Origin of the sequence: Anaerostipes sp. AF04-45 (assembly GCF_003461725.1) — a bacterium.
GTDB classification, from domain to species: Bacteria; Bacillota; Clostridia; order Lachnospirales; family Lachnospiraceae; genus Anaerostipes; species Anaerostipes caccae.
This window is the reverse complement of sequence record NZ_QTXQ01000003.1, coordinates 228,487-343,829: the sequence shown is the minus strand read 5'-3', so window position 1 is coordinate 343,829 and position 115,343 is coordinate 228,487. Positions and strand designations below refer to the sequence as shown.

The window sequence follows — 115,343 nt, the reverse complement described above, 5'->3', positions numbered from 1 at the left end:
AGTGTCAGAGAAATTGAGAAGCTTGTAAAACAGATGTCAAAGAAAAAGAAGGAAACTCCGAAAGAGGAGAATAAAGTTCAGGAATTTCTGTTTGCCAATATAGAAGAATCCTTGAAACAGGCACTCGGCAGCAAAGTGAATATAAAGAATCGAAATAACAAAGGAAAGATTGAGATAGAGTATTACTCAAAAGAAGAGCTGGATCGTTTAGTTGATATGCTGAGAACGTTATAGGAGGAATGAAATGACAACAGACATTACAATTTTTGGAATTGACTTATTTTATATTTTATGCGGCTTAGCCGGTGTATGTACCCTGGCACTGCTTTTAATTGTAGTATTGCTGGTGAAGACCAGCAGGTTAAAAAAGAAGTACCGCATGTTTATGAAGGGGGAAAATGGAAAGTCCCTTGAAAAGACTTTTGTAAAACATTTTGATGAATTGGAAAGAATTGAAGAAAATCATAAAATACTTGATGAAGAAATGGGAAGACTGAAAGATAAGCTTCAATTATCATATTCCAAAATGCAGGTTTTAAAATATAATGCATTTAAAGAAATGGGCGGAGAGACGAGTTTTGCGATTGCACTTTTGGATCACAGGAACAATGGAATTGTATTGAATGCCATGAGCAACCGTTATGGAAGTTATATGTATGCAAAAGAAATTAAAGATGGCCGTTCAGAGGTAGCACTTTCTAAAGAAGAGCAGATTGTGTTGGAAGATTGTATGAATAAATAAACATATCAGGAGGAAATCATGTTAGACATTAAATTTGTGAGAGAAAACCCGGAAGCAGTAAAACAGAACATTAAAAATAAGTTCCAGGACCGCAAACTGCCGCTGGTAGATGAAGTCTTAGAATTAGATGAAAAAAACAGAGAGATCAAACAGGAAGTTCAGTCTCTGAGAGCCAACAGGAATAAGATTTCCAAACAAATTGGCGGATTGATGGCACAGGGAAAAAAAGAAGAAGCCGAGCAGCTGAAACAGGAAGTGTCAAACCAGGCCGGCAGGATTGAGGAACTGACAGAGGAAGAAAAAAAAGTAGAAGAAAAAATCTTAAAAATCATGATGACCATTCCGAATATCATTGATCCGTCAGTGCCGATTGGAAAAGATGACAGTGAAAATGTAGAGATCGAGAAATTCGGTGAACCGATTGTCCCTGACTTTGAGATTCCTTATCACACGGAAATTATGGAAAACTTCAGCGGTATTGATCTGGACAGTGCAAGAAAAGTGGCAGGCCAGGGATTTTATTATTTGATGGGAGATATTGCGAGGCTTCATTCGGCAGTCATCTCTTATGCCCGCGATTTTATGATCAACAGAGGATTTACTTACTGTGTGCCGCCGTTTATGATCAGAAGTAATGTTGTGACCGGCGTCATGAGTTTTGACGAGATGGATGCCATGATGTATAAGATAGAAGGGGAAGATCTCTATTTGATCGGAACGAGTGAACACTCTATGATCGGTAAATTTATCGATACGATGATTCAGGAAGAAGAACTTCCGAAGACCCTGACAAGCTATTCCCCATGTTTCCGGAAGGAAAAAGGAGCTCATGGACTGGAGGAGAGGGGAGTTTACAGAATCCATCAATTTGAAAAACAGGAAATGATCGTTGTATGTAAACCGGAAGAAAGTATGGACTGGTATGAAAAACTGTGGAAAAATACCGTAGATCTGTTCCGTTCTCTGGATATTCCGGTCCGGACATTGGAGTGCTGTTCCGGAGACCTGGCTGATCTCAAAGTAAAATCAGTAGATGTAGAGGCATGGTCTCCGCGTCAGAAAAAATACTTTGAGGTAGGAAGCTGTTCTAATCTTGGAGATGCACAGGCACGGAGATTAAAGATCCGTGTGAATGGAGAAGACGGCAAGTACTACGCCCATACATTGAACAACACGGTCGTTGCACCGCCTCGAATGCTGATCGCATTTTTGGAAAATAATCTTCAGGCAGACGGGAGTGTGAAGATACCGGAGGCACTTCAGCCTTATATGGGCGGAATGAACGTCATTCAGTAAAGGATTTTATATGGAAAAAGCAAAGATTATTTTAGTGGAAGATAATCAGAAGATTCAGAAAGAACTCTGTGAGTTTCTGAGCAGATATGATTATGAGACAAAAGCACTCAATAACTTTGAAAATATAGTGGAGGATATCCTGAAGGAAAGGGCTGATCTGGTCCTTCTGGACATCAACCTTCCCGTGTACGACGGATATTATATATGCCGTGCGGTCAGAGAAAAATCGGATGTCCCGATCATCGTCGTCACAAGCAGAGACAGCGAGATGGATGAGCTGATGAGCATGAATCTGGGAGCCGATGATTTTATTTCTAAGCCGTATAACACACAGATTCTTGTGGCACGGATATCTTCTCTGCTCAAACGTACAAAACATGTGAAAGAAGACTGGCAGATGACTCATAAGGGACTTTTGATCAATCTGTCAAACAGTACGGCATGCCACGGAAAAGAGCAGATAGAACTGAGCAAAAATGAAGTGAAGATTCTGTCTGTGCTTGTGAAGCATAAAGAGAAGATCGTTTCCAGAGATAATCTGATGGAAGAACTGTGGCAGTCCAATGAATTTGTAGATGACAATACACTGACGGTAAATATCAACAGGCTCAGAAAAAAACTGGATTCCATTGGGCTTGCCGATTATATTGTCACAAAGAGAGGGCAGGGGTATCTTGTATGAGCTTCAGGGCATATTTAAGAGATAAGTCATTATTTTTTGGACTTCAGATATTTTATCTGGCTTTTCTCGTATGGATGCTGAATCTGTTCCACGCCACAACCTTTGCTATTATATATCTGCTGTGTCTGTACTTTATTCTTATGATTCTTGCACTGGGAAATGAATATTTTAAGAGAAAACGTTTTTATGAGACGGCGCTGGAAAGTATGGATTCCTTAGATAAAAAATTTATGCTCCCGGAGCTTCTTGACAGGCCTGATTTTACAGAGGGAAAAATATTTTATGACTGTCTGTCACAGACCAATAAGTCTATGAGCGATGAAGTGGCAGTGTATAAGATCTCTGCCCAGGATTACAGAGAGTATGTAGAAATGTGGATTCACGAGGTGAAGACGCCCATTGCCGCTTCCAGGCTCATGATAGAAAATAATCCGTCTGAGGTGACAAAAAATATCAGCGAAGAACTGGAAGAAGTGGAATACTATCTTGAGCAGGCGCTGTATTATTCCAGAAGCAACGGAGTAGAGAAGGACTATATTGTAAAACGTATGAATCTGAATTCCATGGTTCAGGAACTGATCCGCAGTAATTCCAAGATTTTGATCCAGTCGAAGGTAAAGGTAAGCCTTGAAAATCTGGATTATGATGTTTATACGGATGAAAAATGGATGTCATTTATTCTAAAGCAGGTATTGATCAATGCAGTAAAGTATCGCAAAGATCATCCTGAAATCCGGTTTACGGCAGCAGATGAAAAGGAACAGGTACAGCTTTATATAGAGGATAACGGCATCGGAATATCAGGAAAAGATCTTCCAAGAGTTATGGAAAAGGGTTATACGGGGACTACAGGAAGGAAGTATGCCAAATCCACGGGAATGGGATTGTATCTTTGCAGAAAGCTCTCAGATAAGCTTGGAATTGGATTTGCTGTCCGGTCAAAAGAAGGAGAAGGCACACAGATTAAAATCACATTTCCAAAAAATTCATTTGTGTATATGTAGATAAAAACCGCTGGACATAAGAATGTCAGCGGTTTTGTGTTATTTTGGATCATGTTCATCTGCATTTGGGCAGTCTTTGATATTTATTACCGGAGGACGGAAGGGATATAACTCCTCATAGGATTCCATCGCTGCCTCAGACTCTGGATTGGCAGGAATTAGTCCGGTACAGTCAGTCGTGGAACAGGTAGAACACATATCAAAAATGTTTTCATCGATTTCTTCATTGGTCAGTTCTTTTTTCTTTTTCATGATATCAACCTCCTTGTTGAGATACAATTAGTATGGTTGGTCCATGAAAAAAATATCATTCAAGAAGATTTTTCTAAAATTTTATTTGTCTAATAATATTAAGGCGATGATTTCCAGGTCTGTGTCACCGATATTTTCAATGCCGTGACCGCATCCGCTCATAGTATATGTAGTATCCCCTGCATTCACTTCATATTCGGTACCATTGTCATTGTACATGCCTTTTCCGGCTAAAATATGATAGGCTTCTCCTTCCTTTTCGTGGACATGATAGCCGAAGGAGCATCCCGGCGGGATGATGATTTTGCCGAACAGACGGCTGCTTTCTTTCATCTCTTCCTTTGTCAGAAAAGAAGTCTTCCGGATCGTTCCTTTGCCTCCCCGTGCATTTTCTACACTCTCAAACTTTACATCTTCATTTTTTAAATACATAGCTTTACCTCCATTTTTCTTGGTTATAGTATCAGTATAGAGGATAGCTTTTTAAATTACAATCCAAATAGAAAGTGACAAAAGTGTAAGTTTGCTGTAAGGCAGTTCGATGGATAGAGTAAACAGACAGTGATATAGTAAGGATAACATAAAGAAAGCAAAGGAGAATTGGGATATGAAAACAGTATTGCAAGTTCAAAATATGGAAAAATATTATGGAAACAAAGGAAATGTGACAAAGGCTGTGGACGGCATCAGCTTTGACGTGGAAAAGGGTGAATACATCGGTATTATGGGAGCGTCCGGAAGCGGAAAAACTACGCTGCTTAACTGTATTTCCACGATTGACCGTGTGACCTCGGGCCACATCTTTATAGACGGAATGGATGTGACAAAACTAAAAGGGAAACATCTTTCCAAGTTCCGGAGGGAACAGCTGGGATTTATCTTTCAGGATTTCAACCTGCTGGATACACTGACTGCCTATGAAAATATAGCGCTGGCTCTGACCATTATGAAAACTCCGGCAAAGGAAATTGATGACAGAGTAAAATCAATCGCGGAAAAATTAATGATAACAAAAGAACTGTCCAAGTATCCGTATCAGCTTTCCGGAGGACAGAAGCAGAGAGTGGCAAGCGCAAGGGCTATGGTAACCGACCCGTCCCTGATTCTGGCCGATGAGCCAACCGGAGCACTGGACAGCAAGTCTGCAAGAATGCTTTTAGACAGTATGGAAACTATGAACGCGGAACTGCATGCCACAATTCTTATGGTGACTCACGATGCGTTTACGGCAAGCTACTGTAAGCGGATTCTGTTTATCAAAGACGGTAAGATTTTTAATGAACTTGTGAGAGGCAGGGATTCCAGAAAAGAGTTTTTTGACCGCATCATTGAAGTGGTGACATTGCTTGGAGGTGACAGTACAAATGTATTCTAAATTAGCGTTTGGAAATGTAAAAAAGAGCATAAAAGATTTTACGGTATATTTTTTGACGCTGACATTCGGTGTCTGCCTGTTTTATGTATTTAACTCTATCGGCAGTCAGGAAGCGATGCTTAAAATTAATGAGTCACAGAAAAGTATCATTGAAATGCTTCAGATGGCAATCAGTTCGTTGTCTGTGTTTATTGCAGTAATTCTTGGGTTTCTTGTGATCTATGCCAACAGGTTTTTGATCAAAAGGCGGAAGAAAGAGCTTGGACTTTACCTGTGCCTGGGAATGGATAAACGGCAGGTTTCTAAAGTACTGATCATCGAAACCTTGTTTATTGGGGTGTTTGCACTGGCAGCAGGACTTCTGGCCGGAGTATTTTTATCTCAGGGGCTGTCTGCGGTAACTGCAAAAATGTTTATGGTAGAGATGAAGGAATTTACTTTTGTATTTTCCGGAGAAGCATTTATAAAGACGATCATTTACTTTGCGGTTATTTTCCTGATCGTTATGATCTTTAATACGTTCAGTATATCCAAGGTAAAGGTCATTGACCTTTTAACAGCAAATAAAAAGAATGAAGATTTAAAAGTTAAGAAACTGGGAGTTTCTGTTGTATTGTTTTTGATTTCTGTGGCCTGCATCGGATTTGCCTATCACTGTATCCGGGAAAACGGCATGATGCAGGTAGACGGTCAGTTCTGGATGAGTATTATTTTTGGTACGATTGGTACGTTTTTGTTTTTCCTGTCTCTCTCCGGATTCTTTTTAAGAATTTTGAAAACAAACAAGAAGTTTTATTACCGGAAGCTTAATATGTTTATTTTAAGGCAGATCAATTCAAAGATTACTACAACTTTCGTGTCTATGACACTGCTCTGTTTGATGCTCTTAGTGGCAATCGGTGTATTTTCTACTGGAGCCGGACTGGCGACGACAATGGGCGGAGATATGAAGAAGGCGACACCGTATGATGTATCCTATATTAAATACTTGCCGGAAGAGGAAAAGAACTATAAAGTACAAGCAGATATGAGAAAAGAATTTGAGTCAAAAGGAATCGATATGAACAAATTTGTCGATAAATCATGTATGATCTCTACGAGACTCTATGGAAAACTCAAGTTTAAAGTATTTTTAAATGGCCGTGATAGATTTGTGGATTATCCTAAGGGTGTTAAAGCATCAATGGGAAAATCATCGCCTGAGATTATAGGTTTATCAGACTACAATGAAGCCATGAGAAAACAGGGGAAACAGACGATCAGCCTAAAGTCGAATGAATATGCAGTAAATTGTAATTTTGACAATATGAAGAAGCTGTGGGAAGATGTATGTAAAGACAGGGTAGAGATTAAAATGGACGGCAGAACTCTGACTGCAAAGAGCTCTATGATCGACAGTACCTATTATTCTGCATCTTCTCTGCCGATGGACATGGGAACTTTGATCGTTCCTGACGATGTTGCAGAAAAAATTCCTGTGCATACAGTTGTATACAACTGTCAGTTAAAAGGTGATGCAGAAGAAAATACCCATAAACTAAGTAAACTGATGGAAAGTGTGTATCCCAACAAAACAATGGAGGAAAGAAATAAAGCGCCGTATCACACAGCGGTCTATAGGGTAGAAATGATCGAACAGAGCGCGGGACTGAGCACTGTGATTACCTACATTGCTATTTATATAGGAGCAGTCTTCCTGATTACATGTGCTGCCGTTCTGGCACTGCAGCAGCTCAGTGAAAATTCAGATAACGTGGAAAGATATAATTTGCTGAGAAAAATAGGAGCGGATGAGCGAATGATCAATCACGCTATGCTGGCACAGATTATTATTTATTTTATGGTTCCGCTGAGCCTCGCTCTGGTGCACTCCTATATCGGTGTGAAGGTTGCCAGTAACGTGATCGCAACATTGGGAAATGTAAATGCACTCAACGGCATACTGGCTTCGGGAGGCGCTATCCTCGTGATTTATGGGGGATATATGTTGGCAACATATCTTGGAAGCAAGGCTGTCATCAAGGATAAAAACAGATAATCAGATGATAAAACCATATAAAAAACAGCGGATTTTCGAATATCTGCTGTTTTTTATTTCTTAAAAGGATCTTGTCATGCAGGTTTTTAAGGAATTTTAATGATTGAAAATGCATGATATTGATTGACTTTGAATGAAATGGTGTTATAATAAAAGAAAAAGAGGTGATTTTATGCTGCCGGATGAACGGTTTCGGAGGATTTTAGAGATAATACGGAAAAAACAGTCGGTCACAGTGCAGGAACTGGTAAAACAGATCGGGATATCTGAGTCAACAGTCCGCAGAGACCTGGCGGCTCTGGACAAAAAAGGTCTGCTGCATAAGGTTCACGGAGGAGCCACTTCTATTGATGCGGGATTTGGTGCAGAAGAAACAGTCGCGAAGAAATCTCTGAAAAATGTGGATGAAAAACGCCGGATCGCACAATACTGTGCAGAGATCATCAGGCCGGACGATTTTATTTATCTGGATGCCGGAACGACCACAGAGATGATGATTGATTTTCTGACAGAGAAAAAAGCCTCTTATGTCACCAATGGAATCATGCATGCAAAAAAACTCATGGATTATGGTTTTAGGGTATATTTGATCGGAGGAGAACTGCGTGCAGTAACTGAGGCGGTAGTCGGGGAGGAAGCCCTGGAAAGTCTCAGAAAGTATAACTTTACAAAAGGATTTTTTGGGATCAACGGGATTTCGAAAAAAAGCGGTTTTACAACACCGGATGTAAACGAAGCACTGGTAAAGAAGACAGCTCTTAGTCAATGTCTGGATGCTTATATCTTAGCCGATGCATCTAAATTCGGCAGGATTTCAGCAGTCTGCGTGGCCGGGCTGGATCAGGCAGTCATAGTTACAGGGAAACTTAAGGAACCAAGCTTTTTAAAATATACAGCGATCAAGGAGGTATCAGAATGATTTACACAGTAACATTTAATCCGGCGATTGATTACGTCATCAAGGTGGATGACCTGACTCTTGGGAAGGTAAATCGGACCAAAAGGGAAGATATGTACTGCGGCGGCAAGGGGATTAATGTATCGAATGTACTTGCCAATTTGGGGATCGACAGTGTGGGATTTGGATTTATTGCAGGTTTTACGGGAGATGCCATTGAGACAGGGGCAAAACAGCTGGGATTTAAGCCGGACTTTATCCGTCTCAGAGAAGGCATGACAAGAATCAATGTCAAGATCAAATCAAATGAAGAGAGCGAAATCAACGGACAGGGACCGGATATCCATGAGGATGAACTGGAAATGATGTATCAGAAGCTGGATACATTAAAAGACGGAGATATATTGGTCCTGGCCGGAAGTATTCCGAACACTCTCCCTGAAGATGTATATGAAAAAATTATGGAAAGGCTTCAGGATCGTAAGATTCAGATCGTCGTGGATGCTACGAAAGATTTGTTATTAAACGTTCTGAAGTATCATCCGTTCCTTATCAAGCCGAACAATCATGAATTGGGAGAAATGTTTGGGGTTGAACTGAAAAATAATGAAGAAATCATTGAGTATGGAAAGAAGCTTCAGGAAAAAGGTGCAAGGAATGTTCTCATTTCCATGGCAGGAGATGGAGCAATCCTGATCACAGAGGAAGGGGATGTACACATTTCTCCTTGTCCAAAAGGTGAAGTTAAAAACTCTGTGGGAGCAGGCGATTCTATGGTCGCAGGTTTCCTGACCGGATATCTCAAAGCTGGAGACTATAAAGAAGCATTAAAAATGGGAATTGCCACGGGAAGCGCCAGTGCATTTTCTGAGGATCTTGCAACGAAAGATAAGATTATGGAATTGTATGAGCAGCTTTAGAATAATTTAAATGTCAAGGCAGGAAAAAAGAGAAGTTTTTATGGCTTCTCTTTTTTTTGCACTTATTTGTGAAAAGAAATGTAACGGTGACATTTCTTTTCACAAAAGATGAAAAACCTCAAACTGTTTTTTACAGAGTGCGGATGATATACTCAAACCATAGATGAGGTGATAAATATGAACAAGAGATCTCGGGAAATCTTATCTACTCTGATTCAGAAAAAAGAATATGGGCAGGCGGCACAAATGAAGGAGCTTGCAGAGCAGTTCGGAGTTTCCGTAAGGACCATCCGGAATGACTTGGAGCAGATTAATGAATTTCTCAGCAAAAATGAATTGTCCGGCGTGAGTCTCGGAAAACAAGGCGTCATTGAGACGGGAAAAGATATAAATATGGCAAGGCAGTATCTTTTCCGGGATAATTTTTATTCCTATAAGCTGGAGAAAAACGAGAGAAAGATATTTATGGCGACATTGCTGATCTGTGAAAATGATTACCGGACCCTTTCGGATCTGGCGGACTGCATGTATGTGAGCCGGTCCACAGTGATTCAGGATTTGGAAAGCCTTAAACAGTTTTTCAGGAAGCACAGACTTTATGTTGTCTCCCATTCCAATAAAGGATTGATGTTAGAAGGTGAGGAAAAAAACAAGAGATTATTGTTATTCTCCATGGTAAAAAGCAGTGAATCCGTATACCGGGAGGCACCGGTTTTTGAGAGACTGATCGGTTCTCTGAAAGAGGAGTGCCGGGTAGATATGGAAGATCTGAAGACTATGGAAAAGGTTATCAATCTGGCGGAACATTTTTCGGGAAGGTTTCTCACAGACACTTCCTTCACTGACCTTAAATATTTTCTTCTCTTAAGCCTGTACCGCATGCGGCTTAAAATTTATGCAGAGCAGGACGGCAAGAAAAACAGCAAATATGAAATGGCGGGGTATATATTAAAGCAGCTCAGTGACTTTGCTGGCATTGAGGTTGTGGAGGACGAAGTTAAATTTCTCGGAAGAATATTAAATGAGATGCGTTATATCAAAAAGACGACCAGCAACCAGGAAATTGTTAAGATGCAGGTGATCACAAGAACCTTTATTGAGCATGTTTCTATTGACATCGATTTGAATTTGCAGGGAGATTATATCTTCTATGAAAATCTCATTAATCATCTGGAATCTATGTTTTCATCAGCCATACGGGACAACACGGTGAGTTCAGTGGTGACAGAAGTCCTGGAGCGCTATCCGAAGATACAGAAAGCTGTACAAAACAATGTATTTGTCCTGGAAGATTACATAGGGCGGAAGCTTAATGAGGTAGAAATCTCATATATTGTGGTGCATATCTGTGCCGCAATTGAAAGAAACAGAAACTCCGCGGAGCGTTATTCGGTAATTCTGGTATGCAACGGAGGAATCGGAACATCCCAGCTTCTTCTGGCCAGGCTTAAAAAGTATTTCAATTTTCATGTAGCAGATATCATACCGGCTCATGATCTTAAGAATGTGGCTGTTGACGAGGCTGATGTGATTCTCTCTACAGTAGCTCTGGACACCGATTTAGAGTATATCCAGGTGGACCCTCTGCTGAATGACGGAGACTGCATCAATGTAGGGAAAAAACTTTCGAGGCTGAAAGGAAACCGGAGCACCGGTAAAAAACAGACGAAGAAAGAAAAGCCTGAGGCGGTTCATATGAAGCGGATCAAGGAAATCCTTACTTCAGATACGGACCCGGAAAAAATGATATTTAAAATAGAAGAGGTCGTCAATGAGTTCTTTCACAAAGAGGTGAGCCTGCCTCTGGCTGAAATGCTTCCAAAGCAGGCCATAAGGCTGAATGTGAGCTGTAAAACCTGGCAGGAAGCCGTCAGACAATCGGCTCAGTATCTGCTTGAAAATGATTGTATCGAGGAAAGATATATAAGTTCCATGATAAAGAATGTGGAGCAGAACGGCCCTTATATTCTCGTGGCACCGGGGTTCGCACTGCCCCATGAAGCTTTAAATGCCGGTGCAAAAAAGGTGGGTATGAGCCTGATCAGACTGGATGAGCCGGTAGTATTCGGTAAACCGGAGTTTGATCCTGTGGAGTGGGTCTGCTGTTTAAGCGCAATTAACAAAGAAACACATTTAAAGGCTATGTTCCATCTCGTGAATCTGTTTCACAATGAGAAGTTTCGAGATAAAATACGGCCGGCCCAAAGCAGAGATGAAGTCTATAACGCAATCAAACGATATGAATATGAAATGAGGTAATGCAGCATGATTTGGGAAGATTTAAAAGAGGAACTGGTGCTTACGGATCTCGATGCCGAAAGCTCCGGGGAAGTCTTTGAACGTCTGGGAAAGACACTGATAGAGGAAGGTTACTGCAGGGATTCCTATATTGACGCCTTAAAGACAAGGGAAAAGGATTTTCCTACAGGGGTCAACATGGGAGGAGTAGGAATCGCCATTCCGCATACAGATAAAAGCCATGTGTACAAAGGCGCGGTAGCCATCGGAATCTTAAAAAAACCTGTGAAGTTTTATCAGATGGGGACAACAGATGAAGTGGTCATGGCAAGACTGGTATTTATGCTCGCCGTGGACGATCCGGAAGAACATCTGGTATTTTTACAAAGGATTCTGCAGGTGCTGCAGGATTCAAACACACTGAAACAATTGACGGAGTGTACGAAAAAACAGGACGTCATCCGCATTATAAAAGAAAAAGAACAGTCACTTTCCTGAACAGGAAAAATGAAAGGAGATTTATTATGTCAGCAGTCAATATTTTATCCGTTTGCGGGTCTGGAACCGTAACATCATCTATGGTAGCGGCAAAATTGAAGGAAAAATTAGGAGAACGGGGATATTCTGTCTCCACTACGGAAGCCAGACCGACAGAGGCATTAAATCTTGCCCAGTCAGGGAGATTTGATGTTCTTGCACATACCAGCCCGCTCCCGGACGGGGATTACGGCATTCCGATGGTTAATGCTTTTGCGTGCATTACAGGTATGGGAGAAGATGAATTTTTTAATCAGATTGTGGAAGCACTGAGGTCTGTCGGAAAATAAAGAGAGAGTAAAACGGAGGAAATACATATGGAAGCAATTCTTGCAACACTGAAAGTAATCATCGACAACTTCGGATCGGCAATCATCGTACCATTTATTATTTTCATTATAGCATTGATTTTTAAAGTCAAAGTACAGAAAGCATTTTTATCCGCGCTTTATGCAGGAGTATCCCTGATGGGATTTACTCTGATTCTCGGAGCGTTTACACCGATCATCACACCGATGGTCAAGAATATGTCCCAGGTCATGGCAGGCGTCACAGGGGTAAATTTAAATACGTTTGACGTGGGATGGCAGGCGACCTCCGTCGTTGCCTTTGCTACCAGCGCGGGAATGATCTATCTGGGTCTGGGGATTCTTTTACAGACGATCCTGTTTCTTGTAAAGTGGACGAATATTTTTCAGCCGTCGGATCTCTGGAATAACTATTCCTATATTGTCTGGGGCGCCATGGTTATTTTCAAGACCCACAATTTTATTTTGGGAATCGCATGTATGATTCTTTTGAATCTGTACAGTCTGCTCATATCAGAGCTGGTTGCAAAGAGGTGGTCTAAATACTATAACTATCCCAACTGTACCATTATTGCCATGCACAATGTAGAACCCGCGATTTTTGCAATTTTGTTTGATCCGATCTTAAATAAGCTTGGATTCAACAAATTAAAACTGAATCCAAAATCGATAGAAAAGAAAATCGGATTTCTCGGGGAGCCCATGACTCTTGGATTTTTCCTCGGAATGTTTATCGGGATACTGGGAAGCATCAATAAACTTGGAACCATCGCCGGATGGGGTGATATTTTAGAAGCTGCGATAGCTACCAGTGCGGTCATGGCGATCTTTCCTAAAATAGCAAGTATGTTTGCCCAGGCGTTTGCGCCGATCACGGAGGCCGCAAGAAAATTCATGGGCAAAGCAGGTGACAGGGAATGGTATATTGCCGTCAACGATGCGGTCGGCTATGGAGAACCTGCTACTCTTACAAGCGGACTTCTGCTGATCCCTATTATGATCGTGGTTTCTACGATCCTCCCGGGCAATCAGGTGCTGCCGGTAGTAGATCTTCTGGCTATCCCATATATGGTACAGGGCCTGGTAGCGGTCTATAAAGGAAATATGTCAAAGATTCTTTTAGCCGGAACAATCTGGTTCAGCTTAGGGCTTCTCATGTGTACTTATACAGCTCCGCTGTTTACGCAGGTGGCAATCTCCGCGGGGTTTGCGATCCCGGCGGGAGCAGCCATGATTACGAGCTTTAATATTCTCGGAAAACCAATGCTTGGGTTCGTATTCCTTGCATTCCTTTCCGGAAATCCTGTCTTCATCGCGATTGCAGTGATTGTCTACGCAGTCATGTTTGCAGTCTTTAAACTGAAAAACAAGGAGATCGTAGCTTACTTAGACCGTCAGGCGGAAAAAAATGAATCAGCGGAAGAAGCAGGGGTGTAAAGTATGAAGGTAGATGTGAATAAATTTTTAAAGCCGTGCAGCTGCGGCAGAAAACATGAAATCATTGTGGACGATATAATTATAGAAAGCGGGGCAGTCAGCAGACTTCCCGAGATCCTTGCAAGGGACGCATATAAGAATTTTCAAAATATTGTAATGATCTGTGATGAAAATACTTATGAGGCAGCGGGAAAGACGGTGGAACGCCTTGTGCCGGGTCTGAAAAAGGCAGTCCTTGATCCGGAAAACCTCCATGCCAATGAACATGGCGTGGAGGCGGCACAAAAGTATCTTGACCAGATGGGCGAGCTGGATCTGATGATCGCTGTTGGGTCCGGGACCATCCATGACATCTCAAGGTATCACGCCTACGAGAAAAAAATTCCTTTCTTCTCCGTACCGACGGCGGCCAGTGTGGACGGTTTTGTATCCACAGTAGCAGCTATGACATGGCACGGATTTAAAAAGAGCTTTACTGCCGTATCGCCGATCGTTGTCATTGCGGACACGGATATTTTCAGTAGGGCACCGATGCGGCTGACGGCTTCCGGTGCTGCAGATTTGCTCGGGAAATATACGGCTCTTGCAGACTGGAAGATCACACATATCCTGACGGGAGAATATATTTGTGAAGAAATCTGTGAGATGGAGTATCAGGCACTGGATGCGCTGAAGGCCAGTCTTCCGGGACTGGCAGCCGGCGATGCGAAGGCTTATGAAGAGCTGATGTATGGACTCCTGCTTTCCGGTCTTGCCATGCAGATGACCGGCAACTCAAGACCCGCATCCGGGGCGGAGCATCATATGTCCCATTTGTGGGAAATGGAAGTGCTGAATGATTACATTGACTTTTACCACGGGGAAAAGGTTGGCGTAGGGCTGATCCTGGCTTCAAAAATCTACCACAAAGCGGCAGAGAAAATGCGCGGTGAAGCATTTACAGTGAAAGAATCTATGCCTGTAGAAGAAGAACTGATCAGAGTGAATTTTACTAAGCTTGGAATGTATGAGTCTATCATAGAAGAAAACACACCGAACCTGCTGGAAGAAGTTGACTCACAGAAGCTTTTGGAAAGGAAAGATGAGATCGCGGCGGTGATCGATGAGATCCCTTCAGCCGGAGAGCTTACCGATATGCTCAAAGAAGTGAATGGGGTCAGAACCCTTGAGAATCTTGGCTTTGATGAAAGCTTTCAGGAAAAAACTGCAAGATTATCTCCTTATGTGAGAGCAAGAATTACCTTCATGAGACTGCTCAAGTTTTATAGTTTTTATGAAGAAGTGATCAACGGTTAGGGGGAAGGAAGATATGCTGGAAGAATTAAAAGAGCAGGTGTATGAGGCAAATATGGAGCTCCCGGCAAAAGGGCTCGTCACATATACTTGGGGAAATGTAAGCGGAATCGACCGCAGAAAGGGAATGTTTGTTATCAAGCCGAGCGGAATCGCCTACGAGGAACTCAGACCTTCCGATATGGTGGTTATGGATCTTGACGGAAATAAGGTGGAAGGGGATTATCATCCTTCCTCCGATACCCCGACCCATCTGGAACTATATAAGGCATTCGGACAGATCGGCGGTATTGTACACACACATTCTGCCTGGGCAACTTCCTGGGCCCAGGCGGGAAGGCCGGTTCCGTGTTATGGGACCACTCACGCAGATTATTTTTACGGGGAGATCCCGTGTGCCAGAAGTCTGAGACCGGAAGAGATTGAAACGGAATATGAGAAAAATACAGGGCTTGTCATTGTCGAGACATTTCAGGGAATGAATCCAGCCTATGTTCCGGGAGTTCTCTGCACAAACCACGGACCGTTTGCCTGGGGAAAGGATGCAGAGGAGGCAGTACACAATGCTGTCGTGATGGAAGAGGTGGCAAAAATGGCTGCCAGGACAGAACAGCTGAAGACAGAAGTGGGTGAGGCGCCCAAGACCATTCAGGATAAGCATTTTTTCCGGAAACACGGCCCCAATGCCTACTACGGAAACGCCGGAAAGTGAGGGGCTATGTTAGAAAATATCAAAGCTTTTGTCCTGGATATGGACGGAACGATTTATCTTGGAAATGAACTGTTTCCGTTTACGAAGGACTTTCTTTCCAGAGTGGAGGAGACGGGCAGAAAATTTTACTTCTTCACAAATAACTCTTCCAAGAGCCAGCAAGCCTATATTGAAAAGCTTTCCAATATGGGCATTTCTATCACCAAAGAGCAGATGATGATCTCCAGCCATGTGATGATACGGTTTCTTTTGGAGAAGCATCCTGGAAAAAGTGTTTATGTCGTGGGAACACCTTCTCTGCTAAACGAATTCAGAAGCTTTGGGATACCTCTTGTGGAAAAAGATCCAGATATTGTTGTTCTGGGATTTGACACGACTCTGACCTATGAAAAGCTGTCCAGGGCCTGCCATTCTATCCGGAACAGCTGCATCTATTACGGAATCAATCCCGATTTAAACTGTCCCATGGAGAGAGGTACGTTTATCCCGGACTGCGGTTCCATGGCAAGGCTTGTGGAGGCTTCCACCGGACGGTACCCGGAGTTTTTCGGAAAACCTTCAGAGCATACATTAAATTATATGATTCAGGAGACGGGATACCGCCCGGATGAGATCGCCATTGTAGGCGACCGGCTGTATACAGACATTGCCGTGGCCGATCAAAGCGAAGTGACCTCCATTCTTGTGTTAAGCGGTGAGAGTACCCTGAAAGATGTGGAGAATGGTGATGTAAAACCAGATGTCATTGTGAAAGATTTAAGTGAGATAACGAGAGAACTGTAAAAAGAAAAACACATTGGATGTTATGTACGGAGATCCAATGTGTTTTTCTATTAAACCCAAAGATGTTTGTGAAAAAGTTCCTGGAGGATTTTGATTTTGAACGTCTGGAAAAGACTTTTCCATATCTGCATGAAGACGAACATAAACTGCCGCTTCCATTGATCGTAACGAACACCCTGTCTGAAAGGTTAATGTCTACTGGACTTTTAGAGGATACAATGAAGAACAAAGTAAAGCTTACTGTTGCGATTTCCTGTATCACTGAGCCGTTTATACAGATGAGAGAGGAAGCGGATTTAATCTGTGAGATCGCAGGTGAGGTGATCTCAAATATGTTTTAGTACCGGTCTGTATGGCTGGATAGAAAGATGATGGACTTGTCCACTTTGTTTTCATATGCTATCCTTTTTGGTAAAGAAAGGTCAGACAGAGGTGTGGAGGATAATGAAAAAAAAACAGTATATCCGTCAACAGATCAAACAAAAAACAGAGAAGTTATCCACAAGATATCTTCGGGATTCGGAAGAAGAGATTCAGAAACAGATCCTTATGCTGCCGGAATTTAAGAGGGCGGAGACTGTTTTCTGTTACATATCCGTGGGAAAGGAAGTATCCACAGAATTGATTTTAACAGAATGCTTCCGACAGGGAAAACGGGTGGGAGTGCCCTTGTGCACAGCTCCCGGAATCATGGAAGTAAGGCAGATCACCTGTATGGACCAGTTAGAACACGGCATCTACGGACTCATGGAGCCAAAAAGAAATACTCCCATTGTGGAGAAACGAGAGATTGACCTGGGGATTATTCCTTGTATCAGCGCAGACTTCTGTGGAAAACGTCTCGGACATGGAGCCGGGTATTATGACCGGTATCTAAGCGATACAGAATTTTTGAAGGTGGTTTTATGCAGAAAAGAGCTTCTGTGGGAGGAGATTCCTACAGACAGCTATGATGTGCCAATGGACCTTGTGGTCACGGAGAAGGGGTGAAACTTTGATTCGATTTGATATTAACCAGAATTTAAAAGAAGTTTTTGAGGACGGACAGCTGCCAGCCATGGTATACATATCCAGACAGGAGAGCACCCCGGAGAAAATAAGTCGTCCGCTGCACAGCCATGAATCTATCTGTGAACTTTTGCTTGTATATAAGGGGACCGGAACCTATCAGGTGGGCACCAGTATTTATCCCATAGAAGAAGGCTGTGTGGCTTATTATAACCAGGGAGACCTTCATGAGATCGCAACGGCTGAGAAGACCAACATCGGCCATTATTGTATCGGTATTACAAACCTTCGCTTAAAGGGACTTAAGAAAAACCAGATGGTGCCAGAGGGCGGGCCCTATATCTGCCATACAGGATCCCTGTTTTCGTTTTTAAAGACGATGTGTGACCAGATTTACATGATGGAAGAGCTGAATCCGGTAGGCCAGCTGGCATCGCAGCTTTTCTGCGCCTCCATGGTGGTCATTGCCAGCCAGCTGGATACATTTCCGCAGGCTATGGCCGCGGAGACGAAGGAGGAAGAGTTTATCTCAAGGATCCTGGATTATTTGAATGAACACTTTACAGAGGAATTAAATCTGGATAAGATCGCTGAGGACATGCACTGCTCTGCCACTTATGTCTCCCACGGCCTGAAAAAAGCCACGGGTATGACTCCCATCAATTATATTATCCGCAGGCGGATCGGCCTTGCCCAGACAATGCTGATCTCTACCGATTTCACGGCGACCCAGATTGCCACTATGGTGGGATACGATAATACCAATTACTTCAGTACACTGTTTACAAAGACCGTTGGTATGACGCCGATCCGGTACCGGAACATGTATCTGGAAAAGCTGAGGGGCAGGAGGGATCAGTCATGAGAGTGAAAAGAGCAGGAATACATACAAGAGGGCATAATTTTAGAATACTTCTGATAGATTCTAATTTTAAAAAGGTAGTAGGACAGATAGCAATCAAATAATTCTAAACTTAGAGTTACATGGTTTTTTCTTGAGATAATATTGTAATGCTTCCCCTATAAACTTTGAAACTCCTTTACAGTACTGCTGATCCATAGCCTCGATCAGCTTTGGATTGTAGGGATATCCGTCAATCAGCTTATCATAGTAGTTCTCGCCCAGATCCATTGTAGGCTGGTCTTCTTCATCCAGCAGATTCAACATCTGGCCGATGATATTCTGTATCTCGTCAGATTTGACATCCCTTGAAACGTTACTTGTCAGCTGCTCTATCAAGTCTTTATTCTTTTCTACACACCCTTTTTCTTTGATCTTCTGCATCTTCTCCATATTCTCCATATTCTCAGAGAAATGGCTTAGGCTCTCTTTCATGGCATCCGTGTATTTTTCAACACTGCCGTAATATTCCACCGCCGTTTGAGCGATGCTGGACTCATGATCCCTTGCCACTTTTATAAATTCATCAAAGGCTGCGGTGCTTCCCCAGTATTTCATAATCTCCTCTGTATTCTCTTTTTTAAACTTCTCCAGTGCCTGGATATATTCACTTAAATCAAATTCTTTAAAACTCATATAGGTTTCTCCTTGTTCCAGCCTGCCGATCAGGTCTAGCAGTCTGTTCAGCCTGTCCCGTTTTGCCTTTAGCAGTGTTTTTTGCCTGCTCAAAGCCTCCTTTTTATTAAAATTGGGATTTTCCATGATCCTTTTAATATCCTTCAGAGGAAATTCCAACTCCTTAAAAAGTAATATCTGCTGTAGAGTGTTTATGGATTCTTCATCGTATAGTCTATAACCGGCGCCGGTGACCTTTGCAGGTTTTAATAATCCGATTTCGTCATAATACTGTAAGGTCCGCACGCTGACGCCTGAAAGTACTGCAACTTCTTTTATGGTTCTCAAGACATCATCTCCAATCTGCTGTGTATCTTTGATTCTATCTTACATTATCACGTTATGTGAGGGTCAATGGTTTTTGATTTCTTAGGAAAGACCTTGTCACGCTAATGCGTGAAAGCTTTTCCTAAGAAATCAAAAACGCTCCGCGGGGATGCACACAAATGCGTAAGGAAATTATTTGACTTTGTCAAATTGCATTTGGCGCTCAAAGTTGCCAAGCCCCTCATGAATGAGGGGATGGGGAGCTGAGGTGGGCTTGCCCACTTTGTTCTATCTTTTTAAAGTTATTACATGAGTAATTTATGAGTATCTTATATGTGTCTTATACAAGATAGTGGAGTCCTTGTTCTCATTTCTAATATATTTCTTTGAAATTGCCCTGTTTTTAATCTCACAGCGAACAAAATAGTAAAGGCGGAGGACCTTTGTTTTCTCTAAAATAATAATTACAGAAAGCGATGATGAACAAACAAAACAGGAGGTTTTAACATGAGTATGAATATCTGCGGAGCTCCTTGTTGCTGGGGCGTGGATGATGTAAAGAACCCTTATCTGCCGCCGTGGCAGAGGGTGCTAAAGGAGGCGGGTCAGGCGGGCTACCGGGCCATTGAGCTTGGACCTTATGGATATCTCCCGATTGATGTGGAGACAGTTTCTGAGGAGTTAAAAAAGAATGGATTAGCCATTGTGGCAGGGACGATCTTCGACGATCTGCTAAGTGAAGAAAACTATGAAAACGTATTGAGACAGACAGAAGAGATCTGTTCTCTGGTCACAAAGCTTCCGCCGCTTCCGGTACATGAGGGCCAGCATTTTGCTACGCCATATATGACTATCATGGACTGGGGTCATGATGAGAGAGATTATGCGGCCGGACATCCTGACAAAGCGCCGAGGCTTTCAGAAGTAAAATGGGCAGCGATGATGGGCCACATCAGGGGAATCTGTGAAAAGGCGAAAGAATACGGTGTGCGGGCGGTCATTCATCCTCATGCCGGAGGTTATATTGAGTTCGCAGATGAGATCGAAGCGGTGGTAAGGGACATTCCTTATGAGCTGGCAGGTCTCTGCCTGGATACAGGGCATCTTTATTACTCCGGTATGGATCCGGCAGAATGGCTGAAAAAATATGCGGACCGCCTGGATTATGTCCACTTTAAAGATGTGGATGAAAAGGTATACCGGGAAGTTCTGGGAGAACATATCCGCTTTTTTGAGGGCTGTGGTAAAGGAGCCATGTGTCCCATAGGAAAAGGTGCACTGGACTACCCTGAGATCAAGCAGACCTTGGAGGATATCCAGTACAGCGGATATATCACCGTAGAACAGGAACGTGATCCAAGAAATTCAGACACAAGCCTCCGGGACGTGAAGGCCAGTGTTATATATTTAAAAAGTGTAGGATATGAAATCTAATTCAGAAAAGGAGCAAAACTATGTATTACGGAGAAAAGAAAATTGAAAAACCGATCCGCTGGGCTATGGTAGGGGGAGGAAAGGGAAGCCAGATTGGCTATATCCACCGGTCCGCCGCAATGAGAGATTTTAATTTTGACCTGGTTGCAGGTGCTTTTGACATTGACCCGGAGAGGGGCAGAGAGTTTGGTAAGCAGCTTCATGTGGATGAGGACAGATGTTATCCAGATTATAAGACTATGTTTGCAAAGGAAGCTAAGCGCCAGGACGGGATCCAGGCGGTCTCCATTGCAACTCCCAACGGAACACACTTTGAGATTACAAAGGCAGCCTTGCTTGCCGGGCTTCATGTTGTATGTGAAAAACCTCTCTGTTTTACAACCGAAGAGGCGGAGGAATTAGAGGCACTGGCCGCAAAACAAAATAAAATTGTAGGTGTTACTTACGGTTATGCGGGACATCAGGTCATCGAGGAGGCACGACAGCTGATCGCCGAAGGAATGCTGGGAAAGATTCGTATTGTCAATATGCAGTTCTCACATGGATTCCACAACGTGGCAGTCGAAAAAAATACAGCCTCCACAAAATGGCGGGTGGATCCAAAGGTTGCAGGACCGTCCTATGTGCTGGGTGATGTGGGAACCCATCCGCTGTACTTATCTGAAGTCATGCTTCCGGATATGAAGATCAAACGGCTGATGTGCAGCAGACAGTCCTTCGTCGAGTCCAGAAAACCTCTGGAGGACAACGCCATGACCATCATGGAATATGACAATGGTGCCGTGGGATACGTTTGGTCATGTTGTGTAAACTGCGGTTCCATGCATGGGCAGAAGATTCGTGTCATCGGTGAAAAGGCATCTATCGAGTGGTGGGATGAGCATCCGAACCAGCTGACCTATGAAGTGCAGAATGAACCTGTACGTGTTCTGGAAAGAGGCATGGGATATCTGGCACCTTCTGCCCTGGAGGAAGACCGTATTGGGGCAGGGCATCCGGAAGGTTTGTTTGAGGCATGGAGTAACTTATACAGCCGCTTTGCGCAGGCCATGGATGCATGTGACAGAGGAGAGAACGTGGAGTTCTGGTATCCCAATGTACACGCAGGGGCAGAGGGCGTGCGCTGGGTAGAAAACTGTGTACAATCCGCAGATCAGGGCGCACAGTGGGTAGATTATAAATAAGGAGCTGATGAGATGAAAATAGCATTTGACGTGGATGTGCTGGCAAAGCAGATGGATATCAATCGGATGGTGCATCAGGTGGCAGACTGGGGTTATAAATACATCGAACAGTCTCCGCATCCAAGGATCAATCCATTCTATAAACACCCGCTGTTCTCCAGGGAATGTGAGGCAGAATACAGGAAAGCACTCCGGGAAACCGGAGTGGAGATCTCCTCCTTTATCGTGGTGTACCGCTGGTCCGGACCTACAGAGGAGCAGAGACAGATGGCAGTAGCCAACTGGAAACGGATGATCGAGATCGCCGTGGATATGGGCGTGCCGGTAATCAACACGGAGCTGTCTGGGGATCCCAACCAGCAGGAGATCTGCAACGGCATGTGGTTCCGTTCTATGGAAGAACTTCTGCCAATCATTGAGCGGGAGGGACTCCGGTTGGAGATCCAGTCCCATCCGTATGACTTCTGCGAGCTGAACAACGAGACCTGTGACCTGGTAAAATCCTTCCGTTCCCCGAACCTTGGGTATGTGTATTCTTCCCCACACGGATTCTTTTATGACGAGGGCAAAGGGGATGTACGCTCCATGTTACAGTACGCAGGGGAAGAACTGACCCACGTACTGTTTGCGGATACATTTAACCAGACCATGGACTGCCGCTATATCGCCAATCCGCCGTGGTTAAACGGAAGAGGAAAAGCGGATGTGACCATCCACCAGCATTTAGCCATGGGAGAGGGAGACGTGGACTTTGACGGGATCTTTGAGACGTTAAGAGACATGAACTTCGCAAACAGCCAGTTAAGGGAAGATGCGCCGAAAGCCGGAGGAGACAACATCGCATGTGTATCCATGTTCGGATTCCCGGAAAAGATGGAGAAGCAGGCGCCGGAGGCAAGAGAACGCATTGAACGGGAACTGCTGAAAGGGTAGAGTGAGAATGGAAAAGAAGCAAGGATCGATATTAGAAAAATTATCATGGAAAACAAGATTCTCTTATGGATGCGGAGATACGGCTTGCAATGTGGTTTTTGGGATGATCAGCACGGTGCTGACGCTGTTTTACACAGATTACGTGGGAGTCTCTGCCGCAACAGTCGGAATGGTCATGCTGCTCTCCAGAGTATTTGACGGATTCTCTGACGTGATCATGGGATTTATTGTGGAACGAACCAACTCCAAATGGGGGAAATCAAGGCCGTGGATCCTGTGGATGGCCGCACCGTATGCCGTCTCAGCCGTGCTGTTATTCACAGTGCCCCACACGACGAATTTTCTACAGTTTCTGTATATGTTTGTGACGTATAATTTCTGTACAACCATCTGCTATACGGCCATCAATCTGCCCTACGGAAGCCTCTCCACTATGATGTCCAGAAGTTCTGAGGAGCGGAGCATGCTCAGTATCGTGAGAATGGGGATGTCACCGTTCGGGCGTATCCTGGCGGTTACCTGCACCATGCCGTTAGTAAAGCTGTTCGGGGATACACAGTCCTCCTGGGTGATCGTCATGGGCATATGGGCTGTGATCGCCATGGTCCTTCTGGTCATCTGTTTTGCCAACTGCCAGGAGACCGTAAAGATCGAAGCCCGTGAGAAGCAGGAAAAAATACCTGCGCTCAAAGCATTAAAGCTTTTAGTGACCAACCAGTATTTCTGGGCTGTATTGGTCCTCTGGATGATGCAGAATGTGATTTACGGTGTGACGGGAACCATCCTGCCGTATTACTGCAAGTACATATTCCACAACGACACATGGATGTACAGTACACTGTATCTGACGGAGACGCTGACCATCGTAGCATCCACGTGTATCGTATGCCCTATCCTGCTGAAACACTTCGGGAAGAGGAATATGGCGCTTGCAGGAGCGGTGTTAGCGCTGGCCGGACAGCTTGTGTTCTTTGCAAATCCCTACAGTTTTCAATGGATGCTTTTGTGCTGTATCATCAGGGGTATCGGATTATCGCCGTTAAATGCCATTGTCTTTGGCATGCTGGGGGATGTGGTGGAATTCGGACAGTGGAAGCATCATATCCGCCAGGAGAGCCTGATATTTGCCGGCGGGTCGGTGGGAACAAAGATCGGTTCCGGCCTGGCCTCAGCCATCATGACGGGACTTCTCTCACTGGCAGGCTATCTGAGCTCTGCGGCAGGAGCAGTCACCCAGCCCCAGTCGGCCATTGATATGATTATGAACATTTATAAAACGGGACCGATTATTGTATGGGTCGTAGTCATCATAACACTGGTCCTGTACAAACTGGACAAAAAATATGAAACGATCATGGAGGAACTGACAGAACGGGAACTTCAGGGTCAGCTATAAATGAACAGCAGGGAGGGAACCTCATCCAAAGGCGCCTTCCCTAAATTTTTTATTATAACAGGACAGCAGGCCTTTTTGATGTCATAGGGAATTCCTACGGAACCTACTATGACATCAAAAACGCTCCGCCAGGATGCACACAAAATGCGTAAGGAAATCATTTGACTACGTCAAATCGCATTTGGTGCTCAAAGTTGTCAATCCCCTCAAAGAGTGAGGGGTTGGGGAGATGAGGTGGGCTTGCCTACTTTGTTCTTTATTACGGTTCCGGTATTCACGGGGCGAGCACTGGTAAGTCCTCTTAAACATCCGAGAGAAGTTGCTGGGGCTGTCAAAACCACATCTTATGGAGATTTCCGAGATGCTCTGGCTGGTCTTGGTGAGCAGAAGGGCTCCTTTAGACAGACGGTAGCGGATCAGATACTGCATGGGCGGGATCCCCAGTGTCCGGCGGAAGCACCGTAAACATTCCCTCTCTCCGATATTGGCGGATTTTGCGATGTCATACAGCTTTAACGGTTCCGCAAACCGCTCCTCAATCATATGAATCATTGTTTTGATGCGGCAGGAATCCTGGTCCTGCCTTGCCGTGGTTTCTGAGATCACAGATTCATGGCTTCGATACAGAAGAAAACAAAGGCGGGAGAGATGTTCCCTGACTGTGAATTCATGGCCCCATAAACCTTCAGAAAAGGCCTGAAAAGCCTTTAAGAAGCACTGCGTGGGTTCCGGCACGGTGTCGCCTACAGAAGAAAATTGAAGGCAGTCTATGGCACAGGAGCTGATGAGCGGCTGGATATATTTTATATAGAAAACAGAGCTTTCAGAGCCGCATATAAAATCCGGATGGAATACAAGAGACTGAAGCCGGCAGGTGCCGGAGGTTTCCGCCTCATGGAGGATATTGGAGTTGATCATCAGGCTGTCTCCTGCATTCATGCGCAGGGATCTGCCGGGAACCCTTATCTCTAAAGTCCCGGAGTACAGATAAATGACTTCCAATTCTTCATGCCAGTGCCATGGGATCCTGCTGACGCTGTCAACAGAATAGACAGAGTCATAGCCGGCACACGGGAATTCGATGGTTCCGTGGGGCCGCACTTCCCGTCTGTCCTGGTCAGTATAGATTGTACAATCCTGAAGAGGCATAGAGAGTCCTCCTTTTTGTCGCTTTTCTTATATTATAGGTCCAAATTAGTATTGTTTCAATCGGCAAAAGACGGTATTTATATATTAAGGTGACTGGTGTACAGATATTCGGGAGGTATGGGTTTTTATGATAGATTTACATATGCATTCTTATTACAGCGATGACGGGGAGTTTCAGCCGGAAGAATTAGTGCAAAAATGCAAAGAGGAGGGCATCCGGTATATGGCCATTGCGGACCATAACTGTGTCCGGGCCGTGGAAAAAGGAAGAAAGGCAGCCCAGAAAGAGGGGATTCATTTTATCTCAGGGGTAGAGATTGACTGTACCTTTCAAGGGGTTAACCTGCATGTTCTTGGTTATGGAATCGATGAAAGGGACGCGGCTTTTCAAAAGATCGAGGACAATATATCAGAGCAGAGCAGTGAAGCATCGGTTAAGATGCTTGAGGAGACGAGAAAATTAGGATTTGATGTGTCTGAGAAAGACATGGAAGCCTTGACGGAAACTATGTTTTGGAAAAACCGTTGGACAGGGGAGATGTTTGCAGAAGTTCTATTAAATAAACCAGAATATAAGGAACATGAGCTGCTCCTGCCTTACCGTCCGGGAGGAGACAGAAGCAGCAATCCCTACGTGAATTTTTACTGGGATTATTACTCCCAGGGAAAACCCTGTCATGTGGGCATAAAGTTCCCTTCTATGGAAGAGGTGATCACTGAGATCCATGAAAGCGGGGGAAAGGCAGTGCTGGCGCATCCGGGAGTGAACTTAAAGGACCATATGGAACTCTGGAAAGAGATCGCCGTTTCCGGCATTGATGGGGTGGAAGCCTTCAGCAGCTATCACTCACCGGAGGATGCTATGTTTTTCAGCCATGAGGCCGGAAAGTATGAACTGTTCGTGACCTGCGGAAGTGATTACCACGGGAAGACTAAGCCGTCTAGTTGTATCGGACAGCACGGCTCCAGCCATCCGGAAGATGAAATCCTGCCCCAGCTTGAGAGCATCGTGAAGTAAACAGTTCAACAGGTAAAATAATTACGAATAAAAATAGTCAAGCCCTTCATCTCATTTTAAAGGGCCTGACTATTTTCTTGCATGGAATACTTGGTTGATCCGTCTATTTTCTTGCGAGCTCGTTGGCCAGCTTAACGATGGTCCTGATGGGATCGGAAAGTTCGCTCTGATTCATGGCATTCACATAGCTTGCCCGGTTGTTATAAACCTCGTGCACTGCGTTCAGCAGGGACTTAGAGGTGACATCCTCCTCGTTCAGTACATAGCTGTAGCCTTGCCGCTGGAATGACTGGGCGTTTAAGATCTGGTCTCCCCGGCTGGCGTTTAATCCCAGCGGAATCAGGATATTTGGCTTCCTGAGGGCCAGGAGCTCACAGATGGCGTTGGCCCCTGCCCTGGAGATGATAACGTCTGCACAGGCAAAGAGATGCTTCAGTTCCTTTTTCACATACTCAAATTGGCGGTAACCGCTTTTGCCTGCAAGCATAGATTCCAGGTGATTCTTCCCGCAGATATGGATGATCTGAAAATCCTCCAACAGCTCATCAATATTTTCCCTGACCGCATTGTTTATCGCTACGGAACCAAGGCTTCCGCCGATGATCAGCAGAACAGGTTTTGAAGATATAAAGTCGCAAAGCTTAAGGCCTTTTTCCTTAGAACCGGTAAACAATTCTTCTCTGATCGGTGAACCAGTAAGTATAGCTTTCCCTTCTGGGAGATGTTTTACGGTTTCCGGAAAATTGCAGCAAACCTTATTGGCACTTGGAATGCTTAATTTATTTGCAAGACCCGGTGTCATGTCAGATTCATGGATGATGACAGGGATCCGCAGATGCTTAGCCGCCATGACCACAGGTACGGTGACAAATCCGCCTTTGGAAAACACCACATTGGGATTCAACTGTTTTAATGTTTTTTTAGCGTCAAAATAACCCTTCATGACCCGAAAGGGATCCGTAAAGTTCTTCACATCAAAATATCTTCTGAGTTTACCGGAGGAAATACCGTAGTAGGGAAGACCAATGTCTTCGATCAGCTTCTTTTCCATCCCCTCTTTGGAGCCTATATAGCTGATTTGATATCCCTCTTTCTCCAGTGCAGGTACCAATGCCATATTCGGAGTGACATGTCCGGCAGTACCCCCTCCGGTCAATACGATTCGTTTCATAATACCTCCATCAATTAAACAGATGTCAATGAGTCTCTTTATATTCCTTTAAAGCTTTCGAAAGCTGGTCAGGACATGAGGTACCGCGGAAACCGCATTGGATGCCTGAAAGCCGTTCGATCACCTCGTCTACTGACATTCCTTTTACAAGGGCTGCCACGCCTGTGGTATTTCCCTGGCAGCCTCCCCGGAACTGTATGTCTTTTATTATATCGTCTTCTATTTCAAATTCAATAGCGCTGCTGCAGACGCCTTTTGTCTTGTAAACCATCGTAGTTACCTCCTGATGTTTTTATTGAATACCATATGGGTAATCCGTATTATATCATAAAAATCGGAGAATACATAGATGGGGAAGCTGTGTTATAATTTTTATCAGACGGAAATAATGACAGTAAAAAGGAGAATGATTTATGAGAATAGGAATTATCGGGGCAATGCAGGAAGAGGTGGAATCCCTGATCTCTTCTATGGAGAATGTAAAAAAGAAGACAAAAGCCTCCATGGATTTTTATGAGGGAAGGCTCTGGGGAAATGATACGGTTGTCGTTATGAGCGGCATTGGAAAAGTAAACATGGCTGTTTGCGCGCAGATACTGATCGACAGCTTTGGTGTGGAAAAACTGATCAATACCGGGGTCGCAGGCGGCCTGTATAAGGATATTGAGATTGGGGATATTGTGATCTCCAGCGATGCCGTACAGCACGATATGGATGCCGTGGGCTTTGGTTATCAGCTGGGGGAAATCCCGCGTATGGAGTGTTCTGTGTTCCAGGCGGATGCCGCACTGATAAAAGAGGCGGAGGAAGCCTGCAAAAAGGCCAATCCGGATATCCAATGCTTTACCGGGCGGGTTTTAAGCGGCGACCAGTTTATCTCCAGCGACCAAAAGAAACACTGGCTGATCGAGAATTTTGGCGGGTATTGTGCGGAGATGGAAGGGGCGGCCATGGCCCAGACAGCATACTTAAATGACGTACCCTTTGTGATTTTAAGAGCCATCTCCGACAAGTGCGACCACACAGCAACAGTAAATTACAGCGAATTTGAGGAAGCTGCAATAAAGCATATAATTAGACTGATTCACGGTATTTTAGACAAAGAAGCGTCAAACTTTGTAAGGCAATAATCCGTGTATTCCCCTCTTTGTGATTTTATAATATAAGAATCATAAAGGAAGAAGGAGAAATATCATGGATGTATTAAAAAACGCATTTTTTTTACCGGGACTGATTGCAGTTATGGCCGCAGGTGTCCTGTCAAAACTTATTGTCTGGAGGAATTACCGCAGGCTTTTAAGAGATTCTTATGAGATGGACGGAAATAAGAAACAGTGGATGGGAGTGCTGAAAAAAAAGTTCGAAAGTTACTATCAGCTGGAGGCCAACCTGAACAACATTCCCTGTGTTGTGGACAAGTATATGAAAAATCACAAAATAGCAGGAGTGTCTTCCGAGATCATGGAACAGATCACCGGATTGTGTGCCGTTTTGAGTTTTTTCCTGGGTTGTCTTGGAACAGTACGGGGATACATAGAAGGAGCCGATTTAAGTGTTGTGGCAGAGAGTCTGTTTTTAAGCCTGTCGGCCGGACTGTTTCTTGTGTTTGTGGACAGGCTGGTCACCTTTGACGGAAAAAAACAGCTGGTCAGAGCCAATCTGATCCATTTTCTTGAAAATATTCTTCCAAACCGCTATCTCAAATCTGTGAAAAAACAGGAAAAAGAAGAACAGGCAAAGCAGAAGGAGAAGCAGAAAGAAAAGGAGCAGGTAAAGGAAGAAAAGAAAGAAGCAAAAAAAATAGAAAGACACTGGCAGGAAGCGGCCGCATCCAGAGAATTTGAACTGACCGATGAAGAAATGCAGGCGGTGAAAGATTTTATAAATGGATTATAAATCTAATGTATACATAATAGAATAATAAAAAAGCAGGAAATCAAACTATGAGGAAAGTTTTATTATTATTCTGTATCATTTGCATGCTTGGTCTTGCCGGCTGCCAAAAGGAAGAGGCGCAGGTGGAGACTACGAAGGTGATCAGCCAGGGAAGCAATACAAAAGAAGGATGGTGGCTGAAACGAAATAAAGAACATCAGCAGCCGGAATTTTCACAGAATGTGGATCTGTCCAAATATGACGCATACTCTGTGGATACGAAGGCGAAAAATAAGAAAGTGATGTATCTGACCTTTGACTGCGGATATGAGAATGGTTTTACGCCCAAAATTTTGGATGTATTAAAGAAAGAGAAAGTTCCGGCGGCATTTTTTGTGACGAAGCCTTTTATCCGGGAAGATCCGGAGTTAGTAAAGAGAATGAAGAAAGAGGGGCATGTGGTGGGAAATCATACGGTCCATCACAAGAGCATGCCAACGGTTTCAGACAGGGACAATAAGCAGGAACTCATCGACTGTGCGGAATACTGCAAAAAAACAACCGGTTATGATATGGATATGTTTATGCGCCCGCCTATGGGGGAATACAGCGAACATACATTAGCGCTGACAAAGAAGCTCGGATATAAGACAATTTTCTGGAGTATGGCATATGTGGATTTTAATGTGAACAGCCAGCCGGGCAAGGACTATGTAGTTCAGCATTTTGAAGAAAATTACCATAATGGAGCCATTCCGCTGATGCACAATGTATCCCAGTCTAACGCCGAAGCGCTGGAGACCGTTATCAGGAATATGAAGGCAAAAGGATTTGAATTCCGGTCGCTGAAAAAGCTCCCGGACTATTGAACAGAAGGGCGTTATTTGTTAAAATATAGATAACGCATTTAACCAAGAGAGACAACAGTAAAGGAGAAAGACATGGGAAAAATTAAGTTTGATTACAGCAACGCAAAAGATTTTATCAGAGACCATGAGATCGACATGATCGAGAAGCAGGTTGCGGATGCGAAAGAGTATTTGCTGTCAAGAAAAGGCCCGGGAAATGACTTCTTAGGATGGATCGACCTTCCTGTGGATTATGATAAAGAAGAGTTTGCGAGAATCAAAAAAGCTGCAGAAAAGATTAAGAGTGATTCCGATGTATTGGTTGTCATTGGTATTGGAGGATCCTACCTAGGTTCCAGAGCCGTGATCGAAGGGCTGTCCAACAACTTTAACAATAAGCTGGACAAAGAAGTGAGAAAAGCTCCGGAAGTATACTTTGCCGGACATAATATTAGCGGTACATATGTTAAACAGCTGATCGATGTGATCGGAGACAGAGATTTCTCTGTCAATGTCATCTCTAAATCAGGTACGACGACAGAACCCGGCATTGCATTCCGTATCTTCAAAAAGCTTCTTAAAGACAAATACGGAAAAGAAGAAGCAAACAAGCGCATCTACGCCACTACAGACAAGGCAAGGGGAGCATTGAAGACACTTGCCACAGACGAGGGATACGAGACTTTCGTTGTGCCGGATGATGTAGGGGGACGCTTTACAGTCCTGACAGCCGTAGGACTCCTTCCGATCGCAGCTGCGGGAATTGACATTGATGAGTTTGTAAAGGGATTCCAGGACGGAAGAGAGATGTTCTTAAACGCACCGTTTAATGAAAATCCGGCGATGCTCTATGCTGCCATCCGAAACATTCTCATGCGCAGAGGAAAGGGCATGGAGATCCTCGCAAACTACGAGCCGAACCTTCACTTTATCTCTGAGTGGTGGAAACAGTTATACGGAGAAAGCGAAGGAAAAGACGGAAAAGGCATCTTCCCTGCATCTGTTGACTTCTCCACAGACCTGCATTCTTTAGGCCAGTTCATCCAGGACGGATCTTCCAATCACTTTGAGACCGTGCTGAACGTGGAAGAACCGGAATTAGACATTGTGCTCGAAGCAGAAGAAAACGATCTGGACGGATTAAATTATCTGGCAGGCAAGACCATGAACTTCGTAAACCAAAACGCTATGAAGGGAACCATCTTAGCTCATGTGGACGGAGGCGTTCCGAACTTAAGATTTGATATTCCTAAGATGGATGCATACCATCTTGCGCAGCTGTTCTACACATTTGAGTCTGCGTGCGGTATGAGCGGTTACTTAAACTGCGTAAATCCATTTGATCAGCCTGGAGTGGAAGCATATAAGAAAAATATGTTTGCCCTGCTTGGAAAACCTGGATTTGAAGACAGAAGAGAAGACTTATTAAAGAGATTATAGGAGAACAAATGAAAAAGATTGCACAGTTCCATAAAGTAAGTTTTGGACAGTTTTTAGAAAGCTGGCAGGATACCTTTGAGGGTACCTCCGAGGATGAAGTGAGACAGATTTTTGACAGTATTGAGCTTCCAAAGAGGGCCACCAGAGGTTCCGCCGGATACGACTTTTACAGTCCGGTTGATTTTGAACTCAAACCGGGTGAGACGATCAAGATACCGACAGGCATTCGTGTGTATATGGAAGAAAGCTGGGTACTGAATCTGTTTCCGCGCAGCGGCCTTGGGTTTAAGTTCCGCCTTCAGATGAACAATACGGTGGGGATCATCGACAGTGATTACTTTTATTCAGACAACGAGGGACATATTTTTGTCAAGCTCACCAATGATTCCAATGAAGGAAAAATTGTGAGAGTAGAAGCAGGAACAGGGATCGTACAGGGTATTTTTATGGAATATGGTGTGACCATAGACGATGATGCAAAAGAAGTCCGCAACGGCGGATTCGGCAGCACAACCAAATAACAGAAAAAAGACCTTGCCTTTAAAGGGCAGGGTCTTTTTTTGACAGAAAGTATATGCCTGAATATGTAAATATCACGTTTTTGAGAGTTAGTGGCCAATGATATGATATTCAGGAGAAAAGTTATATAACTTCCATAATACCTTCTAGTATAGAAACATCTGTAATGAAAAAAAGGTGAATGGCTTCAGGAATCTTCCTGATGTTCCATCTGTTCCAGTTCTGCAGGGGTATGACCGGAAGCTATGAACAGGCGGGTGTCCGCATAAAGATCCATCATCCTCCCCGCAAAGTTGTCTGCCTGTTCCTGATCTGCGAAGGCTACATCGCCTTTTTGAAGCATCTCAAAGATCTGTTCCGGATCAGCTCCAACCTTCATAATATAAGAGATCCGATTTGTGAGATCCACAGCTTCTGTCACTTTAAATCCCAGCACATCAACCAGATAAGAAGTAAATTTCAGAGATGCCTGACCGTTATCAAAGGTTCCCTGAAAAATTTCTTCACGGGATGGATGATAATAGGCATAGTCCTTCCGGATCGAAGAAATATCCTCAAGGAGGCTGGGATCTTCAAGAAGCATAGAGTCTACAAACATTTTATTATGATATCCGAAACTGAAGGCATGAGGGCTTGGCAGAAAATAAAGGTTGATCAGGTCCCTGGGCGTGATCTGTACCTGCTCATACTCGTTGTACAGTTCTGCAATATGCTCAAGCGGCGCGGCTCCGAAAATACGGACACAGTAATAACAGTACTGAATCTGTTTCCATGTCAGCTCCCTGCGTTTCCTGAAATTCTCAGTATTCATGGCGGAGTAGGATGCAGATACATCCGGCGGAATATAAATTTCGTCATCCTCATCAACGGCACAGTAGCCTCCATCCAGAAAGGCATCAAAGATATCTTCGTCATCAATGGGGAAGTATCCATCCAGCGCAGCTTCAAATGCCCGGATCTCAAGATCCGTAAGGGTCAGAAAAAAGCTGCCCATAGCGTCAGGTTTTATGATATATTCAGAAAGATATGAGGCCAGATCAGGCTTTTCCATCTGTGAACAGTGGTCCAGCTGATGGATATGGGCAATCTCCAGAAGATCGTCTTTTGTATACTGAAGATAAACATCCCCGAGGGAATCGGAAGAAAAAGAGGGCGGGACGTCTTCTGTTTTTTTTCTGAGGATTTCTGAAGGCTCCATTGTTCCGTCCTCCAAGAAGCAGAGGTTTTCCTTCATAGAGAGATTGAGATCTTCCAAACGGGTATCTGCACGGAAATCACCTTTATATTTTATGATTTCCGGAAAACGGTTTTGGTAAGCGGGGATTAATTTTTCTGTCTCTATCCGAAACTCTGTCTTTCCCTTTAAAATATATGTGTAATCAATAAATTGTTTATCCTTCATGTAAGAATCGATCAGCAGAGAATTATCAAAGATTCTTTGATGGTGCACAGGGATTTCAAAACGAAACAGACACCGCCCGGATTTTTGGAATGCGGCCTGTATAATTTCGTGGAGACCGGAAAATGATATACAGTCAGGAATGAATATACGTCTCCACATCGGTGGCCTGCTGTTTTTTATGATGACTTTTATCTGATATCCGCCCATAATCAACCTCCTGTCTGTAATGCTTGTGCCGAAGTTTTATTACATTCATTTTATCACATAAACAGGGCAGAAAAAAGACGGAGCAGGAATCCTCCTGATCCGTCTTTTCTGTCATAGATTCATGATTATGAAAACTGTCCTACCCAGGTCTCGATCTTGGCACCGATAGCTTCTGCATCCTCCATGGAGGAACCTTTCACCCCATAGTAGAACTTGATCTTAGGCTCGGTTCCGGAAGGACGCACGCAAAGCCATGCGTTGTTTTCTAATTCGTAATAGAGTACATTAGAAGCTGGAAGTCCGGTTGGCACTGTCTCACCGGTGGTAAGATCCGTGATCGTGTCGTTCTGGTAATCGCGGGATTTTAATACCTTGAGCCCTCCGATTTCTTTCGGCGGGTTCTCTCTCAGAGACTTGAGCATGTTCTGGATCTTTTCAGCTCCGTCCAGTCCTGCGAATTCAAGGGCTTTCACTTTATCCAGATAATAGCCGTACTTCTCATACATGTCGGTCATTGCATCCCACAAGGTCTTGCCCTGAGTCATATAATATGCAGCAGCTTCACAGAGTGCCACGGTTGCGGATACCGCATCCTTATCCCTTGCATAAGTTCCGATCAGGCAGCCGTAGCTTTCTTCCAGACCGAACAGGTAAGTTCCTTTGCCTGTATTTTCAAAATTCAGCATCTGCTGTCCGATGAATTTGAATCCTGTGAGCACTTCGATCAGGTTTACGCCGTAGCCCTCAGCCACTGCGTCTACCAGATTGGTTGTGACAATCGATTTTACAACGGCTCCGTCATCCGGAAGTGATCCGTTCATGGCTTTCTTCTGGCTTAGGACATATTCACACAGAAGAGAACCGGACATGTTGCCGGTCAGAGCGATATAGTCTCCGGTCTTTGAATCTTTCACATAGACTCCGAGACGGTCGGCATCAGGATCTGTTGCCAATACAAGGTCGGCATCCTTTTCTCTGGCAAGCTTCAGGCCAAGTTCAAATGCCTCTTTGGATTCCGGATTTGGATAGCTTACGGTTGGAAAAGCCCCGTCGGGAAGTTCCTGCTCCGGCACTACATAGACATTCTGGAATCCTAAATCTTTTAATACGCGGCGGACAGGGAGATTTCCTGTTCCGTGCAGAGGAGTATAAACAATTTTTAATTTGGATGCCATCTGGTTAATCGCATCCTGATTATGTACTTGCTTTTCTACTTCGGCGATGTATGCATCGTCGACTTCTGAGCCGATTACCTCATATAATCCGGCACTGACTGCATCCTCCCTGGACATGGTCTTAACCTTGGAAATATCTGTGACGGCGTTGACCTTGGCGGTTACCCCTTTGTCGTGAGGCGGCGTAAACTGCGCACCGTCCTCCCAGTATACTTTATAGCCGTTATATTCCGGAGGATTGTGGCTGGCAGTAATGTTAATTCCAGCAATGCAGTTATAGTAGCGGACTGCAAAGGACAATTCCGGGGTCGGACGGAGTGATTCAAAAATATATGCTTTGATGCCGTTTGCTGCCAGGCACAGCGCTGCTTCGTCAGCAAATTCCGGAGACATATGCCGGGAATCAAAAGCAATGGCAACGCGCTTTTTGTCCGTGCCCTGTTCCAGAATGTAGTCTGCGAGTCCCTGAGTCGCCTTGCGGACTACATAGATATTCATACGGTTGATGCCGGCACCGATGATCCCGCGAAGGCCTGCTGTTCCAAAAGCCAGGTCAGAGTAAAACCGCTCTTTGATCTCATTGTCATCATCCTGAATGTTCTTAAGTTCCTCTTTTGTAGCTTCATCAAAATATGGATTGTTAAGCCATTCCTGATATGTTTCCTGATAGTTCATAGTAGTGCTCCTCCTTTACGTTTTTCCTTATGTTTTATTATAACTTATCTGGGCCTAAAAAACATTATAAAAGTTGTGATATTGTAAAAGAAATTTCTCTCTTTTTTCTTTTAAATCAACAATATCCTGAAGCTTATTGAGATATCTTGGAGATACCCAGTGTTTTTTATGATTCATGTACTGATTTGAGATTTTCCAAAGCTTTTCCGGGTATAAAAAAAGCACATACAAAAAAGAATAATCATTCATTGTGAGGCGCTGAACCTTACTGTAGCCTTTCAGCATAGTCTCACAGATACTGAACTGATACTCATTTTTTTCCAGAGCCTTTCGGATAAAATAATACAGATCGGTCAGAGGATAGCCATAATAAAAATGTTCAAAGTGAAGTGTAGCAGTCCCATGGGGTCCCATCAATACATTGTGATGGTTGTAGGAACCGTGGCACCATCCTTCCCTTAACCCTGTAAGTTCTTCCATTTTTGCGCTGGAATCCTCAAGCTGTTTCCAAAATGGCTGAATTTCCTGCAAAAAAAGATACTCGAAGTCTCCTTTGTTTTTTCTGCTCCCGATATATTTCCAAATACTTTTGAGCTCCCGTCTCCGCTGATGATAGCTTTTTGTCAGGGAGAAATGAGGCGTTCCGTAGTCCGCACGGTAGGGAATTCTGCCTGAAGCGCGGTGGAAAGAGGCAAGATTCCTGCAGGCGGAAGACAGATCGGAAGGAGAGTGGATATTGCATTCTGTACCATTGAAAGTCCTTCTCATAACAAAAGGCTCATAGTATTTATCATAAGAAATAAATTCATGTTCTTTGTTTTCGATATATTGGTCAATTTTTGTAAATCCCTGGTCAATCAATTCTTCTTTCCACTGATGCTCGACAGCCAGACGTTCTTCGGACAGTTTCGTAGCAGACAGGGCAAATAACCCCTGATCAGTGCCGCAGATGATCTCGCCGCGGCCTCTTTTTAAATAATCAACATGCAGATCATATTGATCTAAAAGTATTTTGTATTTGTCGTTCACAATATGCCCTCCTCAAAGTTCTACCTCTAATTGTATGTGTCCGGGGTGCCGGATATGATATCGTCTTGTAATTCGGAAAAAAATGAAGTATACTGGTACTAATCTAAATGTTACAAATGTTACAGAAGTACAATTGGAGGAACGAAATCATGAGAAAGAAATATTTACTTATAACATGTATGCTGATGATCGGGGCTGTCGGCCTGATGGCATGCGGAAAGAAGAGTCCGAGTTCTGAGGTTTCCACAGAAGCCACAACGGCTGAATCAGAGGAGACGACGGCCAGCGAGGAAGTTTCTACGGTGGCTACCGAGGAGACGGAAGCGACAACGGAAGCGGGCAAAACTACCACAGAAGCGACGATCGCAGACAAAAAGGATGAGAAGAAGAAACCGGTAAGTGCAACTGGAGTGTACAATGGTTTCGGCGACAGTAATTCAGTGGAAGTAAAGATGTCCAACGGGGAATACAAGACGTTCATCATTGAGGATGAAAAGGTTATGGATGCCTTAAATGACATGGAACCGGGCACAAAGATCTCCTTTACTTACGGAGCATTGGAAGGCCAGGCAAACATGCAGATTTTATCCGTGAAGAAAAAATAAGCGTAAAAAGCACATAGGAATTTATGGTTCCTGTGTGCTTTTTCTTACAATGAGGGGAAGGGCATAGGTATGAAAAAATCAGGAAAAATATTTCGGAGACTGACCGTTCTTTTATTTACAGGATTGCTCAGTATTACATTTTCAGCTCCGAGGGAGGCTTCGGCAGCATCTGCAAAGTATGCAGCTTATTCAGAAAACAATATTTATAAAGTGGGAAAACACCGCTATAAGGCATCAGTCAAAAATCAGGGAAGCCGTCCGAAAGCCATGCTGTATCGGAAGAAAAAAGGAAAATGGAAGAAACTGCTGACGCATCAGAATACTTATGGCATAACGGTAAAGGCCGAATATGGAAAATGGCTGTATTATTCTGTTTACCCCTATGATTCCGATCAGCATCTGTATCGTTTTAATCTGAAGACGAAGAAAAAGTATCTTGTGCGACGGAACGTGCGTCACATGCTGATTTCAGGAAACAGGCTTTATACAAATGGATTTGCCACCGATGCGAGAAGTGTTCCGATCTATGTGAGCAGGACAAACGGCAAAAAGGCAAAGTGCATCACGAAAAAAGCCAACCAGGCGAGGATGAAAATCTATGGAAAACGGCTTTATTATCTGGAATGTACTTACAACCGGCAGCACACAAAGAGTACGGACCGCCTTGTGAGCAGGAAGCTTAACGGAAAAGGCAGAAAGGTTCATTCAAAAAAGATCAAAAGCCCGTCTTCGGTGCTGTCTTTCAGCAGCCGGTCACTTGTCTATGCAAAACCGGTCTCCGGGACAATGAGATATTACAGAATCAATCTTAAAACAAAGAAGCAAAAAAGAATCTATCCCTCAGCACGCAGGGTAGATCAGTGGATACGGAACTTTTATTAAAAAACCGCGGCAGGACTTTAAAGTCTGCCGCGGCTTTTTGCTGCCGTCTCTGTTTTCTTAATAGTCTTCTGAATGAATCTGGAAGAATTTTTTCGGATGTGCACAGACCGGACATACTTCAGGCGCCTCGGTTCCGTAATGTACATGTCCGCAGTTTGTACAGATCCATGCCTGTTCAGTATCTCTCTTGTAAACAATCCCTTTGTCGATATTTTCTGTCAGCTGCTGATAGCGTTCGTCATGGCGTTTTTCGATGTCTGCAACCATCTCAAACAGTGCTGCGATTTCATCGAAACCTTCCTCTTTTGCTTCTTTGGCAAACGTTGGATACATATCTGTCCATTCAAAATTTTCTCCCGCAGCAGCATCTTTTAAGTTCACTTCTGTTGAAGGCATTCCGTCATGTAATAGTTTAAACCAGATTTTTGCATGTTCTTTTTCATTTAATGCGGTTTCAGCAAAGATGTTGCCGAACTGCACATAGCCGTCTTTTTTTGCCTGGCTTGCATAAAAATCGTATTTTGTACGTGCCTGTGACTCCCCTGCATATGCAGCCATCAAGTTCTGTTCTGTCTTCGTTCCTTTTAAATTTGGCATTCCACATAACCTCCTGATTCTATAATAGTAATTATTATTGTTTTATTATCTCAGATATAAGTACATAAGTCAATACATACTCTGTTATTATTATGGTACAATAAGGATAAAATATTCAATTAATGGACGCATTGTATGCTTAAAGGAGGCGGCCCTATGAGAATGTATGATCTGATCTTGAAGAAGAGAGATGGGTATTCCCTTTCAAAAGAAGAAATCAGGTGGATGATAGACCACTATTTACATGGAAATATTCCGGATTATCAGATGTCGGCAATGATGATGGCAGTGTATTTCAGGGGAATGGACACACAGGAAACCTTTGAACTCACGATGGCCATGGCAGAGAGCGGCGACCGGCTGGATCTGTCCGGAGTTCCGGGTATAAAAGCAGATAAGCACAGCACCGGAGGAGTGGGGGATAAGACCTCTCTTGCGCTGGGACCGCTGGCGGCATCCTGTGGTGTTCCTGTGGCAAAAATGTCGGGAAGAGGACTGGGGCATACAGGAGGCACCATTGATAAACTGGAAAGCATTCCGGGATTTCAGACTGCGCTTACAGAAGAGAGGTTTATGGAACAGGTAGCATCCGTGGGCATAGCGATCATGGGACAGACAAAAGACCTGGCACCGGCAGATAAGCTTTTATATGCACTTCGTGACGTGACGGCTACAGTAGATCAGATCTCGCTGATCGCCAGCAGCATTATGAGCAAAAAGCTTGCAGCCGGAGCAGATGCTATACTTCTGGATGTGAAGTGCGGCAGCGGTGCTTTTATGAAAAACTTTGAGGATGCAAGGAAGCTTTCGGAGGCTATGATCCGGATCGGGAAAACTGCCGGAAAAAATATGGCAGCGGTCATATCGGATATGGATCAGCCTCTGGGGAGAGCAGTCGGCAACGCGCTGGAAGTAAAAGAGGCCATTGATACACTCAAGGGAGAAGGCCCCGAAGATTTTACGGAGCTTGTGCTGACACTTGGCTCCCGGATGCTCTGTATGGCAGAGAGAGCAGAAACGCCGCAGGAGGCACAAAAAATATTAAAACAGAAGATCACGGACGGGAGCGCGCTGCATAAATTCACAGAATTTGTCATGGCACAGGGTGGAGATCCGTCCTGGATCGAACATCCGGAAAATTTCTGCAGGGCAGATTATATAGAAGAAATCCCTTCTGTAAAAACTGGATTTGTCACTGCCTTTAATACCCAGGAGATCGGGGTCTGTTCTCTCCTGCTGGGCGGAGGAAGAGAGACGAAAGAAAGCGCGGTCGACCCGTTTGTGGGACTGGTACTCCGGAAGAAAAAAGGAGAGTCAGTAAGAAAAGGAGAAGGGCTGGCAGTCATATACGCCAATGATAAAGAAAAGCTGGCAAAAGCAAAAGAGCATTTTTTGAAAAACGTAACAATTGAGTCTGAGAGGAAGATGCCGGAGCCGCTGATCAAAGAGATACTTTCTTAAAAGAATTCATGAGAAGCTTTCTTTTTTCATATGTTAATAAAAAAACGGAGTGCTCTATGAAAAGATATATCTATATCATGTTATTCATGATGACTTTAGGCTGCTTTTGTGCCGGATGTTTAAGACAGGAGAAGCATGGCGCAAAAGAGAATGTAGACTATGCAGTCTGCAAAAAAGAAAATCTGCCGAAAGAATTAGCGGCAAGAATTAATGAACAGAAGGATAAAGTTTTTCATTTTACGTATTCTATGAAAGAGACAATGTACTATGTGATCGGATATGGGAAACAGACCGGAAGCGGATATAAGATCCGGGTGAAAAAAATGACTATGGATGAAGGCCATGTCTATATTGACACGAATCTGATCGGAGTTCCGAAGCGGCAGCAGGAAAAAGGATATTCGTATCCATATATCGTGATCAAGAGCCAGAATTATGAAAAAGACGTAGTATTTTTGTGATATGTCACAAAAACTTTAGAATTGTTTTATTGATTTTCAAGCAGTGAAACCATATAATGGAGTCTATAAATGCTTGAGAAGATCGAAGGAGGAAAAGCGTTCGTGGATAATAGACAGAAGAAACCGGATAAAAATAACAAGAATTCGATTCAGATGATTATATCGATTTTGATTACATCCATTTTAGTGGCTGTCTTGTTTAACTTTGTAGTAGGCAAATGGAAAAACGGTACAGAGACCGAGATTTCCTACGGCAAGTTTGTCAAGATGATCGAGAAAAAAGAAATTAAAAAGGTTGTGTTTGAAAGTGATGTGATCACGGTCATCCCGAAAGAATCAGAGAACCCGCTGTATAAGACTACATACAAAGTAGTCCAGCTTCCCGTACCTGATTATCAGCTGGTCAACCGGCTGGAGAAGGCAGGGATCGAAAATTACCAGGCAAAGGCAAAGGACGGATCTGAGGTCCTGATGAGTGTTCTTGTGAGCATTCTGCCTGCCATCATTATCTTTGGACTGCTGATGTTTATGATGCGCGGAAAGAGCGGCATGATGGGCGTAGGAAAATCTAACGCCAAGGTCTATGTGGAGAAAAAGACAGGTGTCACTTTTGCCGACGTTGCGGGACAGCAGGAGGCCAAGGAGTCGCTGACCGAGATGGTGGATTTCCTGCATCACCCTGACAAGTATTTAAAAATCGGTGCGAAACTGCCCAAGGGAGCACTGCTTGTGGGGCCTCCGGGTACCGGTAAAACCCTGCTTGCCAAAGCAGTGGCGGGAGAAGCAAATGTTCCGTTTTTCTCCCTGTCCGGTTCTGATTTCGTAGAGATGTTCGTCGGTGTCGGTGCGTCCAGAGTCCGTGACCTGTTCAAGCAGGCACAGTCTATGGCTCCGTGTATTATATTTATAGACGAGATCGATGCCATCGGAAAAAGCCGTGACACCGGCATCCAGGGCGGAGGAAACGATGAGCGGGAACAGACATTAAACCAGCTTTTATCAGAGATGGACGGATTTGATACTTCCAAAGGACTTGTCATTCTGGCTGCTACCAACCGCCCGGAAGTGCTGGATAAAGCGCTTCTGCGCCCGGGACGCTTTGACCGGCGCGTCATCGTAGAGCGTCCGGATCTGAAAGGAAGAATCGAGACATTAAAAGTCCATTCCAAAGATGTCAAGATGGATGAGAGCGTAGACTTTGAAGAGATCGCCCTGGCTACATCAGGGGCAGTGGGGTCGGATCTGGCCAATATGATCAACGAAGCGGCGCTGGCCGCCGTCAAGGCAGGAAGGGAGTATGTGTCTCAGTCAGACCTCTTTGAGGCTGTAGAAGTAGTCATCGCCGGAAAGGAAAAGAAAGACCGTATCCTCGGCAAAGAAGAAAAACAGATTGTTGCATACCACGAGGTGGGACATGCGCTTGTCATGGCGCTTCAGAAGGAGTCTGAGCCGGTGCAGAAGATTACCATCGTTCCAAGGACCATGGGAGCGCTCGGATATACGATGCAGAGACCGGAGGAAGAGAAGTACCTGAATAAAAAAGACGAGATGCTGGCAGACCTGGTATCTTTCTTTGGAGGCCGTGCGGCCGAAGAGATCAAGTTCCATACGGTGACAACCGGCGCGTCCAACGATATTGAACGGGCCACGGCCATCGCAAGAGCCATGGTGACACAGTACGGTATGTCAGAAGAGTTCGGCCTGATCGGTCTGGAATCCATTACCAACCGTTACCTGGACGGACGTCCTGTTATGAACTGTGCGGAATCCACCGCCGCAAAGGTAGACCAGGTGGTTATGGAAATCTTAAAAGATGCATATAAAAAGGCACTTGACCTGATCAGGGCCAATATGGACATCCTGGATGAGGCGGCACAGTTCCTGATCGAGAAAGAGACGATCACGGGAAAAGAGTTTATGGAAATTTTTAATGCCAAGAAAGAATCTTCTGAACAGGAAGAGGAAGATTTCAGCGAAGATGCTAAAAGCTCAGCGGCAGATGATGAGACGGTACAGGAACAGCCGTCAGAAGATATGGAAAATAATCCACAGGATATGTAACATTCTGGTTATCCCATGTATAGATTTGACAGGATTCGGTTATAATGATACAATAAAGTTTACAGTATACAGAAGGTGTCACGAGTTCTGTATAGATAGAATGGGGTGAAAGAATGACACAGATGGATATTCAATGCATTCGTAAGTCAATTCAGGAGCGCATTGGCAGCAAAATCAAGATCAGCTCAAATAAAGGTAGACACAAGTTTGTAACTTCACAGGGAGTCATTACGGAGACATATCCGAACATTTTTCTGGTAGAGATTGAAGACGACAGCAGTACCAAAAGTAAAACGGTCAGTTTCAGTTATCAGGATGTGATCACGAAAGATGTCAGGATGATGCTGCTGGAAGGCTGACACTGTACCGGATACAATTTTAATCTTGAAGGAATAGATTCCTTCCTGTCTGAATATATTTGTATATACAAGACAGGGAGGAATTTTTTATGGATTTTAACAAAAAGGATTTTTATGGAATCGTCGCAAAAGAACGAAAGCAGGTACAAATAACAATCGACCAGGACTGTAATGTGCCTGATACGAAGCCGGATGTGGAGAAGATGATTCAGACTAAAGGGCTGGTGATCATGCAGGAGACAGAGATGATGGTGGACCGTATCCGGATCAAAGGAGAATTCCATTTTTCAGGTCTGTACGGGACAATTGACGCCAGGACCTATTTAGAGTCTCTAGATTTTGTTCTCCCTTTTGAGGAGTATATACATATGGACGGCGCTGTGCCGACAGATTATGTGAAAGTTTCTTATGTCATTGATGACATCAACACAGTGCTGATCAATTCCAGGAAACTGAGTATAAGGATTCTTCTGACTCTGACCCTCCATGTCAACGAGGAGATTAAAGAGGAAGGCATTATCGATGTTCTGGGCGACGGAATATCTTCCCTGAAAAAGGAAGTCCAGGTGACAGACCTGATCGTCAATAAAAAGGATATTGCCAGAATGAAAGAGGAACTGGTGCTGCCGGCCAATAAATCCAACATCTATGAGATACTCTGGAGCCAGGTGGAGCTTGAGAATGTACAGGGAAAATTAAAAGACCACAGCATCGACATACAGGGTGATATGCATGTGTTTATCTTATATCTCGGAGAGGATGAACAGCTTCCGGTCCAGTATGCAAGATGGGAGATCCCGCTGCATACAGAGCTGGAGTGTTATGAATGTGCACCGGGAATGATCGGCAAGATCCACATTTCCCTTGGAAACCATCAGCTGGAGATTCGTCCGGACGTGGACGGAGAAGAGAGAGTGGTATCGGTTGACGCAACTCTAGAGTGTGATATTAAAGTCTACGAAGATCAGGTGCTGTCTTATGTGGGAGACTGCTATACAATGAAAAAAACACTGGTGCCGGAATACAAAGACTTTGCATTTGAATCTCTGATTGGAAAAAATCAGGCTACGATGAAGATGGCGAAGCGTTTTTCCATCGAGCAGGAGCCGGGAAAACTTTTGCAGGTGCTTTCTGTGAAAGGAAGCTGCAATATAGACGATGTGGAAGTCAAAGAGCAGGGGCTCCAGGTGGAGGGTGTCCTAATGGCAGATGTTCTGTTTTTGTCCAGTGAGGACCAGAACCCGGTGATGAGCAGTTCCTACATGGAACCGTTCTCTTACTTTATTGAGGCTAAGGGTCTGATGAAAGAGGACGATTATCAGCTGGATGTTATGCTGGATCATATCAGCGCCACACCGACGGAAGGGGATGAGATCGAGATTAAAGCAAATGTGATATTTGACTTCATCTCTTTCCACAAAAAAGCAGAAAAGATCATGACAAATGTTGCTGAGCAGCCTTTGGATTATGAAGAACTGCAGAAGATCCCGGGAATCGTCGGATATATCGTGAAGGACGGAGATACTCTGTGGTCCATAGCAAAACGTTATTTTACTACCGTTGACGATATCCGCGATCAAAATGAGGGTATTGAGGAAGTAAAGCCGGGTGATAAACTGTTAATTGTCAAAGAAATTGGATGGAATTGATAAATAGGATTGCATTTTTATAGGAACAATACTATAATGTTCTGTATACAATACTAAGTTTCAGCGGTAGGAGACAGTGAGGAGTACAGATGAAAAAGGTAGTTCTGAAAGCTTATGGAAAAGTAAATTTAGGGCTGGATGTAGTAAGGCGGAGAGATGACGGGTATCATGAAGTAAGGATGATCATGCAGACGGTGGGTCTTTTTGACCGGCTGGAGCTTAAAAAGACTTCCGGTGATTCCGTTACACTTTCCGCCAATCTTAGATTTCTTCCGGTCAATGAACAGAATCTTGTCTGTCAGGCCATTGCAGCCGTAAAGAAAAAGTATTCAATCAAAAGCGGCGTGGAAGCGTATCTGGAAAAGCGTATCCCTATCGCCGCAGGCATGGCGGGCGGAAGCTCTGACTGTGCCGCAGCACTGAGAGGAATGAACCGGCTGTTTGAACTTGGACTTAAGAAAGAGGAACTGTGTGAGATCGGAGCCGGGCTGGGAGCGGATGTGCCTTATTGTGTCATAGGAGGAACCGCACTGGCAGAAGGGATTGGAGAAAAGCTTACAAAGCTGCCTCCTGTGCCGGACTGCCATATACTGATCGCCAAGCCTGGGGTCAGTGTGTCCACGAAAACTGTGTATGAGAATCTGGACGTGCCGGGCCTTTTATCACACCCGGATATTACAGGAATGATATCTGCCATTGAAAATCAGGATTTGAAGGGGATCACGGGGAGGATGGAAAATGTTCTGGAGACAGTCACCATACCAAGATACCCTGTGATCCATGAGATCAAAGAGTTCCTGCTGAAACAGGGCGCCGAGAGTGCACTCATGAGCGGGAGCGGACCGACGGTATTTGGAATATTTGCTTCAGAGGAAAAGGCGCAGAGAGCCCTTTCCAATCTAAGATCTTTTGAAGATGTGAAGCAGGCCTATGTGGTAGCGCCGGTCAATAGAGAATCATAATTGGAGGGAACGAAAGATGAGCAGTGATAAATTAAAAGTGAACGTCAATGAATATCTGCCGCTGAGGGATGTGGTGTTTAATACACTCAGACAGGCAATCATTACCGGAGAGTTTGTACCCGGAGAGCGTTTGATGGAGATTGCCCTGGCAAACCGTCTCGGAGTCAGCCGTACCCCGGTCAGGGAAGCCATAAGGAAGCTGGAGCTTGAGGGTCTGGTCGTCATGATTCCGAGAAAGGGCGCGGAAGTAGCCCGCATCACGGAAAAAGATTTAAGAGATGTCCTGGAAGTGAGAAGCTCTCTCGAAGAACTGGCGGCAGGACTTGCCACGGAGCGCCTGGATGATGGTTCCAGAGAGAAGATTCAGGAAGCCCTGGACAATTTCCGTGAGGCGATCCAGACGGATGATAATCCTAAGATCGCAGACTGTGATGTGGAATTTCATGATGCCGTCTTTGAGGCGACTCAAAATAAGCGGCTGATCCAGATCATCAATAATCTGAGAGAACAGATTTACCGCTACCGTCTGGAATATGTCAAGGATACGGCATATCATGCGGTTCTTCTCAAAGAACACGAGGAACTGGTGGAAGCCATGTTCGCAGGCAACAAAGAGAGAGCGAAAGAGATCATGAAACGTCATATCGACAATCAGGAAGAGACGGTAATCAAAAAGATCCAGGAAGAAGAAAAATAGGTCCGTGGACTTTCAGACAGAACTCTGTGCGTGCGCATAGAGTTCTTTTTTTTGCTCATACTACTTTCAAAGGTGGTGTGAAAAAATGGATCGATTTCATGATAAAAATCACAAAATGAAAGGTAAAATATCAAAGGATCTGGAGCAGAATATTGCATATCTCGAAGCGGTATTTTCAGACTGCAATGATATTGTAAAAAAGAAGTTTTACGTTGGGAAGAAAAAAAACACAGGAATGTATGTGATCTACACGGACGGTCTTGCCAAAGCTGACATGATCCAGGAAAATGTATTGGAACCTCTCCTCACAGACCCTCTTCACCCTCTGAAAGAGTCTGTGACCTCCTGGGTCATTGAGAGTGCAGACCGGAAGATGGTCACGACCATGGATGAAGTTGTCACGGCCGTTTTATCAGGAGATACGGTACTGTTTTTTGACGGGCTTGATCAGGGAATTTTTATATCCAGCAAGTTTTTCCCTACCAGAGGAGTGCAGGAAGCTGACAGGGAAGTAGCCATGATCGGTCCGAAGGACAGTTTTAATGAAAGCCTCAGGACCAACACGGCTCTGATCCGAAGGCGGGTCAGGGATACGAGAATGAAGGTTGTCCAGCTCAGGATCGGAACAAGGAGCAAAACAGATGTAGCGCTTATGTATATTGAAGATCTGGCCAAAGATGAGGTAGTAAAAGAAATAAAAAAACAGTTGGATGAACTGAATATTGACGGAATTTTTGACAGCGGAATGCTGGAACAGCTCATGGAGCAGGACAGCAAATCTCCGTTTCCCCAGTATCAGCTGACTCAGAGACCGGACAAAGCGGCAAGCGGACTCATGGAGGGAAGAATTGTGCTCGTGGTGGATAATTCTCCGGAGGTCATTGTGCTGCCGGTGACACTGAACATTTTCTTTCAGGCCAGTGATGATTACTATAACCGGTGGGAAGTTGCCACATTTGCCAGAATCCTTCGATACATTTCTTCTTTTATTGCCATTGGGCTGCCGGGATTTTATATTGCCATTGCAAATTATCATCCCGAGATTCTTCCCACACCATTTATGCTGTCCATTGTGTCAGCCAGGGAGGGAGTGCCTTTCCCTGTGGTTGTGGAAGTACTGCTTTTGGAACTTGCGTTTGAACTTTTAAGGGAAGCGGGTATCCGTCTGCCTGGACAGCTGGGCGGCACCATAGGAATTGTAGGAGGTCTGATCGTAGGACAGGCGGCGGTTGACGCTAATATTGTCAGCACAATCGTGGTAATTGTTGTAGCCTTTACAGCCATCGCGTCGTTTTCTATACCAAATGAGAGCTTTTCAGGGGTGTTCCGGCTATTGAGATTTTCTATTATGCTTGTCTGTGCGATATGGGGGCTTTATGGATTCTTTCTCGGATTCCTTGCGATTGCGATCCATTTAATGAAGCTTCAGAGCTATGGGATCCCGTATCTGTTTCCGACCGTATCAGCCACGGTGGAAGAGACGGACCCCTGGGAGGACTATATGGTGCGGATGCCTATCAGGCGTATGATCTTCAGGCCATGGTTTACGAAGGACGGGGCGAAAAAACGTCAGGGAAGGAGGAAACATCATGTGGACGGCGAATCTTGAAATTTCTAAAAAGCAGGGAAGCAGGATCTTTCTTCTGGAAACCTTCTGCGGAGTGGGCATGTTCCTTCCCCAGGCAGCTGCCCTGAAATCTGGTGAAACAGGGCTTTATACGGTACTCCTTGGAGCCATTGCCGCAGTCTGCTATCCATGGCTTGTACAAAAAGCAGAAGGCAGTCTGACTATGGAAGAAGTATTAAAAAAACACCGGGTGATTTCCTTTCTCTATTATGTGAGATTTTTTATAAACGCTGCATTTTTTTATGCATACATGCTGCTCTTGGCCAGAGTGTTCCTGCTTCCGTATATGAATATTTACTGGATCGGGCTGCCGGTTATTTTTCTGGCTTTCCGGATGAACGGAGAGGGGCTGGACGACAGGGCAAGAGTCATGGAAGGGCTGTTCTGGTTTATTCTGATCCCATTTATTTTTATCCTTCTTCTCAGCATGACGGAGTTTTCTGTGAAACCCTTTCTGATCCGGCAGTTTGAACCGAAGAACCTGGCGGTGGGCGGATTGTATGTGCTCGCACTGTTTCATCCTATGGAACTGGTGTGGTTTTATCAGGGGCATATGAAGGAAAAGGGAATGAATAAAAAGACACTGCTCGGAATCATAATTTTATCGGCGGGAGTGTTTGCCGCCACGGCGGGAAGCCTGGGGCTTCAGATGATCAGGAGGGACCCGTTTCCGGTGATCTCCATGGCACAGAATGTAGCAATGCCAGGGGGGATCATGGCAAGGCTGGACATTTTTCTGATCGCATTCTGGATTGTTGGAGTTTTTTGTGTGCTGAGCGGATACCTGTTCTATGGAAACTGGAGTTTTGAAAACACATTTGCGGGAAAAAAGAAATGGGGCAGATGGATTTCCTACGGCGGACTGTTTTTAATCACCGGATTTCTGATCCCCATGGTCCGTCTTTGGGAAAATTATATTTCTGTGTTCCTTTTTGCTAATCTATTGCTGGGAATTTTAATTCCGGCAGTTTTGTTTTGGCTGGAACGGAGAGGAGGCACTCATGAAAAAGATCATCATTAGCCTTTTGATGGCCGCAGTCACTGCAGCGGCACTTACGGGCTGCAAAGAAGCCGGGGACATCGAGGACAGCAGTTATGTTTTGGCAATGGGCATTGAAAAGACAGAGAACGGGTATCTGATCGATTATTCCTGTGCAGATTTTTCCAAGGCTCAGGACAATCAGGGAACGAAAGTGCCGTCCAAGTCTGTGGTTTACTCAGGCAGGTCTTTTAATGAGACAAATCAAAGTTTTGAGCAAACTCAGCCGAAAAAATTAAACTTCGGGCATTTAAAGGTGATCGTATTTACCAACGGACAGATTGATGATACTATGATAGAGGAGCTTTTAGATCATTCAGAAATCGCAAAATCCGTGCTGATTCTTAAAAGTAAAAAACAGTTAAAAGAGCTTTTTTCGATCGAGAAAGATCTGCCTGTCTCATTTGGTGAATACATGGTCAAAGGCATTGAAAGTTCCCCAAAAGTGAAAAAGCCCAAGGATCTGAGCCTTGGCAGGATTTACGGCAGAAAGTGACAGAAATCAGTCTTGACTTGGATCGGATGAGATGGTAAGATGGATACATTCACACAAGATATAGTAGAATAATAGATCATATTAAACAATATATAGTAATTTGATTAAGAAAATAGCGAAGAGTCCCCTGCCTGCGGTGTCTCCTGCTTTCAGCGGGATATGCCGCAGGCAGGACGATGCTCTGGGAACAGTCAGGGAGGAGAGAGTATGATACGGGTAGTAAAGAAAGATGGAACAAAAGAAGATTTTAATATTCAGAAGGTGGTGACGGCAGTAAATAAATCCGCCTACCGTGCCCTTGTGAAATTTACGGAAGATGAGCTTGATGAGATCTGCCGGTTTGTCAATGGGAGAGTGGACGAGCTTAATAAGTCAGAAGTACATATTACGGAGATGCACAATGTAGTGGAAGGGGCTCTGGAGAGGGTAAATCCCGGCGTGGCCAAAAGCTACCGGGACTACCGGAACTATAAACAGGATTTTGTGGAAATGCTGGATGATGTGTATAAGAAAAGCCAGTCCATCATGTACATAGGAGACAAAGAGAACAGCAATACAGACAGTGCCCTTGTGTCTACAAAGCGGAGCCTGATCTTTAATGAGCTGAACAAGTCTCTGTATCAGAAGTTCTTTTTAACGACCGAAGAGATCCAGGCCTGCCGGGACGGTTATATTTATATCCATGATATGTCGGCCAGAAGAGATACGATGAACTGCTGTCTGTTCGATGTGGAGGCCGTGTTAAAAGGCGGATTTGAGATGGGGAATCTCTGGTACAATGAACCAAAGACGCTGGATGTAGCCTTTGACGTCATAGGAGATATCGTACTGAGCGCTGCGAGCCAGCAGTACGGCGGGTTTACGGTGCCAAATATTGAACTGATTCTGGAACCTTATGCGGAGAAGTCTTATGAAAAAGGCATTGAAAAGTATGAAGCCCTCGGCCTTTCCAGAGAGCGGGCGGAAGCTGAGTCATTGAAAGATGTCCAGAAAGAGTTCTGTCAGGGATTCCAGGGGCTTGAATATAAGTTTAACAGTGTTTCTTCCAGCCGCGGAGACTATCCTTTTATCACAGTGACCGCGGGAACCGGCACAGGCCGGTTTGCAAAGATGGCAGCGATCACGATGCTGGATGTCAGGAGGAGAGGACAGGGAAAAGAAGGACATAAGAAACCGGTGCTGTTTCCAAAGATCGTATTTCTTTATGATGAAAATCTTCATGGACCGGGCGGAGAACTGGAGGATGTGTTTGAAGCTGGAATCCGCTGTTCCAGCAAGACGATGTATCCTGACTGGCTGAGCCTCACAGGGGATGGATATGTCCCTGACATGTATAAAAGATATGGAAAGATCGTAAGCCCGATGGGCTGCCGTGCCTTTTTATCCCCCTGGTATGAAAAGGGAGGGGCAGAGCCTCTGGACGAGCAGGACGAGCCGGTCTTTGTGGGCCGCTTTAACATCGGGGCGGTAAGTCTGCATCTGCCGATGATCTATGCAAAGGCAAAACAGGAAAGCCGTGACTTCTATGAAGTGCTGGACTATTACCTGAATCTGATCAGAGAGCTTCACAGAAGGACCTACGATTATTTGGGTGAGATGAAAGCATCCACAAATCCTTTGGCATACTGTGAGGGAGGTTTTCTGGGAGGGCATTTGGGCCTTCACGACAAGATCAAGCCTTTGCTTGCGTCTGCCACAGCTTCTTTCGGCATCACGGCGCTCAATGAACTTCAGCAGCTGCACAACAAAAAGTCCATTGCCCAGGACGGCGCATTTGCATTGGAGGTCCTTGAATATATTAACAGCCAGGTAACGAAGTTTAAGAAAGAAGACGGACATTTGTATGCGATTTATGGAACACCGGCAGAAAACCTCTGCGGACTTCAGGTGAAACAGTTCAGAAAGAAGTACGGTGTGATCGAGAATGTCTCTGACCGGGAATATGTGAGCAATTCTTTCCACTGCCATGTTTCTGAAGACCTGACACCGATCGAGAAACAGAACTTAGAAGGACGTTTCTGGGAAAAATGCAACGGCGGAAAGATCCAGTATGTGAAGTATCCGATCAGCTACAATAAAGACGCTATACGGACACTGGTAAGGCGTGCCATGGACCTTGGCTACTATGAAGGGGTGAATTTATCCCTGTCATACTGTGACGACTGCGGGCATGAGGAGCTGGAGATGGACGTGTGTCCGGTCTGCGGAAGCAGCAATCTGACGAAGATCGACCGAATGAACGGCTATCTGTCTTATTCCAGAGTCAAGGGAGACACGAGACTCAATGACGCAAAGATGGCGGAGATTGCCGACCGCAAGTCGATGTAGAAAGGATTGATATTATGGTTTATATTGGTGCAGTACTTTGTATTGTTGGTTTGGGAATTTTAATTCAGCCTGTAGTAAAACAATTTTTGAAGATACGCCGGTATTCTCCGAAAGTGCATGCAGTTTGCACCGGACAGAAACCATATATCAATTATCTGAACTTAAAAATGAAAAATCCTGTTTTTACTTATACATATAAAGGCGTTGAGTACAGTTCGGTTCTCAGGCTGTATAAATACAGGGAAAAAGAAGAATATGCAGAAGGCCGGGAGACCGAAGTACTCCTGGACCCTTCAGATCCAAAGGAGATTTTTATACCGCAGCCATTTGTGTCTTTACTTGGGACAGAGCGTCTTCTGCCGTTTCTTGTCTTTGCAGCGGCGGGACTGTGGATGATATTAGCGTAGAGGTGGGAAGTATGAGGTATCACAACATTACAAAGGACGATATGCTGAATGGGGACGGATTAAGAGTTGTCTTATGGCTGTCAGGATGTACCCATCAGTGCAGAAACTGCCACAATCCGGTTACCTGGGATATCCATGGCGGACTGGAGTTTGACAGGGAAGCAAAAGAAGAACTGTTTAAGGAGCTCGGCAAAAATTATATCAGTGGTCTGACGTTAAGCGGAGGAGACCCTCTGCACCCTGAGAACCGGGAGCCGGTGGGACAGCTGGTAAAAGAGGTCAGAGAAAAGTTTCCGGAAAAGACCATATGGATGTATACCGGTTTTCTGTGGGATGAAGTCTGTACTCTGGATGCCGTAAAAAATACCGATGTTCTGGTAGACGGTCGTTTTGAGGAGGATTTAAAGGACACCGCTCTCAAATGGAGAGGCAGTTCCAACCAGCAGGTGATCGATGTGAAAAGGTCGCTGGATCAGATGAAAAAAGTACTGTACATAAGATAAAACAAGGCTTGACGGCCTGCCTCTTCCGTGATACAATGTGTAAGCTAGACTTTAGCGTTGGAAGAGGTCTTTTTTTTATGCCTTATTTTAAAAACAATGGAGGTGGAAGTTGTGCGCACAAAAATCACATTAGAATGTACAGAATGTAAGCAGCGTAATTACGATATGATGAAGGATAAGAAAACACATCCGGAACGTATGGAAACAAAAAAATACTGCAAGTTCTGTAAAAGACACACATTACACAAAGAAACTAAGTAATGCACGTTTATTTAAGGAAGTGAGAACATGAAGAATACCAGCAAATCAAGCAAAACCAGCTGGTTCAAAGAATTGAAATCAGAATTCGGAAGAATCATCTGGCCTTCTAAAGAACGCATTGCCAAAGAAACGGGCGTTGTGGTCGTGTGTGCTATTATCATTGGTATTATTATTGCTGTTCTGGATTTGGGACTTCAATATGGAATCAAGATGTTAGTAGGGTAAAGGTAAGGAGAGCATATGACAGAAACAAATTGGTATGTAGTTCATACCTATTCCGGATATGAGAATAAAGTAAAAGCAAATATCGAAAAGACGATCGAGAACCGCAAGCTTCAAGATCAGATTTTAGAAGTCCGGGTACCGCTTCAGGATGTAACGGAACTGAAGAATGGTGTAAAAAAACAGGTTTCCAAGAAGATGTTCCCAGGATACGTGCTGATCCACATGGTGATGAACGACGACACATGGTATGTTGTCAGAAACACCAGAGGTGTGACAGGATTCGTAGGCCCTGGTTCCAAACCGGTCCCATTGACACCGGCTGAGATGAAGCCATTGGGAATCAGCGTGGGCGGTACAAATGAAGAAACGCCTAAGAAGGAAAAAATTGATATTGATGTTGAAGTAGGTGATATCATTGTTGTTACTTCCGGTGCTTGGGAAGGTACGACAAGTGCAGTTACCGTAGTAAATGAGCACAAACAGACAGTGACCATCGAGGTGGAGATGTTTGGACGTGCTACATCAGTAGAAATTGATTTCTTAGATATCAAAAAAGCAGAGTAAATGACAAAACCTCTGCACGTAACAAGGTGGGAGGGATATCTCCCGTAATTACCACAATCATCAGGAGGTTAACGATTATGGCAAAGAAAGTAGAAGGATATATTAAACTTCAGATTCCGGCAGGAAAGGCAACACCAGCACCGCCGGTAGGACCTGCACTTGGTCAGCACGGTGTAAATATCGTACAGTTTACAAAGGAATTTAATGCAAAGACTGCAGATCAGGGAGACCTGCTCATTCCTGTTGTAATCACAGTATACCAGGACAGAAGTTTCAGCTTTGTGACAAAGACTCCTCCGGCAGCAGTTTTATTAAAGAAAGCCTGCAAGATCCAGTCAGGATCCGGAGAGCCGAACAGAAAGAAAGTCGCAACAGTATCCAAAGCAGATTTACAGCAGATTGCTGAGACAAAGATGAAAGACTTAAACGCTGCATCAATCGAAGCTGCAATGAGCATGATTGCAGGAACAGCAAGAAGCATGGGAATCGAAGTGGAGGAATAGAGCACTTAGCGAGTGGGAGTGGAACGAGCACGAGGTTAGTGCGAATTCCGTTCGAAGGAACTTAATGAGCGGGAGCCGACAGGCGAACTGCGAATTTAGTGAATCGAACTTCCTTAGCTCGATTTGAATTTAGTGTGAAAGCCGTTACCGAGACTCAGTGAAGGCGAGTCGAAGACGAAGCCTGAACGCTTAGTCGAGTGTAACTTCCTTAAATTTAGAAAGTGGGAGGGTTGCTCCCGATATGACCACAGGAGGTATTTTTAGAATGAAAAAAGGTAAAAGATATGCAGAGGCTGCCAAATTAGTTGACAGAACGAAACTGTACGATGTACAGGAAGCAGTATCTGTAGTAAAAAAAGCAGCGAATGCTAAATTTGATGAGACGATCGAAGCACATCTCCGTCTCGGAGTAGACGGCCGTCAGGCAGATCAGCAGATCCGTGGAGCAGTTGTACTGCCTCATGGAACCGGTAAAAAAGTTCGTGTTCTTGTATTTGCGAAAGATGCAAAAGCAGAAGAAGCAAAGGCAGCAGGAGCAGAGTATGTCGGAGCAGAAGAACTGATCCCTAAGATTCAGAAAGAAAACTGGTTTGACTTTGACGTAGTAGTTGCAACACCGGACATGATGGGTATCGTGGGACGTTTAGGACGTGACTTAGGACCAAAAGGCTTAATGCCGAACCCGAAAGCCGGTACTGTGACAATGGACGTTACAAAAGCGATCGAAGACATCAAAGCAGGTAAGATCGAATACAGACTGGACAAGAACAACATCATCCACGTGCCAGTCGGAAAAGCTTCTTTTACAGAAGAACAGTTAGCGGACAACTTCCAGACGTTAATAGATGCTATTATCAAAGCAAAACCGTCAGCAGCAAAAGGTCAGTACTTTAAGAATGTGACAATCACTTCTACAATGGGACCTGGAGTTAAAATTGACACAGGCAAGTTTGCTTAAATAAAATAGTTAAAGTTATGACAAACCCCTCTATCTTTTTAGAGGGGTTTTTGAATGCAGTAAATTGTGTGCCATGCGTGCAAAAAGAGAGGAAAATATGAAGGATTTAACGGTAGGGAAACCATTTGAAGTCATCGGAAAATTTGCGCTCCCTATGATTCTCAGTATGATATTTCAGCAGGTGTACAGTGTTGTGGACAGCATTGTGGCCGGCCGGTTCATTGGAGTCAGTGCACTGGGAGCAGTAGGTGCGTCCCAGCCTATTACAGTTATTTTTATTGCCATAGCCGTTGGGACCGGCATGGGAATTAATGTTGTGATATCGGGCTTTTTCGGAGCAAAAAAATATAAGAGAGTAAAAAGCTGTATTTCCACGGCGGTGATCACGATCGTAATTATGAGTGCTGTCCTGACTTTCTTAGGGCTGCTGGGCTGCCGGTGGATGATGGGAGCCATGTCCACTCCGGGGGATATATTTGAGGATTCTGCGCTGTATCTCAGGATTTATATTATGGGAATTATTTTCCTGATGCTTTATAACGGTGCGAACGCTATTTTCACAGCGCTGGGAGATTCTATAACTCCGCTGATATTTTTGATCTTTTCATCGGTCCTGAACATCATTCTGGATGTACTGTTTGTCACTGCCTTTTCCATGGGTGTCGCAGGGGTTGCCTGGGCTACCTTTATAGCCCAGGGCATTGCCTCTGTTCTGGCGGTGGTCACGGTATTTAAAAAGAATTCCAAAATACAGGCCGGAAATTATCGGAGATTCAGTCCTCTTCTTCTGAAAAAAATGACATGGATCGCGGTTCCGAGTATTATGCAGCAGTCTTTTGTATCGGTGGGACAGCTCTTTGTACAGGGACGCATCAACAGCTTTGGGTCTGTGGTCGTGGCAGGATATTCGGGAGGATTTAAAATACAGATTTTTATCCTTTCGGTGCTTGGAACTGTCGGCAATGCAGTTTCAAGCTTTACGGCCCAGAATGCGGGCGCGGGAAAATGGGAGAGAACAAAGGAAGGCACCAATGCCGGGATTAAAATGATTGTGGCTATGGCCGCCGTATTTTCTGTTCTCTGTCTGGTCTTCAGCCGGCAGGCAATGGGGCTGTTTCTTTCCGGAAACTCTGCAGAGGCAGTCAGGAGCATGGGAGTGGGAGTTGATTTTCTAAGGATCAATGCTCCGTTCTTCGCACTGGTCAGTGTAAAGTTTGTATGCGACGGCATGCTTCGGGGCATGAGTGAAATGAAAGGATTTATGGCTTCCACATTTGTCGATTTGATCGCGAGGGTGACCCTTTCCTATGTGCTGTCCGTTCCTTTTGGGGCCGCAGGCATATGGGCTGCCTGGCCCGTCGGATGGGTGATAGGGACCGGCGTGTCGGTGTGGTTCGGGAAACGGGCTCAGAAAAAATATATATGAGCAGAAAAAAGACCGGGGCCACAGAGCCCCGGTCTTTTTAAAGTCTTTCCAGAAAGAGAATTTGTTTTTGAATAAATTTGACAGTGTCATCCACAGAGTATATTTCATCACTGTGTACGATGTATTTTAGAAAGTCCTTTATAGAAACAGCCAGGCTCTGCTCTGCTAAAGAAAAGGTTTTTTCTGTTTGGAACAGTACTGTATTTGATCTTGAGTCCGAAAAGATTCTAAAATTGTTGCTGAGCGCCATGCAGCCAGGCTTCAGCAGCAAAGGAGTGTGATGGGTGAGTTCCTGTTTTGAACACAATTTTTTAAGCGCAGAAATTGTATCCTCTCTTTTCATCGGATAAAACAACTCTTCAGAAAATCCGAACAGATATCCATTCTCAAAAAAATCTATGGTCCCCTTTTCAGTAAAAAAACTAAGAAAACTGGTTGAATTTTGTACCATGTATCTCATTTTCTCCGCATACGACAGGATGGAGTCCACAATAGATGTAAAATCAGATGTATCCTTTCTGACCATTTCTTTTAGTGCTCTGTCTGAATAATAAGGCAACAGAAACGGTGATGCCGAAAGTTCTGCAAATGAAGATTTTTTGGAAGCAGCAATTTCTTTAGGGCTGTCCGATACTATATTTACTTTGTACTCATGAAATATCAAATCTTCCGTGTGGAAAAACATTTCTTTAAAAATTGAAGTATAAAGCTTGTGCCGTTTCGGATTGGAGGAGACATCTGCCAAAGTATAATCAGCCGATAACGAAATTGTGCAGTCAGTAGTCAAAATAAAAAATGGCATGACATTCATATGGTTAATATGAGCAGGTATATCATCATAATAATATTTGACACGGTAAGAATCGGTACAAGACAGAAGAGGATACATTGCCCCTAGACTTTCCACATTGTAAGCTAACTTGCCAGCCTCGGAACCTGTCTGCAGACATACTATCTGGGTCATCTCCATTTTAGGGAAGCAAAGGCTTACAGAGGACAGAAGCTCCATCAGAAACTGGTAATCCGGCTGGGCAACGATCTGGATACATCCATTTTCTTTAGAGCACTCAGATTCAATTGCAGCCTTTACAATATGGTCAACTTCTGTCTTTCCGTAATACACAGAACTGCTGGGAATTTGATGCGCAAAGCTGCAGATCACAGACTCTCCTTCAGCGTTGGAAATAGATGAAAGAAACTTTTTTACAGCCTGATGCTGCAAAAAACGTTCTTCTCCAATGAAGGAAATTTTATAGGCATTCCAAAGATCTTCTTTCTCAGAAGGAGATAATCTGAGGGCATTGATCAGAGGGACCAAGAGATCTTTATTCCTCGGAAGACGTTCTCCTTTTTTGATTTTAGATATATAACTGACGTCAAGATCACTGACCGAGGATAAAAAAAGCAGTGTCAATCTGGTTTTTTTAATATAGTAAGACAGTTTTTCAGAAAATAATGACATTGCTTTTCTCCTTGTGTAATAAATTTTTTTCGTATGGTAACTATTATATAAAGAATTAAAAATGTTTCCAATTAAATGGGAAAAAATCCATGATATTAATAGATAAAAAAAGTGTCAAACAATATGGACATAAATTTAACTTGCTTAATTATTATGTACATATTTTTTTGTTTTATAACTACTGTACTTCGGGCACAGTAGTCTTCTGCCGCAAAATTTGTAATATTAAACCGGGAACTTAATAAACTGATCAATATGATATAATGGAAAAGAGAGAATACAGGCGGTTGACTTAAGTGTGCGGGAGCAATACTTTCACAGAAACGCAAAGGAGGACTGAATATGATCTCAATTTATCATCAGGCAGAAGAATTAACCAGGCAAGTAATTGAAAGCTTTTATCATCAGGATTTAAATCTTTTAATCCAAAAACTTCATCCGGATGTAACGTGGATCGGAGCCGCGGACGGAGAGTGCATCAAAGGATATGAACAGGTTTGTGAATACATTAAAAATATTGATGTACCCAGATGTGATATTCTTAAAAAAGAATTTCAGGTAGTTGCAAACAGTGATGATATTTTTATTGTAGCAGGGTGGATGGAAGTTGCTGCTTCACAGGGAAGCAGTGAGGTATTGGGTGCAGTTCAGCGCATTTCTCTTATATGGAAGACAGAGGGGCAGAAAATTAAACTGCTTCATTTTCATGTATCAAATCCGATTGAATTCCATAAAAATAATAAATATTTTCCTCGCTCCATGGGAGCAAAGACATATGAATATGTTAGAAAACTGCTCAGCCAAAATCGGCGCCGTCTTATTGCCTGTGGGAAACATGATCAGACTTATGTTATAAGAAATATAGACATTGTGTATATAGAAGCAAAAAATACAGACAGTGTGATCCATTGTCTGAACAGGGATATTCTGTCCAGGGAATCTATATCCAATCTGGAGAAAAAAGTCGGAGAAGGTTTCATAAAAACACACAGAAGCTTTATTGTCAACAGCAGATATATTACCGGAATTAAGAGATACCAGTTGACGATCAGCCAGGGAATCGAACTTCCCATTCCTGAGAAAAAATACAGGAACATCAAAGAAAAGATTCTGTGTACAGTGAACCAGAGAGAAAACGAAATTTATATATAATATTTGGTTATTGACTTGTCCAGAGCAGTCATTGACAGAATATGATTGAAAATGTAACAAAACCCCGATATAGTAAAAGGCAAGAATTGCAGCAAAACCGCAGGGTCTTTTGAAAAACAGATGACATCGGGGGTTGAACAAGCATATACATGGCGGTAAAAATAAGAAGATCCTTCTATGCTGAGGGATCTTTTTGTTTATTTATGGCGGGGGTGATCATGTGGCAGAAGAACCAAAACTTAAGGCGGCACTCCAGACAGGGGTGCATATAGCAGGAGAGCCTTTCCGTTCATCGATTGTCTATGGAGAGGACGGGCTTTGTCTGGGTGCGGGATGGGAAAACGAAAATCATCACAAGCTGAGCCTGTCGGGTGTCACGGAAAGTCTGTCACTGGATCTTCCTGAATTTTTGAACTGGGAAATGGAGCTTAGAAGAGCAGGAGTCTTATACAAGGCAGGAAAACAAGAAATTTTAATGGAGATCAGCACTGCCGAAAACAGGAGACTTCTGTTTGCTGCCAAAATAAAAGAAGGAATTTACAGTCTCAGACTATATCCTGAAATCTACTGCAGGCTTCACAACCTGCCCGTGATGGGAAAATATTTGGGGGAGCAGGATCTGATCAAAGTCCGTTATATGCAGGCCTCATACCAGAAAGAAGGGGGATTCCGTGGACAGTGCCTTATAGAGGCCAGTTTTTCGGGAAGCGGGTACAAATTCGGAGATGAGGACGTTAAGCTTCCTCAGCAGGACATTGAAGAACACAAGTCTTTATCTCCGGCAGAAGAAAAGAAATCCGGCGTACACTGGATGGAGCTGAACAAAAAAATCGGCCCTTGTATTGTAAAAAAAATCGGAGGAGCGTTTCAGGACGGAACAATCCGGGTGTGTGTGGACACAGGGCTGACGATCTCGGTACTGACGCTTGACTTCATGGAGCTTTCTCTGGGAATCAAGCCCGGTCCGAAATTTGATTTTCAGTTTGGGTTAAGAGGCATGGCAGTGACGGTGAAAAAACCTCCGCTGATGATCTCAGGAGGTTTGTATGTGGCTGAACCCGGACGGCTCTATAACGGGGAAGTTACAGTGGCGTTTGAGAAGTTCACTTTTTTAGCCCTTGGCTCTTACGGATTGACAGAACAGACAGACAAGCCTTCCTTTTTCATATATCTTATGCTGGACTACGCGTTCGGAGGACCTCCCTGTTTTTATATTACCGGATTATGTGCAGGATTTGGACTGAACCGGAAAATTAACATACCTCCTCTGTCCGGAGTTAAGGACTTTCCTTTTGTGGCAGCGGCCAGAGGCACGAGTAAAACTTTAAAGCCGGGAACAGGAGCTTCCGAGGCTCTGAATACTCTGAGTGACCATATAAAACCGTGTGAGGGCATGAACTTTCTGACGGCGGGGATTAAATTTACATCCTTTGGCATCGTAGAGTCGGTTGTGATCGTTAACGTGGAATTTGGGACGAAGTTTGAACTCTCCCTTCTGGGGACATCTGAGATCTCCCTTCCTCCCAAATGCAGCGATCCGGTTGTCTACGGATGCCTGAATCTGCGAGCGGTCTTCTCGCCAGGTGACGGGATTCTGCTGATCGAGGGAGCCATGTCAAATGACTCTTACCTGTTTTGCAGAGATGCCAGACTCACCGGAGGCTTTGCTTTTTATTCCTGGTTTAAGGGAGAGTATGCAGGAGATTTTGTGCTCTCTGTGGGAGGATACCACCCTCAGTTTCAGAGAGGCCATTATCCGGCGGTGGACCGGGTGGGGCTGAACTGGAAAATCAGTGATCATCTGGAACTGATCGGAGAAGCCTATTTTGCACTGACGCCAAACTGTCTGATGGCTGGGGGAAAACTGGAACTTAATTATCATATAGGAAAGCTTGCGGCCTGGTGTCATGCTTATGCAGACTTTCTGATCCAGTGGAAGCCGTTTCACTACGATATTTCCATAGGAGTGAGTGTGGGAGCGTCCTACCGCCTGGACCTTTTGTTTATTCATAAGACTTTTAAGATCGAACTGGGTGCGGACCTGCACTTATGGGGACCTGAATTTTCCGGAACCGCACATATAAAATGGTTTATCATCTCTTTTACTATAAAGTTCAATACAGGAAGCCCGAATCAGCCGCCAAGGCTTAACTGGAAGCAGTTTTATACAGAATTTCTTCCGGACTTCAGCGGAGGTATAAAAGGTGAAGTTTCTTCCTCTGATATTAGTGAAAAGAGCAAAGAACCGCTGAAACTTGCAAGAATGAATCCTCAGGGAGGATATCTTGGAGAAAGGGAAAAAGGAGGGCTCAAATACCATTACATAAATGCGAGGCAGTTTCAGATGGAAATTGAGAGCGCCCTGCCGGTTGTGTCTGCACAGGTGAACAAAAAGGGTGAACAGCTTAAGGACCCGGGATATGGCATATACCCTATGGGGATTACGGGACTCCATGCTTCGCTGGACGTTCATCTTTACGGATATCACGCGGATGGAACGATGTCGGAGACAGCAGTGAATTACCGGCCCGTCTGTAAAAATGTTCCCAGGGCCCTGTGGAACAGCCGGCAGCCGGATATGAACCAGGACATGATAAAGGACGCATGCATGGGACTTTCTGTCTGGGGCGGGGAAAAGACCGGACATTTCATACCGCCGGACAAAGAAGGAAGACCGGCGTGGTACCGGCTGGCACAGCTCTTAAAAAATGAGGAGTACCGCTGTCCGGAGCATTTTATATGGGAGAAGACCAAAATTATAGAGGGAAAGGATTTTACGGGAGAAGAGATGGAGGATTCCATTGCAAAAAATGATAAGAGAAGTGAATGGCTCTTGGAATTGAATGAGTTTGGAGTCAGGGCGGAAGACCAGATCCATATGGATCATTTTGCAGCACATTTTAAAGAAGTCTTCTCGGCGCCGGTGGAAATGAGGAGTACGGGATGCAGGAGAGATAAAAATTAAGGGGGTCCGGCTATGGAAGTGAGCATGAGGTTTGCAGATGAAGACCTGCCTGAAATAAAGAGCGGGCTTTATGAGCTGGAAATAGGATTAAATACCGGGATCAGAGAAGACGGTACGGAAAAGCAGAGCAAAGAGACGATTCATCTGGTCGCTGCGGCAAAAAGATTTTCGATGGACCCCGGAGAGGTGTATTCTGTTTATCCGGCGGCAGGGAGCGAAGGGGAGTTTTCAAACTGTCTTCCCCATATTGTGTTCAGCCGGGGGACTCTGCCGTGGGAGTTCGGGTGCCGGGACGGAAGCCCGGGGCTGGCTGTATTCCTCTGTACGGAGGATGAGGGAGTGAAGAAGCGCGCGATGAAAACGGCAGAGGTTTGCTGTCAGAAAGAACAGGGTATTTTTGTTTCTGAACACCTGCGGTTACAGAACAGCGATGCCGAAACCGGGGATGAAACATGTGAGATTGTGGATATTCCCCTGAAATTATTCCGCCGGCTGTGCACAGATCCGGAAGAGAGAAAACTGCTCACCCATGTAAGGCAGGTGAAGCTTGATGATAAGGTCACAGATCCTCTGGTCAAAAACGGGACATTTTCCTGCCTGGTGTCCAACAGGTATCCGAAAGAGCCGGAGGAAAAGGGGGAAAAGACTGCTCATAAAGTTTATGTGGTTTCTCTGAAAGAGTATGAAGGGATCACCATTCCTGAAAATGCAGAATTTGTGCGTCTGATCTGTCTGTATACATGGGAGTTTGCAGTCACAAAGGAACCCTGTGATTTTCGGGCGGCTTTGAAGAGAATTTCTCCCGGCGTGCTGAAAAGGGCAGTGAACCCGGAAGGAAAGCCGGGGGAACTTTTGGATATTTTAAGCCGGGGGTACTGTCCGGTGAACCACGATGTCAGGGATGGAAGCAAAACGGTTTCCTGGTATCGGGGACCGTGGATTCCATACGGAGAGAAGCAGATGAAACCCAGATACCGGATATTCTCGGATGAATTTTATTTTTATGACCCCGACTGCGGAATGATGGATGTGAGTTATGCATGCGCATGGCAGCTGGGACGGATGGTATCCATGAATCATCTGACGGTGTGCAGAGAGCTGGTTTCCTGGAGACTGGATCACTGCTCGGAAGCGGCAAAGAACTTTCAGCAGAGCCAGCTTCTTGACCGGATTCCGGCAGAGGGAAAAGATGTGGGGGAACAGCTGATAAACGCATGCGTCCGGGCAGCGGGACAGCTGGTAGCCGGGAAAGGAGATGAGGACGATGGGGCGATGGATTCAGGGGAATTGTGACCGGACCGGCTATTTTGAGGGGCTGGGTACCGAAGAATTTCCGGAATCAGTGCTGGAAATGTTAAAAGAGGCAAGCCTGTTTTATCATGTGCCGGCAGCGTACCTGTTTCCGGTGCCGGATATGCTGAAAAAGGACAGCCTGAACTTTTTTCAGGTGGATCACAACTGGGTGCTGGCGATGCTGGACGGGATCTGCAGTGTGGGAAGGAATGCGTCCATCGATTATTCCCACGACACAGAACTGATTGTGGATATTTACCGTCAGGCATTAAGGGAAAATGAGCAGGTGCGCCTGAAACTCCAGGATAGAGAGTACATGGATACAGGAGAACAAGTCCCGGAAGTGATCAGTGGATTTTTGCTGAACTCCGTGTTAACAGAAAATTTTCGGGGATTGGAATTTCGGGCATATGACCAGCGGGAGGGAGGAGAACCTTTAAAGGCGCTTCGGATTGAAACTCTCGGGCGGCAGGTTCTTCTGGGAATTTTTAAGGGAGAAATACGGCGGCTTGAGATCGCGCAGCCTCCGGAGGGACTTCATTTTGGGTTCTTTACCGAAGACGGGATAATGAAGAAAACGGTCCGGGACATCGAAGAGGGAAAGCTGGGCGGCAGACAGGCAGAGCTTGTCTTGAAATCCAAAGAAAACAGGGTGATCGATGTAAAGGCCTCGGCGGCCAGACTGGAGGAAGCAGCAGGGCTTCAGAATATGACATCGGCGGAATTTGCCCTGGAGATGATACAAAACGCACAGACCGGAGTATTTACAATGGGGGAGGAACTTAAATGAGGATTTCAGATGATCTTGAAGAAATGCGTCTGCTCCCGATCCATGTGGAAGCCGCCGTGTTTGGCAGCGGAAATGTTCCCATAGCTAACATCAATGAAAATTACCGGAGTTTGCTGGCAGCGCCGACGGGAGATGACATGGAGAGCAAAACATTTACGGAGAAGAGCAGCACAGAGGAGCCCGGGGTACATCTGCATTTCATTCTTCCGGAGGAGTATACCCACGGAAGCCAGCAGGAGGAAGGCGGGGATATCGTCTATCCAGACCTTCCCAACCGGTGGACGGTGACAAGGATCGCGGTTTTGGAAAGCGAAGGAAAGGAACCGGTTTTGAGAAGAAAAAACTGGATTCTTGAGAGTGATCTTCTAACGGCGTTCCCAGACAGCGACAAACAGTACACGTCCATCGGATATGATGATCCCAAAAAGCCGTACCGGTTTCTGGGCAAAATGAGAGACTGGGACGGGGTGGTGACTTCTCCTGGAGAGCACTTTTCACATCTTTCGGCAGTGAGTACGGGGAAACCTCATTTCAGCGGATATTATCCGGAGTGTAAAAATGTCCTTGGCTGCTATGACAGTCTCTCTGATCTCAAGGTCAGAGAAGGGACGGAGGATTTTATAAGGCTCACTTACATCGTGTGCGGCTGGACGGAGAATGAGGACCCCAGAGATCATGCGGTGTGCCATGGAATTGTCACCGGAATCAAATGGACGGGTCCTTACGGCAGCTATGAGACAGGGATCCCAAGCGGCACCAATATACCCAATGTGGCGGTGGGGAATTCGCTGGAAGAGGCGGCAGCAGCCCTCGGAAGCTATTATCTGAAGCAGCCGGAGATGGAAAAAGTGCTGAAGCATTTGTTTTTCGGGACCCTGTCCGATTGGGAGAAACTTGACGGGGCTCTGGAGGGGGAGAAGAAGGTCAAACAGTACCAGTTCCGCCCGGAACCCTCCAGGCAAGAGATTAAAATTCAGGGAAAAGAAGCCGGTTGTTTTCGGGAAAGAGAGGAGATCCTTTATGAAATTTCCCGCAGCAGAAAACATCAGGAGGAATATGAGGAACAGATGAAAGAAAAACGGCAGGAGATCTATCTGCTCTGGCGAAAATACGCGATGGACCCCAAATTTCTTGAAAAGGCAAGGAGCGGAATTTCACAGAGAATGGAAGCGGTTACTGGTCTGGAAAAGAAAAGGGAACATGAGGAATTCGTGGAGCAGGAGGCGGTAAAAAAACTCAGAGCTCTGCTTGGAGACGGGGAAGTGCTGATCGAAACGTCCGGAGAGAGGTACTGGAGGCCGAGAGACCTTACGTTCCTGCTGGAAGGGGCGGACCAGAGCAGCATCTATAAGCGGCTGGAAAAATATAAAATTGACGGTAAAATACCAGAGCGCAGGCGGAAAGATCTCATTTCCGAAGTCATAGTGAAGATTTCCGGAGTTACGGAGGGGGAAGAAGCCAGGATTTCAGGCGAACATCTTTTAGAGGGAACGGAGCGGATCAGAGAGCCGGTCATAGAACAGCTTGTACGGGAGGGGGTACTGACTGCCCGGGGCAGTATTTTCTACACGGCAGACAAGCTTCTTCGCCGGTATAAAAAACAGAGAGATACAAGGCTGATGTCTCATGCGGTCACGGCATATGAGGACTGTCTTAACAGACAAGAAAACCTATGCGGGGGGACATTGGCCAGCCCCATTGGAAATTATATCTGGTCTCCGGCGTGGAATCCCCTGATCCTTGAGTGGAGCATGAAGTATTATCCTGACCCGAAGATAAAAGAGGGGGCTTCAGGCCTTGAGAACTGGAGGCTTAGCGAGACGGATTTTGACTATGAAGGAGAAACCATCGGGGAGGAAGTCTTTGAGCCTTTCACCGGCAGATGTATTTTGTCGCCATATGGGTCTGACTATCTGTCAGGGATGTTCAAAAAATATGTCTCAGACGAGAAGTACAGGGATATAGGCAATAAGATGGCGGGAATGAAGATTCTGACACAGAGTCTGGACGGTTTTCATGACAAACTGATCACCAGAAAGGAGAGTGTGGTTGTGGCTCCGTGGATGAACCGGACGTTAGATCAGGAAATCACGGCACTGACTTCCCGGGCCGTTCAGGGGACAGAGCTTTACGAGGACCTGAATCAGTCGAAGAGAAACCAGAGAAAGCCGGAGGAGGCCTTTTATCCTATAAGGGCTGGTTTCGGAAAGATTGACCGGGTCCGGGTGATCGACAGCTTTGGGAGGGTGCTGAAGTACGATGTAGGGGATGTCATCGTGCCTGAGAACCTTCGTATGGGAAAGGAGAATCCTGCACCGAGGTTTCTGCTGAGACCGAGAATTCTGGCGCCTATGAGGATTCAAAGCCGCTGGATTATGGAGGAGACAGGTATAGGCGATGAACTGTCACCGGTTTTTGGATGGCTGTGGGTGAACCTTTTGGATTCCTGTCTGCACATCTATCATCCGGACGGCACCATGGCCGGAAGTATTCAAAATACCATAAGGATGGACGGCAGCGGCATGTATGAAATTTCTCTGAGAAATCCGCCTGGACAGACAAGAAAAGAAAAGGAGATTTTAGACGGGATGGGACCGAGACTCCGGGGATTTGCGGAAGGGCTTTTAGAAGCCGGCAGGAGAGAACCGTCCGCGCTGCCGGAATTTTTAAAGGCTCTCGATGACAGTATGTGGACAAGCAGATCCGGAGGGGGTACCGCCAAGGAGCAGATCCAGGCCGGCATGGGAAGGCCTCTGGCTCTGGCAGGAATCGAGATTGAGGTGGATGTGAAGGGCAGCAGTCCTGTGCCTATGATTTACGATGACAGTGAAAGGGCAGAGTCTCTCCTGGAACGGTTTTCGATCCCCCTCCGCATCGGAGATGAAGTCCGCCAGACAGACGGCACTGCAGGATTTTATCTGCACGGAGAGGGCGGCGGATTTTCTGTATTTCATCAGTGCCGGAGAGAGAAGGGAGCGAAGATCAGGACGGCATATCTGGATCAGAATACAACACTGAACATGAAAACCGCAAAAGACGCTTTGCCTGCAAGACTGACTGTTTTGTTTCATCCGGCAGGAAATATCAGCATGACGACGGGGCTGCTTCCGGTCAGGGAAATGAAGCTCAGTGAAGCATGGACAGAGCGGGCCATGGAGAACATTTATCTTACGTTATTTTACGGCCCTTTCCTGACGCCGCAAAGCCAGCTGCAGATGTTTCTTCCCAAAGCTATGGAAAAAGAATGGAGTTTTTTATCCTTTGAAAAACCGGGAATAAAAAATGAGGAACGGGACATCAAGCCTCCGTGGCTGGATACGGACCAGGAAGAAGAGTGGAAACAGATCAAAGAAGGCTGGCTGCTGCTGAAGGCCGGTGTGCAAGAAAAGGGGTGACTGTGGTGGAAGGAAAATTTACATTTGAGACTGTGGGAGAAAATAAATTGATTGTTTCTGACAGTCAGATATCTCCGGTCAAAAACAAGCTGGAGATCAGGGTGAAATTTGATCAGGATGAAGAACCGCTGATCAGCCAGATTGAGTATGCGTTCCCGGCGGGAGCGAAAAGCACTGATTTTGCAGAAATGAAGAACCTCAGACAGATAGAATTCAAAATAGATGACTGGACTGTGGTGGATGTTTCAAAAGAAGAATTTATAGAGTTGAAAAAACAGAAAAAAAAGCGAAGCGGAAATGTGGGGTGGTATGCATGCAGGTTTGAGGAGGAAGAAACATTTACTTATGCTTTAACACCGGGCGAGGCGTGGACAATGAAAGATCAACAGATTATGGATCTGACCATGGAAAACGTGGTGACCACTGCCGTAGAAGGTACTGCTGCCATCCGGTGCACAGTCGGGATTCTTGCAGAAGATCCGCAGGAATATGGACTGGAAATAAAAAAAGAACAGGATCACACAGTGAAGGTTCAGGATTTTTATCCCGAGTCGGGATGTGCTCTGTCGGGAGAGCAGGTCAGGCTCAGCTGGTTTGTCCAAAACGCCCAAAAGCTGTTTTTGTATACCGGAGCGTCAAAGAAGGAAATCGATCCGGCAAAGAGCAGTGAGTTAGTGACTGTTTCTGATACGACGGAATATACGCTGGAAGCAGTTAACGGTGAGAAGAAGGATACAAGAAAAATTTCGATCCAGGTACTGCCGCTCTGCCTGAGACAGTTTTGGGCCGACTATGAGGAAGAAAAGATTAAGTGGGACGTATGCTGCGGGGATCACATTAAAATAAACGGTATTTCCACAAGCTTTGCATCCGGGTCGGCGAATCTCAGTGAGTATACGCCGGGACGCCCTGTTGTTCTGACTGCAGAGGGAAAAAATACATCTGTGGAAAGTGCTGTTTACTATGGAACAGAGGATGAGAGAATGGATGTCGTACATTTCCAGAAGACCATTACATTTTATAAAGGCTTTCAAATTTTGGATGTGCTGTGGAAGCTTTATGAACTGAGAAGCAATAATACAGCCAAATCCATCCGCATTGTTTTTCAGGACCGTGAACGAAATGAACTTTACGACATAAAGGGAGGTGAGGATCTGGGTACAGAGGGAAGCTGGCAGCAGATCTTGACGGGGACAGACCCGGCAAGGGCCGGAGAGAATATTTTGGTGACGATGTATGTAGAAGGCTACGATGAAGGTACAGGAAAAGAGTATCAGATCACGATTTAAGAAAGGGGAATGCCATGGAAGTGAAGTTATTTAAGATAAACGGCACTGGCCCGGGTCAGACATACGAGGCGGCTGCAGGAGAACTTCTGAAGATTGAATGGGATTGTCCGGGCTGCGATTTCTGTATAATTTATCCATACAACTGGAAAGTTGACTGTAATGGAGAGATGGAAATCTATATTTATGAAACAATGACCGTAATTCTCAGAGCAGTTAAGGACAGGGAGAGTGTACAAAAAGAGATTACAGCCAAACTCAGTGGGGGAGAGGATGTTAAAGGAATTTCTGTGTCCCCTGCTGGCCCTGCTGGTTCCGGTGAGGAGACGAAATTTGATTTTCAGCTGATCAAAACTGCTTTTGGGTATTTGGATCATGGAATCGGCAGAGTTGAGGGGCGTTCAGGAAGTTATGTGTTAAAGAACCAATACACCGTATACAGATACGATATTCTGACAGCCGGCGGAGAAACCGGATATAAAGAAAAAACGGTTAAGGCGGGAAGGTCGGATGCACCGGAAATCCAGAGGCTCAAATATGTGATGATGAAGAATGGAAATGAGCAAAAATATGAGCTATCGTGGAGGGTTGCGAACAATGATGGAAAGGACGTCATCATCGAGGCGTCGGATCACAAGACCACATTTGCCAAAAATGCTTCCGGGCGCGCTTCTTTTGCCAGGACAGGCGGAGAGACTGTAACACTTTCTGTTCGGTGCGATGCAGGAGAAAAGGGAAAGATTGAATTTGCGGACATCTATCCATTTGAATTGAAATAAGGAGGTTCATATGGCTTACGAAAGTATTACGATCGGTACGGAACAAGAGGTAAAAGAAGTATATCTGTTTCTCGTCAATGAGGATGGTTCGCCGGCTGAGATGGACCAGGACAGCAAGACCATTGCTTCTATCTGGAATGGCGAGGAGAAGCTCGTCGATGTAACCGCAGATACAAGGATAACGATTCCCGGGTTCGGGACATGTTTTCAGCTGGAGCTTGCCACTACGCCTGCAGGAAACCATGAAGCGGACCGGTGGAGAAAAAGAAAAGAAGCGATAAAGCTTTTTGTCAGGGAATTTGTTCCTATGCAGAAACATACAAAAAAACCGGCGGACGCTGACTTTGCAGTCAGTGGGAAACACTATACTGCCGGTGAATTCTCGGCAGAGATTCAGGGAGAAGGATCGGAGACGTATAAAATAAAAGGAAAACCGGGCGACCGAAGAAAATTTTATTTTTTCCGGAATGAGTACCACTCCGTTATCCGATGTGCCAATCAGATGACAATCGGGATCGGGAGAGATGATCTTACAAGTGAATTTTTACAGAAAGCACTTTGGGATCAGCGAAAATGGGATATGCCATGGATGAAAGACCTGTCGGAAGAACTTGCTGATCCGCTGGGGGCTGTCAGTCCCACGGCGGAGCAGAAATTTATGTACAGTTACGCCGGATCGATCTTTGACTGGTCAGTAAGACTTTATGTCAGGCAGCATCCGGATCACGAGCATTTTTCAGACTTTGACAGAAATCACGCAGATGAAAAAAACATGTGGGGTGTGCTTCCCAGGTCACCGGTATATAAGCTGGTGGATTATTTGAAAGTAAATGAAAAAAGTGTTTTTAACTTTCTCAGAAGCAGAAAATATAATGACGGAAACAGTCCTGAAGAAACGGCAGAGAATCGTATTTACACAGAACTCGCAGAGGAATTCTGGAATCTTTATGACAGCGGAGACGGGCTTTTTGCGGACTTTCTGCTCCGGGCCGGAGTGATCTCCAATACGGGTAATCAGTATTTGTTTGAATTTCGTACCGTCAGGACGAAAATTGAAAATATTTATGAGGACAGCGGTCAGTATATTTACAGAGGGTAAGAAAGGGGTATGTTATGCGGGAAATACAGACAGAACTTTTTAAGGGGAAAGAAAAAGAGATCCTCATCAGTATATTTGGAGGAGAGCAGAAATTAAAAGAGGAATACCCGGCATTGTATGAAGACATGAAAACGGCACAAAAGCAGGCCGGAAACCGGAAGGAAGAGGGAAGGACAAGTTCACAGGATGCCGATTTTGACGGATGGGAGGAATTTGAAAAATTAAAGCTGTTTTATGATCCAAAGAAAAAGATACTGACCGTAAATGGAAAGATCCATAAATCGGGCGGACCCGATTATTTGATTGCAAAGCTGAAAGTCTGGAATGGGCAGGGAAAAACATGGACTTTTTCTTATTCGGTACCACAGTGCAGTTTTCTTATGATCAAGGAAAATATACAGATGGAACAGGACGAACTGTCCGGAATACAGGCAGAAATCAATTATATGTTAAGGGTTCCTGACATCTGGAAGCCGGTTAAGGCAGGAAATATGAAGGGAACCGCGGTTATTGGTGCGGGTTTGGATATTATCGGGAAAGGCCAGGTTCTTCATCCGCAGCCCAAAGCCGGGAGATCCAAGATCAACATTGTTTATTTTCGTACAGATGCCATGGGTACATCGGACTACTTTTATGCCAACCCCGAGAGAAGGAACAGTAATTTTTGTGTTTATCTGCCGATTGCCGTGCAGTTTGAGCTGGACGCAGGAAAGCAGGCGGCCCAAGCTCCCAGAGTACAGGGAGATATTTATATTTACAGCGCCAGACATTCCACAGTGCAGTTTCAGAATTTTCAGCAGATTAAATTAATCCCCGCATCTCAGTGGTACAACATGTTTCCATATTATCCTCAGATATCGCAGAGCTTTACAAAAGGATATCTGTTAGTTCTGCCTCAGGCGTGGAACAGTTTTATCAGCCAGGGCGGCGTGGCAGGGGAAGATGATTTTTATTTATCTATGGATATAGAGTTTTCATGTACAGACGGGTATCGATATTCTTTGCAGATGGACAGCTATTTGGTTCCTAAAAAATATGAGGGAGGCAATGTTGTAGAGATCCCCTGTATGCACCTGCTCTGGGGCTGCCTTGAAAAAGAAGCTGTGATCAAAACAAGGGACCGGGGCAGTATACCGGTGTGCGATGTAAAGAGTGGGGATTATGTGGCTTCCGCCAAGGGAAATTATGAAAAGGTCAGCAATATTTATACTGGAAATGAAGAAATTTTGAAATATATAAAGGCTGGAGAAAAAACCATCATGATGACAATGGACCATCCGGTCATGACAAAGGAAGGATGGAAACAGGCAGGGAAACTCACTGGGTCAGAACAGATCTGTATGGATGGAGAACTGTACAGTCCGGTGGATGAGGTTTATGACGAGCCTTATTATGACCGGGTATATTCTTTGGAACTGGAAGATGGAGAAGGGTTTTTTGCCAATGGTTTTTATGTGGGAGACTTCGGAAAGCAAAACAGTATGGAGAAGCCGGAACCGAAGCTTTCACAGGATATCCTGAATGATTTAGAGAAGTTTAAAAATTTATCATAAAAGAGAAAGGAGAAACATTATGCCTGATCCAAAAGAACCAAGCGAGGTAGTACCAAAGGAACCGGAAATAGTTATGGAAGGAGGGACAGGGACCAATGTGGCGATTCCTGTACGCATCAATGCGGGAGTGAAATTTACGCTGCTGAAAAATCATTTTGTGGCGGCGCTTGAAAAAGATGGGGACGTCATGATGCTCCTGCTGGCGCCGACAGATTCTGCAGGCCAGGAGGGAATGACCATACAGGAGATGGTGGAAGAAGTCAGGAAATTGATGGGTGCCAAAGAAGGAGATAAAGAGGTTGCGGATATGGAGACTCAGCTGAACAGTACCGTGAACAGTATGAGCGATCCTAAGAAAGCAGGCGGCGGCTTTAATCCAATGTCTATCCGTATCTATGTACAGCAGGCGTTTTTGTATTACCGTTCTGCTAAAAAGGAGGATGGAACAGAGGAAAAAGAGCTGGAATATGCTTTCAGCCTGAAAGCGGATACTTCTAAGCTTCTTGGAAGTATAGACTTATTCACTCTCGATGAGATCTATTTTTCCGTGTGGAAGACAAACCGTAAAAAAGTCACAGACACGATGAACATGTTTATGATTGAAGACTTCTTGAAGGAGACGGCACAGGCCTGAGACTAAAAAGCCAGGTATGCCGCGTGAGTCAGAAAAAGCCTGCATATACAGGCTTTTTTTGCTTCTTATTTCTTGATTTTATTAGAATACTGGGCTTTTACTAAATATACACCGGCAATCACAATGGCAATTCCCGGGACTTCCCTTAGAGAAAGAACTTCGGAAAAAATAATATAAGAATAAAGTGAGGCGATGACCGGCTGGCATAAACATACAATCGAGGAAAGGTTCACACTGAGCTTTCCCTGGCAGTGGGCCAGCAGGTTATGTCCGATGACCTGAAGGCAGAGGGTCAGTCCCAATAGCGGCCAGAGCTGCTCTGTCCCATGGGGAATCTGGATGCCCTCTGTTAAAACTGAGGTGCCCCCCCAATGCAAGGGCGCTTCCGAACCCGCTTACAAACATGATGACACTGCTTTCGTATCTGTCTCTTAAACGATAGGAGATCAGGATAAAAACCGCATAGAAAAAAGAAGCACTAAAGGCGAGAAAATCTCCAAAATAGTTTGACCGGAGTGGGCTGATCTTTCCGCCCAATAAAACAAAGACTCCGATTAAGGTTACCGCAGCTCCTGCTAAAAATAACTTCGGTATCTTTTCCCGGAATAAAAAGTATGAGACCGGTATCACAGTAAAAGGCGTCAGATTTGTAAGTAAGTTTGCATTTGCTACGGATGTATAGCTGAAAGATAGGTTCCACAATGCTACATCACCGGCGAGGAAAACTCCGGCCAGAAATAAAATGAGTACATCCTTTTTGGTTAAAATTCGCAGGCCCCTGAACGCCAGAGGCAGCAGCAGAGGGAGTGAAAAAAGAACTCTGTAAAACCCGGTGCTGACAGGAGTCAGTGAGCTGAGTTTTACAAAATGCCTCCTGCTGCAAGGAATGCAACTGCTAAGAGCTCAAGCAGTACATATTTTGTTTCGTTGTTCCGTTTTATAATCTTCAAGAGTCTGTCCTCCGTCTGTGCAGGTTTCCTTTGTGTTTAAAACATGATACACTTACACTGGAACTATGAAAAGACCCACTATATACTAAAAAAATAGTACCACCGGGAGAGGGATTTCATGATTATTCTTGACAGAAAAAACAATGAACCTTTGTATATGCAGATTTATACACAAATAAAAGAGGAAATATTAAACGGCATTATCAAGGAAGGTCAGGTATTAACCGGCAGCAGGGGGTTAGCCGGAATACGGTAAACAATGCTTATGGCCAGCTGGCCGCGGAGGGATATATCATACCGCAGAAAGGGATTGGATATACTGCCGCAAAGGTTCCGGAACTTACTGTCAGCAGGGAGAGACCGGTTCAGATCCGTTTAAAACAAGCGATGCCTGTGGAAAGAAAACAGCCTGACATTCTGTACGATTTGACAAACAGCAGTCAGACAAGCGATCTGTTTCCGAAGAGATTTTGGAAACTCTGTACGTTAGAATGCCTGGATATGCTGGAAAACGAGGCCAGAATATGATCCTGTCAGGATAAGCAGGGAGAATTATACCTGAGAAAAAATCTGCTGTCTTATCTGCAGCGGATCAGAGGTGTTACCTGTGACAAAGATCAAATCATTATCACATGTGGGATACAGCAGTCTTTAGACTATCTCTGCAGGCTGTTCCCGCCTGGAAGGCAGACGATTCTAATGGAGGAACCGGGATTTCATAAAGCGGCAGCGGTATTTTCTAATAACAATATAAATGTGTAGAAGGTTCCTGTGGATGAACATGGAATCGTAGTATCCAAACTTCCACGTGTGTCTGATGCCTGCGCCGTTTACTCAACTCCATCCCATCAGTTTCCAACCGGTGTCACCTTATCCGCCGGCCGCCGGTATGAACTTCTTGAATGGGCGCAGAAGAATGATGCCTTTATTATGGAAGATGACTTTGACAGCGAGTTTCGATATTACTCAAAACCTATTCCGGCGCTGCAGTCCATAGACAGAGATGACCGTGTCATCTACCTTGGAACATTTTCAAAAGCGCTTTCCCCTTCAGTGCGCATGGGATATATGATATTGCCTCCAAAGCTGCTGAAAGCTTATTTTCACAGGTTTAAAAATTACAACAGTACGGTTTCGCTCCTTAATCAGTATGTCATTGCACGTTTGATAGAAACGGGTCAATATGACCGCCATGTCAGGAGGATGAACCATATATTCCGCAGGCGGCTGGAACGTTTTTCAGAAGAATTAGCCGATGTAAAAGACAGGATTGAAATATCCGGCAACGGTACCGGGCAATATTTTCGTTTAAGGTTTGCCGCGCAGGCTGATCAAAATGAGTTAATCCGGAAAGCACTTGAGCATGGGGTAAAAGTGTATCCGACCATGGAGTTTTGGCAGGAAAAGGCTGCCTGTCCGCCCAATTCTCTGTTTTTAGGCTTTGCCAAAATTTCTTTAGAGGATATTCCTGATTGTGTGGAACGGCTGAGAGCAGCGTGGAAAGAATGGATTTAATGGCAGATTCCATCTTTGATCAAAAAATAAATATAAAATTGCTGGAATTATATTCATAAAAGGAATATAATATAACCATAATGTAATCAGTTTGTAATCAAAAGGAGAATGCTATGGCGGTAAAGGAAAAAGGTTGTTTTTATTGTGACCCGGACCATCAGGGGCGAAAGGATCTGATGATCGAAGTGGGGCAGATGAAGGAGGGGGTTTTATACCTGTTTAAAGATCAGGCTCATTTAGGACGCTGTGTAGTCGCAGTGCCGGAGCATAAGAGTGAGCTGTTTGACCTGGAACCAAAACAGAGACATGATTACATAGATGATGTAGCGGCAGCTGCAAGAGCTATAAAAAAACTCTGGGGATGTACAAAGATCAACTACGGCGCTTACGGGGACAAGCTGCCTCACCTGCATTTTCATCTGGTTCCCAAATATGAGGGCGGATTTGAGTTCGGAGGAGCTTTTGCCATTGGAAATGATGAACCAAAATTTCTCGCCGATGAAGAATATGAGACAATGATCGGTCAGCTTAAAAAGGAATTAAATATAAAATAATGAGTGATGCTGAACAGATTCCGGTGAAAGGGTTCTGTTCAGCTGTTTTATTTCATAGGAAAATTGAAGTGGTCCTGCCCGCGTTGTTCCGCCACAGGAAAGTTCGTGTGGGTACACGGGCTTGTAGGCAAAAGCCGAATCACTTATACTGGTAGATAGAAACTGCGAGGGAGGCGGGAATCTTATGCAGAAGTGTTATACTACCGGTGAATTTGCCAAAAGGGCGAAAGTGACCATCCGGACGATAAGGTATTATGATAAAAAAGGTATCTTACAGCCCAGCTTCCGCAATGATGCGGGATATAGGATGTATACTGATCAGGACTTTTTAAAACTCCAAAAGGTGCTGTCTTTAAAATATCTGGGATTTTCGCTGGAAGAGATCAAAAATATGACAATCAACGATGATGTATCAGATATTACAAAATCGCTTCAGATGCAGGCGGACTTGCTTCATAAAAAAGCAGAGCATTTGAAGCTGATGGAAGAAGCTTTGCTAAAGACGACAAAAATAATTGAAGAGACCAGCGAGGTAGACTGGAATGAGATTCTCGGCCTGATCCATATGACGAGTATGGAGCGGACTCTGGTAGAACACTATCAAAACTCCACAAACCTGGATATCAGAATCAGCCTGCATGACAGGTTTTCTGTAAATAAACAGGGGTGGTTTCCGTGGCTTTTTTCTCTTGTGGATTTCAAGGATGCGGATACAGTGCTTGAGGTCGGCTGCGGCAATGGACAGATGTGGAAAAATGAACAAACAAAAGAATTGTCAGGTATGAAAGTCATACTATCGGATATCTCGGAAGGGATGTTGTCTGATGCCCAAAAGAATCTTGGAGGGGTGAGGGGACCTGATTTTTTATTTCGGAGGTTTGACTGCCAGAACATACCGTTTTCTGATAAGACCATTGACCGGGTTATTGCCAATCATGTGCTGTTTTATGTTGGCAGTCTTCAAAAGGCACTAGAGGAAATATGCAGAGTGATGAAAGATGACGGGATTTTTTACTGCAGCGCTTATGGAAAAGAGCATATGAAGGAAGTCACGATGCTGGTCCAGGAGTTTGATCCGCGCATTAGTCTGTCGGAAGTAAATCTTTTTGATATGTTTGGCCTGGATGAAGGGGAAGCTGTTCTTAAAAGGTATTTTGCGGATGTGAAAAAGATAGAGTATGAGGATGCTTTAATCGTTACCGAGGCAGAGCCTCTGCTGGATTATATTCTTTCCTGTCATGGGAACCAGAATGAGATATTAAATAACCGCCAGATGGAATTTAAGAAGTTTCTGAAAAAGAAAATAGATACACAGGGACAAGTAAAAATTACAAAGCAGGCTGGTGTATTTGTGTCAAAGAAAGAGAAATGACAAGAAAATAGATGTAAATAAAAGGAAGATAGATGGTTTACAATAAGCCAAAATAATGTTATATTAAAGATAAAGAAAGGAGCAAACTGCCCACGTTGGTGGTTAGCCTCGAAGTTAAGAAATAAACCTACCTTGACTGGCCAAGTACAAAGGTAGGTTTATTTATGTTATAGGAAATTCCTGCGGAACCTCCTATAACATAAAAACGCTCCGCGGGTTGTGCACGGATGCGTAAGGAAATTATTTGCATTGGCAAATCGCATCCGGCACGCAAAGTTTAAAAGTTTCTCAAAAATGAGGGACTTTTAAACTTTGTTCCACTTGTTTTTCCTATCTATATAGCCAAGCAGTGCCAGGATGAACATTCCAAACGTTATCATTAAAGAATTGATTCTTGACCATTACGTTACGTCACCCACTACAATGACATTAACTGATAACGGACAAAGAGAAAGGGAATATTTATTATGAAAGGAATTATTTTAGCAGGCGGTTCCGGGACAAGGCTGTATCCGCTGACCATGGTGACGTCAAAGCAGCTGCTTCCGATCTATGACAAGCCGATGATCTACTATCCGATGTCTGTGCTCATGGACGCAGGCATCCGGGAGATTCTGATCATTTCCACTCCAGACGACACACCCCGGTTTGAGGCGCTTTTAGGAGACGGACACCAGTTTGGCATCGAGCTTTCCTATGCAGTTCAGCCTTCACCGGACGGGCTTGCACAGGCATTTATCATTGGAGAAGAATTTATCGGTGATGACAATGTGGCTATGGTTCTGGGGGACAATATTTTCCACGGGCACGGGCTCAGGAAACGGCTTCAGGCGGCGGCCAACAAAAAGAGCGGGGCAACGGTATTCGGCTATTATGTAGATGATCCGGAGCGGTTTGGCATCGTAGAGTTTGATTCTGACGGTAAAGCCATTTCCATAGAAGAGAAGCCGGAACATCCAAAGTCCAATTACTGTGTGACGGGACTGTATTTTTATGACAACAGGGTTGTAGAGTATGCAAAGAACCTTGCACCTTCGGACAGAGGTGAGCTAGAGATTACAGATTTGAATAAAATCTATCTGGAAAATGGAGAACTGGAAGTTACCCTGCTTGGACAGGGATTCACATGGCTGGACACGGGGACACATGAATCTCTCGTGGAGGCGACCAACTTTGTCAAAACAGTGGAGACACACCAGCACAGGAAGATTGCATGCCCGGAGGAGATTGCATATCTTCAGCACTGGATCACCAGGGACCAGCTGTTAAAAGACATTGAGCCTCTGAAAAAGAACCAGTACGGACAGTACCTCCTAGACGTTATGAATGGAAAGTATATAGACAAGTAAGACAGGAGAAAACATTTATGAAGATTTTAGTGACCGGCGGCGCCGGATTTATCGGAGGGAATTTTGTGCATCATATGGTGAACAAATACCCCAACGATGAGATTGTGAATCTGGACCTGCTCACCTATGCGGGGAATTTGGAAACATTAAAACCAGTTGAGGATAAACCGAACTACAAGTTTGTAAAAGGTGATATTGCAGATGAAGTATTTATCATGGACCTGTTTGAGAAAGAACAATTTGACATGGTCGTAAACTTTGCGGCGGAGAGCCATGTAGACCGCTCCATCACGGATCCCGGTATTTTTGTGACCACCAATGTGATGGGAACGAGAGTGCTTCTGGATGCCTCAAAAAAATATGGGGTAAAACGGTATCACCAGGTATCGACGGATGAAGTGTACGGGGATCTTCCTCTGGACCGTCCGGACTTATTTTTTACAGAGGATACACCTCTCCACACCTCCAGTCCATACAGCAGCTCCAAGGCCAGCGCAGATCTGTTTGTCCTGGCTTATTACCGCACATACGGACTGCCGGTGACGATTTCCAGGTGTTCCAACAACTATGGACCGTATCATTTCCCGGAAAAGCTGATTCCGCTTATTATAAGCAGGGCGCTGGCAGATGAGGAACTGCCGGTATACGGAAAAGGAGAGAATGTCAGAGACTGGCTCCATGTGTCTGATCACTGCGAAGCCATCGATCTGATCCTTCATAAAGGGAAGCCGGGAGAAGTCTACAATGTAGGCGGACACAACGAGCGCACAAATCTTGAGGTTGTGCAGACCATACTGAAAGCATTGGATAAGCCGGAAAGCCTGATCAAATTTGTGACAGACCGCCCGGGACATGATATGCGTTATGCTATCGATCCGGCAAAGATAGAGAAAGAGCTTGGATGGAAACCAAAGTATACATTTGATACGGGAATCCGTCAGACAATCGAATGGTATCTTAACAACAAAGAATGGTGGCAGAATATTTTGTCCGGTGAATATGCAAACTATTTTGAGAACCAATACGGAAAAAGGTTAGAACAGGAGTAAGGTATGAAGGCATTAGTCACAGGGGCAGCCGGACAGCTGGGCCATGACGTCATGGACGAACTGAAAAAGAGAGGCCATGAAGGGATCGGTGTGGATGTGCAGGAAATGGACGTCACAGATGCCGAAAAAGTACGGCAGGTGATAACGGCTGCAGATGTGGATGCGGTAATCCACTGTGCGGCTTACACTGCGGTGGATGCGGCAGAAGACAATGCAGAACTGTGCAGGAAGATCAATGCGGACGGCACTGAACATATAGCACGTGTATGCCGTGATCTGGATCTTAAGATGATGTACATCAGCACAGATTATGTATTTGACGGACAGGGAGAAAGACCGTGGGATCCGGATGATGAGAGGAATCCGCTGAACGTATATGGACAGACAAAGTATGAGGGAGAACTTGCCATTGAACAGAATCTGGACAAGTTTTTTATTGTGAGGATTGCCTGGGTGTTCGGAATGAACGGTAAAAATTTTATTAAGACAATGCTGAACCTGGCAAAAAATCATGACAGACTTACCGTGGTGAACGACCAGACCGGATCTCCTACTTATACTTATGATCTGGCAAGGCTTCTCGTGGATATGATAGAGACAGAGAAGTATGGAAGATATCACGCCACAAATGAAGGGATTTGCACTTGGTATGAATTTGCCTGTGAAATATTTAAGCAGGCGGGCATCGAAATCGAAGTAGCTCCGGTGGGCAGCGATGAGTATCCGGCAAAGGCAAAAAGACCGGAAAACAGCCGTATGAGTAAGGACAAACTGACACAAAACGGTTTTGAAAGGCTACCGGCATGGCAGGATGCTCTTGCCAGATATTTAAAAGAAATCGGGTATTAGGAGGAACAGATGGGAAAGATTAAGGTTACAAATTGTGAGATTGAAGGACTGCATATCATTGAGCCGGCAGTGTTCCCGGATGAACGGGGATATTTCATGGAGACATATAACCAAAAGGATTTTGAAGAGGCGGGGCTTGGCATGACCTTTGTACAGGATAATCAGTCTATGTCGGTAAAAGGAGTTTTAAGAGGGCTTCATTTTCAGAAGCAGTATCCGCAGGGAAAGCTGGTGCGCGTCGTTCGTGGTAAGGTATTTGATGTGGCGGTGGACCTGAGAAAAGACTCTCAAACTTACGGAAAGTGGTTTGGGGTAGAATTATCCGCAGAGAATAAAAAGCAGTTTTATATTCCGGAAGGATTTGCCCATGGCTTCCTCGTCCTCTCAGAGGAGGCAGAATTTTGTTATAAGTGTACAGACTTTTATCACCCTGGAGATGAAGGCGGGATCAAGTGGGATGATCCTGACATCGGCATTGAATGGCCATTTGAGGAGGGTACGGAATTGGTGATCTCAGAGAAAGACCAGAAATGGTCCGGATTAAAAGACACTTTTAAGTTTTAAAAGACATTTGTTATCATAGCGGTATAATAGGAAATATAGACAAAAATATAGAAAGGCTGATGTATGGGCTAACCATCCTGTACATTGGCTTTTTTATTATGTTTTTTGGGGTTTTAACAAAGTAGAGTGTAAAATAAATCATCTTAAAATTCTGTACATAGTGCACAAATAAAAGGCGAAATTGTTATTAAATTGACAAAACTTTGACATTATAATTGACATTATCTTTCGATGGGCATACAATCAAGGAGAATTAATATGTTCTATATCAATCTGTGGGTTAGATGAAACACAGATTTTTTGCATTTATATCAAAATAAAATAAGGGGCATTAGTCCGTAGGGGGAACGGAGTTATGAAAAAACGTATTAGGCAGGTCATTTCTATCATTCTGTCACTTTTAATGGTGGTACAGAGTCCAAATTTTTCAGCAATTATTAAAAATGTAAAAGCAGATGAGTCGCCGGGGCTGCAGGTCAGTTTTTCCTGTAAGCAGGAGCCGGGGACCAATGTTACGATGCTTAAAAACGGGGCATCTGAAGAACTGACAGGACAGGTCAATGTCACAGCCACGTCTTCCGGCTATGCAAAAGGAGCAAAAGTCACCGTCGCATTGCCGTCTTTTTTCTATGACAGCGACGGAAATCTCCAGGTTTATGATGAGAATGTCAATCCGGAGGATGTAAAGCTTGGAATGCAGGCCAACGTCATAGAGGCGGACAGCTGGCAGACAGTGGAGGGAAAGGCATTTGACCAGGACACAGTTTATAAAGGCAAGATCGTATTCGTAGCAAGCAATGACCTGAAGGCCGGGGAATCTCTGACCTTCCGTATTAAGGTGAAGTTTTTCGGAGATGTGCCTGAGAAAACACACGGAAAGATTACCGGAAGCTCATCTTACCAGGAGTACTACGATAAGAACGGCAATAAGATCGCGGACGAATGGAAATCTCCTGGGGTAGATGAAAATGCAATTAAAGTGTTTGTAAACACGAACCTTTCATGGGAGACGGTGTTTGAAGACTCCCCTGCCATTCCGGTATGGAAAGAGTATAATTATGCCGATCACTATGTTACAGTTAAAAACACCTCAGAGTCAGAGGATAAGGACGGTCCGAAAGATGTTTCATTTGATAAGATCAACCTGATGTTTGAGCTTCCGTTCTGTTCCTCTGAAGGCGGGCTAGACGGGATATTTACACGGGATATCACAAAATGGATTTATAAAGACGGGCAGATCATCGAAAATACAGAGCCGAACAATCCAAATTCATGGAAGAACACGGAGTTTATCGGGCAAGAGGATAAGGGAGGTGTTCTCGTCTACGATGTCACAGATCTGACAGATGAAGAGATCAAAGATGGGAAGCTTGGAAAACCTATCCCTTATTCTTATACCGGAAACGGTCAGATTGCAGTCATTCATGAAGAAGAAATACACTCTCCAAACTACGCAAAAGCACACCCGGATAAAAACCTGCACCACCAGGCTAAGTTTCTGGTAAGGCTGCCGTTCACAAACAATATTCAGTTTAAGGGCAGCAGCACGACCAACGAACTTCAGACGAAGCTGGTATCCACGATTATTTTTGGAAAACCGGAGATTTACTGGTCTAAGACAAATACAGCTACGGCTACCTTTATGAAGCCGCAGCCGGATTACTCTGCGAAAAAAGTTTCAGAATCAGAAGCTCCGTATAATAAACACGTTTATGTAAACAGCTTATCCGAATTTTATATAGAAAGCATTACAAATAAAGGGAATATCCCGCTGTTTTCACCGAGAGTGACAGATACGGTGCCGGGTCAGTTTATGTTGGACGGACTGTTTTATGAGGTTCCAAAAAAAGATGCAGACGGCGGAATAGAAAAGTTTCTGGCGAAGGAGCATCCGTTCCAGTATGAGGTTACCAATTCCGCTACAGGAGAAAAGCAATGGATTGACTTTACCCAGAGTGTGATAGAGAAGAGTACCGATGATGAAGTGAGGTGGGGAATCTCAGGAATTAAAGGCAGGCTTCCCGGCAATGCCACGGGAAGAGTCCGTGTGAATCTGAAAGAAAAGATAGATGCCGGAACTACACTGCCAGGCAAGATCGTGATCAGCGGTTATCCCAAAAACAACGTTACGATTCAGAATAAAGCAGAAATCCAGTTTGACTACAAATACTACAAAGTTGGCGACGGTGATACGGAAGGCGAATGGATGGTCAAGGAGCAGGAGCCGTACAAGATCCAGGCAGATATGGTACTGACTCCTCCTGAAATCGACACTGTCGTTACAGCAGTACATACAGAAAAGAAAGAAGGGGAAAGCCAGGCAGCAGTGACCGAAGGCGGAAGCAGCCGGTCACCGTATCATCAGACAGTATACGGAAAATACAACCGCCAGGGCATGGACGGGTATATCCTGAGGGCGGGAACACAGTCTAAAGGACCGATCGCGCCAGGCTATCTTCAGCTGGATGTGCCGGGAGCCGCCAATGACAGAGGATATGTGACCGAAAACATTCTTCTGAAAAAAGAACTTCTGGATGCCATGATCAATGTCTCTATAGGAACGAGCGAAGAAGATCAGCAATATCCGTCCGGAAATCTCATTCTTAAAGATGTGAATAACCAGACAAAGAAAATCTCCTTGAAGACGCTCGTTCAGGGCTACGCAGACAGCGATGGAAATGTGGTGATTGAACGCAGTCTGTGGAAGGGCGATTTAGATAACCTTAAAAGTGTAAGGATTGAATACGACTATTTTGCCGGAGACCAGAAAATTGTAAACGGAGATGAACTGGCTGCGGAGACCTATCTGAAGGTTATGGGAACGTTAAAGGATTATGGTTCCCTTACCGCCACCGGTACAGTTTCCACAAACTATCCGGGGACATCCACGAGCTCTGTGACAAAGACAGGGACAGGGACGATCACGATTGAAGGGGTGAATCCGGCCATCACAGGAAATGTCTACAATGAGCCGGATCATCCGCAGGCATCCAATCTGACATCCATTACGGTGCCATATAATGAAGACGGTGCTAAGGCTGTGTTCCATATAGGTAATAAGTCACACTCAGAAATGAACCCCGGGGAATTTCTGATGACGCTGCCGACAAATGTGGTCGATGAAAAGACGGTGGGATTCCTGGCAGATGAGATCACCATCAAAGATTTGAAAAAATTCGGAAAGATTTCAAAAATAGAATTTTATGATATTTCCAACAACACTTATGCAGGAAACTCCAAGGAGCCGGATTTTGTTCTCCCGGCGGATCAGATCCCGGCAGAAAAAGACGGATTGATTACGATTCCTGAGGGTTTGTGGAAAAGTTCTATGGCAAACGGACTGAAATATGTAAGGATTATATTTGAGCCGTTTAACGGAATGGAAACTGCGGAGAAACTGGACATCACCGTAGGCGGAACCGCAGACTTTTACGGCGCGGCTTCTTTCAGGGGTGAATGGGCATGCAAAGATGCGCTGAACATGAACAAACCTGCTCAGACAGCGGGCATGACAATGAATGTCAATAATCCGAAGCCTGAAGTGAATGCACATTTAAATCCATACTATGATAAGACAGAGATCAATACAGAAAACAACGGCAGTATGGTGGACGGCAATGTGATGGGGCTTGCGGTTCCTTATGAAAAGGAAGCTTCCTTTTCCTTCTGGTTTGGAAACAGTGCGGCAAATGATGCACATGATTTCCATACGGTGATCGATTTTACGGAATTAAATTCCGCCAACCAGCTTTCTGCCGAGACAGGAAAAGGTTTTTATGCAAAGTCTGTACTGATCAGGAAAGAGCTTCTGGATATTGCCGATGTCAAAGAAATTACATTGACAGGTTCCGAAGGCAGCTTAACTCTTGTCTATGACAAGGATGCCAAAACATTCAAAGAAAAGGGCCAGCCTTCCAAGATCTATACTTTAGAAGGAGAAGGCTGGAAGCTTCCGAAAAGCAGCGTTAAGGATCTGGGAATTTTAAAAGGGATAGAGGTGACCGGAGGGACAATGAAAGGCGGAAAGGCGCCGAAAGCGTCTCAGGCCATCGAGGTCACCGGATTTTCAGACATTGAAATGCGGAAAGTTAACCAGGCAGCGGCAAAGATTACGAGCCAACTCTATACCACCGACAGGTCTTTTGAACTTGCAAATCAGGATGCGGCAAGGCTGATGATCAGTCCCATGTATTTTGATACGGCGGTAGATGCGTACTTTGTAACGCCGGATAATAAAACAACCAGATATAATAATGGTGCAGAGCCTTCCGAGCATTACCGTTCAAGCTATGGATACAGTGATGATACGAACTTTGAGATCGGCTATAAAGCGGTCGGCAGTATCGGTGTCGATTTCCGCCAGTACCTGCAGGATTACAGCAGCGGGGCCCCGGAAAGGCACAACGACCAGGAGCAGAACAATGATTCAGCCTACGCAAGATATCAGATAAAGAATTATGCCTACAATACACCGGCAGATCTGAAGATGACAGTGAATCTTCCGTCTGAGGGCTTTGAGACTTACTATCTGAAAGTGGATCCGAGAGTAAAGGACTATGTAAAAGAGATTAAATTATACCGTGCCGATGGATCTTCCTATACGATCGATGATCCGAAGGCGGTCTGGGCTGCCAATGAAAATGCCAAGAGCTGGGACGGACAGAATGGATACTGGAGAATCAATCTTCTGGACGGGGAGCCGAATTACGAGACAGAAAAAGAAGGGAACTACTACCGTCATCCAAAAGAAGAGCCGGACGGGAAAGCGGCGGTCAAAAAAGCAGAGATTCGTTTTTCTGTTAACCAGCAGGAATACGAGGAGATCGGAGGCGTAAAAACTGCCAAATCACCGGATTACGGCACATGGTATAACCAAAGCAATGTAAACACACAAAATACCTTCGAATTTGTGGGAAGGTATTATAAACTTGGAAATTATAAGGCCTCTGCAGAGACAGAAATGACGATCGGAGGCACTGAAAAACCTGATGGAACGAAAACCGAAATAAAAACTGAAAATACAGACACTACGAAGAACAGCAGCTACCGTTCCGGCTGGTCATTTAAAAACTATTACTATACATATAACTGGTATAATCAGTATACTGGTATGCAGGAATACACAGCAAGACATATGAGATCGGAAGTGCCGATCACTGTCTATGACGATGCAAGAATGTACTCTCTAAAAGGAGTCAACCTGCATCCCGAGACGGACAGAAAAGAGTCCTATCCATATGGTGCAACCGGATGTTACAGCATGTCTTTCTACAGGGACAAAACCGGGGCTTCCGGAAACTGGAGCGGCTATTATCCGTATATCGACAATGCGGTGCTGGAAGACACACTTCCTCCGATCACAAAAAGTGACGGGGAGTATAAAGGATTTAAGAGTACGTCTGTTCAGATCAAGAAAAAACTGCTGAACCGGACAGACGGGGATATTATGCTGACGCTTTCCGACGGAAGCACAGTAAAAAGAGCAGCAGCGGATTTCAGCGATGCAGCAGACGCAGATTATAAAGAGATCAGGGTGTTTTACGAAGGAGAGGACAACGCCGGAGAAGCTGTGGACGGAAAAGATATCGTTCTGAATTCCGGACAGTATTTGACGAAGGTTAAATTGTTTGTCAAGGACATTGCCGGTGACGGTGATTTCAGCAAGACTGAGATCGACGGAATATCCAAAGACACGGTATTTGACAACCACACGGAACCGATGATCAACATCTACGGTGAAATACTGGCGCTGAACGGCGACGGAAATAACGCCGGAGTCAATACGGTTAACACAAAGACGTTTAAAGACTATGATCCGGTCAATACAGTAATCGAAGGAAACACAGAGACGGGTACTCTGCTGGCAAGAAGGATTCCTTTGAAGCCGGGTTATAAGCTGACTGCCAACAATACAAAAGGATGGGATTATCAGGCATCCAAACTTGATGCCGGTAAACCGGAAATGAAGCCGGAGTCTTCAGCGTTTACCATCCATCTGGAAAACGCCGGTACAGACGACGGAGGCAGCGATCCTGCCAACTCTGAATCCAGGGACGCAGATATCAGCGGTTTTGCCTTTGACCAGGCTCTTGACAGCCGGTTCCGGCTTCAGACAATTAAGATTCCGAAAAGTGTCTTTGACTCTGACAAGTGGAATGTGACTCAGTTCAAGATCAATGACGGAACCCACTCCGGTGATGATAAAGGAGTGGACGTAAAAGACAAGTTTAGGCTGGAGACAATCAATGATGAAGAATACTATGTTTTAGATGTTTCCAAACTATTCGTGGGGGACGATGCCTTAAATACATCCACCTATACAATAAGTGGTACAGAATTTACAAAATGTTATATCCAAAGTTTTACTGTAAAAATTGAGGCCAAGGAAACCGATGGAAGCAAGAATGAAAAATTCCTGAGACCGGGCCAGGCATTAGAGGATATTGTCTACGACGGAATCTTTGTGGACCGGACAAAAGAAGATTTGGAAAAGGATGAGTGGAACGAGAATTCTGTGCCTACCATAGGAGGAAGCGGTACACATGATTATTTCTACACTTATTACATCCGAAACAGCATTCAGAATTTTAAGGCAGAATCAGCTACATTCGGTTATCAGCAGAGTACGATAACTGCCGCTCCCCATGCTGATCAAACAGTTTATAACAGAGTTTCCCATGTGGAAATGAAACAGAAGCGGGAGGATGAAGAGACGAAATCTCCTGCGTATGATGAAAAAGACGGAATAAAACTGGAGGTAGATAAGGATCATATCATTCCAGGCGACAGAATTGAATATCAGGTGACGGTTTCCAACAAATCCGAAAAGGAGTCTGACGGTTCTGAGACGAATACGCCGTTTAAAAATCCGGCGGTTCGGGTGACGGCACCTGTAGGAATGAAGATCGTGGGATGGAAGTATGCGAAAAAGACAGATTCGGGCATTGGAGATCTGAAGGGTGAATTTGTAGACAACAGCAGTTCTGTATCAACGAGGACACCTGTGGTAAATGGTGCACTGGAGGCACCGGAATCAAAAAATACATACCGGAATCTGGTGATTACAACCGATACAGATCATGGAGACCAGTATCTGAAACTGAACAAAGACTATACTGTGACTGTTGTTCTGGAGGCAAAGGATGAATTTTCCGGAGCATTTGAGGGAAAAACAGTGAATACAAGCGTTTATGCGGGAGGCGGTCAGAGAAATCACTATTACCCATATTATTTCGGAAACAGAGACACGAATCCGACCTATTCTTACTCCTCATGGTGCAGCGATGCGTTTGGAAGCGCCAGTTTCATTAAACGCTGTGTGGAAAACAGCTCTGCCGTCGATCTGGCACTGAATAATACACCTGTGCCGACAGGAGAGCTTACAAGTTCTGTTTCTTATATGGATGCGGGAACACCTGCAATGAAGTTTTCCAATCCATCTTCTGTGGAAGGGGGAACGGCATGGGTCAATGATTTGATGGATGTAGATCTGACGGTTTCCGACATTAAAAACAATACGATGCATGATCTTAAGGAAACAGGAATTGAAATTGATCTCTCCAACCAGACAGTAAAAAATGAACAGAATTTCTACCTCAGAAAATGGCCGGAGGCAAAATATACGGTTGCGGGAACAGAACATCAGGCTGTCTTTTACTATAAAGAAGACGGGGACACAGACTGGAAAGCCATGGATGCGTCCTTCCGGTCTGATGACAGCAACCTGAAAAAAGTAAAGCAGATCAAATGGGTCTACGAGGACGTTCCTGCCAAAGACGGTACAAATATTTATAAAATGCCGGATGTCATTCTTCATGGAACGGCGAACTACGTGGATGAAAACGGAGCATCTGCTGTCAACCAAAATTACAGTACTATGAATGGTATTCTGGATATTGACTATGGCCATGAACACTATAAAGTGTCAGATGATGACAAGATGGAAGCCCATCTGCTGGCAGATACAAAGAATACATTTACCGTATACCGGCTGCTGCCGAATATGCTGGCAGACGTCCAGGCATTTGACAAAGAAGAAGACGCAAAGAGCACCTATGCTGAAAATAACAGCAAAAACAAAGCAGTGTACCGACCGAATGAAAGTTTTTGGTATAAATTGACTGCCTGGAACAAGCGCACAGACGACAGTGCCAGAAGAGGGGCCCTTGATCATCCGGTGCTCTATGACAAGATTCCGGAATATGTAGATGCACCAAATCCGGATGATGTTGAAATCATATGGTATGACAAGGACGGACATGCGAAGGATTCTTCAGCTTACCAAAAACCAGCAGTCACGGTGACTGACATGAAAGATTTTGATATCGGAGGAAGTCAGGAATTTGAAAAAGTGACTTCAGGCACAGACAGGAAGCCGACAGATACAGCGAACAATCCTGCAGAGGAAATTAACTTTAAGATCTACAAATACGACTTCGGTGATCAGGAGCTGTCCAGAGGCGAACGGATCGAGATCGTCTATAAGACCAAGGCGAGAAAAGAAGACCTGCCGATGGCATCATGGAAGGATACAAAAGAAAACGCATACCTTCCGCGCTATGGAGAATATGCAGACGGTCCTGCGCCGAATGCAAACAATACAGCCGCAAAAGCTATGGATATGGATAATCTGATCCATGATTTCGGAGTTACCGGAACACCCGGAAAAGGCATTGATCCGGGAGAATTCCTGACGGATTCTTATGCATATATTCCGGGCCAGACGACCAGTGACGGAGGCAGATTTTTTGATTATGATATCAATTCTTCTTCCAGGCAGATGTGTTTCACAAATATGACTGTGACAGACCCGTCCAAAGAGGCCTCAGCTGTATCCTACCGCACCGGTGCCGGAGGGGGAGGCACGGACAGTGCCTATTACAGGTATCTCACATCCGGAAGGGGAGGCACGGACAGTGCCTATTACAGGTATCTCACATCCGGAAGGGTCGTATCCGGAACGGGCTCTGCCAATATGAATAAATGGAAGAACATCATTGGTGATGAATACCACAATATTATCTGGGCAGAACATGCACTGCATCTGCAGAAAGCGTGGATTACCGGAAGCAGTGATATGATAACGGATCAAAAATACTACGATCAGGCAGATATCAATTATTCCGGCGGTTCCGGACACAGAGATGACGTTCCAAACTACGACCAGCAGACTGCGGCATTGGAAGCTGAAGAAAACTATGTAACAAGGCTTTATGCGCTGAACTATGGAGACTGGGACACAGACGGAGCGGAGTTTACTTACGTGATGCCAAGAGGTACAAGACCAGTGCTGAAAGACGGCAGACTTGAAGTGAAGGCCGAAATGAAGGACGGTACAAAGATTACTGTTCCAGAAGAAAATATTAAGATTCTTCAGCAGCCGGGAGATACGGATATCGGCGCTCTTGCGCCGAAAGAACTGGCAGACCCTGTGCATAACGGAGCATATACCGGAAAAACATATAATGCAGCAGATGCAGATTCAAAAGCATGGGTGATCCGAATTACAGTACCGGAGAAACTTACGCGGTTCTGGAACAGAGGAAGTCTGGATGCATCCAAACAGCAGCATTACCAGATGTCTGTAGAATTTAAATCCGAAGTGTTCAAAGAGAATATGAATGAAATGTGGTATGACCGTCTGTATGTGCGGCCGGTCGATATAGAATCCAAGGACAGCGAAGTTCCGAATACGATGTATCACCAGATTTATGACAAGAACGACAGCATGGATATGTCCGAGGCAAACAAAAGCGGAACTGTTCAGTGCAATGATTTGGAAACCGGTATTTGGTATTGCTCATACTGTAATACAGAAGCCTACTATAATCTGCTCTCACCGTGGCCTCTTTACCTGAAGGGAAGGAATACTTATTCTCAGGCAGTGGACAGAAAAGATATAGGATTTAACATTGAAGCTTCAGACGGAAGTACAGACTCCACCAAATATGCGGTCACCGGAACGAGGGCAAAACAGAGGAAACCTTTGGTCCGTTTCTGGGCGGAATACGGCAGGAGGGATGAAAATGACGTCCTCAGTGCTGATCAGTGGTATGCTCAGGCAGAGACAGAGTTGAAACAGCTGAATGTCCGCCTGGAAAATGAGTATATCCTGTCAGACTATCACCACGGAAACGGAAGCGGTGCCGACAGCGGAAGAAGCTATAACTACACTACGAACGGAGGAGCCAGGGGAACCCTGTTTAAACCGGTTGTGACCGTTGTGCTTCCTTATGGCGTACAGCCTGTGGATGAAGACGGTGAAGTGATTCATGCAGATTCTGATGGATCAGTTGTACAGAACTTTGACTGGGAAATGGAACAGAAAGTCTGGTCTTCCGGCGGCAGACTGGCTGCCGACACAGATCCGGACCTGCCGGCTGATTTAAAATCCAAGTTTGACACAGAGATCCGGTATATGGATGTGGATGACGACGGAACAGCGGCAAAACGGTATGTGATCCGGTTTGTTCCGAAAGCAGGAACCTCCACAGAGGATGTCAGAGTGCTCTCAGGACGGTCCAGAAACATAAAAATGAATGTAATTGCAGCAGATTACGCCGGAAACTGGCCGGATGATGCGGATAAGAGAAAGGATTGGGACAGCACGAGAGTCTATCTGGGAAGCCAGCATAATCTTTTCCGATATATCACGGACGAACAGATCGGCGGCGAAAACGCAGGCTATGCGGTCGGCGTGGACACAAATCAGGGCTATTATAATCAGGACCCGCGTCTGGATGCAGTCAGCCCGGATTATACGTACAGCACGTACCGCACAGGAAAAACCATATATGACAACAAGGCGATGGCAGACAGGGCGATTGGCCGGATGACTCCTTATTTTGAAGGCGACAAGATCAGTCTTCAGGATACAGGACTGGCAGATTCCCTGCTGTTCTGGCAGACCGGAAGCGGAGAAGACAAATACACAGACCTTAACTATGATGGAAAAAAAGAAACTGGGGACGGCGCGGAAGAAGCCGTGCTTCAGGATCATGGAGTCATGAATACAGCAAGTCTGTATTCGAAAAATCCGAGAATCAGTCTGACCGCAGGCATTTCCGGCAGCAGAACAGGAACATATTATTCCGCAGAGCCGGAAAATAACACTGGAAGCCTGGCAAAACTGGCTCCGATCCAGTTTGCCTACGGCGACAATCTGTGGTATCAGCTGAAAGCGGCCAATACTCCGGCTGAGAGGTCAGGGTACTGGGGACCGCTGACCGATTATGGTACAACAGGGGATATAACACATTCAGCCTTTACGGTTAATCACACGCTCCCGAAAGCACTGGTCTATGATGACAGCGGCGATCTGGAAAGTTACTATATCGAATATGTGGACCGGGACGGCATCAAACAGACCTTGAGCCAGTCAGATCTGGAAAGCAGTGATCCGTCCAAAAACAAAGGCTGGAAAATACAGCTGGAAGTAAAAAAGGTGAAAGACAAGGACGGAAACTATGATCACCAGGAAATTCTGGCGAATATTATTCCGGGACAGGAAGCAGATGTTACTTCCGGGAATATCCATAAAGGAAAGCTGCCATCAGGAGCGCTTAGATCGGGCAAAGACTTTACACTGTTTTTGAGATCCAGGATTGCAGAGCTTCCGGAACCGGAAGATATTCTGAAAGATCCGGATTACTGGCAGTATAATTCAGAGTCCAGCTACCTTGATCTTCACCGCATGGACGGAGACTTCGTGCCGGGCGGTAATTTCAAAGAGCGTCCAATCGAGACGGTCAGCTACACAAACCAGGTGAAAGACAGCCAGGAAAATGATTATGACTTCGACGGAATCTTCGATGAGCGGTACAGCATGGCAAAGGCTGCCGGAATCAAAGTGACAAAACCTTCGGTTTCTATGCGCACAGACACAAAAGATCCAAGGAGAATTTACCAAAAGGATGACATCACTCAGGATATCCGGTCTTCCGATGCACTCTATAAGACAAAAGACGTATTTACCTTACTGGTCGATGAGGCTACTGTGCATAAGGGCAACCTCAATCAGTTCATCGTCCAGTATAAGATTCCAAACCGGGCTCCGAACACTGTGAAAAACGGACCGGCAGAGCCGACTGATCCAAGGATCGCTGTCTCTGTCAAGCGGGTCCAGACAGGAAAATGGGAGATTCCGGCCGATACGAAGTGTAATGTTGATATTGGCGAACTCAGAAAACACCTGAGAGTTTATGTAGAAGTCCTGGATATTGACAGCGGAAGCTCTAACGTCACAGACGAGACCGACAAAGATATGAACTGGGTGCGCCTGAATCCGGACGGAGCAAAAATTGATGAAAACCAGGTGATCGAACTGACAGGGGCTCTCAAAAAATATTCTGGAAAAGGAGCCGTCGACGAGATGCGCTGGATCGTCACTTCCGACGATCCGGCACACTATCCGGTACCTCAGGGGTTCCGGCTGGATCTGGATGCGGATGACAGTACTGCAGACAAAGAAGATGTCTCTGCCGTAGAAAAGAAGAAAGCAGAAGACAACGGATATAAGACCGACAAGATGCATGCAGATTCCTTTACGGACAGTGTCAACAAAAATGCGCTGCAGATCGCCGTTCAGGTCGGTTTGGAAGAACAGACAGAAATCAGTAAATTCCCGAGCTTCTTTGTGAGCGGATGGGGCAAATACAGCGATACACAGTATGCAGGGCTTACAGCCCAGGATGACCGGGCAGGAGTGGAGATTTCCTCCCAGAATCCGAGCATGGATTTGAAACAGAATCTGCTGTATCTGAAAAAACATGTGGACGCAGACAAGAATATTTCCTATGAGTGGGATAAAAACATCGCGATCAACCTGAAGAACAGTTCTAAACTGAAACAGACGGTACAGCTGATCAATGCCAGTGACGAGATGATGAACCTGCCGTCCGACGATCCGGAGAAATCCAAAGAGGACAATATGTCCAGGCCGGAACTCACGGTAGGACTTCCGTTCATTGCCAACATCGATGAAATGAAGTTTGACTATGTGCCGTATGACCAGGTGATGAGTGACAAAGACTGCCCGCTTAATCCGGATTATTCAGCAAAGAATGCCGATACACAGAACCGGTTTTACTGGACGTGGCGCATCATAAATGCAGAGGATGAGACATTGGCGCCGCATATGGAAGAACTGAAGCTGAAAGAGGGATCACCGGTATTTTACCGGAAAGCGGTTGATACGAGCAGAGACCGGAATCTGGTGACCTGGAGGTTTGACAACGATTTAGCGCCGGGAGATAAGATTGTCATCGACTACACATACGAGATTCGGGAGCCAAACATTGGAGTACCTTTGGAAGATATGACCACAAAAGTATACGGAACGAAAGACGGTTCCTTCCGGTTCTTCATTACAGATGACGAGGACGAGGAACAGGCTTCTCTGAGAGTCGATGTCTCAGATGTCAACGATGACGGCAATAAGACCGATAAGAATCTGGCAATTTCAAGCAATAATATTGCATTTGAGGCATTCAGCACACTGACCAGAGGCAAGAAGGTCGTCACAGATGTGGATGACTCTTACCTGCTGAACACGAAGCCGCTTCCGTTACAGGAGGGAGGAAATTATACATTCTCAGATATCCTGACCAATACCGATACAACATCCAACTACTCCGTTCCAATTTTCTTTGATGTGCTGCCGTATGACGGTGACAAGGCCATTACAGGAAGCAAAAACGCCGACGGTTCCTATACATCTCTGACCCGTGAGTCCAAGTGGAACGGCTGGATCGATTTAGACAGCTTCAGGATTGAAAAAGCGGATACGGGAGGAACCCACACGCTGGATGCAGGAAAGTATGATGTGTATGTGGGACCGGTGAAGAAGAATGCCGACGGAAGCTACGCTCTGTATGACATGAAGGATATGCCGGATGTAAACGAGAGAAGTACAAAAGAATACTATCAGGCCATTGCCGATGACGAGACGAAGTTAAATCAGCATTTTGTAAAGGCAGAAGATCTGATAAGTGCAAATCCTGACAACATAGAAGACATCCGCAAGGGCGTCAGAATGTTTATGGTGCGGTTTAAAGATCCGACTGCGGACTTTGGCCCTTCTACCAGCTATGTTTTGAAATATGACATGGAAGCTCCTCTGAACCTTCCGTTTATGAAGGGTTCCGCGGATGCAGCTAAAAATGGAAACGACAGCGATCCGTTTGTAGGCTGGAATACCTTCGCCTTCTGGGCAAAACGGGATGCTCCGGTTGACTCCGCAAGATCAGGAGTCGTGCTCCAGGCACCAACAGGCCGCGGATATGTGGGTGATTACGTTTGGAATGACTTAAACGGCAACGGAAAGCAGGATGAGGCCGAGTACAAAGAGGCCAAAAACGGAAGAATGCTTCCAAGCAAATGGACCACAGATCTGGATGGAGACGGAAAGGCCGACGATCCGGGAATCAACGGAGTCAAAGTCGAACTCCTGACGGAGAGTGGAAATCCGTGCAATGTAGACGGCGAGGCCGTGATTAATAAAAATGGCCAGGATTACGTCATGGATGAGACGACAGGAGATGTGAAGCTGGATGAATACAACGGAACTGTGACGACAAAGAAGAAGCCTTATTCCACTGTGACCAGAAGCGATTACTGGGGCAACCAGGGCTATTACATTATTGCAAATCTGAAGCCGGGCAAATACCGCCTGAGATTTACAATGCCGAACAAATATGACGACTATCAGCTCTCCACGCCGATTACCAAGACCAACACGAAGGTTTCTATCGGACATAAAGGAGATAATGGTCTGACTGCGGAGACTTACACTACCGACAGCTTTGGCGTAAAGGCCATTGACCTGTCTTCCGAGGCGGCTGTAAAGGCCTATGACAAACAGGCTGTGGATGCGGATATCGGAGTCACGAAGCCGGTACGCTACAAAGGTATCGTTTGGAAAGACCTGATCGATGATGACGGACAGAACCATGAAGATACAGATTTTAACGGAAAAATCGATCCGGGCGAAAAGCTTCTGGAAGGAGTAAAGGTCACTGCTTATGAGAAGGGTAATTATTCCCCAGCCGTGGGAATGGACGGAAAACCTCTGGAAGTAATGACAGACGCAGACGGTGTGTATCGTTTTGACATGCTTTGGCCGAACAGGGAATACTACTTTACTGTGGAAGATCTGAGCATAGACGGACAGTTAATGAAGACATCGCCGGTGCGGCTCACAAAGAATCCGCTGAAATACAGCAATGACAATGATGGAACGATGATCGTTTCCGGAAATAAAAACATTGCCAAAACTGAGAATTTTAAAGCGGTTATTCCGACAGATGAAAACACCGGCCGGCCGGTATACGACAATGACGGCAAACAATATGCGGTCTGCGACGGAATCAATTTTGGCCTGGTGCTGGCAAAAGCAGGATACATCGGTGATTATGTCTGGGATGACAAGAACAGAAACGGTATTCAGGACGAAACAGAGAAACCGCTGAAAGACATCAAAGTAAAACTGGAAGCTTATTATTATGATTCTGATCAGGACAAATGGATCAGGATTGAGAAATATGACAAGGAGACGATATCATCTGAGGAAGGCGCATATTTCTTCTCCAATCTTCCGGTGACTGCGGCAGTCTCTTTCGACGGGGGACCGGACATTGATTATCTGATGGGTTACCGTTTAAGCGTTCCGGAGATGAAAGAAGGGTATATTTATACAAAAGCAGCCCAGGGAAAGGATAAGACGAAAGACAGTAATCTCTATTCCGACGGACGCGTAAAAGACGCTAAGATTCCGTATATCATTCTGGCAGAGGAGATTAAGAAAGAGGACATCACAGAGGCCAACAAGAATACGGTGATCTCTTACCAGAATAAGTACTATGACACATTAAATGCGGTCTTTGACAGAGACTATGACATCGGACTCCTTCCCTATGACAAGGGAGAAATCGAGGGGCTCATATGGGACGACACGGATGATAAAGACGGCCTCCAGTCAAAGAACAAAAAAGCCGTCAAGGGAAGGACTGTATGGCTGGAAAAGAAGGTAGTGCCAGAAGAGGAGCCCGTTCCGGAAGAACCGGAAGAGGAAAATAAGGAGGAGACAGACGATCATACTCCTGTCACGGCAAAGAGCAGAAAGAAAGGAAGGGATGGAACGATCCGGACCGGAAGCTATCAGGAGCCGGTAATGCCGGAAGATGACACTTATGAGACGATAGCTTCTGTAAAAACTGACAGTAGCGGTGTCTTTAAGTTCAAAGATCTGGATGTTTATAACAAAGAACTCAAAGTTCCGGAAAAATACCGTATACGCACAAAGAAAAATAATGACGAGGATCTGACCCTTTTAAAGGTTGGAAACGGAAAGAATGCAGAGATCGACAGTGATTTTGGTCTCTTTGACGAAGATGACCGGCTGCATGCTATCTCAAACAGTTTCCTTCTGGTCAATACGCTGGAGTCAGAAGATGCCTACGGAAATCTCTATGATTATGTGACTGCACGGGACGAAAAGACGGTGGACTGCGGTATCATTAAATATGAAAACCGCGTAAACCTTGGAGACAAGGTGTGGAATGACGAGAACCAAAACGGCATTCAGGACGAAGGCGAGAGGGGCATTAAAAATGTTAAGATGAATCTTTACCGCTATGATGCAGAAGGTGATACATGGCAGACGGTGAAAGATCTCCGCGGAACGAGCAGTATCAAGACCGATAAGAATGGACATTATAAGTTTACTGTTCCGGTGACGGACCTGAATCCGGAATCCAAAGATTATCTGAAACCTTACCGTTATAAAGTGGAAGCTGAGACACCTTATGAGGCCTTTCTCACAAAACGAAATGCAGGAAACGACAAGGAGACCGACAGCGACGGCTGGTACGTGGACGAAAACGGACAGCCTTCTGAAGAAGAGACGATCACGGGAATTGCCGGGGCAAAAGAATTCGAATTTGTGAGCACAAGAATGCTGAAGCTGAATGCAGAAGAGGCTGAGAAACAGGGGCTTGAGGAAGATGCAGACAGAATGATGGAAGTGGCTGATCTGAATACGGTAAAAGATGATGAGAGCATTGACTTCGGATTCTTCTATAAACAGGAGGAAATGCCTTATTATAAGGAAAACAAGAAAACTCCGAAGCAGGAACCAAGACAAAAGAGACAGCCAAGACGTCCGCTTCGCGTACTGAGGACCGGGGATGACAGGAATCTTTTCATATTTATTATACTGATCGCATCATCTGCCGGGGCAGCAGCTGTCCTGTACAGAAAGAAACGGAAGGACGAAGAAGCATAACAAAAAACATCCATCATAAGCGATTTTAAGTTTGTGATGGATGTTTTTCTCAATGACGAAGACAACAGGAGGGAGAACGTTGGAAAAGGCAAAAGACTTTTTACAGAAAAAGAGAAATCGAGTGGCCGTGGCCTTTGCCGCCGCGGTGATCCTGGGGATTGCCGTATATTTTATGACGAACAGCGGAGAAGATTCCGCAGAGGTGCTTTACAAAGCGGAAAAGGAACTTGCGGGACAAAAAAGAGAGGAAACTGCAGTAGGTATCCAGAACTACCAGGGAGGCCTTCATCCGGCGTTTGCAGAATATTCAGGAGAGAAGACCCTTTCCGATCTTTTGTTTTCTCCTCTGATCAGGATTAAGCAGGACGGCTCAATAGATTATATCCTGGCAGAAGACATCGATGTTTCTTCGAAAGGGAAAACATATACAGTCAGATTAAAAGACGGACTGAAATACAGTGACGGATCAAAACTTGCCGCCGCCGATGTGAAAAAAGATCTTTTGCTGCTTGGAGACGGAAGATCTTCCTTTGGTTTCCGTGACTGTTTTGCAAGACTCAAAGGCTATGATTCAAATAAACTGACCCAGTCAGAGGATATGGAAGGGATTGAAGTCAAGGATGATATAACGCTTGTATTTCATTTTACCGAGCCGGACCCGGCCAATATGTATCTGTTTACGGGAGGGATCGGCAGAACGGCCAACAGGGCAAAAAACAAGTACTTATATACCGGCGCATTTATGCTGAAGGGACAGCCGGCCAACCTTCCGATGACTCTGGAAGCCAACCCGAATTATTATGACGGGAAAGTCAAGGAGAAAAATATTCTTGTCAAAAATATCAACAGCAATAATATCGAGGCAATGCTCACGAAGGGAAATGTGGATATCACACAGTTCCAGGCCAACAAAAGCCTGATCTCCCGCCTTAAGAAATCCGGGGTGATTACCCTGTATCACGGAAGCAGTGATGTACAGGCAGTTTTGGATTTTAAATCGGACAGCAAATCGGCAGTAAACAAAAAAGAAGTGCGGCAGGCAGTCTGCTATGCTTTTCAGAAAGAGAGATTTGTGACAGACTCTCTGGGAGACAGCGGGCAGGCAGCTTTTTCTAATTTTAAGGAAGGAAGCTTTATGGCCGGAGCGGAAAAGGAAATGTATCCTTACTCTAAGGAAAAGGCAGAGGAATGTCTGAAAAATGCGGGGTATGAGAAGAATAAAAAGGGGATCTTTGAAAAAGGCGGAAAGGAGTTGTCTCTCACTCTGAAAGCGGACGGCATCCTGTATGCGGATTTATTTGTACAGCAGTTTACCAAAGATATGAAAGCGGCAGGTATCATTGTCAAGACGACGGATTCCGGAAACTATGACCTCTATTACCGCAATGCAGCCATACCTTCTCTGACCTCAGTGGGAGCATTTCTGGACGAAAGAAACTTTCAGGATGAGAAACTTGTAAGTCTGAATGCCCGGCTTAAAAAGGCGGAAGATTTAAAAGAAGCAGGCAAAGTGTGTAAAGAGATCGATGAAAAAATTCTCAATGAGAGTCTTACAATGCCGGTATATACGGAAAGAAAGTTTGCTGCTGTGGGAAATGGCAGTCATAAGATAGAAGTGAAGGATATTGACCGGCCCTTCAGTGAACTGTTAAAATAACAGGAAGAGCAGAACCAGAGGGGGCAGCATAGGATACTGCCTCCTTTTTTCTCTGTTTCACAGAGGGAAAGTTTTACATAACGAACTTTCTCTTGAAAAAGGCATAGACTAAAGGAAAGAAGTGAATACAAAAGTTGACTTTTCCCATAGAAAAATGTACGATTAATTTCGGATGTCTTATATTGACAAGGTTTAAAATGGAGTTTATACTATTTCATATAATACATACCAAAAAAGTATGAAATATAGAAGGGACAAAAAATGGATTGGTTATTTATAGAACGAAATATACCTCTCTATATAGAGGCAATGAAACTAACGCTGGGAATCGGAGCCCTGGGCGTCGTGCTGTCAGTGGTGATCGGATTCTTATGTTCTATGGTCCGTTATTATAGAGTTCCTGTGCTGAATAGGATTGTAGGAATTTATATAGAGCTTTCCAGAAATACGCCTCTGCTGATCCAGCTGTTTTTTCTGTACTATGGACTGCCCAAGATCGGAATTAAATTAAATGCGTTTGTCATCGCTGTGATCGGACTGACGTTTCTCGGTGCCAGCTATATGTCAGAAGCTTTCCGCGGAGGGCTGGAGGCAGTCAATAAGATCCAGGAAGAATCCGGTCTGAGCATCGGGCTCACAAAGCCTCAGCTGATGCGTTATATTATACTGCCGCAGGCTTTGGCTATTGCCATGCCGTCGGTGGGGGCTAATGTGATCTTTCTTCTGAAGGAGACCTCGGTGTTCAGTGCGATTGCTCTTGCGGACCTGATGTTTGTAGCCAAAGACTTGATTGGCATGTATTATAAAACAAATGAAGCGCTGTTTATGCTCGTTGTTGCATATTTAATTATTTTGCTTCCAATTTCAATTATTTTCAGTGTGTTAGAAAGGAAGGCTCGGTATGCTGGCTTCGGGAATTAATATTTTATTTGAAGGACAAAATATGGCACGGCTCATGTCCGGTTTGGCTGTGACCATTAAGATTGCCCTGGTGGCCGTCGTGCTTTCATTGATATTCGGGGTGATATTCGGGATCATCATGACCTCAAAGAATCTAATCGTCAAGGCGGTCTGCCGGCTTTATCTGGAGGCTATCCGCATTATTCCGATTCTGGTGTGGCTGTTCTTATTTTACTTCGGACTTACAAGGGCTATGGGCATCCATCTGGAAGGTGAGTTTATTTCTATTGTAGTGTTCACCATGTGGGGAACTGCGGAGATGGGAGACATTGTGCGGGGAGCCGTGACTTCCATGCCGAGGCATCAGACGGAGAGCGGCCTGTCCCTGGGACTCACGAAGCTGCAGATCTACCGCTACATTTTAGTTCCGCAGACTGTAAGAAGAGTCCTTCCCGGTGCGATTAATCTTGCCACAAGGATGGTAAAAACGACATCGCTTGTCGTGATCATCGGTGTGGTGGAGGTGCTGAAAGTCGGACAGCAGATTATTGAGGGAGGTATTTTAAATACTCCTGCGGCACCGCTTTGGGTCTATGGATTTATATTTTTCTTATACTTCATCCTCTGCTATCCGATTTCCATCGTGGCTAAGAGGCTGGAAGCAAAATGGCAAAGTTAGGAGTTAGCAAATGGGAAATGAGTTATTGAAGATCAGTCATCTGAAAAAAGCATTTGGGGAGACAGAGGTATTAAAAGATATCTCTTTTGATATAAATAAGGGAGAGGTAGTTGTTATTCTGGGGCCTTCCGGATGCGGAAAGAGTACACTGCTTCGCTGTATCAACGGACTGGAAGAATTTCAGGGCGGAGAGATCAGCCTGGACGGGCAGAGCCTTTCGGACGGGAAAGTGCCGTGGCATCTGATCCGCCAGAAGATCGGCATGGTATTTCAAAGTTATGATCTTTTTCCCCACATGACCATTCTGGACAATATCCTTCTCGGTCCTACGAAAGCACAGAAAAGAGACCCGAAAGAGGTAAAAGAGATGGCGGTTGCCCTGCTCAAGAGAGTCGGACTGGAAGAGAAGAAGGATGCCTACCCGAGACAGCTGTCCGGCGGGCAGAAGCAGAGAGTGGCAATCGTCAGATCTCTCTGTATGAATCCGGAGATCATGCTGTTTGACGAGGTGACAGCAGCGTTAGATCCGGAGATGGTAAGGGAAGTCCTCGACGTTATGCTGGAACTGGCAAAACAGGGGATGACCATGGCGATCGTGACCCATGAGATGCAGTTTGCGAAGGCTGTGGCTGACCGGGTGATCTTCATTGACGAGGGACGCATTGTGGAGGAAAATACTCCGAAAGAGTTCTTTGAACATCCGCAGACAGAACGGGCAAAGAAGTTTTTAAACATGTTTAATTTTGAGGAGATGAAAAAAGATGAAGAAATTTAGCAGAATCTTAGTAGTACTGGCAGTTCTCAGCATGGCTATAGGGCTGATGACGGGCTGCGGAAACAAAAAATCAGAAAAAAGTGATAATCAGTCTTCTGTAGAACAGATCAAGAAGAACGGTAAGATCAAGGTCGGTGTATTCAGTGATAAACCTCCGTTCGGATATGTAGATAAAAACGGAAAGAATCAGGGATACGATGTTGTACTTGCCCACCGTCTCGCAAAAGATCTGCTTGGAGATGAAAACAAGGTGGAATTTGTGCTGGTAGAAGCGGCGAGCCGCGTGGAATTCTTACAGAGCAATAAGGTAGATGTGATCCTTGCCAACTTTACGGTCACTGACGAGAGAAAGGAAGTCGTGGATTATGCACTTCCATATATGAAAGTTTCTCTCGGTGTGGTTTCTCCAAACGGAAAAGTTATTACCGATGTAAAACAGTTAAAAGGAAAGAAGCTGATCGTCAACAAGGGAACCACTGCGGAGACTTATTTCACACAGAAGTATCCGGATATTGAGCTTTTAAAATATGATCAGAATACGGAAGCTTTCAACGCATTGAAGGACGGCAGAGGAGCTGCTCTGGCACATGACAATACACTGGTATATGCATGGGCAAGGGAGAATAAAGGGTTTACCACAGGGATCAAATCTCTCGGCGAGCATGACTTTATCGCACCGGCTGTCAAAAAGGGAAATGATGACCTGAAAGGCTGGATCGATGATGAGATCACCAAGCTTACAAAGGAAGGATTCTTTGAGAAGGATTATAAGAAGACTCTGCTTCCGGTATACGGAAAGACAGTTGAGGCCGACACAGTGATCATGAATGAAAAAGAATTAAAAGAATATAAGTAAGACAAAAACCGATCAGGGAACTCCAGGGAGTATACCGATCGGTTTTTTTGTATAGCAGCGACAGACTTGAATTGCAAATGTAAAATATTGACAAACAAGTGTTGGAAGGTTATAATAAAATAAAAAACAAGGAGGATGTCATGTTAAAGTTAGAGATCAAATTGGACGAATCCAAAATTAAGTCGGAACATAAATATGATGCAAACAGTATATATCGAACACTGGAGAAAAGTTTTTTAAAACATGATATACCCATGATTCAAGAGTGCGATGGTACACTAGTTTTTCGTGGAAAAGGCCATCCGAGCGACTATGGTGCTTTTGGAGGAATCATCCCTCGGCTGAAAGAAAAAGATTGGTTTATGGATTATGTAATAAAATGGATGTGGTATAACAGTGATGATGGTGCGGATGAAGAGGACTATTCGGTGGAGGATGTACTGTATTTTTATACAAAAAGGGATAGTGTTGCATAATGCCATCTGGAGAAAAGAAATATTATAAAGCAATTTATTTTGACCTTAAAATGAAAGCTTTAGAGAAATATTTCTCCACAAAAAATCCACAAAAATCCTACCGAAAAATTAGGAAATTTTTTCTGAGACAGAAATTTACGCATGCACAACAATCAGGCTACCACTCTACGTTTAAAACAACAGACTTATATATTTTTGATTTGATTTATACAATGAAAGGGGAATTTCCCTGGCTTTGTTTTTGCGCAGGCCGTTTTGAAGTTACAAATGTAGGTGAGCACTATAATCTGATGGAGGTATTTGCGGAAGAGGCGATGGAACTAAAGGTTACTCAATAAATTTCAAAAAACCAGTTGACGTTTTCAGCACCGTATGATATATTACTACAAGTATCACTGCCGAAGACAGCAGGCGCCGTATGGCGTAACGTAGAACGGCCTGCCGAGGATGATGATTAGTATTGAGCTAATTGTGCCCTTTGTCTTTGCGGACAAAGGGCTTTTCTTATTCTTATAGAAAATTCTGCGGAATTTGGATCCAAGCGGCGGTACACTAAAATAAATCAAGGAGGTGCACCATTCATTATGGCAAAAGTAGAATTAAAACAACCTATCGTTAACGAAATCAAAGAATTGCTTACAGATGCTCAGTCAGCAGTTTTAGTTTCTTACCGTGGTATCTCTGTAGAAGAAGATACAGCAATGCGTAAGGAATTAAGAGAAGCAGGTGTAGAGTACAAGGTATACAAAAATACAATGATTCGTTTTGCGGTAAAAGATACGGAATTTGAACCGTTGTCTGCTGACCTTACCGGACCGACTGCGATCGCTGTTTCCAAAACAGACGCAACTGCACCGGCAAGGATCTTAGCAAAATACGCAAAGAACATTGAAGTATTCAGCCTGAAATCTGCAGTCGTAGAAGGAACTTTCTATGACAAAGACGGCGTACAGGTGATCGCAAGCATTCCGTCAAGAGACGAATTACTTGCAAAATTCCTCGGAAGCATCCAGTCTCCGATTACAAACTTTGCTCGTGTTATTAAACAGATCGCAGAGAAAGACGGAGAAGCTCCGGCAGAAGAAACAGCAGAAGCTGCTGAGTAATCAGCGGTTTACATTAAATTAATTATTAGGAGGAAATAAAAATGACAACTCAGGAAATTATTGAAGTTATTAAAGGTTTATCAGTATTAGAATTAAATGATTTAGTAAAAGCATGCGAAGAAGAATTCGGTGTATCTGCAGCAGCAGGTGTTGTTGTAGCAGCAGGCGGAGCAGCAGACGGTGCAGCAGCTGAAGAAAAAGATGAGTTCGACGTAGAGCTTACAGAGATCGGCGGAGCTAAGGTTAAAGTTATCAAAGTCGTTCGTGAAGTAACTGGCTTAGGCTTAAAGGAAGCAAAAGAATTAGTTGACGGAGCTCCTAAAGTGATCAAAGAAGCTGCATCTAAAGCAGAAGCAGAAGACATCAAAGCTAAGTTAGAAGGCGAAGGAGCAAAAGTAACTTTAAAATAGTTCTTTGTTTCATATCTAATGTAAGAAAACTTCATGAAAGAATCGGCTGGCCATGCCAGTCCGATTCTTTTTGCGTCTATTGAAATTTGTGCTTGACACGGCATAGACACTGTGGTATTATTAGGCGATGCTTTAATATGGGATTGTATGCCCATAGCCGAGCCTTTTTTTCGTTATATAAATTGTGAGAGATTCGCACAATCAGAAGTAGTATATAAACCATGTAGAAATCAAGAGGTGAACACGTCCATGGAAAAAAACAGAATTCAACCAATGAAATCGGGTACGAGCATAAGGATGAGTTATGCGAGACAAGATGACGTCTTGGAAGTACCGAACCTTATTGAAATTCAAAAGGACTCTTACAACTGGTTCTTGGGGGAAGGACTCAAAGAGGTATTTGAGGACATTTCTCCAATTGGGGATTACAGCGATCAGCTTAGCCTGGAATTCATCGATTTTAAGCTGTGCAGGGATGATATCAAGTATTCCATCGAAGAGTGTAAGGAGAGGGATGCCACATATGCCGCTCCGATGAAGGTGAAAGTAAGACTTCATAATAAGGAAACGGATGAAATCAAACAGCACGACATTTTCATGGGCGACCTACCTTTGATGACAGATACGGGGACATTTGTGATCAACGGAGCGGAACGTGTTATTGTCAGTCAGCTGGTGCGTTCTCCTGGTATCTACTATGGAATTGCCCATGATAAAATTGGTAAAAAATTGTACTCTGCGACCGTGATCCCAAACCGCGGTGCATGGCTTGAGTACGAGACAGACTCCAATGACATTTTTAATGTGCGCGTGGACCGTACAAGGAAAGTGCCGATTACCGTATTGATCCGTGCTCTCGGAATCGGAACCAATGCGGAGATCAAAGAATTATTCGGAGAAGAGCCGAAGATTCTTGCAAGTATGGAGAAAGATCCGTCTGACAACTATGAGGACGGTTTATTAGAGTTATACAAAAAGATCCGTCCGGGTGAGCCTCTGTCCGTGGACAGCGCGGAGAGCCTGATCAACAGCATGTTCTTTGATCCGAGACGCTATGATCTGGCAAAAGTCGGACGCTACAAGTTCAATAAAAAGCTGGCATTCAGAAACCGCATTACCGGCCATATGCTTGCAGAGGACGTGATTGATACTTCCACGGGAGAGATCCTGGCGGAAGCAGGAACCGAAGTTACACTGGAACTGGCAGATAAGATCCAGAACGCTGCGGTTCAGAGTGTGCTGATCCAGACTGAATTCGGCAATACAAAAGTATTATCTAATATGACCGTAAACCTGGCTGAATATGTAGATTTTGATCCGGAAGAACTTGGCATCCATGAGAATGTATTTTACCCTGTGCTGGAAAAGATTCTGGCAGAAGGTTTAAGCGGTGATGAATTAAAAGCGGCAGTGAAAAAGAACATTCACGACCTGATTCCGAAACACATTACAAAGGAAGATATTTTAGCGTCTATTAACTATAATATGCATCTGGAATACAATATCGGAAACCATGATGATATCGACCATTTAGGCAACCGCCGTATCAGAGCGGTGGGAGAATTGTTACAGAATCAGTACCGGATTGGTCTTTCCAGACTGGAAAGAGTTGTCCGCGAGAGAATGACGACTCAGGATATCGAGACGATCACACCACAGTCTCTGATCAATATTAAGCCGGTGACCGCAGCAGTGAAGGAATTCTTCGGAAGTTCCCAGCTTTCTCAGTTCATGGATCACAACAATCCGCTGTCTGAGCTGACACACAAGCGCCGTCTCTCTGCATTGGGACCTGGAGGATTGTCCAGAGACCGTGCGGGATTCGAGGTGCGTGACGTACACTACTCTCATTATGGAAGAATGTGTCCGATTGAGACCCCGGAAGGTCCGAACATCGGTCTGATCAACTCTCTGGCGACTTATGCAAGGATCAACGAGTATGGATTCATCGAAGCTCCGTACCGTGTATTGGATAAGACAGATCCTGAAAATCCAGTTGTTACGGACAATGTTGTATATCTTACCGCAGATGAAGAAGATAATTTTGTCGTAGCACAGGCGAATGAGCCTTTGGATGAGGACGGACATTTTGTTCACGCCCATGTATCCGGCCGTTTCCGCGAAGATACTTCAGAGTTTGATAAGGCAAATCTGGATCTGATGGATGTATCTCCTAAGATGGTATTCTCAGTGGCTACGTCAATGATCCCGTTCCTTGAAAATGACGATGCGAACCGTGCACTGATGGGGTCCAACATGCAGCGTCAGGCCGTTCCGCTGCTTTCCACAGAGGCACCTGTGGTGGGAACCGGTATGGAATCCAAGGCAGCCTTTGACTCCGGTGTATGTATCGTTGCGAAAAACAATGGAGTGGTGGAGAAATCTACCAGCACAAAAATCGTTGTGCGCAGAGACTCTGACGGCGGCAAAGACATTTACAATGTAATTAAATTTGCAAGGAGCAACCAGGGGAACTGTATGAACCAGCGTCCAATTGTTTTCGAGGGGGACCGTGTGAAAAAGGATGATATCCTTGCAGACGGAGCTTCCACAAAGAGCGGAGAGATGGCACTCGGTAAAAATCCTCTGATCGGATTTATGACCTGGGAAGGTTATAACTACGAGGATGCTGTCCTGCTGAGCGAGCGTCTGGTACAGGAAGATGTGTACACCTCTGTTCACATCGAAGAGTACGAGGCAGAGGCCCGTGATACGAAACTTGGACAAGAAGAGATCACAAGGGACCTGGCAGGATTAAGTGAAGACGTATTAAAAGACCTGGATGAAAACGGTATTATCCGTATCGGAGCAGAAGTCCGTGCGGGTGACATCTTAGTCGGAAAAGTAACACCGAAGGGAGAGACAGAGCTTACAGCGGAAGAACGCCTGCTCCGTGCTATTTTCGGTGAAAAAGCCAGAGAAGTCCGCGATACCTCATTGAGAGTTCCTCACGGAGCTTACGGTGTCGTTATGGATACCAAGATCTTTACAAGAGAAAACGGAGACGAACTGCCTCCTGGAGTAAATAAAACAGTCCGCGTCTATATCGCACAGAAGAGAAAGATTTCTGTGGGAGATAAGATGGCCGGCCGTCACGGTAACAAGGGTGTTATTTCCCGTATCCTTCCGGTGGAGGATATGCCGTACCTTCCGAACGGACGTCCGCTGGATATCGTGCTGAACCCGCTGGGTGTGCCGTCACGTATGAACATCGGGCAGGTGCTGGAGATCCATCTGTCCCTTGCGGCAAAAGTATTAGGATTTAACGTTGCAACTCCGGTATTCAACGGAGCTGACGAGGATGATATTGCTGTCACACTGGAAATGGCCAATGATTTTGCCAACACCAGCTGGGAAGATTTCGAGGCGAAATGGAAAGACCGCGTTGACGATAAAGTGATTGAATATTTAAGAGAAAATCAGGATCACAAAAAGGATTGGGAAGGCGTGCCGATCGACAGTACTGGAAAAGTAAGGCTGAGAGACGGACGTACCGGCGAAGAGTTTGACAGCCCTGTTACGATCGGATTCATGCATTACCTGAAACTCCACCATTTGGTTGATGATAAGATCCATGCACGTTCAACCGGACCGTACTCTCTGGTTACCCAGCAGCCGCTGGGAGGTAAGGCGCAGTTCGGCGGACAGCGCTTCGGAGAGATGGAAGTTTGGGCCCTGGAAGCATATGGGGCATCCTATACACTGCAGGAGATCCTGACAGTGAAATCCGATGATGTCATCGGACGTGTGAAGACATACGAAGCGATCATCAAAGGCGATAACATTCCTGAGCCGGGTATTCCGGAATCCTTCAAAGTACTGCTGAAAGAATTCCAGTCTCTGGCATTAGATGTCAAGGTACTCGATGAAAATGCGGAGGAAGTCGAGATCAAGGAAAATGTAGACCTGGCTGACACCAACCAGGACCTGAAACCGATGATCGAAGGCGACAGCGTATTTAATAATTATGAAGAAAACGAAAATTCCCTGGGAGCTTTAGGGTTTAAAGAGGGGAACTTTGAAGATGGCGAAGACACTACTATTTCATAGAAGTGCAGATAGAAGGAAGGAGCAACCTTAATGATAGGATCAAGCAACGAATATTCAAATCATAAAATTGCCTTTGATGCAATTAAGATCGGGTTGGCTTCCCCGGAAAAGATCCGAGAGTGGTCCAGGGGAGAAGTAAAAAAACCTGAAACCATCAATTATCGTACCTTGAAGCCTGAAAAAGACGGTCTTTTCTGTGAGAAGATATTCGGGCCGAGCAAAGACTGGGAGTGTCACTGCGGTAAATATAAAAAAATCAGATATAAAGGTGTTGTCTGTGACCGATGCGGAGTTGAGGTGACAAAAGCCAACGTCCGCCGTGAGCGTATGGGACACATCGAACTGGCAGCTCCGGTTTCCCATATCTGGTACTTCAAAGGGATTCCGAGCCGTATGGGACTGATCCTGGATATTTCTCCGAGAAGTCTCGAAAAAGTATTGTATTTCGCCTGCTATATTGTGCTGGACGCAGGAGAGACGGATCTGGCTTACAAACAAGTATTGACAGAAAAAGAATACAGAGATGCCTATGATAAATACGGCAGTTCTTTCCGCGTGGGAATGGGAGCCGAATCTATCAAGGAACTGCTGGAGGCCATCGACCTTCCGGCAGAGGCAAAATCTTTAAAAGACGAATTTAAGACGGCCACAGGACAGAAAAGGGCAAGAATCGTAAAACGCCTGGAAGTCGTAGAAGCCTTCTTAAACTCTGAAAATAATCCTGAGTGGATGATCCTTGATGTAGTACCGGTCATTCCTCCGGATATCCGTCCGATGGTACAGCTGGACGGAGGACGTTTTGCTACTTCTGACCTGAATGACCTTTACAGAAGGATCATCAACAGAAATAACCGTCTGAAACGTCTGCTGGAACTCGGGGCTCCGGATATCATTGTGAGAAATGAGAAACGTATGCTCCAGGAAGCGGTAGATGCTCTGATTGATAACGGCCGCCGCGGACGTCCGGTTACAGGACCGGGTAACCGTGCGCTGAAATCCCTTTCCGATATGCTGAAAGGTAAACAGGGACGTTTCCGCCAGAACCTGCTCGGAAAACGTGTTGACTATTCAGGACGTTCTGTTATTGTCGTAGGACCGGAACTGAAGATTTACCAGTGTGGTCTTCCGAAAGAGATGGCAATCGAGCTGTTTAAACCATTTGTTATGAAAGAACTGGTGGAAAGAAAACTTTCCCATAATATAAAATCTGCCAAGAAGATGGTAGAGAAGCTCCAGCCGGAAGTATGGGATGTGCTGGAAGATGTCATCAAAGAACATCCGGTTATGTTAAACCGTGCACCGACATTGCACAGACTTGGCATCCAGGCATTTGAGCCGATCCTCGTAGAAGGTAAAGCGATCAAGCTGCATCCGCTGGTATGTACTGCTTACAACGCCGATTTCGACGGTGACCAGATGGCTGTCCATCTGCCTCTGTCCGTGGAAGCCCAGGCTGAGTGCCGCTTCCTTCTGCTGTCACCGAACAACCTGCTGAAACCTTCCGATGGTGGTCCGGTAGCCGTTCCTTCACAGGATATGGTTCTCGGTATTTACTATCTGACTCTGGAAAAAGAGGGAGATAAGGGAGAAGGCAAGTACTTTAAGTCAGAAAATGAGGCATTTCTTGCCTACGAAAATAAAGCGATCACCCTGCACGCAAGGATTAATGTAAGGCGTACAAAGATTGATAAAGACGGAAATAAGATTTCCAAGGTCGTACAGTGCACTCTCGGTAGAATTTTATTCAACGAGATCATTATGCAGGATCTGGGATTTGTAGACAGATCCAATCCGGAAAACGCACTGGACTTAGAGATTGATTTCCACGTAGGAAAGAAACAGTTAAAGCAGATCCTTGACAAATGTATCAATATCCACGGCGCTACAAAGACGGCCGAAGTACTTGATGATATCAAGGCACTGGGATACAAATATTCTACAAGAGGAGCCCTGACCGTTTCTATTTCAGATATGACAGTGCCGGAAGAGAAAAAGGAAATTCTTGCAGGAGCACAGGATCAGGCCGAGTTCATCAACAATCAGTTCAAACGCGGTCTCATGACAGAAGAAGAGCGCTACAAAGCCGTTGTCAAAACATGGTTTGACGCCGATGACGTTTTGACTGACAAACTGATCACAGGATTAGATAAATATAATAACATCTTTATGATGGCCGATTCCGGAGCCCGTGGTTCTAATCAGCAGATCAAACAGCTGGCAGGAATGCGTGGACTGATGGCCGATACGTCAGGACGTACCATTGAGCTGCCGATCAAGTCCAATTTCCGTGAAGGTCTGGACGTACTGGAGTACTTTATCTCTGCCCACGGTGCGAGAAAGGGACTTTCCGATACGGCCTTGAGAACTGCCGATTCAGGTTACCTGACAAGACGTCTTGTAGACGTTTCTCAGGATCTGATCATTCGGGAAGCAGACTGCGGACTGGATGCGGACGGACAGATTCCTGGCATGTATGTGGAAGCGTTCATGGACGGACAGGAAGTTATCGAAAGTCTTCAGGACCGTATCACAGGACGCTATGCTGCAGAGGAGATCAAACATCCTGAAACAGGAGAAGTTCTTGTAAAGTCAAACCACATGATCACTCCGAGAAGGGCTAAGACGGTCGTCGATGCAGGCCTTACAAAGGTCAAGATCAGAACGATGCTGACCTGCCAGTCACAGGTGGGATGCTGTGCAAAATGCTACGGCTCCAACATGGCTACCGGTCAGGCAGTACAGGTGGGTGAGGCAGTCGGTATCATCGCGGCACAGTCCATCGGTGAGCCTGGTACTCAGCTGACCATGCGTACGTTCCATGCCGGAGGAGTTGCCGGTGACGATATCACACAGGGTCTTCCGCGTATTGAGGAGCTTTTTGAGGCGAGAAAGCCGAAAGGTCTTGCCATCATCTCTGAGTTTGCAGGAAAAGTGCAGATCAAAGATACGAAGAAGAAACGGGAAGTTGTCATCACTAATAAAGAAACCGGAGATATGAAGGCTTATCTGATTCCTTACGGTTCCAGGCTGAAAGTCATGGAAGGACAGGAAGTGGAAGCCGGAGACGAGCTGACCGAAGGTTCCGTCAATCCGCATGACATCTTAAAGATCAAAGGTATCCGCGCCGTTCAGGACTACATGATCCGCGAAGTGCAGAGAGTATACCGTCTTCAGGGTGTAGATATCAACGACAAGCACGTAGAGGTTATTGTCCGCCAGATGCTCAAGAAAGTCCGCATCGAAGAAGGCGGAGACAGCGATTACCTGCCTGGCGCCATGATCGACGTGCTGGAATTTGAAAAGACAAACAGAGAGCTGGAAGAAAGAAACTTAGAGACTGCCAAGGCAGAACAGATTATTCTCGGTATTACCAAGGCGTCTCTTGCCACAGACTCTTTCTTGTCCGCAGCATCTTTCCAGGAGACGACAAAAGTTCTTACCGACGCGGCTATCAAAGGAAAGGTCGATCCGTTGGTTGGATTGAAGGAAAACGTTATCCTCGGAAAACTGATCCCGGCAGGAACCGGAATGAAACGGTACCGCAATGTAAAAATCAACACAGAGGAAGAAGAACTGACACTCGAAGACGAAATCGATTTCGAATAGAGTCAAGGTTTTAACAGATCCCGTCTCTGCATCCGCAGGGGCGGGATCTTTCCTGATTTATTGGGAAATCCCCTTGACAAACGATTTTGCCGCATTTATAATTAAAAAATGCGCGTAGATATCTATGTGCAACAACTGATCATAAGTAACTACAGCAGAAAACATGCATGGAGGTGAAAATTAATGCCAACTTTTAACCAATTAGTTAGAAAAGGGAGAAAGACATCTACAAAGAAGTCTACCGCACCGGCTCTTCAGAAAAGTTTTAACTCTTTAAAGAAGAGATCAGTAAACGCAAGCTCTCCTCAGAAGAGAGGGGTTTGTACAGCTGTTAAGACTGCGACTCCTAAAAAGCCTAACTCTGCTCTTCGTAAGATTGCCAGAGTACGTCTTTCTAACGGTATCGAAGTAACAAGCTATATCCCGGGTGAGGGACATAACTTACAGGAACATAGTGTTGTTCTGATTCGTGGTGGTCGTGTTAAGGACTTACCAGGTACCCGTTACCATATCGTTCGTGGAACACTTGATACAGCAGGTGTTGCAAACAGAATGCAGGCTCGTTCCAAATACGGAGCTAAGAGACCGAAGAAATAATCAAACGAAACTAAATTGGTACAAAGCAGCGTAACACTACGCTACCTTGTATAGTTGTGCCGGAAATGAATGTTTTCCCTGTAGAACAGGAGATAGATATAAATTCTGGCACGATCAGGCATTGAGCGCTTGAAGACCGGCGGAAAGCCGGTAACTGCGCAAGGATGAATGAGTACCGATGAATTAAGGCCGGCGGCATGCCAGAAAAAGGTATAATATTTCTGCCGTTGGCAATTATTAAGGAGGGAAGAAACGTGCCACGTAAAGGACATATTGCGAAAAGAGATGTTTTGGCGGATCCTATTTACAATAACAAAGTTGTGACAAAACTGATCAACAACATCATGTTAGACGGTAAAAAGGGAGTTGCTCAGAAGATCGTATACGGTGCATTCAACCGTATTGAAGAGAAAGCCGGAAAGCCTGCCCTCGAAGTATTCGAAGAGGCAATGAACAACATTATGCCTGTGCTGGAAGTTAAAGCAAGACGTATTGGTGGAGCCACCTATCAGGTACCGATCGATGTACGTCCGGACAGAAGACAGGCCCTTGCACTCCGCTGGTTGACTTTATACTCTCGTAAAAGAGGAGAAAAGACCATGGAAGAAAGGCTTGCAAATGAAATCTTTGATGCATCCAACAACACCGGAGCATCCGTAAAGAAAAAAGAAGACATGCACAAAATGGCAGAAGCAAACAAAGCATTCGCACATTACAGATTTTAATCTGGTGTGCGGGGCCTACCGCTTTATCCGAAAAACAATAGGAGGAAAAGATCTTGGCTGGAAGAGAATATCCATTAGAGAGAACCAGAAATATTGGAATCATGGCTCATATCGATGCTGGGAAAACCACTTTGACAGAGCGTATCCTCTATTATACTGGTGTAAATTATAAGATCGGTGATACTCATGAGGGAACTGCTACCATGGACTGGATGGAGCAGGAACAGGAAAGAGGTATCACGATCACTTCTGCAGCGACCACATGTCACTGGACTCTCCAGGAAAACTGCAAACCGAAGGATGGAGCATTAGAACACCGTATCAACATTATTGATACACCGGGACACGTTGATTTCACAGTAGAAGTAGAACGTTCCCTGCGTGTACTTGACGGTGCGATCGGAGTATTTGATGCAAAGGGCGGAGTAGAGCCGCAGTCTGAGAACGTATGGCGTCAGGCAGACACTTACAATGTACCTAGAATGGCATTCATCAATAAGATGGATATTTTAGGTGCTGATTTCTACGGATCTGTGGAACAGATCAAAGACCGTCTCGGTGCCAATGCAGTTGTAATTCAGCTGCCAATCGGCAAAGAAGACGATTTCCAGGGAATCATCGACCTGTTTGAAATGAAAGCCTACATCTACAATGATGATAAGGGAGAAGACATTTCAATCACAGATATCCCTGATGATATGAAAGATGATGCAGAAATGTATC

97 protein-coding genes and 1 other annotated feature (2 of these 98 only partly in view) are annotated in these 115,343 nt (G+C 44.9%); of the genes, 83 read left to right on the top strand and 14 right to left on the bottom strand.

Features of this window, described 5'->3' with window-relative positions:
- The 5 genes in view from DWV34_RS06690 to DWV34_RS06670 are tightly spaced (at most 18 nt apart) and all read left to right on the top strand, a layout consistent with a single transcriptional unit that may run on beyond the window.
- Nucleotides 1–234, top strand: the 3' portion of a protein-coding gene (locus tag DWV34_RS06690; protein WP_009290233.1) for a ParB/RepB/Spo0J family partition protein. 660 nt of this gene lie to the left of the window's left edge; the window shows 234 of its 894 coding nt (coding positions 661–894); its start codon lies off the left edge, out of view; it ends in the stop codon at nt 232–234.
- Between the two features lie 10 nt (nt 235–244).
- Nucleotides 245–742 carry a DUF4446 family protein gene (locus DWV34_RS06685; protein WP_009290232.1) on the top strand — a complete coding sequence of 166 codons (498 nt, stop codon included), beginning with the start codon at nt 245–247 and terminating at the stop codon, nt 740–742.
- An 18-nt stretch (nt 743–760) separates the two neighbouring features.
- Nucleotides 761–2,038, top strand: coding sequence for a serine--tRNA ligase (gene serS, locus DWV34_RS06680; RefSeq protein ID WP_022261130.1), 1,278 nt, complete (start codon nt 761–763; stop codon nt 2,036–2,038).
- 10 nt (nt 2,039–2,048) lie between these two features.
- Nucleotides 2,049–2,720, top strand: a complete 672-nt coding sequence (locus tag DWV34_RS06675; RefSeq protein ID WP_009290229.1) for a response regulator transcription factor — start codon at nt 2,049–2,051, stop codon at nt 2,718–2,720.
- A complete protein-coding gene (locus DWV34_RS06670; protein ID WP_009290228.1) occupies nt 2,717–3,724 on the top strand; it encodes a sensor histidine kinase in 1,008 nt (335 codons plus the stop codon). Before DWV34_RS06675 ends, DWV34_RS06670 begins: the two co-directional genes overlap by 4 nt.
- A gap of 39 nt (nt 3,725–3,763) precedes the next feature.
- Here the strand turns inward: DWV34_RS06670 and DWV34_RS06665 are convergent, their stop codons facing one another.
- Together DWV34_RS06665 and DWV34_RS06660 are read right to left on the bottom strand one after the other, a co-directional pair.
- Nucleotides 3,764–3,976, bottom strand: coding sequence for a hypothetical protein (locus tag DWV34_RS06665; protein WP_022261129.1), 213 nt, complete (start codon nt 3,974–3,976; stop codon nt 3,764–3,766).
- An 81-nt stretch (nt 3,977–4,057) separates the two neighbouring features.
- Complete coding sequence (locus DWV34_RS06660; protein WP_006568132.1) at nt 4,058–4,408, bottom strand: cupin domain-containing protein; 351 nt, start codon at nt 4,406–4,408, stop codon at nt 4,058–4,060.
- 175 nt (nt 4,409–4,583) lie between these two features.
- On the opposite strand from DWV34_RS06660, the gene DWV34_RS06655 reads away from it, so the two are divergent.
- The 14 genes from DWV34_RS06655 (at nt 4,584) to DWV34_RS06590 (ending at nt 18,388) form a co-directional block, all read left to right on the top strand.
- Nucleotides 4,584–5,351, top strand: a complete 768-nt coding sequence (locus tag DWV34_RS06655) for an ABC transporter ATP-binding protein (RefSeq protein ID WP_009290226.1) — start codon at nt 4,584–4,586, stop codon at nt 5,349–5,351.
- The gene (locus DWV34_RS06650) at nt 5,341–7,389 is read left to right on the top strand and encodes an ABC transporter permease (protein WP_009290225.1); all 2,049 of its coding nucleotides are present in this window, start codon (nt 5,341–5,343) and stop codon (nt 7,387–7,389) included. The genes DWV34_RS06655 and DWV34_RS06650 overlap by 11 nt, the downstream gene beginning before the upstream one ends.
- Before the next feature lie 172 nt (nt 7,390–7,561).
- A complete protein-coding gene (locus DWV34_RS06645; RefSeq protein WP_009290224.1) occupies nt 7,562–8,308 on the top strand; it encodes a DeoR/GlpR family DNA-binding transcription regulator in 747 nt (248 codons plus the stop codon).
- Nucleotides 8,305–9,207, top strand: a complete 903-nt coding sequence (pfkB, locus tag DWV34_RS06640; RefSeq protein ID WP_006568138.1) for a 1-phosphofructokinase — start codon at nt 8,305–8,307, stop codon at nt 9,205–9,207. The genes DWV34_RS06645 and pfkB overlap by 4 nt, the downstream gene beginning before the upstream one ends.
- Nucleotides 9,208–9,384: 177 nt before the next feature.
- Nucleotides 9,385–11,466 carry a BglG family transcription antiterminator gene (locus tag DWV34_RS06635; RefSeq protein ID WP_022261128.1) on the top strand — a complete coding sequence of 694 codons (2,082 nt, stop codon included), beginning with the start codon at nt 9,385–9,387 and terminating at the stop codon, nt 11,464–11,466.
- A gap of 6 nt (nt 11,467–11,472) precedes the next feature.
- Nucleotides 11,473–11,943, top strand: coding sequence for a PTS sugar transporter subunit IIA (locus DWV34_RS06630; protein ID WP_009290222.1), 471 nt, complete (start codon nt 11,473–11,475; stop codon nt 11,941–11,943).
- A 26-nt stretch (nt 11,944–11,969) separates the two neighbouring features.
- Nucleotides 11,970–12,272 (top strand): PTS sugar transporter subunit IIB, encoded by a 303-nt coding sequence (locus DWV34_RS06625; RefSeq protein WP_009290221.1) that lies wholly within the window; start codon nt 11,970–11,972, stop codon nt 12,270–12,272.
- A 27-nt stretch (nt 12,273–12,299) separates the two neighbouring features.
- Nucleotides 12,300–13,727, top strand: coding sequence for a PTS galactitol transporter subunit IIC (locus DWV34_RS06620; protein ID WP_118475778.1), 1,428 nt, complete (start codon nt 12,300–12,302; stop codon nt 13,725–13,727).
- A gap of 3 nt (nt 13,728–13,730) precedes the next feature.
- Nucleotides 13,731–15,023: a sn-glycerol-1-phosphate dehydrogenase gene (locus DWV34_RS06615; protein WP_118475776.1), complete on the top strand. Its 1,293-nt coding sequence runs from the start codon at nt 13,731–13,733 to the stop codon at nt 15,021–15,023.
- 13 nt (nt 15,024–15,036) lie between these two features.
- Nucleotides 15,037–15,732 (top strand): L-ribulose-5-phosphate 4-epimerase, encoded by a 696-nt coding sequence (locus DWV34_RS06610; RefSeq protein ID WP_009290219.1) that lies wholly within the window; start codon nt 15,037–15,039, stop codon nt 15,730–15,732.
- 6 nt (nt 15,733–15,738) lie between these two features.
- Nucleotides 15,739–16,515 carry an HAD-IIA family hydrolase gene (locus tag DWV34_RS06605; RefSeq protein ID WP_009290218.1) on the top strand — a complete coding sequence of 259 codons (777 nt, stop codon included), beginning with the start codon at nt 15,739–15,741 and terminating at the stop codon, nt 16,513–16,515.
- 68 nt (nt 16,516–16,583) lie between these two features.
- Nucleotides 16,584–16,856 carry a hypothetical protein gene (locus DWV34_RS06600; RefSeq protein WP_147342249.1) on the top strand — a complete coding sequence of 91 codons (273 nt, stop codon included), beginning with the start codon at nt 16,584–16,586 and terminating at the stop codon, nt 16,854–16,856.
- A gap of 103 nt (nt 16,857–16,959) precedes the next feature.
- On the top strand, nt 16,960–17,505 hold the full coding sequence (locus DWV34_RS06595; protein WP_022261126.1) for a 5-formyltetrahydrofolate cyclo-ligase: 546 nt from the start codon (nt 16,960–16,962) through the stop codon (nt 17,503–17,505).
- A gap of 4 nt (nt 17,506–17,509) precedes the next feature.
- Nucleotides 17,510–18,388, top strand: coding sequence for a helix-turn-helix domain-containing protein (locus DWV34_RS06590; protein ID WP_009290215.1), 879 nt, complete (start codon nt 17,510–17,512; stop codon nt 18,386–18,388).
- A 93-nt stretch (nt 18,389–18,481) separates the two neighbouring features.
- Here DWV34_RS06590 and DWV34_RS06585 read toward each other — a convergent pair whose 3' ends face one another.
- Nucleotides 18,482–19,387 carry a MerR family transcriptional regulator gene (locus DWV34_RS06585; RefSeq protein WP_009290214.1) on the bottom strand — a complete coding sequence of 302 codons (906 nt, stop codon included), beginning with the start codon at nt 19,385–19,387 and terminating at the stop codon, nt 18,482–18,484.
- A gap of 486 nt (nt 19,388–19,873) precedes the next feature.
- On the opposite strand from DWV34_RS06585, the gene DWV34_RS06580 reads away from it, so the two are divergent.
- Genes DWV34_RS06580 through DWV34_RS06565 form a run of 4 tightly spaced genes read left to right on the top strand, consistent with a single transcriptional unit; the run spans nt 19,874 to nt 24,313 of the window.
- A complete protein-coding gene (locus tag DWV34_RS06580) occupies nt 19,874–20,800 on the top strand; it encodes a sugar phosphate isomerase/epimerase family protein (RefSeq protein ID WP_009290213.1) in 927 nt (308 codons plus the stop codon).
- Between the two features lie 20 nt (nt 20,801–20,820).
- Nucleotides 20,821–21,984 carry a Gfo/Idh/MocA family protein gene (locus DWV34_RS06575; protein WP_118475772.1) on the top strand — a complete coding sequence of 388 codons (1,164 nt, stop codon included), beginning with the start codon at nt 20,821–20,823 and terminating at the stop codon, nt 21,982–21,984.
- 12 nt (nt 21,985–21,996) lie between these two features.
- A complete protein-coding gene (locus tag DWV34_RS06570) occupies nt 21,997–22,917 on the top strand; it encodes a sugar phosphate isomerase/epimerase family protein (protein WP_009290210.1) in 921 nt (306 codons plus the stop codon).
- A 7-nt stretch (nt 22,918–22,924) separates the two neighbouring features.
- Complete coding sequence (locus tag DWV34_RS06565; RefSeq protein ID WP_118475770.1) at nt 22,925–24,313, top strand: MFS transporter; 1,389 nt, start codon at nt 22,925–22,927, stop codon at nt 24,311–24,313.
- Nucleotides 24,314–24,478: 165 nt separating this feature from the next.
- Here DWV34_RS06565 and DWV34_RS06560 read toward each other — a convergent pair whose 3' ends face one another.
- Nucleotides 24,479–25,462, bottom strand: a complete 984-nt coding sequence (locus DWV34_RS06560) for an AraC family transcriptional regulator (RefSeq protein WP_118475768.1) — start codon at nt 25,460–25,462, stop codon at nt 24,479–24,481.
- Between the two features lie 127 nt (nt 25,463–25,589).
- Here DWV34_RS06560 and DWV34_RS06555 point away from each other — a divergent pair, with 127 nt between their 5' ends.
- The gene (locus tag DWV34_RS06555) at nt 25,590–26,480 is read left to right on the top strand and encodes a PHP domain-containing protein (protein WP_118475766.1); all 891 of its coding nucleotides are present in this window, start codon (nt 25,590–25,592) and stop codon (nt 26,478–26,480) included.
- Between the two features lie 103 nt (nt 26,481–26,583).
- On the opposite strand, the gene DWV34_RS06550 is transcribed toward DWV34_RS06555, so the two are convergent.
- Both DWV34_RS06550 and DWV34_RS06545 read right to left on the bottom strand, forming a co-directional pair.
- Nucleotides 26,584–27,651, bottom strand: a complete 1,068-nt coding sequence (locus tag DWV34_RS06550) for an undecaprenyldiphospho-muramoylpentapeptide beta-N-acetylglucosaminyltransferase (protein WP_022261122.1) — start codon at nt 27,649–27,651, stop codon at nt 26,584–26,586.
- 25 nt (nt 27,652–27,676) lie between these two features.
- Entirely contained in the window at nt 27,677–27,922 is a 246-nt protein-coding gene (locus tag DWV34_RS06545; RefSeq protein ID WP_009290204.1) for a TIGR03905 family TSCPD domain-containing protein, read from the bottom strand.
- Nucleotides 27,923–28,064: 142 nt separating this feature from the next.
- Between DWV34_RS06545 and DWV34_RS06540 the strand changes: the two genes are divergently transcribed.
- From DWV34_RS06540 to DWV34_RS06520, 5 genes are all read left to right on the top strand, one after another.
- Nucleotides 28,065–28,781, top strand: coding sequence for a 5'-methylthioadenosine/adenosylhomocysteine nucleosidase (locus DWV34_RS06540; RefSeq protein ID WP_118475763.1), 717 nt, complete (start codon nt 28,065–28,067; stop codon nt 28,779–28,781).
- A gap of 64 nt (nt 28,782–28,845) precedes the next feature.
- Entirely contained in the window at nt 28,846–29,547 is a 702-nt protein-coding gene (locus DWV34_RS17135; protein WP_006568157.1) for a hypothetical protein, read from the top strand.
- Nucleotides 29,548–29,594: 47 nt separating this feature from the next.
- The gene (locus DWV34_RS06530) at nt 29,595–30,395 is read left to right on the top strand and encodes a delta-lactam-biosynthetic de-N-acetylase (RefSeq protein ID WP_009290201.1); all 801 of its coding nucleotides are present in this window, start codon (nt 29,595–29,597) and stop codon (nt 30,393–30,395) included.
- A gap of 72 nt (nt 30,396–30,467) precedes the next feature.
- A complete protein-coding gene (locus tag DWV34_RS06525; RefSeq protein WP_006568159.1) occupies nt 30,468–31,814 on the top strand; it encodes a glucose-6-phosphate isomerase in 1,347 nt (448 codons plus the stop codon).
- 8 nt (nt 31,815–31,822) lie between these two features.
- A complete protein-coding gene (locus DWV34_RS06520; protein ID WP_006568160.1) occupies nt 31,823–32,335 on the top strand; it encodes a deoxyuridine 5'-triphosphate nucleotidohydrolase in 513 nt (170 codons plus the stop codon).
- A 185-nt stretch (nt 32,336–32,520) separates the two neighbouring features.
- Here the strand turns inward: DWV34_RS06520 and DWV34_RS06515 are convergent, their stop codons facing one another.
- The 3 genes from DWV34_RS06515 to DWV34_RS06505 all read right to left on the bottom strand — a co-directional run bounded on the left by DWV34_RS06515 (nt 32,521) and on the right by DWV34_RS06505 (nt 36,821).
- Nucleotides 32,521–33,942 (bottom strand): IS1096 element passenger TnpR family protein, encoded by a 1,422-nt coding sequence (locus DWV34_RS06515; protein WP_118475759.1) that lies wholly within the window; start codon nt 33,940–33,942, stop codon nt 32,521–32,523.
- A gap of 125 nt (nt 33,943–34,067) precedes the next feature.
- Nucleotides 34,068–35,792, bottom strand: coding sequence for a phospho-sugar mutase (locus DWV34_RS06510; protein ID WP_009290199.1), 1,725 nt, complete (start codon nt 35,790–35,792; stop codon nt 34,068–34,070).
- A 54-nt stretch (nt 35,793–35,846) separates the two neighbouring features.
- A complete protein-coding gene (locus DWV34_RS06505) occupies nt 35,847–36,821 on the bottom strand; it encodes a phosphotransferase (protein WP_006568164.1) in 975 nt (324 codons plus the stop codon).
- A 149-nt stretch (nt 36,822–36,970) separates the two neighbouring features.
- Between DWV34_RS06505 and DWV34_RS06500 the strand changes: the two genes are divergently transcribed.
- Entirely contained in the window at nt 36,971–37,426 is a 456-nt protein-coding gene (locus DWV34_RS06500; RefSeq protein WP_022261120.1) for a hypothetical protein, read from the top strand.
- 69 nt (nt 37,427–37,495) lie between these two features.
- On the top strand, nt 37,496–38,308 hold the full coding sequence (locus DWV34_RS06495) for a hypothetical protein (protein WP_006568166.1): 813 nt from the start codon (nt 37,496–37,498) through the stop codon (nt 38,306–38,308).
- Nucleotides 38,309–38,365: 57 nt separating this feature from the next.
- Here the strand turns inward: DWV34_RS06495 and rbr are convergent, their stop codons facing one another.
- Complete coding sequence (gene rbr, locus DWV34_RS06490; protein ID WP_006568167.1) at nt 38,366–38,905, bottom strand: rubrerythrin; 540 nt, start codon at nt 38,903–38,905, stop codon at nt 38,366–38,368.
- Between the two features lie 156 nt (nt 38,906–39,061).
- On the opposite strand from rbr, the gene DWV34_RS06485 reads away from it, so the two are divergent.
- From DWV34_RS06485 to DWV34_RS06395, 19 genes are all read left to right on the top strand, one after another.
- On the top strand, nt 39,062–40,366 hold the full coding sequence (locus DWV34_RS06485) for a pyrimidine-nucleoside phosphorylase (protein ID WP_009290195.1): 1,305 nt from the start codon (nt 39,062–39,064) through the stop codon (nt 40,364–40,366).
- Between the two features lie 56 nt (nt 40,367–40,422).
- Nucleotides 40,423–40,827 (top strand): protease complex subunit PrcB family protein, encoded by a 405-nt coding sequence (locus DWV34_RS06480; protein ID WP_009290194.1) that lies wholly within the window; start codon nt 40,423–40,425, stop codon nt 40,825–40,827.
- Between the two features lie 69 nt (nt 40,828–40,896).
- Complete coding sequence (gene ftsH / locus DWV34_RS06475) at nt 40,897–42,888, top strand: ATP-dependent zinc metalloprotease FtsH (RefSeq protein ID WP_118475757.1); 1,992 nt, start codon at nt 40,897–40,899, stop codon at nt 42,886–42,888.
- A gap of 113 nt (nt 42,889–43,001) precedes the next feature.
- Nucleotides 43,002–43,247 (top strand): Veg family protein, encoded by a 246-nt coding sequence (locus DWV34_RS06470; RefSeq protein ID WP_006568171.1) that lies wholly within the window; start codon nt 43,002–43,004, stop codon nt 43,245–43,247.
- Between the two features lie 89 nt (nt 43,248–43,336).
- Nucleotides 43,337–44,896, top strand: coding sequence for a DUF3794 and LysM peptidoglycan-binding domain-containing protein (locus DWV34_RS06465; protein WP_006568172.1), 1,560 nt, complete (start codon nt 43,337–43,339; stop codon nt 44,894–44,896).
- A gap of 89 nt (nt 44,897–44,985) precedes the next feature.
- A complete protein-coding gene (gene ispE / locus DWV34_RS06460) occupies nt 44,986–45,858 on the top strand; it encodes a 4-(cytidine 5'-diphospho)-2-C-methyl-D-erythritol kinase (RefSeq protein WP_009290191.1) in 873 nt (290 codons plus the stop codon).
- 16 nt (nt 45,859–45,874) lie between these two features.
- Nucleotides 45,875–46,555, top strand: a complete 681-nt coding sequence (locus tag DWV34_RS06455) for a GntR family transcriptional regulator (protein WP_006568174.1) — start codon at nt 45,875–45,877, stop codon at nt 46,553–46,555.
- Between the two features lie 85 nt (nt 46,556–46,640).
- Nucleotides 46,641–48,164 carry a spore germination protein gene (locus DWV34_RS06450; RefSeq protein WP_022261119.1) on the top strand — a complete coding sequence of 508 codons (1,524 nt, stop codon included), beginning with the start codon at nt 46,641–46,643 and terminating at the stop codon, nt 48,162–48,164.
- A complete protein-coding gene (locus tag DWV34_RS06445) occupies nt 48,145–49,203 on the top strand; it encodes a GerAB/ArcD/ProY family transporter (protein ID WP_009290189.1) in 1,059 nt (352 codons plus the stop codon). Before DWV34_RS06450 ends, DWV34_RS06445 begins: the two co-directional genes overlap by 20 nt.
- Nucleotides 49,184–49,717, top strand: coding sequence for a Ger(x)C family spore germination protein (locus DWV34_RS06440; protein WP_009290188.1), 534 nt, complete (start codon nt 49,184–49,186; stop codon nt 49,715–49,717). Before DWV34_RS06445 ends, DWV34_RS06440 begins: the two co-directional genes overlap by 20 nt.
- A 207-nt stretch (nt 49,718–49,924) precedes the next feature.
- Nucleotides 49,925–52,045 (top strand): anaerobic ribonucleoside-triphosphate reductase, encoded by a 2,121-nt coding sequence (gene nrdD / locus DWV34_RS06435; RefSeq protein ID WP_009290187.1) that lies wholly within the window; start codon nt 49,925–49,927, stop codon nt 52,043–52,045.
- A 14-nt stretch (nt 52,046–52,059) separates the two neighbouring features.
- Nucleotides 52,060–52,452: a hypothetical protein gene (locus DWV34_RS06430; RefSeq protein WP_118475755.1), complete on the top strand. Its 393-nt coding sequence runs from the start codon at nt 52,060–52,062 to the stop codon at nt 52,450–52,452.
- Nucleotides 52,453–52,463: 11 nt separating this feature from the next.
- A complete protein-coding gene (gene nrdG / locus DWV34_RS06425) occupies nt 52,464–52,955 on the top strand; it encodes an anaerobic ribonucleoside-triphosphate reductase activating protein (protein WP_006568180.1) in 492 nt (163 codons plus the stop codon).
- A gap of 96 nt (nt 52,956–53,051) precedes the next feature.
- Nucleotides 53,052–53,216 (top strand): 50S ribosomal protein L33, encoded by a 165-nt coding sequence (gene rpmG / locus DWV34_RS06420; RefSeq protein ID WP_207727542.1) that lies wholly within the window; start codon nt 53,052–53,054, stop codon nt 53,214–53,216.
- A 27-nt stretch (nt 53,217–53,243) separates the two neighbouring features.
- Nucleotides 53,244–53,441, top strand: a complete 198-nt coding sequence (gene secE, locus DWV34_RS06415) for a preprotein translocase subunit SecE (RefSeq protein ID WP_006568182.1) — start codon at nt 53,244–53,246, stop codon at nt 53,439–53,441.
- A gap of 15 nt (nt 53,442–53,456) precedes the next feature.
- On the top strand, nt 53,457–54,005 hold the full coding sequence (gene nusG, locus DWV34_RS06410) for a transcription termination/antitermination protein NusG (RefSeq protein ID WP_006568183.1): 549 nt from the start codon (nt 53,457–53,459) through the stop codon (nt 54,003–54,005).
- A 77-nt stretch (nt 54,006–54,082) separates the two neighbouring features.
- A complete protein-coding gene (gene rplK / locus DWV34_RS06405) occupies nt 54,083–54,508 on the top strand; it encodes a 50S ribosomal protein L11 (protein ID WP_006568184.1) in 426 nt (141 codons plus the stop codon).
- Nucleotides 54,509–54,773: 265 nt separating this feature from the next.
- Nucleotides 54,774–55,466 (top strand): 50S ribosomal protein L1, encoded by a 693-nt coding sequence (gene rplA, locus DWV34_RS06400; protein ID WP_009290185.1) that lies wholly within the window; start codon nt 54,774–54,776, stop codon nt 55,464–55,466.
- A gap of 73 nt (nt 55,467–55,539) precedes the next feature.
- Nucleotides 55,540–56,892 carry an MATE family efflux transporter gene (locus DWV34_RS06395; RefSeq protein WP_118475753.1) on the top strand — a complete coding sequence of 451 codons (1,353 nt, stop codon included), beginning with the start codon at nt 55,540–55,542 and terminating at the stop codon, nt 56,890–56,892.
- A 37-nt stretch (nt 56,893–56,929) separates the two neighbouring features.
- Here the strand turns inward: DWV34_RS06395 and DWV34_RS06390 are convergent, their stop codons facing one another.
- Nucleotides 56,930–58,354, bottom strand: coding sequence for a helix-turn-helix domain-containing protein (locus DWV34_RS06390; RefSeq protein WP_009290183.1), 1,425 nt, complete (start codon nt 58,352–58,354; stop codon nt 56,930–56,932).
- Between the two features lie 342 nt (nt 58,355–58,696).
- Between DWV34_RS06390 and DWV34_RS06385 the strand changes: the two genes are divergently transcribed.
- From DWV34_RS06385 to DWV34_RS06340, 10 genes are all read left to right on the top strand, one after another.
- Nucleotides 58,697–59,506, top strand: coding sequence for a LytTR family transcriptional regulator (locus tag DWV34_RS06385; protein ID WP_118475751.1), 810 nt, complete (start codon nt 58,697–58,699; stop codon nt 59,504–59,506).
- Nucleotides 59,507–59,726: 220 nt separating this feature from the next.
- Complete coding sequence (locus DWV34_RS06380; protein WP_243000829.1) at nt 59,727–62,471, top strand: DUF6603 domain-containing protein; 2,745 nt, start codon at nt 59,727–59,729, stop codon at nt 62,469–62,471.
- Between the two features lie 12 nt (nt 62,472–62,483).
- Nucleotides 62,484–63,764 carry a hypothetical protein gene (locus DWV34_RS06375; protein ID WP_118475746.1) on the top strand — a complete coding sequence of 427 codons (1,281 nt, stop codon included), beginning with the start codon at nt 62,484–62,486 and terminating at the stop codon, nt 63,762–63,764.
- Nucleotides 63,736–64,554, top strand: coding sequence for a hypothetical protein (locus DWV34_RS06370; protein WP_118475744.1), 819 nt, complete (start codon nt 63,736–63,738; stop codon nt 64,552–64,554). Before DWV34_RS06375 ends, DWV34_RS06370 begins: the two co-directional genes overlap by 29 nt.
- The gene (locus tag DWV34_RS06365; protein WP_118475742.1) at nt 64,551–67,949 is read left to right on the top strand and encodes a hypothetical protein; all 3,399 of its coding nucleotides are present in this window, start codon (nt 64,551–64,553) and stop codon (nt 67,947–67,949) included. The genes DWV34_RS06370 and DWV34_RS06365 overlap by 4 nt, the downstream gene beginning before the upstream one ends.
- On the top strand, nt 67,889–69,238 hold the full coding sequence (locus DWV34_RS06360; protein WP_243000827.1) for a hypothetical protein: 1,350 nt from the start codon (nt 67,889–67,891) through the stop codon (nt 69,236–69,238). The genes DWV34_RS06365 and DWV34_RS06360 overlap by 61 nt, the downstream gene beginning before the upstream one ends.
- Before the next feature lie 14 nt (nt 69,239–69,252).
- Nucleotides 69,253–70,014: a hypothetical protein gene (locus DWV34_RS06355; RefSeq protein WP_118475740.1), complete on the top strand. Its 762-nt coding sequence runs from the start codon at nt 69,253–69,255 to the stop codon at nt 70,012–70,014.
- A 10-nt stretch (nt 70,015–70,024) separates the two neighbouring features.
- Complete coding sequence (locus DWV34_RS06350; protein ID WP_118475738.1) at nt 70,025–71,113, top strand: hypothetical protein; 1,089 nt, start codon at nt 70,025–70,027, stop codon at nt 71,111–71,113.
- Between the two features lie 14 nt (nt 71,114–71,127).
- Nucleotides 71,128–72,666 (top strand): Hint domain-containing protein, encoded by a 1,539-nt coding sequence (locus DWV34_RS06345; protein WP_009290172.1) that lies wholly within the window; start codon nt 71,128–71,130, stop codon nt 72,664–72,666.
- A 19-nt stretch (nt 72,667–72,685) separates the two neighbouring features.
- Nucleotides 72,686–73,300, top strand: coding sequence for a hypothetical protein (locus DWV34_RS06340; protein WP_009290171.1), 615 nt, complete (start codon nt 72,686–72,688; stop codon nt 73,298–73,300).
- A 65-nt stretch (nt 73,301–73,365) separates the two neighbouring features.
- On the opposite strand, the gene DWV34_RS17385 is transcribed toward DWV34_RS06340, so the two are convergent.
- Nucleotides 73,366–73,677: a DMT family transporter gene (locus DWV34_RS17385; protein ID WP_199485882.1), complete on the bottom strand. Its 312-nt coding sequence runs from the start codon at nt 73,675–73,677 to the stop codon at nt 73,366–73,368.
- On the bottom strand, nt 73,565–74,149 hold the full coding sequence (locus DWV34_RS18195) for a DMT family transporter (RefSeq protein ID WP_227081669.1): 585 nt from the start codon (nt 74,147–74,149) through the stop codon (nt 73,565–73,567). The genes DWV34_RS17385 and DWV34_RS18195 overlap by 113 nt, the downstream gene beginning before the upstream one ends.
- A 219-nt stretch (nt 74,150–74,368) precedes the next feature.
- Between DWV34_RS18195 and DWV34_RS17380 the strand changes: the two genes are divergently transcribed.
- From DWV34_RS17380 to DWV34_RS06320, 4 genes are all read left to right on the top strand, one after another.
- On the top strand, nt 74,369–74,506 hold the full coding sequence (locus tag DWV34_RS17380; protein ID WP_022261114.1) for a GntR family transcriptional regulator: 138 nt from the start codon (nt 74,369–74,371) through the stop codon (nt 74,504–74,506).
- A gap of 515 nt (nt 74,507–75,021) precedes the next feature.
- Nucleotides 75,022–75,765: an aminotransferase-like domain-containing protein gene (locus DWV34_RS06330; RefSeq protein ID WP_243000826.1), complete on the top strand. Its 744-nt coding sequence runs from the start codon at nt 75,022–75,024 to the stop codon at nt 75,763–75,765.
- Between the two features lie 113 nt (nt 75,766–75,878).
- Complete coding sequence (locus tag DWV34_RS06325; protein ID WP_006568202.1) at nt 75,879–76,319, top strand: HIT family protein; 441 nt, start codon at nt 75,879–75,881, stop codon at nt 76,317–76,319.
- Nucleotides 76,320–76,503: 184 nt separating this feature from the next.
- Entirely contained in the window at nt 76,504–77,691 is a 1,188-nt protein-coding gene (locus tag DWV34_RS06320) for a MerR family transcriptional regulator (protein WP_118475736.1), read from the top strand.
- A 305-nt stretch (nt 77,692–77,996) separates the two neighbouring features.
- Here the strand turns inward: DWV34_RS06320 and DWV34_RS18190 are convergent, their stop codons facing one another.
- Nucleotides 77,997–78,083 (bottom strand): putative holin-like toxin, encoded by an 87-nt coding sequence (locus tag DWV34_RS18190; protein ID WP_353307804.1) that lies wholly within the window; start codon nt 78,081–78,083, stop codon nt 77,997–77,999.
- Nucleotides 78,084–78,158: 75 nt separating this feature from the next.
- Between DWV34_RS18190 and rfbA the strand changes: the two genes are divergently transcribed.
- The 19 genes from rfbA to fusA all read left to right on the top strand — a co-directional run.
- Nucleotides 78,159–79,040 carry a glucose-1-phosphate thymidylyltransferase RfbA gene (rfbA, locus tag DWV34_RS06315; RefSeq protein ID WP_009290166.1) on the top strand — a complete coding sequence of 294 codons (882 nt, stop codon included), beginning with the start codon at nt 78,159–78,161 and terminating at the stop codon, nt 79,038–79,040.
- Nucleotides 79,041–79,057: 17 nt separating this feature from the next.
- Complete coding sequence (gene rfbB / locus DWV34_RS06310; RefSeq protein WP_022261113.1) at nt 79,058–80,089, top strand: dTDP-glucose 4,6-dehydratase; 1,032 nt, start codon at nt 79,058–79,060, stop codon at nt 80,087–80,089.
- A gap of 3 nt (nt 80,090–80,092) precedes the next feature.
- The gene (rfbD, locus tag DWV34_RS06305) at nt 80,093–80,938 is read left to right on the top strand and encodes a dTDP-4-dehydrorhamnose reductase (protein ID WP_009290164.1); all 846 of its coding nucleotides are present in this window, start codon (nt 80,093–80,095) and stop codon (nt 80,936–80,938) included.
- A gap of 9 nt (nt 80,939–80,947) precedes the next feature.
- Nucleotides 80,948–81,502 (top strand): dTDP-4-dehydrorhamnose 3,5-epimerase, encoded by a 555-nt coding sequence (rfbC, locus tag DWV34_RS06300; protein ID WP_006568207.1) that lies wholly within the window; start codon nt 80,948–80,950, stop codon nt 81,500–81,502.
- A gap of 355 nt (nt 81,503–81,857) precedes the next feature.
- Nucleotides 81,858–98,783 carry an SdrD B-like domain-containing protein gene (locus DWV34_RS06295; protein WP_118475734.1) on the top strand — a complete coding sequence of 5,642 codons (16,926 nt, stop codon included), beginning with the start codon at nt 81,858–81,860 and terminating at the stop codon, nt 98,781–98,783.
- A gap of 79 nt (nt 98,784–98,862) precedes the next feature.
- Nucleotides 98,863–100,440, top strand: coding sequence for an ABC transporter substrate-binding protein (locus tag DWV34_RS06290; RefSeq protein ID WP_022261112.1), 1,578 nt, complete (start codon nt 98,863–98,865; stop codon nt 100,438–100,440).
- Nucleotides 100,441–100,701: 261 nt separating this feature from the next.
- Nucleotides 100,702–101,361, top strand: coding sequence for an amino acid ABC transporter permease (locus DWV34_RS06285; protein WP_009290161.1), 660 nt, complete (start codon nt 100,702–100,704; stop codon nt 101,359–101,361).
- Nucleotides 101,342–102,019, top strand: coding sequence for an amino acid ABC transporter permease (locus tag DWV34_RS06280; protein ID WP_006568212.1), 678 nt, complete (start codon nt 101,342–101,344; stop codon nt 102,017–102,019). Before DWV34_RS06285 ends, DWV34_RS06280 begins: the two co-directional genes overlap by 20 nt.
- A 10-nt stretch (nt 102,020–102,029) precedes the next feature.
- Nucleotides 102,030–102,794 (top strand): amino acid ABC transporter ATP-binding protein, encoded by a 765-nt coding sequence (locus DWV34_RS06275; RefSeq protein ID WP_006568213.1) that lies wholly within the window; start codon nt 102,030–102,032, stop codon nt 102,792–102,794.
- Nucleotides 102,781–103,650: a cysteine ABC transporter substrate-binding protein gene (locus DWV34_RS06270; protein ID WP_006568214.1), complete on the top strand. Its 870-nt coding sequence runs from the start codon at nt 102,781–102,783 to the stop codon at nt 103,648–103,650. Before DWV34_RS06275 ends, DWV34_RS06270 begins: the two co-directional genes overlap by 14 nt.
- Before the next feature lie 140 nt (nt 103,651–103,790).
- The gene (locus DWV34_RS06265) at nt 103,791–104,126 is read left to right on the top strand and encodes a hypothetical protein (protein WP_009290159.1); all 336 of its coding nucleotides are present in this window, start codon (nt 103,791–103,793) and stop codon (nt 104,124–104,126) included.
- Nucleotides 104,126–104,464: a hypothetical protein gene (locus tag DWV34_RS06260; protein ID WP_118475732.1), complete on the top strand. Its 339-nt coding sequence runs from the start codon at nt 104,126–104,128 to the stop codon at nt 104,462–104,464. Before DWV34_RS06265 ends, DWV34_RS06260 begins: the two co-directional genes overlap by 1 nt.
- A 42-nt stretch (nt 104,465–104,506) precedes the next feature.
- Nucleotides 104,507–104,640: a sequence feature (ribosomal protein L10 leader region), on the top strand.
- A gap of 70 nt (nt 104,641–104,710) precedes the next feature.
- The gene (gene rplJ, locus DWV34_RS06255) at nt 104,711–105,232 is read left to right on the top strand and encodes a 50S ribosomal protein L10 (protein WP_009290157.1); all 522 of its coding nucleotides are present in this window, start codon (nt 104,711–104,713) and stop codon (nt 105,230–105,232) included.
- A gap of 41 nt (nt 105,233–105,273) precedes the next feature.
- On the top strand, nt 105,274–105,642 hold the full coding sequence (gene rplL, locus DWV34_RS06250; RefSeq protein WP_006568218.1) for a 50S ribosomal protein L7/L12: 369 nt from the start codon (nt 105,274–105,276) through the stop codon (nt 105,640–105,642).
- Nucleotides 105,643–105,891: 249 nt separating this feature from the next.
- Complete coding sequence (gene rpoB / locus DWV34_RS06245; protein ID WP_118475730.1) at nt 105,892–109,692, top strand: DNA-directed RNA polymerase subunit beta; 3,801 nt, start codon at nt 105,892–105,894, stop codon at nt 109,690–109,692.
- 30 nt (nt 109,693–109,722) lie between these two features.
- A complete protein-coding gene (gene rpoC / locus DWV34_RS06240) occupies nt 109,723–113,298 on the top strand; it encodes a DNA-directed RNA polymerase subunit beta' (RefSeq protein ID WP_118475728.1) in 3,576 nt (1,191 codons plus the stop codon).
- A gap of 183 nt (nt 113,299–113,481) precedes the next feature.
- Nucleotides 113,482–113,895, top strand: coding sequence for a 30S ribosomal protein S12 (gene rpsL, locus DWV34_RS06235; protein ID WP_006568221.1), 414 nt, complete (start codon nt 113,482–113,484; stop codon nt 113,893–113,895).
- A 254-nt stretch (nt 113,896–114,149) separates the two neighbouring features.
- Nucleotides 114,150–114,620, top strand: a complete 471-nt coding sequence (gene rpsG / locus DWV34_RS06230) for a 30S ribosomal protein S7 (protein ID WP_024729154.1) — start codon at nt 114,150–114,152, stop codon at nt 114,618–114,620.
- Nucleotides 114,621–114,673: 53 nt separating this feature from the next.
- Nucleotides 114,674–115,343 carry the 5' portion of an elongation factor G gene (gene fusA, locus DWV34_RS06225; RefSeq protein ID WP_022261110.1) on the top strand. It continues 1,448 nt past the right edge of the window, so the window shows 670 of its 2,118 coding nt (coding positions 1–670); its start codon is at nt 114,674–114,676; its stop codon lies beyond the right edge, outside the window.

Bases quoted from the DNA above. Each gene is read 5' to 3' on its own strand.
- DWV34_RS06685 (WP_009290232.1), top strand. From the start codon at position 245: ATGACAACAGACATTACAATTTTTGGAATTGACTTATTTTATATTTTA.
- serS (WP_022261130.1), top strand. From the start codon at position 761: ATGTTAGACATTAAATTTGTGAGAGAAAACCCGGAAGCAGTAAAACAG.
- DWV34_RS06675 (WP_009290229.1), top strand. From the start codon at position 2,049: ATGGAAAAAGCAAAGATTATTTTAGTGGAAGATAATCAGAAGATTCAG.
- DWV34_RS06670 (WP_009290228.1), top strand. From the start codon at position 2,717: ATGAGCTTCAGGGCATATTTAAGAGATAAGTCATTATTTTTTGGACTT.
- DWV34_RS06665 (WP_022261129.1), bottom strand. From the start codon at position 3,976: ATGAAAAAGAAAAAAGAACTGACCAATGAAGAAATCGATGAAAACATT.
- DWV34_RS06660 (WP_006568132.1), bottom strand. From the start codon at position 4,408: ATGTATTTAAAAAATGAAGATGTAAAGTTTGAGAGTGTAGAAAATGCA.
- DWV34_RS06655 (WP_009290226.1), top strand. From the start codon at position 4,584: ATGAAAACAGTATTGCAAGTTCAAAATATGGAAAAATATTATGGAAAC.
- DWV34_RS06650 (WP_009290225.1), top strand. From the start codon at position 5,341: ATGTATTCTAAATTAGCGTTTGGAAATGTAAAAAAGAGCATAAAAGAT.
- DWV34_RS06645 (WP_009290224.1), top strand. From the start codon at position 7,562: ATGCTGCCGGATGAACGGTTTCGGAGGATTTTAGAGATAATACGGAAA.
- pfkB (WP_006568138.1), top strand. From the start codon at position 8,305: ATGATTTACACAGTAACATTTAATCCGGCGATTGATTACGTCATCAAG.
- DWV34_RS06635 (WP_022261128.1), top strand. From the start codon at position 9,385: ATGAACAAGAGATCTCGGGAAATCTTATCTACTCTGATTCAGAAAAAA.
- DWV34_RS06630 (WP_009290222.1), top strand. From the start codon at position 11,473: ATGATTTGGGAAGATTTAAAAGAGGAACTGGTGCTTACGGATCTCGAT.
- DWV34_RS06625 (WP_009290221.1), top strand. From the start codon at position 11,970: ATGTCAGCAGTCAATATTTTATCCGTTTGCGGGTCTGGAACCGTAACA.
- DWV34_RS06620 (WP_118475778.1), top strand. From the start codon at position 12,300: ATGGAAGCAATTCTTGCAACACTGAAAGTAATCATCGACAACTTCGGA.
- DWV34_RS06615 (WP_118475776.1), top strand. From the start codon at position 13,731: ATGAAGGTAGATGTGAATAAATTTTTAAAGCCGTGCAGCTGCGGCAGA.
- DWV34_RS06610 (WP_009290219.1), top strand. From the start codon at position 15,037: ATGCTGGAAGAATTAAAAGAGCAGGTGTATGAGGCAAATATGGAGCTC.
- DWV34_RS06605 (WP_009290218.1), top strand. From the start codon at position 15,739: ATGTTAGAAAATATCAAAGCTTTTGTCCTGGATATGGACGGAACGATT.
- DWV34_RS06595 (WP_022261126.1), top strand. From the start codon at position 16,960: ATGAAAAAAAAACAGTATATCCGTCAACAGATCAAACAAAAAACAGAG.
- DWV34_RS06580 (WP_009290213.1), top strand. From the start codon at position 19,874: ATGAGTATGAATATCTGCGGAGCTCCTTGTTGCTGGGGCGTGGATGAT.
- DWV34_RS06575 (WP_118475772.1), top strand. From the start codon at position 20,821: ATGTATTACGGAGAAAAGAAAATTGAAAAACCGATCCGCTGGGCTATG.
- DWV34_RS06570 (WP_009290210.1), top strand. From the start codon at position 21,997: ATGAAAATAGCATTTGACGTGGATGTGCTGGCAAAGCAGATGGATATC.
- DWV34_RS06565 (WP_118475770.1), top strand. From the start codon at position 22,925: ATGGAAAAGAAGCAAGGATCGATATTAGAAAAATTATCATGGAAAACA.
- DWV34_RS06560 (WP_118475768.1), bottom strand. From the start codon at position 25,462: ATGCCTCTTCAGGATTGTACAATCTATACTGACCAGGACAGACGGGAA.
- DWV34_RS06555 (WP_118475766.1), top strand. From the start codon at position 25,590: ATGATAGATTTACATATGCATTCTTATTACAGCGATGACGGGGAGTTT.
- DWV34_RS06550 (WP_022261122.1), bottom strand. From the start codon at position 27,651: ATGAAACGAATCGTATTGACCGGAGGGGGTACTGCCGGACATGTCACT.
- DWV34_RS06545 (WP_009290204.1), bottom strand. From the start codon at position 27,922: ATGGTTTACAAGACAAAAGGCGTCTGCAGCAGCGCTATTGAATTTGAA.
- DWV34_RS06540 (WP_118475763.1), top strand. From the start codon at position 28,065: ATGAGAATAGGAATTATCGGGGCAATGCAGGAAGAGGTGGAATCCCTG.
- DWV34_RS17135 (WP_006568157.1), top strand. From the start codon at position 28,846: ATGGATGTATTAAAAAACGCATTTTTTTTACCGGGACTGATTGCAGTT.
- DWV34_RS06530 (WP_009290201.1), top strand. From the start codon at position 29,595: ATGAGGAAAGTTTTATTATTATTCTGTATCATTTGCATGCTTGGTCTT.
- DWV34_RS06525 (WP_006568159.1), top strand. From the start codon at position 30,468: ATGGGAAAAATTAAGTTTGATTACAGCAACGCAAAAGATTTTATCAGA.
- DWV34_RS06520 (WP_006568160.1), top strand. From the start codon at position 31,823: ATGAAAAAGATTGCACAGTTCCATAAAGTAAGTTTTGGACAGTTTTTA.
- DWV34_RS06515 (WP_118475759.1), bottom strand. From the start codon at position 33,942: ATGGGCGGATATCAGATAAAAGTCATCATAAAAAACAGCAGGCCACCG.
- DWV34_RS06510 (WP_009290199.1), bottom strand. From the start codon at position 35,792: ATGAACTATCAGGAAACATATCAGGAATGGCTTAACAATCCATATTTT.
- DWV34_RS06500 (WP_022261120.1), top strand. From the start codon at position 36,971: ATGAGAAAGAAATATTTACTTATAACATGTATGCTGATGATCGGGGCT.
- DWV34_RS06495 (WP_006568166.1), top strand. From the start codon at position 37,496: ATGAAAAAATCAGGAAAAATATTTCGGAGACTGACCGTTCTTTTATTT.
- rbr (WP_006568167.1), bottom strand. From the start codon at position 38,905: ATGCCAAATTTAAAAGGAACGAAGACAGAACAGAACTTGATGGCTGCA.
- DWV34_RS06485 (WP_009290195.1), top strand. From the start codon at position 39,062: ATGAGAATGTATGATCTGATCTTGAAGAAGAGAGATGGGTATTCCCTT.
- DWV34_RS06480 (WP_009290194.1), top strand. From the start codon at position 40,423: ATGAAAAGATATATCTATATCATGTTATTCATGATGACTTTAGGCTGC.
- ftsH (WP_118475757.1), top strand. From the start codon at position 40,897: ATGCTTGAGAAGATCGAAGGAGGAAAAGCGTTCGTGGATAATAGACAG.
- DWV34_RS06470 (WP_006568171.1), top strand. From the start codon at position 43,002: ATGACACAGATGGATATTCAATGCATTCGTAAGTCAATTCAGGAGCGC.
- DWV34_RS06465 (WP_006568172.1), top strand. From the start codon at position 43,337: ATGGATTTTAACAAAAAGGATTTTTATGGAATCGTCGCAAAAGAACGA.
- ispE (WP_009290191.1), top strand. From the start codon at position 44,986: ATGAAAAAGGTAGTTCTGAAAGCTTATGGAAAAGTAAATTTAGGGCTG.
- DWV34_RS06455 (WP_006568174.1), top strand. From the start codon at position 45,875: ATGAGCAGTGATAAATTAAAAGTGAACGTCAATGAATATCTGCCGCTG.
- DWV34_RS06450 (WP_022261119.1), top strand. From the start codon at position 46,641: ATGGATCGATTTCATGATAAAAATCACAAAATGAAAGGTAAAATATCA.
- DWV34_RS06445 (WP_009290189.1), top strand. From the start codon at position 48,145: ATGTGGACGGCGAATCTTGAAATTTCTAAAAAGCAGGGAAGCAGGATC.
- DWV34_RS06440 (WP_009290188.1), top strand. From the start codon at position 49,184: ATGAAAAAGATCATCATTAGCCTTTTGATGGCCGCAGTCACTGCAGCG.
- nrdD (WP_009290187.1), top strand. From the start codon at position 49,925: ATGATACGGGTAGTAAAGAAAGATGGAACAAAAGAAGATTTTAATATT.
- DWV34_RS06430 (WP_118475755.1), top strand. From the start codon at position 52,060: ATGGTTTATATTGGTGCAGTACTTTGTATTGTTGGTTTGGGAATTTTA.
- nrdG (WP_006568180.1), top strand. From the start codon at position 52,464: ATGAGGTATCACAACATTACAAAGGACGATATGCTGAATGGGGACGGA.
- rpmG (WP_207727542.1), top strand. From the start codon at position 53,052: ATGGAGGTGGAAGTTGTGCGCACAAAAATCACATTAGAATGTACAGAA.
- secE (WP_006568182.1), top strand. From the start codon at position 53,244: ATGAAGAATACCAGCAAATCAAGCAAAACCAGCTGGTTCAAAGAATTG.
- nusG (WP_006568183.1), top strand. From the start codon at position 53,457: ATGACAGAAACAAATTGGTATGTAGTTCATACCTATTCCGGATATGAG.
- rplK (WP_006568184.1), top strand. From the start codon at position 54,083: ATGGCAAAGAAAGTAGAAGGATATATTAAACTTCAGATTCCGGCAGGA.
- rplA (WP_009290185.1), top strand. From the start codon at position 54,774: ATGAAAAAAGGTAAAAGATATGCAGAGGCTGCCAAATTAGTTGACAGA.
- DWV34_RS06395 (WP_118475753.1), top strand. From the start codon at position 55,540: ATGCGTGCAAAAAGAGAGGAAAATATGAAGGATTTAACGGTAGGGAAA.
- DWV34_RS06390 (WP_009290183.1), bottom strand. From the start codon at position 58,354: ATGTCATTATTTTCTGAAAAACTGTCTTACTATATTAAAAAAACCAGA.
- DWV34_RS06385 (WP_118475751.1), top strand. From the start codon at position 58,697: ATGATCTCAATTTATCATCAGGCAGAAGAATTAACCAGGCAAGTAATT.
- DWV34_RS06375 (WP_118475746.1), top strand. From the start codon at position 62,484: ATGGAAGTGAGCATGAGGTTTGCAGATGAAGACCTGCCTGAAATAAAG.
- DWV34_RS06370 (WP_118475744.1), top strand. From the start codon at position 63,736: ATGGGGCGATGGATTCAGGGGAATTGTGACCGGACCGGCTATTTTGAG.
- DWV34_RS06365 (WP_118475742.1), top strand. From the start codon at position 64,551: ATGAGGATTTCAGATGATCTTGAAGAAATGCGTCTGCTCCCGATCCAT.
- DWV34_RS06355 (WP_118475740.1), top strand. From the start codon at position 69,253: ATGGAAGTGAAGTTATTTAAGATAAACGGCACTGGCCCGGGTCAGACA.
- DWV34_RS06350 (WP_118475738.1), top strand. From the start codon at position 70,025: ATGGCTTACGAAAGTATTACGATCGGTACGGAACAAGAGGTAAAAGAA.
- DWV34_RS06345 (WP_009290172.1), top strand. From the start codon at position 71,128: ATGCGGGAAATACAGACAGAACTTTTTAAGGGGAAAGAAAAAGAGATC.
- DWV34_RS06340 (WP_009290171.1), top strand. From the start codon at position 72,686: ATGCCTGATCCAAAAGAACCAAGCGAGGTAGTACCAAAGGAACCGGAA.
- DWV34_RS17380 (WP_022261114.1), top strand. From the start codon at position 74,369: ATGATTATTCTTGACAGAAAAAACAATGAACCTTTGTATATGCAGATT.
- DWV34_RS06325 (WP_006568202.1), top strand. From the start codon at position 75,879: ATGGCGGTAAAGGAAAAAGGTTGTTTTTATTGTGACCCGGACCATCAG.
- DWV34_RS06320 (WP_118475736.1), top strand. From the start codon at position 76,504: ATGCAGAAGTGTTATACTACCGGTGAATTTGCCAAAAGGGCGAAAGTG.
- rfbA (WP_009290166.1), top strand. From the start codon at position 78,159: ATGAAAGGAATTATTTTAGCAGGCGGTTCCGGGACAAGGCTGTATCCG.
- rfbB (WP_022261113.1), top strand. From the start codon at position 79,058: ATGAAGATTTTAGTGACCGGCGGCGCCGGATTTATCGGAGGGAATTTT.
- rfbD (WP_009290164.1), top strand. From the start codon at position 80,093: ATGAAGGCATTAGTCACAGGGGCAGCCGGACAGCTGGGCCATGACGTC.
- rfbC (WP_006568207.1), top strand. From the start codon at position 80,948: ATGGGAAAGATTAAGGTTACAAATTGTGAGATTGAAGGACTGCATATC.
- DWV34_RS06295 (WP_118475734.1), top strand. From the start codon at position 81,858: ATGAAAAAACGTATTAGGCAGGTCATTTCTATCATTCTGTCACTTTTA.
- DWV34_RS06285 (WP_009290161.1), top strand. From the start codon at position 100,702: ATGGATTGGTTATTTATAGAACGAAATATACCTCTCTATATAGAGGCA.
- DWV34_RS06280 (WP_006568212.1), top strand. From the start codon at position 101,342: ATGCTGGCTTCGGGAATTAATATTTTATTTGAAGGACAAAATATGGCA.
- DWV34_RS06275 (WP_006568213.1), top strand. From the start codon at position 102,030: ATGGGAAATGAGTTATTGAAGATCAGTCATCTGAAAAAAGCATTTGGG.
- DWV34_RS06270 (WP_006568214.1), top strand. From the start codon at position 102,781: ATGAAGAAATTTAGCAGAATCTTAGTAGTACTGGCAGTTCTCAGCATG.
- DWV34_RS06265 (WP_009290159.1), top strand. From the start codon at position 103,791: ATGTTAAAGTTAGAGATCAAATTGGACGAATCCAAAATTAAGTCGGAA.
- DWV34_RS06260 (WP_118475732.1), top strand. From the start codon at position 104,126: ATGCCATCTGGAGAAAAGAAATATTATAAAGCAATTTATTTTGACCTT.
- rplJ (WP_009290157.1), top strand. From the start codon at position 104,711: ATGGCAAAAGTAGAATTAAAACAACCTATCGTTAACGAAATCAAAGAA.
- rplL (WP_006568218.1), top strand. From the start codon at position 105,274: ATGACAACTCAGGAAATTATTGAAGTTATTAAAGGTTTATCAGTATTA.
- rpoB (WP_118475730.1), top strand. From the start codon at position 105,892: ATGGAAAAAAACAGAATTCAACCAATGAAATCGGGTACGAGCATAAGG.
- rpoC (WP_118475728.1), top strand. From the start codon at position 109,723: ATGATAGGATCAAGCAACGAATATTCAAATCATAAAATTGCCTTTGAT.
- rpsL (WP_006568221.1), top strand. From the start codon at position 113,482: ATGCCAACTTTTAACCAATTAGTTAGAAAAGGGAGAAAGACATCTACA.